Origin of the sequence: Sporomusa sp. GT1 (genome assembly GCF_014634905.1) — a bacterium.
Classification (GTDB): Bacteria; Bacillota; Negativicutes; order Sporomusales; family Sporomusaceae; genus Sporomusa; species Sporomusa sphaeroides.
The window spans coordinates 1-115,343 of record NZ_BMBX01000009.1; the positions used below are offsets into that span (position 1 = coordinate 1).

99 protein-coding genes, 2 pseudogenes, 3 riboswitches and 1 other annotated feature are annotated in these 115,343 nt (G+C 45.8%); of the genes and pseudogenes, 26 read left to right on the forward strand and 75 right to left on the reverse strand.

Features of this window, described 5'->3' with window-relative positions:
- Positions 1–1,064: 1,064 nt before the first annotated feature.
- On the reverse strand, positions 1,065–2,024 hold the full coding sequence (locus GT1_RS11810) for a TIGR01212 family radical SAM protein (RefSeq protein WP_188398876.1): 960 nt from the start codon (positions 2,022–2,024) through the stop codon (positions 1,065–1,067).
- Positions 2,005–3,786, reverse strand: coding sequence for a B12-binding domain-containing radical SAM protein (locus GT1_RS11815; RefSeq protein ID WP_223226205.1), 1,782 nt, complete (start codon positions 3,784–3,786; stop codon positions 2,005–2,007). The genes GT1_RS11810 and GT1_RS11815 overlap by 20 nt, the downstream gene beginning before the upstream one ends.
- Before the next feature lie 195 nt (positions 3,787–3,981).
- Here GT1_RS11815 and GT1_RS11820 point away from each other — a divergent pair, with 195 nt between their 5' ends.
- From GT1_RS11820 to ligD (GT1_RS11845), 6 genes are all read left to right on the forward strand, one after another.
- A complete protein-coding gene (locus GT1_RS11820) occupies positions 3,982–4,764 on the forward strand; it encodes an N-acetylmuramoyl-L-alanine amidase (protein WP_188398877.1) in 783 nt (260 codons plus the stop codon).
- A 173-nt stretch (positions 4,765–4,937) separates the two neighbouring features.
- A complete protein-coding gene (pepF, locus tag GT1_RS11825) occupies positions 4,938–6,749 on the forward strand; it encodes an oligoendopeptidase F (RefSeq protein WP_188398878.1) in 1,812 nt (603 codons plus the stop codon).
- Between the two features lie 131 nt (positions 6,750–6,880).
- Positions 6,881–7,177, forward strand: a complete 297-nt coding sequence (locus tag GT1_RS11830) for a zinc-ribbon domain containing protein (protein WP_075756899.1) — start codon at positions 6,881–6,883, stop codon at positions 7,175–7,177.
- Positions 7,178–7,394: 217 nt separating this feature from the next.
- A complete protein-coding gene (ligD, locus tag GT1_RS11835) occupies positions 7,395–8,381 on the forward strand; it encodes a non-homologous end-joining DNA ligase (protein ID WP_188398879.1) in 987 nt (328 codons plus the stop codon).
- A gap of 29 nt (positions 8,382–8,410) precedes the next feature.
- On the forward strand, positions 8,411–9,262 hold the full coding sequence (locus GT1_RS11840) for a Ku protein (protein ID WP_373325342.1): 852 nt from the start codon (positions 8,411–8,413) through the stop codon (positions 9,260–9,262).
- A complete protein-coding gene (gene ligD, locus GT1_RS11845) occupies positions 9,252–10,175 on the forward strand; it encodes a non-homologous end-joining DNA ligase (protein ID WP_223226206.1) in 924 nt (307 codons plus the stop codon). Before GT1_RS11840 ends, ligD (GT1_RS11845) begins: the two co-directional genes overlap by 11 nt.
- A gap of 51 nt (positions 10,176–10,226) precedes the next feature.
- Here the strand turns inward: ligD (GT1_RS11845) and pckA are convergent, their stop codons facing one another.
- From pckA to GT1_RS11875, 6 genes are all read right to left on the reverse strand, one after another.
- The gene (gene pckA, locus GT1_RS11850; RefSeq protein WP_188398881.1) at positions 10,227–11,762 is read right to left on the reverse strand and encodes a phosphoenolpyruvate carboxykinase (ATP); all 1,536 of its coding nucleotides are present in this window, start codon (positions 11,760–11,762) and stop codon (positions 10,227–10,229) included.
- Between the two features lie 259 nt (positions 11,763–12,021).
- Positions 12,022–13,524: a threonine synthase gene (gene thrC, locus GT1_RS11855; RefSeq protein ID WP_188398882.1), complete on the reverse strand. Its 1,503-nt coding sequence runs from the start codon at positions 13,522–13,524 to the stop codon at positions 12,022–12,024.
- 53 nt (positions 13,525–13,577) lie between these two features.
- Entirely contained in the window at positions 13,578–14,240 is a 663-nt protein-coding gene (locus GT1_RS11860; protein ID WP_075756892.1) for a B3/4 domain-containing protein, read from the reverse strand.
- Between the two features lie 35 nt (positions 14,241–14,275).
- Complete coding sequence (gene ybaK, locus GT1_RS11865; protein ID WP_075756891.1) at positions 14,276–14,749, reverse strand: Cys-tRNA(Pro) deacylase; 474 nt, start codon at positions 14,747–14,749, stop codon at positions 14,276–14,278.
- 59 nt (positions 14,750–14,808) lie between these two features.
- The gene (locus GT1_RS11870; RefSeq protein ID WP_075756890.1) at positions 14,809–15,879 is read right to left on the reverse strand and encodes a DUF362 domain-containing protein; all 1,071 of its coding nucleotides are present in this window, start codon (positions 15,877–15,879) and stop codon (positions 14,809–14,811) included.
- 136 nt (positions 15,880–16,015) lie between these two features.
- Positions 16,016–16,273, reverse strand: coding sequence for a hypothetical protein (locus GT1_RS11875; protein ID WP_075756889.1), 258 nt, complete (start codon positions 16,271–16,273; stop codon positions 16,016–16,018).
- A gap of 166 nt (positions 16,274–16,439) precedes the next feature.
- Here GT1_RS11875 and GT1_RS11880 point away from each other — a divergent pair, with 166 nt between their 5' ends.
- Both GT1_RS11880 and nadE read left to right on the forward strand, forming a co-directional pair.
- The gene (locus GT1_RS11880) at positions 16,440–17,516 is read left to right on the forward strand and encodes an HD-GYP domain-containing protein (protein WP_075756888.1); all 1,077 of its coding nucleotides are present in this window, start codon (positions 16,440–16,442) and stop codon (positions 17,514–17,516) included.
- 221 nt (positions 17,517–17,737) lie between these two features.
- Positions 17,738–19,624 (forward strand): NAD(+) synthase, encoded by a 1,887-nt coding sequence (gene nadE, locus GT1_RS11885; protein WP_188398883.1) that lies wholly within the window; start codon positions 17,738–17,740, stop codon positions 19,622–19,624.
- A gap of 181 nt (positions 19,625–19,805) precedes the next feature.
- Here nadE and GT1_RS11890 read toward each other — a convergent pair whose 3' ends face one another.
- The 4 genes from GT1_RS11890 to GT1_RS11905 form a co-directional block, all read right to left on the reverse strand.
- A complete protein-coding gene (locus tag GT1_RS11890) occupies positions 19,806–20,165 on the reverse strand; it encodes a zinc ribbon domain-containing protein (RefSeq protein ID WP_188398884.1) in 360 nt (119 codons plus the stop codon).
- A gap of 19 nt (positions 20,166–20,184) precedes the next feature.
- Positions 20,185–21,732 carry a hypothetical protein gene (locus GT1_RS11895; RefSeq protein ID WP_188398885.1) on the reverse strand — a complete coding sequence of 516 codons (1,548 nt, stop codon included), beginning with the start codon at positions 21,730–21,732 and terminating at the stop codon, positions 20,185–20,187.
- A gap of 217 nt (positions 21,733–21,949) precedes the next feature.
- Positions 21,950–22,387 (reverse strand): large-conductance mechanosensitive channel protein MscL, encoded by a 438-nt coding sequence (gene mscL / locus GT1_RS11900; protein ID WP_188398886.1) that lies wholly within the window; start codon positions 22,385–22,387, stop codon positions 21,950–21,952.
- Between the two features lie 29 nt (positions 22,388–22,416).
- Positions 22,417–23,895, reverse strand: a complete 1,479-nt coding sequence (locus tag GT1_RS11905; RefSeq protein ID WP_075756883.1) for a methyl-accepting chemotaxis protein — start codon at positions 23,893–23,895, stop codon at positions 22,417–22,419.
- A 282-nt stretch (positions 23,896–24,177) separates the two neighbouring features.
- On the opposite strand from GT1_RS11905, the gene GT1_RS11910 reads away from it, so the two are divergent.
- Complete coding sequence (locus GT1_RS11910; protein WP_188398887.1) at positions 24,178–28,395, forward strand: 2-hydroxyacyl-CoA dehydratase; 4,218 nt, start codon at positions 24,178–24,180, stop codon at positions 28,393–28,395.
- Positions 28,396–28,411: 16 nt separating this feature from the next.
- On the opposite strand, the gene GT1_RS11915 is transcribed toward GT1_RS11910, so the two are convergent.
- Complete coding sequence (locus GT1_RS11915; RefSeq protein ID WP_188398888.1) at positions 28,412–28,816, reverse strand: hypothetical protein; 405 nt, start codon at positions 28,814–28,816, stop codon at positions 28,412–28,414.
- A gap of 55 nt (positions 28,817–28,871) precedes the next feature.
- Here GT1_RS11915 and GT1_RS11920 point away from each other — a divergent pair, with 55 nt between their 5' ends.
- Positions 28,872–29,471 (forward strand): TetR/AcrR family transcriptional regulator, encoded by a 600-nt coding sequence (locus GT1_RS11920; protein ID WP_188398889.1) that lies wholly within the window; start codon positions 28,872–28,874, stop codon positions 29,469–29,471.
- A gap of 45 nt (positions 29,472–29,516) precedes the next feature.
- Here GT1_RS11920 and hydG read toward each other — a convergent pair whose 3' ends face one another.
- The 5 genes and pseudogenes from hydG to GT1_RS11945 all read right to left on the reverse strand — a co-directional run.
- Positions 29,517–30,935, reverse strand: a complete 1,419-nt coding sequence (gene hydG, locus GT1_RS11925) for a [FeFe] hydrogenase H-cluster radical SAM maturase HydG (protein ID WP_188398890.1) — start codon at positions 30,933–30,935, stop codon at positions 29,517–29,519.
- 119 nt (positions 30,936–31,054) lie between these two features.
- The gene (locus tag GT1_RS11930) at positions 31,055–31,318 is read right to left on the reverse strand and encodes a TM1266 family iron-only hydrogenase system putative regulator (protein ID WP_075756879.1); all 264 of its coding nucleotides are present in this window, start codon (positions 31,316–31,318) and stop codon (positions 31,055–31,057) included.
- 351 nt (positions 31,319–31,669) lie between these two features.
- Positions 31,670–31,933: a hypothetical protein gene (locus tag GT1_RS11935; protein ID WP_188398891.1), complete on the reverse strand. Its 264-nt coding sequence runs from the start codon at positions 31,931–31,933 to the stop codon at positions 31,670–31,672.
- Positions 31,934–31,998: 65 nt separating this feature from the next.
- A complete protein-coding gene (locus GT1_RS11940) occupies positions 31,999–32,349 on the reverse strand; it encodes an arsenate reductase family protein (RefSeq protein ID WP_188398892.1) in 351 nt (116 codons plus the stop codon).
- 32 nt (positions 32,350–32,381) lie between these two features.
- Positions 32,382–32,783 (reverse strand): annotated as a pseudogene (locus GT1_RS11945) (M23 family metallopeptidase); the annotation flags it as partial.
- Between the two features lie 462 nt (positions 32,784–33,245).
- On the opposite strand from GT1_RS11945, the gene GT1_RS11950 reads away from it, so the two are divergent.
- Entirely contained in the window at positions 33,246–34,355 is a 1,110-nt protein-coding gene (locus GT1_RS11950; protein WP_188398894.1) for an efflux RND transporter periplasmic adaptor subunit, read from the forward strand.
- A gap of 275 nt (positions 34,356–34,630) precedes the next feature.
- Here the strand turns inward: GT1_RS11950 and GT1_RS11955 are convergent, their stop codons facing one another.
- From GT1_RS11955 to GT1_RS11985, 7 genes are all read right to left on the reverse strand, one after another.
- Positions 34,631–34,894, reverse strand: coding sequence for a hypothetical protein (locus GT1_RS11955; protein WP_188398895.1), 264 nt, complete (start codon positions 34,892–34,894; stop codon positions 34,631–34,633).
- A gap of 18 nt (positions 34,895–34,912) precedes the next feature.
- Positions 34,913–44,251, reverse strand: coding sequence for a filamentous hemagglutinin N-terminal domain-containing protein (locus tag GT1_RS11960; RefSeq protein ID WP_188398896.1), 9,339 nt, complete (start codon positions 44,249–44,251; stop codon positions 34,913–34,915).
- A gap of 41 nt (positions 44,252–44,292) precedes the next feature.
- Complete coding sequence (locus tag GT1_RS11965) at positions 44,293–45,924, reverse strand: ShlB/FhaC/HecB family hemolysin secretion/activation protein (protein WP_188398897.1); 1,632 nt, start codon at positions 45,922–45,924, stop codon at positions 44,293–44,295.
- 212 nt (positions 45,925–46,136) lie between these two features.
- Positions 46,137–49,202, reverse strand: a complete 3,066-nt coding sequence (locus GT1_RS11970; protein WP_188398898.1) for an efflux RND transporter permease subunit — start codon at positions 49,200–49,202, stop codon at positions 46,137–46,139.
- A complete protein-coding gene (locus GT1_RS11975) occupies positions 49,199–50,266 on the reverse strand; it encodes an efflux RND transporter periplasmic adaptor subunit (protein ID WP_188398899.1) in 1,068 nt (355 codons plus the stop codon). Before GT1_RS11975 ends, GT1_RS11970 begins: the two co-directional genes overlap by 4 nt.
- A 25-nt stretch (positions 50,267–50,291) precedes the next feature.
- Entirely contained in the window at positions 50,292–50,867 is a 576-nt protein-coding gene (locus tag GT1_RS11980) for a TetR/AcrR family transcriptional regulator (RefSeq protein WP_188398900.1), read from the reverse strand.
- A gap of 128 nt (positions 50,868–50,995) precedes the next feature.
- On the reverse strand, positions 50,996–51,856 hold the full coding sequence (locus tag GT1_RS11985; protein WP_188398901.1) for an EamA family transporter: 861 nt from the start codon (positions 51,854–51,856) through the stop codon (positions 50,996–50,998).
- Between the two features lie 275 nt (positions 51,857–52,131).
- Here GT1_RS11985 and GT1_RS11990 point away from each other — a divergent pair, with 275 nt between their 5' ends.
- From GT1_RS11990 to GT1_RS12000, 3 genes are all read left to right on the forward strand, one after another.
- Positions 52,132–53,073, forward strand: a complete 942-nt coding sequence (locus GT1_RS11990; RefSeq protein WP_188398902.1) for a threonine/serine dehydratase — start codon at positions 52,132–52,134, stop codon at positions 53,071–53,073.
- Between the two features lie 15 nt (positions 53,074–53,088).
- Positions 53,089–53,463: a RidA family protein gene (locus GT1_RS11995; RefSeq protein WP_075756865.1), complete on the forward strand. Its 375-nt coding sequence runs from the start codon at positions 53,089–53,091 to the stop codon at positions 53,461–53,463.
- 63 nt (positions 53,464–53,526) lie between these two features.
- The gene (locus tag GT1_RS12000; RefSeq protein WP_188398903.1) at positions 53,527–54,375 is read left to right on the forward strand and encodes a MurR/RpiR family transcriptional regulator; all 849 of its coding nucleotides are present in this window, start codon (positions 53,527–53,529) and stop codon (positions 54,373–54,375) included.
- Positions 54,376–54,389: 14 nt separating this feature from the next.
- Here GT1_RS12000 and GT1_RS12005 read toward each other — a convergent pair whose 3' ends face one another.
- The 4 genes from GT1_RS12005 to GT1_RS12020 all read right to left on the reverse strand — a co-directional run bounded on the left by GT1_RS12005 (position 54,390) and on the right by GT1_RS12020 (position 56,665).
- The gene (locus GT1_RS12005) at positions 54,390–55,076 is read right to left on the reverse strand and encodes a phosphoribosylaminoimidazolesuccinocarboxamide synthase (protein ID WP_188398904.1); all 687 of its coding nucleotides are present in this window, start codon (positions 55,074–55,076) and stop codon (positions 54,390–54,392) included.
- A gap of 95 nt (positions 55,077–55,171) precedes the next feature.
- Positions 55,172–55,450: a hypothetical protein gene (locus tag GT1_RS12010; protein ID WP_075756863.1), complete on the reverse strand. Its 279-nt coding sequence runs from the start codon at positions 55,448–55,450 to the stop codon at positions 55,172–55,174.
- 13 nt (positions 55,451–55,463) lie between these two features.
- Positions 55,464–56,000 carry a hydrolase gene (locus tag GT1_RS12015; protein WP_188398905.1) on the reverse strand — a complete coding sequence of 179 codons (537 nt, stop codon included), beginning with the start codon at positions 55,998–56,000 and terminating at the stop codon, positions 55,464–55,466.
- A 104-nt stretch (positions 56,001–56,104) separates the two neighbouring features.
- Positions 56,105–56,665 (reverse strand): NADPH-dependent FMN reductase, encoded by a 561-nt coding sequence (locus tag GT1_RS12020; RefSeq protein WP_188398906.1) that lies wholly within the window; start codon positions 56,663–56,665, stop codon positions 56,105–56,107.
- 221 nt (positions 56,666–56,886) lie between these two features.
- Between GT1_RS12020 and GT1_RS12025 the strand changes: the two genes are divergently transcribed.
- From GT1_RS12025 to GT1_RS12035, 3 genes are all read left to right on the forward strand, one after another.
- Positions 56,887–58,866, forward strand: a complete 1,980-nt coding sequence (locus GT1_RS12025; protein WP_188398907.1) for a helix-turn-helix domain-containing protein — start codon at positions 56,887–56,889, stop codon at positions 58,864–58,866.
- Between the two features lie 141 nt (positions 58,867–59,007).
- Complete coding sequence (locus tag GT1_RS12030) at positions 59,008–60,402, forward strand: MATE family efflux transporter (RefSeq protein ID WP_188398908.1); 1,395 nt, start codon at positions 59,008–59,010, stop codon at positions 60,400–60,402.
- Between the two features lie 51 nt (positions 60,403–60,453).
- On the forward strand, positions 60,454–61,302 hold the full coding sequence (locus GT1_RS12035) for a serine hydrolase (RefSeq protein WP_188398909.1): 849 nt from the start codon (positions 60,454–60,456) through the stop codon (positions 61,300–61,302).
- A 169-nt stretch (positions 61,303–61,471) separates the two neighbouring features.
- Here GT1_RS12035 and GT1_RS12040 read toward each other — a convergent pair whose 3' ends face one another.
- The 7 genes from GT1_RS12040 to GT1_RS12070 all read right to left on the reverse strand — a co-directional run bounded on the left by GT1_RS12040 (position 61,472) and on the right by GT1_RS12070 (position 69,800).
- Positions 61,472–63,238, reverse strand: a complete 1,767-nt coding sequence (locus GT1_RS12040; protein ID WP_188398910.1) for a collagen-like protein — start codon at positions 63,236–63,238, stop codon at positions 61,472–61,474.
- A gap of 318 nt (positions 63,239–63,556) precedes the next feature.
- Positions 63,557–64,684 carry an MBL fold metallo-hydrolase gene (locus tag GT1_RS12045; RefSeq protein WP_188398911.1) on the reverse strand — a complete coding sequence of 376 codons (1,128 nt, stop codon included), beginning with the start codon at positions 64,682–64,684 and terminating at the stop codon, positions 63,557–63,559.
- A gap of 100 nt (positions 64,685–64,784) precedes the next feature.
- Positions 64,785–65,633 carry a GNAT family N-acetyltransferase gene (locus GT1_RS12050; RefSeq protein WP_188398912.1) on the reverse strand — a complete coding sequence of 283 codons (849 nt, stop codon included), beginning with the start codon at positions 65,631–65,633 and terminating at the stop codon, positions 64,785–64,787.
- Positions 65,634–65,957: 324 nt separating this feature from the next.
- Complete coding sequence (locus GT1_RS12055) at positions 65,958–66,728, reverse strand: LamB/YcsF family protein (RefSeq protein ID WP_188398913.1); 771 nt, start codon at positions 66,726–66,728, stop codon at positions 65,958–65,960.
- A 2-nt stretch (positions 66,729–66,730) separates the two neighbouring features.
- Positions 66,731–67,762, reverse strand: a complete 1,032-nt coding sequence (locus GT1_RS12060) for a biotin-dependent carboxyltransferase family protein (RefSeq protein ID WP_188398914.1) — start codon at positions 67,760–67,762, stop codon at positions 66,731–66,733.
- Complete coding sequence (gene pxpB, locus GT1_RS12065; RefSeq protein ID WP_188398915.1) at positions 67,759–68,511, reverse strand: 5-oxoprolinase subunit PxpB; 753 nt, start codon at positions 68,509–68,511, stop codon at positions 67,759–67,761. The genes GT1_RS12060 and pxpB overlap by 4 nt, the downstream gene beginning before the upstream one ends.
- A gap of 65 nt (positions 68,512–68,576) precedes the next feature.
- On the reverse strand, positions 68,577–69,800 hold the full coding sequence (locus tag GT1_RS12070; protein ID WP_188398916.1) for an NRAMP family divalent metal transporter: 1,224 nt from the start codon (positions 69,798–69,800) through the stop codon (positions 68,577–68,579).
- A gap of 220 nt (positions 69,801–70,020) precedes the next feature.
- On the opposite strand from GT1_RS12070, the gene GT1_RS12075 reads away from it, so the two are divergent.
- A complete protein-coding gene (locus GT1_RS12075; RefSeq protein WP_188398917.1) occupies positions 70,021–70,812 on the forward strand; it encodes a putative hydro-lyase in 792 nt (263 codons plus the stop codon).
- Positions 70,813–70,911: 99 nt separating this feature from the next.
- On the opposite strand, the gene GT1_RS12080 is transcribed toward GT1_RS12075, so the two are convergent.
- From GT1_RS12080 to msrB, 5 genes and pseudogenes are all read right to left on the reverse strand, one after another.
- The gene (locus GT1_RS12080) at positions 70,912–71,733 is read right to left on the reverse strand and encodes a DUF169 domain-containing protein (RefSeq protein ID WP_188398918.1); all 822 of its coding nucleotides are present in this window, start codon (positions 71,731–71,733) and stop codon (positions 70,912–70,914) included.
- A gap of 28 nt (positions 71,734–71,761) precedes the next feature.
- Positions 71,762–72,583 (reverse strand): MetQ/NlpA family ABC transporter substrate-binding protein, encoded by an 822-nt coding sequence (locus tag GT1_RS12085; RefSeq protein ID WP_083945629.1) that lies wholly within the window; start codon positions 72,581–72,583, stop codon positions 71,762–71,764.
- 16 nt (positions 72,584–72,599) lie between these two features.
- Positions 72,600–73,196: a methionine ABC transporter permease gene (locus GT1_RS12090; RefSeq protein WP_223226220.1), complete on the reverse strand. Its 597-nt coding sequence runs from the start codon at positions 73,194–73,196 to the stop codon at positions 72,600–72,602.
- Between the two features lie 81 nt (positions 73,197–73,277).
- Positions 73,278–74,261 (reverse strand): methionine ABC transporter ATP-binding protein, encoded by a 984-nt coding sequence (locus tag GT1_RS12095; RefSeq protein WP_188398920.1) that lies wholly within the window; start codon positions 74,259–74,261, stop codon positions 73,278–73,280.
- Positions 74,262–74,475: 214 nt separating this feature from the next.
- Positions 74,476–74,916: pseudogene (msrB, locus tag GT1_RS12100) on the reverse strand (peptide-methionine (R)-S-oxide reductase MsrB); the annotation flags it as partial.
- A 348-nt stretch (positions 74,917–75,264) separates the two neighbouring features.
- On the opposite strand from msrB, the gene GT1_RS12105 reads away from it, so the two are divergent.
- Positions 75,265–76,590 carry a hemolysin family protein gene (locus GT1_RS12105; RefSeq protein WP_075756846.1) on the forward strand — a complete coding sequence of 442 codons (1,326 nt, stop codon included), beginning with the start codon at positions 75,265–75,267 and terminating at the stop codon, positions 76,588–76,590.
- Here the strand turns inward: GT1_RS12105 and tyrS are convergent.
- From tyrS to GT1_RS12150, 9 genes are all read right to left on the reverse strand, one after another.
- Complete coding sequence (gene tyrS / locus GT1_RS12110; protein ID WP_223226208.1) at positions 76,580–77,545, reverse strand: tyrosine--tRNA ligase; 966 nt, start codon at positions 77,543–77,545, stop codon at positions 76,580–76,582. The two genes, GT1_RS12105 and tyrS, sit on opposite strands and share 11 nt — an antisense overlap.
- A gap of 52 nt (positions 77,546–77,597) precedes the next feature.
- Positions 77,598–77,823: a binding site (T-box leader), on the reverse strand.
- 86 nt (positions 77,824–77,909) lie between these two features.
- The gene (locus tag GT1_RS12115) at positions 77,910–78,440 is read right to left on the reverse strand and encodes a TetR/AcrR family transcriptional regulator C-terminal domain-containing protein (RefSeq protein WP_188398922.1); all 531 of its coding nucleotides are present in this window, start codon (positions 78,438–78,440) and stop codon (positions 77,910–77,912) included.
- Between the two features lie 134 nt (positions 78,441–78,574).
- Positions 78,575–80,560: a methyl-accepting chemotaxis protein gene (locus GT1_RS22220; protein ID WP_223226209.1), complete on the reverse strand. Its 1,986-nt coding sequence runs from the start codon at positions 80,558–80,560 to the stop codon at positions 78,575–78,577.
- Between the two features lie 199 nt (positions 80,561–80,759).
- Positions 80,760–82,475 carry a PAS domain S-box protein gene (locus tag GT1_RS12125; RefSeq protein WP_188398923.1) on the reverse strand — a complete coding sequence of 572 codons (1,716 nt, stop codon included), beginning with the start codon at positions 82,473–82,475 and terminating at the stop codon, positions 80,760–80,762.
- 46 nt (positions 82,476–82,521) lie between these two features.
- A riboswitch (cyclic di-GMP riboswitch) is annotated at positions 82,522–82,609 on the reverse strand.
- Positions 82,610–83,087: 478 nt separating this feature from the next.
- A complete protein-coding gene (locus GT1_RS12130) occupies positions 83,088–84,791 on the reverse strand; it encodes a methyl-accepting chemotaxis protein (RefSeq protein ID WP_223226210.1) in 1,704 nt (567 codons plus the stop codon).
- Between the two features lie 251 nt (positions 84,792–85,042).
- Positions 85,043–85,528 (reverse strand): pyridoxamine 5'-phosphate oxidase family protein, encoded by a 486-nt coding sequence (locus GT1_RS12135; RefSeq protein WP_188398925.1) that lies wholly within the window; start codon positions 85,526–85,528, stop codon positions 85,043–85,045.
- 95 nt (positions 85,529–85,623) lie between these two features.
- Positions 85,624–86,097: an HAD family hydrolase gene (locus tag GT1_RS12140; RefSeq protein ID WP_188398926.1), complete on the reverse strand. Its 474-nt coding sequence runs from the start codon at positions 86,095–86,097 to the stop codon at positions 85,624–85,626.
- A gap of 39 nt (positions 86,098–86,136) precedes the next feature.
- Positions 86,137–86,511 carry a fluoride efflux transporter CrcB gene (gene crcB / locus GT1_RS12145; RefSeq protein WP_188399017.1) on the reverse strand — a complete coding sequence of 125 codons (375 nt, stop codon included), beginning with the start codon at positions 86,509–86,511 and terminating at the stop codon, positions 86,137–86,139.
- 36 nt (positions 86,512–86,547) lie between these two features.
- Positions 86,548–86,895 carry a DUF190 domain-containing protein gene (locus GT1_RS12150; protein ID WP_075756822.1) on the reverse strand — a complete coding sequence of 116 codons (348 nt, stop codon included), beginning with the start codon at positions 86,893–86,895 and terminating at the stop codon, positions 86,548–86,550.
- A gap of 76 nt (positions 86,896–86,971) precedes the next feature.
- Positions 86,972–87,034, reverse strand: a riboswitch (Fluoride riboswitch).
- Positions 87,035–87,207: 173 nt separating this feature from the next.
- Between GT1_RS12150 and GT1_RS12155 the strand changes: the two genes are divergently transcribed.
- The gene (locus GT1_RS12155) at positions 87,208–88,314 is read left to right on the forward strand and encodes a DUF362 domain-containing protein (RefSeq protein WP_188398927.1); all 1,107 of its coding nucleotides are present in this window, start codon (positions 87,208–87,210) and stop codon (positions 88,312–88,314) included.
- 49 nt (positions 88,315–88,363) lie between these two features.
- Here the strand turns inward: GT1_RS12155 and GT1_RS12160 are convergent, their stop codons facing one another.
- The 3 genes from GT1_RS12160 to GT1_RS12170 form a co-directional block, all read right to left on the reverse strand.
- Positions 88,364–88,765 carry a MerR family transcriptional regulator gene (locus GT1_RS12160; protein ID WP_188398928.1) on the reverse strand — a complete coding sequence of 134 codons (402 nt, stop codon included), beginning with the start codon at positions 88,763–88,765 and terminating at the stop codon, positions 88,364–88,366.
- A 213-nt stretch (positions 88,766–88,978) separates the two neighbouring features.
- Entirely contained in the window at positions 88,979–89,158 is a 180-nt protein-coding gene (locus GT1_RS12165) for a transcriptional regulator (RefSeq protein WP_075756820.1), read from the reverse strand.
- A 49-nt stretch (positions 89,159–89,207) separates the two neighbouring features.
- Complete coding sequence (locus GT1_RS12170) at positions 89,208–89,546, reverse strand: DUF4280 domain-containing protein (RefSeq protein WP_255430439.1); 339 nt, start codon at positions 89,544–89,546, stop codon at positions 89,208–89,210.
- On the opposite strand from GT1_RS12170, the gene GT1_RS22225 reads away from it, so the two are divergent.
- A complete protein-coding gene (locus GT1_RS22225) occupies positions 89,494–89,679 on the forward strand; it encodes a hypothetical protein (RefSeq protein ID WP_223226225.1) in 186 nt (61 codons plus the stop codon). The genes GT1_RS12170 and GT1_RS22225 overlap by 53 nt on opposite strands.
- A 12-nt stretch (positions 89,680–89,691) precedes the next feature.
- Here the strand turns inward: GT1_RS22225 and GT1_RS12175 are convergent, their stop codons facing one another.
- From GT1_RS12175 to GT1_RS12200, 6 genes are all read right to left on the reverse strand, one after another.
- Entirely contained in the window at positions 89,692–90,159 is a 468-nt protein-coding gene (locus tag GT1_RS12175; RefSeq protein ID WP_188398930.1) for a hypothetical protein, read from the reverse strand.
- Between the two features lie 364 nt (positions 90,160–90,523).
- On the reverse strand, positions 90,524–91,879 hold the full coding sequence (gdhA, locus tag GT1_RS12180; RefSeq protein ID WP_188398931.1) for an NADP-specific glutamate dehydrogenase: 1,356 nt from the start codon (positions 91,877–91,879) through the stop codon (positions 90,524–90,526).
- Positions 91,880–92,226: 347 nt separating this feature from the next.
- Positions 92,227–95,172 carry a DUF5752 family protein gene (locus GT1_RS12185; protein WP_188398932.1) on the reverse strand — a complete coding sequence of 982 codons (2,946 nt, stop codon included), beginning with the start codon at positions 95,170–95,172 and terminating at the stop codon, positions 92,227–92,229.
- A 116-nt stretch (positions 95,173–95,288) separates the two neighbouring features.
- Positions 95,289–95,507 (reverse strand): hypothetical protein, encoded by a 219-nt coding sequence (locus GT1_RS12190; RefSeq protein WP_188398933.1) that lies wholly within the window; start codon positions 95,505–95,507, stop codon positions 95,289–95,291.
- A gap of 63 nt (positions 95,508–95,570) precedes the next feature.
- Positions 95,571–96,413 (reverse strand): hypothetical protein, encoded by an 843-nt coding sequence (locus GT1_RS12195; protein WP_188398934.1) that lies wholly within the window; start codon positions 96,411–96,413, stop codon positions 95,571–95,573.
- A 48-nt stretch (positions 96,414–96,461) separates the two neighbouring features.
- Positions 96,462–96,524, reverse strand: a riboswitch (Fluoride riboswitch).
- Positions 96,525–96,568: 44 nt separating this feature from the next.
- Positions 96,569–97,024 (reverse strand): VOC family protein, encoded by a 456-nt coding sequence (locus tag GT1_RS12200; protein ID WP_188398935.1) that lies wholly within the window; start codon positions 97,022–97,024, stop codon positions 96,569–96,571.
- A 166-nt stretch (positions 97,025–97,190) separates the two neighbouring features.
- Here GT1_RS12200 and GT1_RS12205 point away from each other — a divergent pair, with 166 nt between their 5' ends.
- The gene (locus GT1_RS12205) at positions 97,191–97,886 is read left to right on the forward strand and encodes a DUF421 domain-containing protein (protein WP_188398936.1); all 696 of its coding nucleotides are present in this window, start codon (positions 97,191–97,193) and stop codon (positions 97,884–97,886) included.
- 91 nt (positions 97,887–97,977) lie between these two features.
- Here GT1_RS12205 and GT1_RS12210 read toward each other — a convergent pair whose 3' ends face one another.
- Positions 97,978–98,232, reverse strand: a complete 255-nt coding sequence (locus GT1_RS12210; protein ID WP_188398937.1) for a spore coat protein — start codon at positions 98,230–98,232, stop codon at positions 97,978–97,980.
- A 16-nt stretch (positions 98,233–98,248) separates the two neighbouring features.
- Complete coding sequence (locus GT1_RS12215) at positions 98,249–98,434, reverse strand: hypothetical protein (protein WP_188398938.1); 186 nt, start codon at positions 98,432–98,434, stop codon at positions 98,249–98,251.
- A 295-nt stretch (positions 98,435–98,729) separates the two neighbouring features.
- Here GT1_RS12215 and GT1_RS12220 point away from each other — a divergent pair, with 295 nt between their 5' ends.
- Positions 98,730–99,230, forward strand: coding sequence for an iron dependent repressor, metal binding and dimerization domain protein (locus tag GT1_RS12220; RefSeq protein ID WP_188398939.1), 501 nt, complete (start codon positions 98,730–98,732; stop codon positions 99,228–99,230).
- A gap of 14 nt (positions 99,231–99,244) precedes the next feature.
- On the opposite strand, the gene GT1_RS12225 is transcribed toward GT1_RS12220, so the two are convergent.
- The 5 genes from GT1_RS12225 to GT1_RS12245 all read right to left on the reverse strand — a co-directional run bounded on the left by GT1_RS12225 (position 99,245) and on the right by GT1_RS12245 (position 104,336).
- Positions 99,245–100,378: a metal ABC transporter permease gene (locus tag GT1_RS12225; protein ID WP_188398940.1), complete on the reverse strand. Its 1,134-nt coding sequence runs from the start codon at positions 100,376–100,378 to the stop codon at positions 99,245–99,247.
- Positions 100,272–101,303, reverse strand: a complete 1,032-nt coding sequence (locus GT1_RS12230; RefSeq protein ID WP_188398941.1) for a metal ABC transporter permease — start codon at positions 101,301–101,303, stop codon at positions 100,272–100,274. The genes GT1_RS12225 and GT1_RS12230 overlap by 107 nt, the downstream gene beginning before the upstream one ends.
- A gap of 155 nt (positions 101,304–101,458) precedes the next feature.
- Positions 101,459–102,169 (reverse strand): metal ABC transporter ATP-binding protein, encoded by a 711-nt coding sequence (locus GT1_RS12235; RefSeq protein WP_188398942.1) that lies wholly within the window; start codon positions 102,167–102,169, stop codon positions 101,459–101,461.
- Between the two features lie 8 nt (positions 102,170–102,177).
- Positions 102,178–103,125 carry a metal ABC transporter solute-binding protein, Zn/Mn family gene (locus tag GT1_RS12240; protein WP_188398943.1) on the reverse strand — a complete coding sequence of 316 codons (948 nt, stop codon included), beginning with the start codon at positions 103,123–103,125 and terminating at the stop codon, positions 102,178–102,180.
- Between the two features lie 341 nt (positions 103,126–103,466).
- The gene (locus tag GT1_RS12245) at positions 103,467–104,336 is read right to left on the reverse strand and encodes a LysR family transcriptional regulator (RefSeq protein WP_188398944.1); all 870 of its coding nucleotides are present in this window, start codon (positions 104,334–104,336) and stop codon (positions 103,467–103,469) included.
- A gap of 250 nt (positions 104,337–104,586) precedes the next feature.
- On the opposite strand from GT1_RS12245, the gene GT1_RS12250 reads away from it, so the two are divergent.
- Positions 104,587–105,144 carry a hypothetical protein gene (locus GT1_RS12250; RefSeq protein WP_188398945.1) on the forward strand — a complete coding sequence of 186 codons (558 nt, stop codon included), beginning with the start codon at positions 104,587–104,589 and terminating at the stop codon, positions 105,142–105,144.
- A gap of 242 nt (positions 105,145–105,386) precedes the next feature.
- On the opposite strand, the gene GT1_RS12255 is transcribed toward GT1_RS12250, so the two are convergent.
- From GT1_RS12255 to GT1_RS12270, 4 genes are all read right to left on the reverse strand, one after another.
- Positions 105,387–105,926: a MarR family winged helix-turn-helix transcriptional regulator gene (locus GT1_RS12255; RefSeq protein WP_188398947.1), complete on the reverse strand. Its 540-nt coding sequence runs from the start codon at positions 105,924–105,926 to the stop codon at positions 105,387–105,389.
- Between the two features lie 226 nt (positions 105,927–106,152).
- Positions 106,153–106,500 carry an antibiotic biosynthesis monooxygenase gene (locus GT1_RS12260; RefSeq protein WP_188398949.1) on the reverse strand — a complete coding sequence of 116 codons (348 nt, stop codon included), beginning with the start codon at positions 106,498–106,500 and terminating at the stop codon, positions 106,153–106,155.
- 53 nt (positions 106,501–106,553) lie between these two features.
- Positions 106,554–106,856, reverse strand: a complete 303-nt coding sequence (locus GT1_RS12265; protein ID WP_188398951.1) for an MGMT family protein — start codon at positions 106,854–106,856, stop codon at positions 106,554–106,556.
- Between the two features lie 30 nt (positions 106,857–106,886).
- The gene (locus GT1_RS12270; protein WP_188398953.1) at positions 106,887–108,068 is read right to left on the reverse strand and encodes a benzoate/H(+) symporter BenE family transporter; all 1,182 of its coding nucleotides are present in this window, start codon (positions 108,066–108,068) and stop codon (positions 106,887–106,889) included.
- Positions 108,069–108,233: 165 nt separating this feature from the next.
- Between GT1_RS12270 and GT1_RS12275 the strand changes: the two genes are divergently transcribed.
- Complete coding sequence (locus GT1_RS12275; RefSeq protein ID WP_188398955.1) at positions 108,234–108,473, forward strand: hypothetical protein; 240 nt, start codon at positions 108,234–108,236, stop codon at positions 108,471–108,473.
- Between the two features lie 54 nt (positions 108,474–108,527).
- On the opposite strand, the gene GT1_RS12280 is transcribed toward GT1_RS12275, so the two are convergent.
- From GT1_RS12280 to GT1_RS12300, 5 genes are all read right to left on the reverse strand, one after another.
- Positions 108,528–109,808 carry a hemolysin family protein gene (locus GT1_RS12280; RefSeq protein WP_188399019.1) on the reverse strand — a complete coding sequence of 427 codons (1,281 nt, stop codon included), beginning with the start codon at positions 109,806–109,808 and terminating at the stop codon, positions 108,528–108,530.
- 601 nt (positions 109,809–110,409) lie between these two features.
- Positions 110,410–111,003, reverse strand: coding sequence for a rubrerythrin family protein (locus GT1_RS12285; RefSeq protein WP_188398957.1), 594 nt, complete (start codon positions 111,001–111,003; stop codon positions 110,410–110,412).
- A gap of 103 nt (positions 111,004–111,106) precedes the next feature.
- Positions 111,107–112,723, reverse strand: a complete 1,617-nt coding sequence (locus GT1_RS12290) for a DHA2 family efflux MFS transporter permease subunit (RefSeq protein WP_188398959.1) — start codon at positions 112,721–112,723, stop codon at positions 111,107–111,109.
- Between the two features lie 13 nt (positions 112,724–112,736).
- Entirely contained in the window at positions 112,737–113,765 is a 1,029-nt protein-coding gene (locus GT1_RS12295) for an HlyD family secretion protein (protein ID WP_188398961.1), read from the reverse strand.
- Between the two features lie 101 nt (positions 113,766–113,866).
- The gene (locus GT1_RS12300; RefSeq protein ID WP_188398963.1) at positions 113,867–114,376 is read right to left on the reverse strand and encodes a MarR family transcriptional regulator; all 510 of its coding nucleotides are present in this window, start codon (positions 114,374–114,376) and stop codon (positions 113,867–113,869) included.
- A gap of 178 nt (positions 114,377–114,554) precedes the next feature.
- Between GT1_RS12300 and GT1_RS12305 the strand changes: the two genes are divergently transcribed.
- Positions 114,555–115,136, forward strand: coding sequence for a cyclase family protein (locus tag GT1_RS12305; protein WP_188398965.1), 582 nt, complete (start codon positions 114,555–114,557; stop codon positions 115,134–115,136).
- Positions 115,137–115,343: the final 207 nt, after the last annotated feature.

The following is a 115,343-nucleotide window of genomic DNA, read 5'->3' on the forward strand; positions in this document are numbered from 1 at the left end:
ATTTATGGAGCCTTTTGTGGCTCATAAAATTTGAAATTGATGTTAGATGTAAAACATCTAACTAAGCGATCACAGCGGAATCACAGATTCCGTGTGCCTGCTTATATTTAAAGTGCTCATTGAGCACCGCACATCTGGCATTTTATGATGCATTACTTACATTGTTCAGTTTTCAGGGAACATTACATTTTACCCAAAACAATTTGCCAACACTGCATCGCAGCGACAGCTTTTTACATATTAGCACAATGTATTCACCGTGTCAATACATGCTTTTAGGTAATTCTTGTCGTTGCCTTATGCAGTCGACTTTTATATATTAGCATGCACATTTCTGCGTGTCAATACTCTATTTTGCTATTTTAAGTCGATTACTGACTTGGTGAAGACAACTTGTTTATATTAGCACCTCTCTAGTGTTATGTCAATACTAGTAATCCAGCAAGCCCAAATCCCACGGTGTTCTTGACGCGATAGTTTCCGACCAGCTTTGTTGGTCCACGGGAGCATAAGGGTAACATCGGTTTCTGCTGTCGCGATCACTCAGCACAAACCGTGTTTACTTTATCGTCGCCTTACCTATGTCTGATAGGCGCAGCTTCTCCGTCCTGCTGGACGAAAAATCTCGCACAATTCATCCTATAGCTTTAGACTTGGCAGACTATTAGGTTGCAATAGCGAAGAAGAATCCGGAAAGCCATGCTTTCTGCCAGGCAAAAAAAGAAACATCGTATAAACGATGTTTAGCAATAGCATTTAATATATTCGTTTGTTAAGTTATCCAGTTTTTGATACATTTCATTAATTGTACCTGCGGTGAAGTTAAGTTCTTTCAGATCATTACTTTGAAGCAGAGACGAAAGTTTATCTATCTGCTCTAACAATTGAAGCTTTTTCATTATTACTACTACACTCTCCCTTAATTTTTAAATGCAGTATAATATTAACAACTCTAGTTATCTTTGTAAATAGCTTTATTAAAACACAGAAGAGTAAGTTTTATCAGAATTATGTTTACAATTTTTAGAGTTGAAGTATTAGAGACTATATATGTGCGCTTTAGATCATCTGACAAACTTTTTTACTGCCGAACCGTTTAAATAGCTGCATTTTTTGCCTTGCCACGTATCTCGCTCCACCAATTGACCTTCGATCGCTTCCCGTATCTTCCACCAGCCTGTCTGCCAGTTGGTAAATAATGTGTTGGTCTCAGGCGCACGGCCAATTAGACGTTGAATAACAATATCGGGGTGAAGATATTCCAGAAAGGTGACCACCCTCTCCACATATTCTTCTTTACTAATGAGCGTAATCTCACCTTTCTGATACCAGTCAGCCATTACTGTATTCTTTACAATATAAAGAGCATGCAGTTTGACCTGATCAACTTCCAGTGCCGAAACGATTTTCGCACTTTCTATCACATCTGCCATGCCATCCCAGGGAAGGTTTACGATAAGATGTGTACATACATCCATCGACCAGTGTTTAATTCTCCGGGTGGCATCAATAAATTCTGCCAGCGTGTGGCCACGGTTAATCTTCTCTAAGGTATGATAGTTGACCGTCTGCAGCCCCAGTTCAATACAGATATCAACACCATATTCGTCTTTTATAGCAGCCAGCATCTCCAGATAATTATCATTAATACAATCAGGTCTGGTGGCTAACGCGATGGCCACAATATCTTCCTTGCAGGCTTCGATGACATGATGTTTTAACTGTTCAACAGGCAAATAGGTGTTGCTGAAATTTTGAAAGTAAGGAATAAATTTCTTAGCTTTATATTTGGGTGCAATATGCGCCTTGTTGGCTGCTAACTGATCACTAACAGTCAACGAAGCCGGCAAATTTTCATAGCCTGCGCCAATTTCGCCGCAAAACACACAGCCATTATGGCCGCATTGACCGTCCCGGTTAGGGCAGGTTACCGGCAAGCTAACCGGTAGTTTGTATACCTTCTCGCCATACCGCTCACGCAGGTGTTCGGAATAGGCGTTGTATCTAACTCCAGAAGTCGTCATAATTAATCACCTGATAAGATGGTTTCGCATTCTGATAAGAGAACAGCACCGCTGTTTCCCGCCAGGTCAAGTCTTCATTCCCCCGTAAATAAGCAGGAATATCCACAGTAAATACTTCAATATGGTATTGCTTTTTAATATCCCGCCATGTCGTAAACTCATAATCTGGTAAATAGCGGCGGACACATTCGGTATCGCGCCAAAAGGCGGTCTTAGCCTCCGCCCATTTATCAGCCGCTGCCTGATTTATCTGGTTCCAAGGTAAAAATTCCGGACGGACTGTCCCCTGTTCCTGCATTAGCGCGTCAAATTTCAAAAACTCACGGTATTCATGCTGCACCTGCGGATAAACCTCTGCACAAAAATCAGCCATGTGCTTATATATAGTCTTGGCACTGTGCGCAACAAGATGATACCCCTGCTGTTCCCACCGACAAGCTAATCTATCGTAAAAATCGAAAGCCCCTTTGCCGCTAAGTGCAATAAGCCAGGGCAGACTATACCGGAAACGTCCGGTATTGTACACCTGTTCAAAGACTTCTTCTAAAATCTTAAGTTTTCTGATCTGGCTATAATCCAGATATTTGTTTGCCAATACTTCGTAGGGTGCTCTATCCATGTAAACATACCCATGGTCGACCGCAGTACGCCTAATACCAGAACCCTTAAGCAATTTAAGAAAGCCGATCTGCAGCATTGCCGGCTGCAGTTGGTAAACATCATTGAAGGATTTGGCAAATTCGCTTATAGTCTCATGCGGCAGCCCGACAATTAAGTCAAGATGCAGATGAATATTGCCATAGTCTCTGACCTGACTGACATTGTCAACAATCTGTGACCAGTTGTTATGTCGCTTTATTACCGCCAACGTCTGTTCATTGGTTGATTGAATGCCAATTTCAAACTGGAACCTGCCGGGTGGAACATCGCGCAAAAACGCCAATACCTCTTGGTCCCAAATATCGGCTGCAATCTCAAAATGAAAATTAGTCCGGCAAGTTTGTGCTGCCAGAAACTTCATTATTGGAAAATAATGCTCTTTGCGGGCATTAAATGTGCGGTCAACAAACTTAACCTGTTTAACATCATGCTCAATAAAAAAGGAAAGGTCGCTGATTATCCGCTCCTGACTCAAAAACCGTACCCCGGAAGTGGCGCTTGACAGGCAATATTGACAAGAAAACGGACAGCCGCGTGAACTTTCATAGTACAGAATTTTATCTTTTAGCAGCACCATATCTTCATGATGATAGGGAAAAGGAATGTCATCAAGATTGCCGACTACCTGTGGCTGACAGTTGGCTGCCATCAGAGTGCTCCGGCAAGCTACCCCGGGAATATTCTGAGCAGGCTCACCTTGAGCCAGCGCTTTTAACAAAGCAGTCAGCGTTTGTTCGCCTTCACCAAGAACAATGTAGTCAATGGCCTCATTGCTGTGCAAAATATCTTCCGGTTGATAAGTGACCTCCGGACCACCCAGCACAATAACAGCATTAGGCTGTACTTTTTTAATTAAATTTGCCAACTCCAAACTGGCCTCAATATTCCAAATATAACAAGCCAGGCCAATAATATCAGCCTGACAAGCGTACATATCGCTCAGCACTGTGAGCAGCCCATTATTTACGGTATATTCACGAACAGTTATATCCTGTCCGGACTGCTTACAAAAAGCAGTCAAATATCTCAGTGCTAAAGATGAATGGATGTATTTTGCATTTAATGTTGATAACAAAACCTTCATGGCATTTCTCCGTTCCATAATCTCCCTGCAAGTATAGTAGTTTCCCTGTTCCTTGTCAAATCCCTGTCTGGGCCAAGACACCACCAAAACCGGCTTTGCATAAGATAGAATAAGGATGTTCTTCGCTACCGCTCAGAACTAAGCGATTCACTCATATCTAAGCTCGCAACAATATGGTTCCTGCTTAAAGGTAAACGTGAGGATGGTGAAACTATGCGAATAATGATTGATGGGCGCTATTTGCCTGGCAACGCCCGTGTCAACCGTGATTTATTAATAACCCTGCGTAATATGGCCCAAATGCTCAAATGGGGAATTCGTTATGACGCGCAACGCGAATTGGTTCTTATCAATTCCAAAGACTCCTCTATGCCGCCTCTGCCACTTGAAAATCCGGCCGATGAAAGAACGGAAGATGAGAACGCCCGCCTTGCCGGTAAGGTGATTTGCCTTGATCCCGGTCACGGCGGCAGCGATCCCGGGGCTGTAGGCCCAACAGGTACCCGGGAAAAAGACAATACCCTGGCTATCGCCTTACTGCTTAAAGAAAAACTGGAAAAAAACGGCGCTACCATCGTCATGACAAGAGATACTGATACCGATGTAACCTACACTGACGCAACATCCAAGGAGGAACTGGGGGCAAGAGTTGAAGCTGCCCGGCAGGCGGAAGCCGATATGTTTGTTAGTATCCATAATGACTCCTTTACCAGCACTACCGCCGCAGGCACTACCACTTTCCATTATGGTGGCAAGGATTCGATAAAACTGGCCAATCTGGTGCAACGCAGTTTAGTTGAAAATCTCGGTACGAAAAACCGTGGCGCACGTTTTGCCAGCTTCTATGTCTTGCGTTACACAAACATGCCGTCAATCCTTGTGGAGGTAGCTTTTATTTCCAATCCGGTTGAAGAAATGTTGTTATCCAGCGTGGATGGGCGCGAAAATGCCGCCGAGAGTATCTGTGACGGTATTTTAAAATACTATAAAGTATAACACAGATGAAAAAAATAAAGAAAACACGGCTTGCGCCGAGCCTTTGGCGAAGGCGGAAGCCGATGGGGACAAAAAAAATTTCGTTGAGAGCATGCTAAACCAGGAAATGCCACATAATAGCCCTAATATATATATTATACGTTACCGAATATGAATCGAGAGGAAGTGCTCTTATGCCGCAAACGTCCACATCACTGCCATCCCGTGAACAGCTACAGGCTGAGTATAAGTGGCAGGTAGAAAATATCTATGCCAATGAACAGCTTTGGCAAGCCGATTTCGATAAGGTTAAAAACGCCCTGCCCGGCATTACCGAATATAAAGGAACTCTATCCCAAACACCGACAAAGCTTGCAGCCTGCCTAAAGCTGCGGGATGAAATCAATATTCTGGCCGGCAAATTGTTCGCTTATGCCCGTTTACACCGGGATGAAAACTCAGCCAATGCCAAATACCAGGCCCTTGTCGGCAAAACTGAAGGGCTTCTGGCAGAAACAAGTGCCGCCACTGCTTTTATCGAACCCGAAATTCTTGCGATATCTGATGACATGCTAGCTGCTTTCCGGCGTGAGCAATCACTGGCTGAATACAGTTTTTATTTTGACAACCTGATTCGTCAAAAGCAGCATGTCTTGTCCCCTGCCGAAGAAGAAATTTTATCCCGGTCAGCCGAAGCCACTCAGGCTTCAGAAAATATTTTTAATATGCTGGCCCATGCTGATATGAAATTTCCGGACATTACCGGGGAAGACGGACAAAAAATAACACTTAGCGAAGGGCGTTACCGTTCACTGATCATGTCAGCTGACCGGCGCGTTCGCCAGGAAGCCTTTAGCGGCCTGTTCGGTTCTTATAATACCTTCCGTAATACGTTTGCCGCTACATTGGCAGGGAATGTTAAGAAAAACATCTTTTATTCCCGTACCCGCAAGTATAATTCGACCCTGGAGTCCGCCTTATCGGAAAGCAATATTCCGGTGAATGTCTATGACAACCTGCTGGCTACAGTCAATAACAATTTGGCGCCACTGCACCGCTATATTGCACTCAAGAAAAAAGCTTTGCAACTTGACGAAATCCATATGTATGACCTGTATACGCCTTTAGCACAAACAGTAAAATTCAACATCCCTTATGCCGAAGGATTAAAACTGGTACGCGAAGGCCTCGCACCACTCGGTACTGAGTATGCCGATATCCTCAACAAAGGTTTAACCTCCGGCTGGATTGATGTTTATGAAAATAAAGGCAAACAAACCGGAGCTTACTGCTGGGGTGTCTATGGGGTCCACCCCTTTGTCCTCTTAAACTATAACGACCGTCTGGAAGATGTCAGCACCCTGGCACATGAAATGGGGCACGCCATTCACAGCTATTACAGCCAGGCCGCTCAGCCTTATGCCACTTCCCAATATACCATCTTTACAGCAGAAGTGGCTTCTACCACCAACGAAATCCTGTTAAATGATTTCCTCTTAAAAGCAACAACCGACAAACAAAAGAAACTCTATTTAATTAATCAATACCTTGAAATGGTACGGGCTACCGTTTATCGTCAAACCATGTTTGCCGAATTTGAGAAAAGCATCTATGATAAAGCCGAAGAGGGTGAAACACTTACAGCCGATTTACTTGATGCACTGTGGCATGCGCTTAACACCAAGTACTATGGTCCCGGCATGGTAGTGGATAGTGAAATAGATGTTGAATGGGCCAGAATCCCTCATTTCTACTGGAATTTCTATGTGTACCAATATGTCACCGGCTATGCTGCGGCCACTACGTTGGCGGAAAAGATGGCTAACGGTGGTACTGGCGACAAGCAGCGCTATATTGAATTTCTTAAGAGCGGCGGCTCCGATTACCCGCTCAGCATCCTGAAACAAGCAGGAGTCGATATGTCAACTCCGCAACCGGTTGAGCTCACACTTAACAAGTTCTCAACTATGCTGGATGAACTGGAAAAATTAATATCCAAGTCTTGACAATTATATACCTACAGGTTATATTGATGGTATGACAAAACATAATTGCTCTCGATGGCTAGCAACTTTATGTCTTGACCAACCGACCAGCAATTGTTTGCGTCAAACACATTAACGGAGGTTGGTTAAACATGGATTTCCAAGACAAAGACCTTTCCTGTAAAGAATGCGGTACTGCTTTTTGTTTCACCGCATCAGAACAAGCCTTTTACGCTGAGAAAGGTTTCCAAAATGATCCTTCCCGCTGCCCGGATTGCCGTGCAGCCAGAAAACGTCAAAACGGCGGCCGCATGGGTGGCAACGCCCGTCCGCAACGCGAAATGTTTGACGCTACCTGCAGCGCCTGTGGCATTGAAACCCAGGTTCCTTTCCGTCCTACCGCCGGAAAACCTGTATATTGCCGCGAGTGCTTCCAATCCAACAGATAATTAATTATTGCTTATGTAACAGGCCGGATACACCCGGCCTGTTTTTTGTTTGCCGGCACAAGACCCGGCGAGGGCGGCCGTCATACAACACCGCGCCGCCGGCGCTTAACCTCCGCTTATGCATAACGGCCGCCCTCGCCTCAGCAAAATTGACGGTTGTAATATATTTACCTTCCTCTGTAAAAACTAACAGCAAATCAGCGTTCACGAGGACATCATGCCGATAATCAAACCCATGCTGGCTAAAGCCGGTCCATTGCCTGCAAACCAAGCCGAATACGGCTTTGAAATCAAATGGGACGGCATCAGAAGCATCTGCTATCTGGAAGAAAAGCAGTGCAAGCTAATGAGCCGCAATCTCAAAGATATAACAAGTCAATATCCCGAACTTGCTGCATTGAGTAAAGCCGTAGACAGCAGGTACCGGGAATTAATTCTTGACGGTGAAATTGTCGCCTTCGACCCTGCGGGACTCCCTTCCTTTTCACGGTTACAGCATCGTATGGGATTATCAGATGACAGGATGATTGCTGAAATGATGGAAAATCTTCCTGTTTACTATATAATATTTGACATCTTATCAATTGACAATAATCTGCTGTTAGCAAAACCATATACCGAAAGAAGAAATATTCTCGCCAGCCTTGCTCTTGATGGTCCTTACTGGCAAACTCCCGGCTATCATATCGGCGAAGGAGAAAGTGTTTTAACAGCCAGCCGCAAGCTGGGACTGGAAGGCATTGTTGCCAAACGCCTTGATAGCCCGTATCATCCTGGTCAACGTACCGGTACCTGGCTCAAGATCAAAAATCACCGCCGTCAGGAATTAATCATTGGCGGCTGGGTACCGGGGCAGGGAAATCGCCACGGCAAAATCGGTGCTCTGCTTACCGGCTGTTATGATATGATTCCGGCGGAGGCTGAAGCCCGTAATGTATCCCAGCAGCTCCTTTATACCGGTAAAGCAGGCACCGGCTTTACCCAGGCGTCGCTTCTGGAAATAGCAAAAATGCTAAAACCGCTGCGCCGTGAAACCAATCCTTTTTCTCAGGAACTGCCAATTAAAAATGCCCGTTTTGTCGAACCCCTATTGGTCGGAGAATTTGAGTTTACCGAATGGACTCCCAACCATACTCTCAGACACCCCTCTTTTAAAGGGTTACGAAATGATAAAGACCCGCGTCAGGTAATTCGCGAAGACTAATTACAGAGGTGATGCTTATGCCCCGCCCTATGTGGACTGGCGCAATCAGCTTTGGGCTCGTTAATATCCCTGTCAAATTGTATAGCGCTGTAAAAAAGAAATCCATTCACTTCAATCAATTACGCCAATCTGACGGCTGCCGTATTCGGCTAAAAAAGGTCTGCCCGTCTGACGGCGCTGAAGTACCTGCTGCAAACATCGTCAAAGGCTACGAAATCGCCCCCGATAAGTATGTGGTTGTCACCAGCGAAGAGTTGCAAGCCATCCAGCCAAAAAATGCCCGCACCATTGCTATTGAAGACTTTGTCAAACTTAACGAAATCGACCCGCTATACTATGACAGCTGTTATTACCTCGCGCCCGATAAGGGAGCAGGCAAAGCCTACTCTTTACTGCTGACCTCCATGCAGCACACAGGCAAAGTAGCGATTGCGAGGGTAGTCATGCGCAATAAGGAGTATCTCACCGCTATCCGCCCTGCCGGTAAAGCTTTGGCATTATCCACCATGCACTTTGCCGATGAGGTAATCTCCACCGACCAACTGGAAGACCTGCCCACAGATGTGCCTGAACCGAACAAAAAGGAATTGGACATGGCGGAACAATTGATCGAGTCACTGTCAACCCGGTTTGAACCGGAAAAATATCACGACCAGTACCATCAGCAGGTTCTCGACATGCTGGAGAAAAAAGCCGAAGGGCAAATAGTAAGCAACCAGCCTGAAGTAAAAGAAGGCGGCAAAGTCATTGACCTCATGGCTGCTCTTGAGGCCAGCATCTCGGCCATAAAAGGCCAAACCGGTACAAATAAGGAAACCACTCCGGGTAAATCCCGAAAATCACCGTCCGCAACCGGGAGGAAAAAAGCCAGTGCCCAGTGACAATAAGCCTAAAACCGGCATTGAGGTGGCCGGACGCAAATTGAAGGTCGGCAATCTTGATAAAATATTTTATCAGGCGACAGGTTTCACCAAAGGCCAAATGCTTGACTATTATATTCGCATTGCCCCCCTGCTCCTGCCGCATCTTACCAACCGGCCGCTGACCATGAAACGCTATCCCCATGGGGCACAAGGTAAGTTTTTCTACCAGAAGGAATGCCCCTCCCCGCGTCCCGGCTGGATCAAAACCATACCGGTATGGAGCGGCAGCAATAACCGGCACGTCAATTTTTGCAATGCCGCTGATTTACCCACCTTAGTGTGGGCTGCCAATCTGGCAGCACTGGAGCTGCATACATCACTATCCCTGGCACCGGCGATACATCAGCCTTCGCTGCTGGTATTCGATCTTGATCCCGGTCCGCCTGCCACCATTTTCGACTGCGCCCAAATCGGCCTGCTGTTAAAGGATTATTTTGATAAGCACCAACTACAGAGTTTTCCCAAAACTTCCGGCTCCAAAGGCCTGCAGGTATATGTGCCGCTAAATACTCCGGTTAACTATGACAGCACTAAAAAGTTTGCCCGGATACTTGCCACCCGCTTTCAGGAAAAGTATCCTGACAAGGTGGTCGCAAACATGAAGAAACAATTGCGCACAGGTAAAGTCTTTATTGATTGGAGCCAAAACGACGAACATAAAACAACCGTCTGTGTCTACTCACTCCGGGCTAAAGACCGCCCCTCTGTTTCCACGCCGGTAACCTGGCAGGAAGTTGCCGGTGCCGTAGAACATGGAAATCCGGATTTGTTAACCTTTGAAGCAGAGCAAGTACTAGAAAGAGCAAGCTTGCTGGGAGATTTGTTCTCGCCGGTGCTCACCCTAGAGCAAAAGCTGCCAGCCATACAGTAGCAAAAAAAGTTTGCCGTTCATTGTAAAACGGCAAACTTTTTGGTTTACTTATTAAGCTTTAGGCCCGGCAGCAATAATTTCCGGTGGCATAGCTTGTTTAAAACTAGTAAAGTTTTGGACAAATAAACGGGCTAACTCCTGTGCCTTGCAGTCGTATGCCGCCTTATCAGACCAGGTATTGCGCGGCATAAGGATTTCAGCCGGCACACCCGGGCAGCTTTCCGGAACATAAACAGTGAATATCTCATCAAGTTTATAGGGGACATGGTCCAGCCGGCCTTCAAGGGCTGCCGTTACCATGGCCCGGGTGTAAGAGAGCTTCATCCGCTGGCCTACACCATAGGGGCCGCCTGACCAACCTGTATTAATTAGGAATACGGCAGTGTTATGCCGCTTAAGTTTTTCCCCTAAGAGTTCGGCATACCTAAGCGGAGACAGCGGTAAAAACGGCGCGCCGAAGCAAGCGGAAAAAGTAGCCTGGGGTTCAGTAATACCGCGTTCCGTACCTGCCAGTTTACTGGTATAGCCGGATAAGAAATGATACATAGCTTGTTCGGTACTCAGCTTGGCAATAGGAGGCAGTACGCCGAAAGCGTCAGCCGTTAAAAATATAATGGTTTTGGGGTGACCGCCTACCCCGGGTATCAGGGCATTGGGTATATACTCCACAGGATACGCAACTCGCGTGTTTTCCGTAATAGAACCGTCGGCAAAATCCGGCACCCGGGTCGCTGGATCAATAACTACGTTTTCCAGTACAGAACCAAACCGGATGGCATCCCAAATCTGCGGCTCGGTCTCATACTTAAGGCCAATGCACTTGGCATAACAACCGCCTTCAATATTAAAAATCCCGGTATCACTCCAGCCATGCTCGTCATCGCCAATCAGATTGCGGTCCGGATCGGCTGACAGCGTCGTCTTGCCTGTGCCGCTCAGGCCAAAAAACAGCGCCGTATCTCCATTTTTTCCGGCATTGGCCGAACAATGCATGGATAAAATGTCCCGCTCAGGCAAGATATAATTCATAACGGTAAATATCGACTTTTTCATTTCGCCGGCATAGTGAGTACCGCCGATAAGCACCAGGCGTTGTTCCAAATTGAGAATAATAAAGGCTTCTGAACGAGTGCCGTCAATGGCCGGGTCGGCTGTGAAACCGGGAAGGCAAATGACTTTATAATCAGGGGTAAGCTCCGGTCCTTGCAGTTCGGGACGGATAAAAAGCTGCTGTACAAATAAATTCTGCCAGGCAAATTCATTAATAAACTGAACAGTGATCCGATTCTCAGGGTCAGCCCCGGCAAAACCGGTGAAAATAAACAGTTCCCGGTTTTGCATATAGGCAAGCATCCGGTTATAAACTTGCGTAAATTTTTCCGGTGAAAAGGACTTATTGTTGTTCCAGGCAATCTTACTATGAATAGCAGGTGAATCAACTACAAATTTGTCATTAGGCGAACGTCCGGTATACGTACCTGTCGTAACTCGCAGGGCACCACTGGCAGTCAATTCTCCCTCGCCGAGTTTAATAGCTGTTTCGACTAGCTGCACCGGACTCAGATTGTAATATACCTTCCCGCACATGCTGATATCCCCCTTCTAAATCAAGCCTTATTTGCTACGTTATCCTTATATTGTAACACAAATTATTATATCAAAAGTATATTGTATACAAAAGTACTATTTCACTAAAAAATGTATATCTTTTTGATATAGTATTTACTAATTACGTTAATAGTATATAATACATAGAAAAAACAACTACCGGTTCCCGGCTTGCTTTATATTACTGTAGGCAGCAGTACAAATAAGCTGGTAGTCTGGCAGTTGTAAGGTGGCAGGTTTATTCTGTTATATGTAATGTCGCTTTTACTACGTCAGGCATAGCATGCTTGCTGCACACGGCCGTATGCCGGACAGGTTTGGATTCCAATTCGGCCAGCGCCGGCGGTATTGGCAGGCCGGTCAGCTCAGACAATTGGTTTAGGGCCGCAAATTCTGATTTGGCTTTTACGCCGTCGTTTTCAGTGAGGGCTGCAAGCACCGTCTCGTTGAATTTAAACGGACTGGCGGTCGAAACAATAACCTGCGGCGTGGTATCGCCAGACTTGCGGCGATAGTCTTCGGCAACCTTCCAGGCTACTGCGGTATGAGGATCAAGCGCATAACCGTAGTCTTTGTGTATCCGGCCAATTGTAGCTGCCGTTTCAGCATCATCTACCCAGCCTGAAGGAAAAATCGCTTGGATAGCCTGTAATTGTTCGGGACTGACACGGTATTCACCCTTAGTGCTAAGCTCATGCATCCAATGAGCGACTTGTGCTGGATCATTATTGCCCATGTGGTACAGCAGGCGTTCCAGATTGCTTGAAATAAGAATATCCATCGAGGGCGAATGTGTTTTGTAAAACTGGCGGTTACGGTTATAAACACTGGTTGTGAGGAAATCAGTCAATACATTATTACTGTTTGATGCGCAAATCAGTTTATTAACAGGCAACCCCATACATTTGGCATAATACCCGGCAAGAATATTGCCAAAGTTGCCTGTCGGGACAACAAAGTTGACCGGACTGCCAAGAGTAAGGTGCTTGCCTTGCACCAAGTCGGCATAAGCACTAAAATAATACACAATTTGCGGTACAAGCCTGCCCCAGTTGATGGAGTTTGCCGACGACAGCTTAAAACCGCGCTGGGCAAGCGTTGAATTAAAAGCACTATCATTAAAAATATGCTTAACCCCGGTCTGGGCATCGTCAAAATTGCCTTTTACCGCAAATACGGTAAGGTTGGACCCTTCCTGAGTAATCATTTGCAACCGTTGAATCTGGCTCACGCCATCCTCCGGGTAAAACACCATAACGCGTGTCTGCTCAACATCCTTGAAGCCTTCAAGCGCAGCCTTGCCGGTATCACCGGAAGTCGCAACCAAAATAACAAGCTCAGCCTGTTCATCAATCTTGTTGAGTGCACAAGACAGCAGCCTGGGTAAAAGCTGCAACGCCATATCTTTAAAAGCGCTTGTCGGTCCATGCCATAACTCTAAGGCAAACATGTCATCAGTTACCCTGGTTACAGGGGCTACGGCGGGACTGGTAAACTTAGCGCCGCCATAGGCACCGGCTATACAGCTGTTTAGTTCCGCCTGGGTATAATCAGGTAAAAATAATGCCAGAATCGCCGCCGCCCGTTCCTGATAACTGAGCGGAAGTAAGCCGGTTAAAGCCGCCTTGTCGACTGACGGAATGGCTTCCGGAACAAACAGGCCTCCGTCCGGAGCTATTCCCTGGGCGATAGCCGCCGCTGCCGTCAGCTTGTCGGCGGAACCACGTGTGCTAACATACATATAAGGTTTCTCCTTCCAATAAGAAAAGAATGATACATTCAGTCAGTCGTTCGTTATATAATATATTTTCCTGTTACTTTACCACAATTATAACAAACAAACATATTGCCGGCAAAGTCAAGTATGCCGCTCAATTCAGCAGTGTTGACACTTTCATCGGCATAAATGACTGCCAAAATATTACGGGTTGTCAGCGTAACCGCCGTCCGCCGTGAATCAGATGTAGGATTGCCAAATACACCCTTATCGTCTGTCAAAAATGGTTTATTATCGGTTGACACCATGTTACCGGCAATATTGATGTAGCTGCCTTCCTGTTCCCGCCGGTATACAACATTACCTGCTATTTGATCCAGATCATATAAGCCGAAAGGCAGTAAATATTTAATAGAGCAATAATTATTGACATCCACCGCACTATTTACATAGTACAAATCTTTTTTTTGTAATACCCGGCGTACCAACGCCTCCGAAGCCGGCCGGTAGCGGGACGGATCAAAATCAAGTTTTTTATACATATTACGCACTGCCAAAACCCGGGGAAGCTTCGGCAAATCCTCCAGGTTATACACCTTGGCCACTTCTTGCTGTAATTGGGCAAACTCCTGACTTAAAGCCGGCGGCGTTCCCCGGACAATAACGTCGCTGATTGTCAAATACCCCAAGCGGCAATTGGGAATAACTTGACGAATATTTTCATGAATACTAATTTGCATGATAAAAAATTCCTCCCCGGATTCAGATCATCAGTTCACTCGCCGCGGGCAATCAGACATAAGCGGGCATTCACTGCCTTTACCAAGTCATCAGGAGCCAGGGTAATCTGGCAGCCCCGTATACCGGCACTAACAGCGATTACCGGCCATTTTGCTGCACTTTCATCCAAAAATACAGGATAGCGCTTTTTGGGTCCCAAGGGGGAAACGCCACCTCTAACATATCCGGTAAGTGGCTGCACCTCTTTTAGCGCCACCATTTCTACCTTCTTATTACCACTGGCCGCCGCTAAGGCTTTAAGATCTAGTTCAGCATCACCGGGGATACAGGCCATAAGAACACCGTTTTTGTCCCCTTTGGCTACCAGGGTTTTAAACACCTGATTATGCGGCATGTTCACTTTGTCGGCAACATGCCCGGCGCTTAAATCATGTTCATCAACCGCATATTCATGCAGTTCATAGGCAATTTTCAAGCCATCTAATATTCTGGCGGCATTTGTTTTCATCGGTTATCGGTATCCTCCACAGGTACAATTACAGCAGTCATAAAGCAAGTCTGTCTTGCTTAAATCGTAATCAGCTGGTATTCTAATGAGCCCATGCCAATTTTAGCGGCATGATTAATCTGAATCATGGCATCATGGTGGGCATAAGATAACTCTGCCAGCGTTTGTCCATGAGCCCTAGCGGTCAGATCAAGTGTAGCCTTATCAATGGCCACCGGATCATTTGACGCTAAAATACCAATATCGGGAATCAACTTATGCTGATTGGTATTGAAACAATCGCAATCCTTGGTCATATCAATAAGCACATTAAAATAGAAACATTTGCCCGGTTTGCCGATAACACACCCATAAGCATGTTCAGCCATACTCCGCTGCATATAGCCCGACTCAGCATTCCAGTCGTATTTTACGGCATCAAACCGGCAAACAGCCAAACATTCCCCACATCCTATGCATTTTTCGGCAATAATGAAAGCTTTGCCCTCTTGTTCAATTATCGCATCCTGAGGACACCACTTAATACACTTTTGGCAGTATTGACAGGACTTATTATTCACTTCCGGCAACATGGCCGAATGCTGACGCATCTTTCCCATGCGGCTGGCAAGCCCCATACCGATATTTTTAATACACGCCCCCAAACCGGCGGCAGGATGTCCGGTCGGATGGGAAACAACCAGCATGGAGTCTGCGCTTAGCACTTCCCTGGCCACTTTGACCGTTTTATGAAGTTCGCCGTTGATTTCCACTTCAGATTCGGTGTTACCGGCCAACCCGTCTGACATAATAAAGGGTGCACCGACATTTTCGATGCCAAAACCATGGCTGTGGGCATGCAAGATATGCTTTACGGCATTCTCACGTTCCCCTTTATATAAAGTGGACGTTTCCGTTAGGAAAGGCTGTCCACCTAGAACTTTAGCCTGCTCAACCAATTCCCTGATCACTGCCGGCTTAATATGGGTTGTATTTTTCTTTTCACCGACATGCACTTTTATTGCGACAAAATCATTAGGCCCAACCACTTGTGCGGCGCCGGAAGCTGCAAAAATTTTAGCCATAGCTTTAGCCTGTTCGGCAACAGGCAGCGCGTCAGTGACTGGAATAAAATAAACATTGGCCGCCAAATCGATTCCCTCCACGAGTTGTATTTTCTATAGTTTACACATTTTTTTCACAGTATAGTATTCTTTCCTCAATTTGTCAATCAAGTAAACACGTAGGATAAAGTAACACGGACGCGGTAACCGCGCCCGTATTTAGTTAATCCAGCAGCATGTATTTTACTTTTACTTCAGGTATCTGCTTCAGTTCCTGTTCCATCTGATTTACCGGTACATCCTCCCCGCATAACTGCAGCAGAATAATACCGCTGTTAGTACAGGCGTTGACGGCTGCATCGTGAAGGCCTAATCGTACCCGGATATAACAGCCGTATTTTGTAAGAACATCCTGAACTTTTACAGCCGTTTCCAGACGATTACCTTGAATAATGGCCATGATTGTAGCACAATTGGACATTACAAACACCTCCCGAATTATAATATATTTACTATTTTAACCGCAAACGACAAAATTCCTCCTTAATAATTAGCGGTAAACAGAAAAATTTAGAGGATTTTCCAAAATTGTGTGGAAAAATAGTCTTTAGCATATGTATGCCCATTTTTCATATTGCGAGGTGTCTATGAGCGAAGCAGTTGACGAAAATCGCAAGATCATTGAGCAATCTATTGAATTCCTCGTTCCCGGAATGGAATTGGCCCGGGATATCTACTCCAGTGACGGTAAAATATTGTTTAACCAAAACAACATCCTTAGCCAGCACAACATTCAAAAACTGGGGAATTGGAAAATTCCGAAGGTGTTTGTCTATTCTGAAGTGGCAACCGCCAACCCGATTACTGACCCTAAACTTCAGAAATTTATCAATACGTATAATCAATCAGTACCTGTGGTACAAAAGGCTTTTGAAGATATTCGCTCAAGCCAGGAAATCCCCCTTGATGCCCTTACTGCCGCCGCTACGGATATAGCGTCCGATATTGCCGGCGCCGGTAATGTGATCGACAGGCTGTATAACCTGCCTCCCTGCGATGATTACACTATGTATCACAGTGTCAATGTAAGTGCCATCTCAGCCCTTATCGCCATCTGGCTCAAGTATCCGCCGGAATCGGTTAACGCCATTTCACTGGCAGGCTTGCTGCATGATGTGGGTAAATCGCTTTTACCGCCCGAACTCTTACATATGCCCGGCAAACTATCACCTGACGATTATGAACACTATAGACAGCATGTTGCTTATGGCTATGACCTTGTAAGCAAAATTCCCAACATATCGCAAAGCATCACCGCTGCTGTTTTTCAGCATCACGAGCGCCGCGACGGCAGCGGCTACCCCGGAGGCATTACCGACTATTACATCCATCCGTATGCCAAAATTGTAGCCGTCGCTGATTTATATGACGAAGGAATGACAATTAACCGGGAAAATCCCCAGGCTGAGTTAAGCCCATATGTTAGTCTGCAAACACTGCGCAACGAACTCCACCGGCTTGACCCCAAAATTTGTATTACTTTTCTGGATAATATGACCAACTTTTTGTCAGGCAACCGGGTATCCCTCACAGACAACCGTCAAGGCCGGGTGGTATTCATCAATAAAGAACAGCCGGCACGGTCAATGGTCCGGTTAGATGATGGAACTGTGCTGGATTTAAGAGAAGAAGAAAATATCAGCATTCACTATATAATTCGCTGAAGAATATACGGCTTGCGCTTTTGCCTAAACCGCCTGTCAGGCGGTTTCTTTCTATTGTCCGCCTCTTCCCTTACTATGACGCCCGCTTTTTTCATCATAATATCCCGCCGATATGATTACCCTAATAAATGCACTCTTATAATAAAATTCAGAAGGACAAGAACCCCCTGACAGCGAAAAGAACACTGCATGTCATTTGTACGATTTGAGGTGAAGAGTTTTTGCTCAAAATTGCAATAGGCCAAATGGACGTTACTCCAGGCCGGCCGGATTTAAATACTGACAAGATGTTATCCATGATTGCCAACGCCAGCAACCACCAGGCTGATATTATCATCTTCCCCGAAATGGCTATCCCGGGTTACCTGCTGGGTGACACCTGGGAACAACAGGCTTACCTGCGTGATTGTGAAGCTTTTGGCCGTAAGATAATTGCGGCTGCCAAAGATATCTGTGTTATCTTCGGCAATGTTGCCGTAGATTGGGGCAAACACGGCGATGATGGCCGGGTGCGAAAACACAATGCCTGTTTTATTGCCCAAGACAGTCGTCTTGTCGACATACGCATCAAGACACTGCAGCCAAACTACCGCGAGTTTGACGACACACGGCATTTTTTCAGCCTGTGCAGCCTGTCGCTGGAACGCAGAGAGCCTGTGGAAAACCTAATAAAACCTGTCAAATTGTCAATTAAAGGCAAAGACTATACCCTGGGCTGCATCATTTGCGAAGACGGCTGGTCTGATGATTACAGCGTTGACCCGATTGCGGTTCTCACCGCCAACGGACCGCTTGATGTAATCATCAACATCTCCTGTTCACCGTTTACACTGGGCAAAAACAATAAACGCAACCGGGTATTTTCCCGGCAAGCCCGGGAAGCCAATACCCCGCTTGTCTATGTTAATAATACAGGTCTTCAGAATAACGGTAAAACGGTATATACCTTCGATGGATTCAGCACAGTATATAACAGCACCGGGCAAATTGTCACCTGCTGCCGGCCTTTTGCCGAAACACTTGACTATATTGAGCTTGTCACTGAAGCGGGCGGCCAAAATCTTCCTCCGGTCAACGTACCTGACGATTCCGACATTGCCAGCCTGTATCAGGCTGTCAGTTATGGTGTCAAAAACTTCCTCCAGTCCATTGGGATGAACAAGGTGGTCATCGGCGTTTCCGGCGGTATTGACTCGGCCGTTAGCGCTGCATTATATGCAAGCATTTTGCCCCCGGAAAATATCCTGCTGCTCAACATGCCCAGCAGGTTCAATTCCCAAACAACGAAAGATTTGGCCAGCCAGTTGGCCAAAAATCTTGGCTGCCTGTATGCGGTAATGCCAATTGAACAATCGGTCGAACATACGGCTGCCCAAATCAGCGGTACACCCATCATCAACCTGGCTAATGGTACTGAGCACCAGCTGAACGTATCTTCTTTTGTACTGGAAAATATTCAGGCCCGTGACCGTTCTTCCCGCCTGCTGGCAGGAGCGTCGGCGGCTTTCGGCGGTGGCTTTACCTGTAACGCCAACAAAAGTGAGCTTACTGTCGGCTACTCCACTCTCTATGGCGACCAAGCCGGATTTTTGGCAGCGCTGGCTGACTTATGGAAACATCAGGTCTATCAACTGGCACATTATCTTAACGCCACCATTTATGGGCGGGAAGTCATTCCCCAGGCAGCCATTGATTTAGTACCAAGTGCCGAACTGTCCTTCGAGCAGTCTGTGGATGAAGGTAAAGGCGATCCCATTATTTATAGCTATCATGATTATTTATTTCGTGCCTTTACGGAATACTGGAACAGAGTCACACCGGCAGACATTTTAGACTGGTACAGTCAGGGTACAGACGTACTGGAACAAAAACTAGGCTGTCAAACCGGCCTGATCCAGCAGTTATTCTCCGGTCCCCACCCTTTCATTGACGACCTGGAACGTTGGTGGCGTCACTACACCGGCATGGCAGTGGCCAAGCGTATTCAGGCACCACCCGTCTTGGCCGTTAGCCGCCGTGCCTATGGCTTTGATCATCGCGAAGCACAAAACAACGTCTATTTTACCCAGGAATATCTAAGAATTAAGCAGTTGCTGCTATCTCAGTAAACTTCCGGAACACAACCACCTTATATATAATACAGATTACATACAGACGCAAAAAACGCGGACAGCACATGGGAATATGCACTGTCCGCGTTTTTTATCCCAACAGAAAGTATACTTTCTTAAGAACAGGATCAACATCGGCTTGCTCCTTCGCCAAAGGCCCGGCGCAAGCCGCGTTTTCTTATCTTCTTAATAACTGAAACAACCAGGCGCCGATAAGCACCGCACCGACTGCCAGCAAAATAAACAGCAATACAGGCAGGAAAAAAAACACCAGTATTACCAAGGCGGCAGCTACCATTAACTTACCGGCCCAGCCGGAAGAACCAAACGAAATATTAATATGTTTCACCCGCGACCGGTTGCCGGACTCATAACTGCTATACCGGCTGCGGTTACCGCCATTTTCTTCTTCAATAGTAATTCCGTCGAAATTATCACGTTCCTGACGGCTTAACACGGTAACCGCCGCTTCATGGCCGCAGTGCGGACATTTGCCTGTTCCGCTTTGTATTTGTTCGCCACAGTTTGGACATTGCATGCTCTACCCCTCCTGATACTTATTGCAAATCATAGAGCAGGGAAACTATACCTTCTTCACTTAAGTATCTTGGATCATACTTCTCCAGCTTTAATACCTCGATTATTTTACTCCGGTTAGCACTAATGCTGGATTTGGCTACCGCCATTTCATCAGCCAGTGTGTCTGCCGGCAGCTCGGCCTCGGCATTATTAATCTGAGAAAATGCCTGTATAGCGGCAGCGGCCCAGGCAGCCGGTTTACGGACAGTCACGGCAGTAATACCGGAAAAGTCCTGCCACATTTTTTGTACTAAAACCGCATCATGCCGCGAATAGCCAAATTTCGGCATCGAGTTTACAATTAATTCCGACACCGTGGTATTCACAGCTTTATCCCCGGCTGCCGGTTGCGGAAAGCTGCGTTCGACCTGCGCATAGGAGGTGACATTGACTCTGGCCCAGGTAGCCAGTAAATCAATGGTGTGCCGCACAGCATTGGCATGCCTCCTGACAAAATCATCCCAGGTAGCTCCCGGTTGCTGCAATTCCAGCATAGCTTTCTGGCGGGTAATTTCCTCCTTAACCCGCCGCCGCAAGTTACTGCTTATCTCAACACTGGTAATGAAATTGATCATAATCAAATCCTGATCCTCTTGCTGCAGAAAGACATGTCCGTAAAACAGCAGTTTTTTCACCAGCTTATAGTCAAAATTAGGGTTAGGCAGGCGGAACTTTTCATCGGTTAAGAGATTAACGCACTCCACCCAATCCTGATTTATTATGGTTTCCACATAAAATACAGTAAATTTTGCTCCCAGAAGCTCTCGCAGTATTTTCTGTTCTTCACCGGCCAGCTTATCACTGTAATCTATATGAAATTGGATGAGTGGTGTCCGGTCATTTGCCAGCAAATGATAGTCAAATAAAAAATAGTCCCAAAATCCCAGCCAAAACTCATCATCATTTTCGTCTTCCGGCATTTGTCCCAGCGGTCCCAGGTATAAAGCAAGAGCACGCTCAAAGTCTTCAACAAAATTTTCTTGCTGAAAGTAGGCGCTAAACTTAAGCATCAGGCGTTCTACCGCTTCGCCAACAATCCTGCCAATATCTTTAGGTATAGTCAGCGGTGATTTGAGCGACAACTCTCCTTGCTCATCCTCGTCTTCCATAAAACGAAGCCGTTTGCCGCCGGTCATAAACGCTGCAGCCTTCTTAAGCTCATGGGTGTCACTGATCGTCTTTTTCGCAGCCAGATAACTGTAAAACTCCTGCAGCACATCAAAAAAATGCTTTACTGTCTTAAGATTAGGTTTAAAACCTTCCATCTGTACGATAATCCATTCAACTGCCAGACTATATTCGGCTGCTGAAAGTTCATCAAGAGACGTGTCACCCGAATATGATATATATGATACGAACAGTTGAAGATTGTGCCAGGTATCTGTAAGCTCTTCATCATTAGCTCCCTGCCAGGCTTTTTGACGCAAAAAACCTTCAATCCATTCGCGTTTTATCGCCGAATCCCATTCCTGCTCTTCATCAAAAAAGACACGGACTTCATCATAAACATTTTTTATATTGGTCATTGTACATAATAACTCCTTTAAGCACATTAACGAACCTTATTATAACACGTTTCCCCCCTCTAAACCAGTGTTGCAGTTCAGTATTGTCTTTTTTTACCAATCACGAAAGTGCTGTCTACATTATACTATAAAGATAAAAAATCCCCCAACCACTATTTAGGGGACTCTGATCAAAAGCCTGTAAGCCTTACCAGGTAAGAACTCACAGGCTTTGCCGTTAATTATCAAATATCGAGGTGCAATGCGGGCAGCGCGTTGCCTTGCTATGCACATTGGAAAAACAATGCGGGCACTCTTTCGTTCCCGGTCCCGGTGTTTCCGGAGGTTTGGCAGACAGCTTGTTTACCTGGGTTATGAGCAGGAAAATAGCAAAAGCGACTATCGTAAAATCTACGATTGTATTGATAAACAGACCATAGTTTAAGGTTGCCGCTCCGGCAGCTTTCGCTGCTGCAATAGTAGGATAACTGGTGCCTGACAGGTTGATAAACAGATTGGAAAAATCCACCTTTCCCAACAGCAGGCCAACGACCGGCATTAAAATATCATTAACAAACGAAGATACTATCTTCCCGAATGCAGCACCAATAATAATGCCTACCGCCAAATCCAAAACATTCCCCCGCATGGCAAACTTAACAAATTCCTTAAGCATCCCGGCCCCCCTTTCAACCATGCTATTTACTACTTACCAGCTTTTAATACTTCTATCCCTAATTTAGAATTTTTTTCAATAGCCTTAATGGTATTATCTATATGGGCAAATATCTCCTCAGACATTTTTTTGGCTTGTGCATAAAATGTATTAGCCTGATTTGCATTCTTGGCATTAACGGCATCCACTACCTTTATCCCCATACTATGCAGTTCATGATGGACACTGTCAATAGCTGACCACTCCTTAACTATGTCCGGGTGAGTTATATGCATGGCATGATAAAAATGACCAAAGGCACATCTCCTCGAATCGGTTTGAATCGGGTAAGTTTTCATTTCCTCAACGATTCGTTGCAAATTCTTCATCCAATTACCATGAGCTTCTTTGGCCTTTAACAGATTCCTGGTCAGTTCCTCATTGCTGATTGCATGCATTCCCCCATTTAACGAGGTTATCATAATTCGTACAATCTCACTAAGATCCTCATCAATTTTGGTTATCTGTTTGGCATTGTCAGCGCTTTCCATCGCATCGCCGTGAATAATTTGCGTCATCTCATGCAGCTTTTCCGCATCCTGAGTAGATAGATTCATTGCCTGATTTACTTGTTTGGCCGCTTCTCTAATATCCAGCATGGACTCTGAAATTTTGTCCACATCTTTAATAGTGTCTTTTAACATAAACACATTGTCTTTGATGGTATCGGATATCATGTCCAGCTTTTCATTCATATTGCCGGTAGACGCCAGGGTATGATTCAGGCTTTCTTTGGTGCCGCTGGCTGCCTGGTGGATGTTATTGACAAAAACCCTCATGTCGTCCAAATTCATTTTGGTACTGTCTGCCAGTTTCCTGATTTCATTAGCCACAACGGCAAAGCCTCTGCCAAATTCGCCTGCCCGGGCAGCTTCGATAGAAGCATTAAGAGCCAGCAAATTAGTTTGTTCAGCTATGGCTTCCACGCCATTAACGATTTCACTTACTTTATCAGCCATCTCCACCAAATGAGCGATTTGTTCACCCATTGTCGTAGTATCTTTTACAACATTTTCTTTGAGGGTATTCACTTCCTGCAACTGTCCCATGCTTTCATCATTCTTCCGAATCAGTTCATTGGAGGATTCTGATAATTGATGCATGGTGGCTGAAGTATGACTTATTGTTTCATTTACCTCATTCATACTTGCCGTGATTTCTTCTACGATAGAAAGGTTGGATTCACTCAAGGCCGACATATTTTGGGCAAAGGCAATCAGTTTATTGGCAGAGTGTGTCATTTTTACATCAAAATCACTTAAAGAGGATATGCTGCCCAACATTTTTTTAGAGCTTACCGACATTTTTTCTTCATTTGCCAACAGCCTGTCAAAATGTTTAAGCATAGTCTTGTGAATAGGATAATCAACTACCAGTTGCTCAACAGTTCTGCCATTAAGTCGGTCTTCCACATTTTTTATAATACAAAGCGCTTCATCGCAGGGTGCTGCTTTCTTAAAAAAATTCATACAGATTACCTCCCAAATATCAACCTTTTCTTATCAATCAAGATTTACATCTATATCCTGTCTGCGAATCCCTTCTTCAACCGGAAACTTGTGAGCCAATATTTTACTATGTATTCCCAGCAAAATAAAAAAATCCTGCTAACTTATACAAAATTCGGCAGAAATAATCAAAATACACCATCCAAAAAAGAATAATAAAAAATAATTGTCATTTTGGGAAGTAAAACCTATAATAAAGTTAAACAATGTTTGAATTTATTGCAGTAATAGGAGAGATCCCAAATGAATAAAACATTGCGTGTTGGTATTGACATTGGTTCGACAACGTTAAAAATGGTTATTCTTGATGAACAGAATCATATTGTGTTTCAAAAATATGTGCGGCATTTTTCCGATATAACAACTGCGTTTCAGTCGGTAGCAGCTAAAGCCCATACAATCCTTCAACAAAAATTACTATCCATTATGTTTACAGGATCAGCAGGCATGGGTATCTCCCAGCTGCTGGGACTGCCGTTTGTCCAGGAGGTAATCGCCTCCACCAATGCCATCAAACATATTATCCCTACTACCAGCACTGCAATTGAACTTGGGGGCGAAGACGCTAAAATCACTTATTTTGATCAAACCGTGGAGCAGCGCATGAACGGTGTTTGCGCCGGCGGTACGGGTGCGTTTATTGACCATATGGCGGCCCTCTTACATACCGACCCCCAGGGCTTAAATGAGCTTGCCAAGAAGTACAGCATCATTTATCCCATTGCTTCCCGCTGCGGCGTGTTTGCCAAAACCGATGTGCAGGCGCTAATGAATGAAGGTGTTTCTAAAGAAGATATTGCCGCTTCTGTATTGCAGGCGGTTGTCAATCAGACCATCAGCAGTTTGTCACAAGGCCGGCCAATCAGTGGCAAGGTAGCCTTTCTCGGCGGTCCTTTGCACTTTTTATCTGAACTGCGGCGGCGGTTCACGGAAACCTTAGGGCTTAACACCGAGCAAGTGCTGGCGCCCGAAAGTTCACCATACTTTGTCGCCATTGGAGCAGCTCTTACCCCACAGCAAGAGCCGGTCGCGTATGAGCTTTTGCAAAAAAAATCCAGCAAATTATTTGACCTTCAGCTTAAAAGCGAACAATCACTGAACCCGCTCTTTACCGACGAAAAAGAATACTGGCACTTTGCCGCCCGCCATGCACAGCATACGGCTAAACGCGGCAACCTGGAGAATTACAGCGGCGACACCTATTTAGGAATTGATGCCGGCTCAACGACAACTAAGCTGGCACTAATTGGCGAGGATGGCAGCTTATTGTATTCCTATTATACCAGCAACCGCGGCAACCCCCTGGAAACAGTAATTGCGGCGCTTAAAGCCATGTATCAACAGCTAAATTCGCATACCCGGATTGCCTGCGGAACCGTTACTGGTTATGGCGAGCAATTTATCAAGGCCGCTTTACAGGTGGACATCGGTGAAGTCGAAACAGTGGCCCATCTTAAGGCTGCCCAATATTTCTCACCTGATGTTACTTTTGTCCTGGATATCGGCGGCCAGGATATGAAAAGCTTTTTCGTGCGGGATGGCATAATTGACTCCATTATGCTCAATGAAGCTTGTTCTGCCGGCTGCGGCTCCTTTATTGAAAACTTTGCCCAGGCAATGGGTATGACGGTTGGCGATTTTTCTCAGCTTGCTCTGAAAGCGCAGCATCCGGTCGATCTGGGCAGCCGGTGCACGGTGTTCATGAATTCAAAGGTTAAACAAGCGCAGAAGGAAGGCGCCGAAGTCAGTGATATTGCCGCCGGCATTTCCATTTCGATAATCAAAAATGCCTTATTTAAGGTAATCCGCTTAAAAAACACTGATGAATTGGGCACCAAAATCGTGGTTCAGGGTGGCACCTTTTACAATGATGCCGTGCTGCGGGCATTAGAACAAATGCTGGGGAGGGAAATTATCCGTCCGGATATTGCCGGCCTTATGGGTGCTTTCGGGGCGGCGCTGATTGCCAGAGAACGCTGCGCCGGAGCCGGATCTTCCCTCCTGAGAGCGGCTGACCTCAACAGTTTTACTGCTAACACCACCAATCATCGCTGCCAATTATGCGGTAACCACTGCCTGATTACCACACAGCAATTTTCCAACGGCCGGCAGTATCATGCCGGCAACCGCTGCGAACGCGGTGTGGGTAAAACCACAGTGACTGATACACTGCCAAATCTGTATGCCTATAAATATCAACGACTGTTTCAATACAAGCCTTTGCCTGAGTCTGTGGCCAACCGCGGGGTTATTGGCATTCCCCGGGTGCTTAACATGTATGAGGATTATCCTTTCTGGCATACCCTGTTCACTAAACTCGGCTACCGGGTCATTTTATCCGGCCGATCTTCACGCCAACTCTATGAACTGGGTATGGAAACCATCCCCTCGGATTCCATTTGTTACCCGGCCAAGCTTGTGCACGGACATATCAGTGATTTGGTTTCCAAAGGGGTAAAAAAGATATTTTATCCCTGCATTCCCTACACCACACAAGAAGATCCTGCTGCCGACAACTGCTATAACTGCCCCATCGTTACCTCCTATCCGGAAAATATTAAGGCCAATATGGATATCCTGCGGGAAAAAGGTATTCTTTTTCTTCATCCCTTCCTGCCGCTTAATCACCGTGAACGCTTGATCAGCCGTCTAATGCAGGAACTGGCGGCAGAGGCTGTTACCAAGCAAGAGCTTAGTGCTGCTGTCGATGCAGCTTACAGCGAGCTGGATTGCTATAAAGCCGATGTCAAGCGTAAAACGCAGGAAGCGCTGGCCTTTATGGCTGACCGGAATATTAACGGAATTGTTTTGGCAGGCAGGCCTTATCATATTGATCCGGAGATTAATCACGGTTTGCCTGAACTCATTCAATCCTATGGTTTGGGCGTATTGTCAGAGGATGCAGTACGGCATTTGGGTACAATAAACCGGCCGCTGCGGGTTGTTGATCAGTGGACATACCACTCCCGCCTTTATGCGGCAGCAAGTTTTGTTAGTACACAGCCTGCTATTGAATTAATCCAGATCAACTCTTTCGGCTGCGGGCTTGATGCCGTTGTAATTGACCAGGTAAAAGAAATCCTTGAGGCCCATAACCGAGTCTATACGGCCATTAAGCTGGATGAAGTCAACAACCTGGGCGCCGCCAGAATCAGAGTGCGCTCACTCTTAGCCGCTCTCAACGACAGAGGCAGGGAAGCTATTGGCAAACAAACCGCTGAACTTGCCGCCACCCATCAATGCCGGCCTGATTTTACCCCCGAAATGAAAAAATGCCATACCATATTGGCACCGCAAATGTCTCCCATTCATTTTCAGTTTTTAGAAGCAGGATTCCGCAAAGCCGGGTATCGGCTGGTAGTAGCCCCCACCCCTGACCAAACTGCAATTGACGAGGGGTTAAAGTTTGTCCATAATGATGCCTGTTATCCGACAATAATTGTAATCGGACAACTATTGAAGGCATTAAAATCCGGGCTGTATGATCTTAATAACACATCAGTTATGTTATCGCAAACCGGCGGCGGCTGCCGCGCGACCAATTATGTGGCAATGGCCCGTAAAGCCCTTAAAGATGCCGGTATGCCTCAAATACCTGTACTTGCACTCGGCGGAGAAAACCAACCGGGGTTTTCCATGACATTATCGCTGTTTGAGAATTTAATCATAGGTATTATTTACGGCGACCTCCTGATGCGGGTGCTGTACCGGGTAAGACCGTACGAAAAGCAGCCTGGTTCGACCCAGGCACTGTATGATTACTGGGCCGCCAAATGCCGGCAGGATATACTGACAGGCGGAAGATACCAGTTTAAAAACAACATCTTCGGGATTGTCCGTGATTTTGACAATCTGGAAATTGATGAACAGCTGCAAAAACCGCGGGTCGGTCTGGTTGGCGAGATATTGGTAAAATACCACCCAACAGCCAACAATCACCTTGTTGAGTTATTGGAAAGCGAGGGCGCGGAAGCTGTGGTGCCTGATATGCTGGATTTCTTTCTCTACTGCGCTTATGACAGTACGGTAAACTATAACCTGTTAGCAGGTACCTTAGCGGATAAGGTCAAGGGCAGCTTGTTCAGAAGGGTTATTGAGTTTTACCGCCGCCACCTCCGCAAAGCGCTGACAACAAGCAAACGCTTTACAGCACCGTATACGATTGAGAATATAGCCAGACTGGCAGAAAAACATATATCTCTTGGCAATTTCACCGGTGAAGGCTGGCTGCTGACCGGCGAAATGGTCGAACTCATTCACTGCGGCGTGGATAATATTGTGTGCTTGCAGCCATTTGCCTGCCTGCCCAATCATATTACCGGCAAAGGTATGATCAGAGAGTTACGCCGCAATTATCCTAACGCTAATATTGTTGCCATCGACTATGATCCCGGGGCCAGCGAGGTTAACCAGATAAACCGCATAAAATTAATGCTGGCCGTAGCCAAAGAAAAACTTTAGTCAGCTATTGGGTAAACTATTGATATATCCGGACATGATCCAGCCTATCATGAACTTTTTCAAATAATAGGCCGGCAACAAACCATGCAGGGGCATAATCCAGACGGATCAACCCATGGATATTGAGCGCAGCCAGGGAATAATCCCAAGGTACAGTACCCAGCACAACACTTAGCAGCCAGCCGGTAAGATATTCAACGGCGAAATACAGCAGCATCCAGACAGTCCCGCGCCGCCATGCCGGCCAGTACCGGATTATGTCATGCAATGGCTCAAATACTATGACTAAGCCATATATGGGAAACATCCATAAGTAGGTTCTGGCTGTCAAAAAAACATCTCCGTCCAGCAGCGAACCTACGCCTGTCCAGATAATTTCCAGACACCAGCCTAGTAGTCCATAAATGATAAAGTGCAGCATAGGTATAGTGTAAACCTGCGGCAAATTATTATTCCCGGTGCAAGGAGTTGGAGCAATGACCACCCATTCGGAAAATAAACTGGCCATCAAGAAAAAGATTTTGGACGCTACGCTGGGGATTATCGGTACCAAAGGGGCCCACCATGTAACCAGCCGGAAGATTGCCACCCTGGCTGAAGTGAATGTAGCTGCCATAAACTACTATTTTGGTTCTAAAGACAATGCGGTAAACGAAGCACTGAAAACCTTTACAGATGCGCTCATGCAGTCTTTTGACCATCTGGATAATTTAGCCGTCCCACCTGAGGATAGAATTAGAAATTTTCTTAGAAGCTATGCCGATTATAGCCTGGAATACCCGGATGTTTTTCGCAATTTTATTGAGCAGACCTTGCATGAATCCGTATCCTCCTGCGAATATATTGAAATTATGAAACAAACCGGGCTAAATAAAGTAAAGGCAGCAGTACGGGAAATCACCCAAAACCAGGACGAGATTGACTTAACCATGAAAATTTTTCAGATGTTTAGCTGCCTGGAGCTGCCGGTATTAGTCGGCGATAAGCTGCAAAGCCTTGCGCATTTTGACTACTATGACCGGGAGTGCCGTCACCGGTATCTCGACTGGGTGCTAAAATCTCTATTGCATGCATAAAGACCTGACTCTGATCCGCAAGGGAACCAGAGCCAGGTCTTTCACTTAGAAACGAAAATCACGTTTGCCATCGGTAAGTTCGGACAAATGCTCTACAGCAATTGCGCGAACCTTTTCATTGGTAATACGGGGAATTTCCTTGGCAATTACCTCTTCGCCCTTTGCCTTGGTGTCTGCCGAAGCATAATCCTCTAAATATTCCTTCAGCGTCATCAGGGCATTGGGCTGACAACAGTTAGCAATCTGCCCTGATTTCACCAGGCTCATAAACCGGTCTCCGGTGCGCCCTTCGCGATAGCAGGCAGTACAAAAACTCGGAATATAGCCCAGACTTAGCAACCAATTCACAATTTCATCCAGAGTGCGCCGGTCATTAACATCAAACTGTGCCGAATTATCATCTTCCGCTTCGGGTTCAACATAGCCGCCGACACTGGTGCTGGAACCGCCGCTAATTTGGGATACTCCCAATTCCAGCACACGCTCACGGGTTTTCTGCGATTCGCGGGTAGAAACAATCATGCCCGTATAGGGAACGGCAATCCGGAGCACAGTTACTATTTTCGCGAATATATCATCCGAGATGGCGTTGCTGAAATCTTCGGGATCAATATCATCTGCCGGGCGAATCCGGGGAACGCTGACGGTATGCGGGCCAACTCCCATAGCCGCTTCCAAGTGCTCGGCATGCATTAACAGGCCGACAAAATCATACCGGTACATATTTAAGCCAAACAAAACTCCAATGCCAACGTCATCTATGCCGGCTTCCATGGCACGGTCCATAGCTTCGGTGTGATAAGCATAGTCACTTTTGGGGCCGGTTGGATGCAGCTCTTCATATGCCTTTTGGTTATAGGTTTCTTGAAATAAAATATAAGTGCCAATGCCTGCATCCTTTAACTTGCGGTAGTTTTCCACCGTGGTTGCGGCAATATTGACATTCACCCGGCGAATGGCTCCATTCTTATGTTTTATGCTATAGATAGTTTTAATGCTCTCCAATACATACTCAATAGGATTGTTAACAGGATCTTCACCGGTTTCCAAAGCCAGGCGCTTATGCCCCATGTCCTGCAAAGCAATTACTTCACGTACAATATCCTCCTGCGAAAGCTTTTTGCGGGAAATATTCTTGTTTTTATAATGATAAGGGCAGTACACACACCCGTTAATACAGTAATTAGAAAGATATAAAGGCGCAAACATAACAATGCGGTTTCCATAAAGTTTTTGCTTGATTTCTTTTGCCAAAGACATCATTTTTTCGTTTTGTTCTTCCAGGTCACACTCCAGCAGCACCGCCGCTTCCCGGTGGGTCAGACCCTTACAGTCCCTGGCCCGTTCCAGAATGCTCTCGATTAGTTCTCGATTGCTCTTGTTTTTCTGCGCATAATCAAGCGTATCCAAAATCTCCTGATCGTCAATAAATTCGGTGGCAATTTTTGATTTGCAATTATACATAGTCAAGACTCCTTTTTACGCATTTTTTTCTATCTGAAAAAATCCCCTGCCTGCCCCGATGAAAACCGCTGCAAAGTCGTCCGGTAGAAAGTGAACACTCTTAACAAAATTAGTGCTTGCTATTTATCTGTGTTAGAAGCTAGTTTCGAATACACCGTTTTAATATTGACATGGGGAATCATTCCTAATTTGCCGGAAAGTGCACTGATGGTATCACTGGGAGCATCCATTACAATGCTGATCACGGAAACATTACGCTTGGGATAGGGAATTCCCATTCGGCCTACAATATAGGCGCCATATTCGTGAAGAATATCGTTTATTCTTTTGGCAGAATCCTTGTTTTCAACCACTATGCCAACTAACGCAATTCTCGTTTCCATAAAATAGCTCCTTTCTTCTTAATGCAAAAATCCTTGTACCCGAAGGCACAAGGATAGAAAGTCAATAATTAAGGAGAGCATCACAAAAATATGCTCCTCAATCTATCGCCGCTATTCTCTCGCCTTCTCATTCGGGACGTACCCTCATGGATTCAGCACGATAACTTTGTTCCACTCCAGACACCTAGGGTTTGCCGCAAGAAAGGTGAAAATCACTCAATCTCAGACAGCTTACCCAAATATTAAATAAATTGTACCATATTTTCTGACAAAATACAATGCTGAATTTTAAACAATCCCAAATCTCACCAGATGCCACACAAGTGTCCAGGATATTATTCAGCATCAGAGTTACGGTACTTTTCTAATTTTGCTGCCATTAAATAATTGCCGAAGGACATACAGCGTTTCCGCCGGATTCATCTCAGGTTCATAGCCTAATTGCACAAAGTCATACCGAACCCGCTCTTGTATATGGGGTGAAAGCTCTGTTAGTTTAGCGAATTCAGCAGAAATAGTTTTGATCTCATCACTATCCATCAAATTCAATACCTTTCTACTCTTTTCTAAACCAATCATAAGCAAAAAAGCCGCTGCTTTTTGTAGTTGAGTCAACACTAGACCTCCTTGCCCGGTACAACAACGCTCTTGTCATGTTAAATGAGCGCACAGCCACAATACTATCTAAGCGTCTCCCACTCGCTTTCCTTAAACCCAACCAAGACCTTGTCGCCAGTAATCAATATCGGACGCTTAACCAGCATCCCGTCAGTGGCCAAGAGCGCAAACTGCTCCGCCTCAGACATGGTTGGCAGCTTGTCCTTCAAACTTAGGGATTTATACAATAAGCCGCTGGTATTAAAGAATCTTTTCAACGGCAGCTTGCTTTTCGCCTGCCATTCCTGCAGCTCAGCTGCCGTCGGATTTTCTTCCTTAATATGCCGCTGTTCATAGCTGACGCCATTATCATCCAGCCACTGTTTTGCCTTTTGGCAGGTAGTGCATTTCGGGTAACATACAAAAGTAGTCATGTCAACTCTCCTCGCTAATTAAGTGCTATCTATTAGTATTGAACCATAAAGCCAATAGGGTCAACAGCCGTACCATTGACTCTGATTTCATAATGAACATGCGGTCCGGTACTTTTCCCGGTGCTGCCTACATAGGCAATGACCTGGCCTTTTTTCACATGTTGACCGGAGCTTGCTATAATGCGGGAATTGTGCCCATAAATAGTGGCAATGCCATTGCCATGATCAATTTGCACCAGATTGCCGTAGCCTCCGGCCCATTCACTGCGCACCACTGTGCCATCGGCAGTAGCTACAACCGGGGTATCCATACTGTTGGCAATATCAATTCCCGCATGCAATTCACTGCCACTGTCCAAAGGCGAATTACGCCAGCCAAAACCAGAAGTAACTTCGCCACTAACCGGCCAGATGGACGGCTTAGCCGCAACCTTATCACCGCCGTGTTCCAAACTGCCCGGAATGAGCACCTGTCCCGACCCGCCGGGCTGAAAAGGAACTAACTCTACTGCTGCACTACTGCTTACACTAAGTGGCTGGTGATTGTGGGCAAAAACTGCCCCCATTCCCAGGAGAATAAGTACCCCTAATAACGAAATAATCCATCTAACAGAAACAGGTACTGGCCTGCGCTCTGTGTTATTCTTAGTATGAGTTTCCTGCGGAGTATGCATTACAATGTTCCTTCCTTAAAGTAAATATAGCAGCCATAATAGTTGGGCAAAACCGCTAACTGCTATAAGGAAAAAATCCTATACTATACATTATAACGGAAATCCGTCTTTTTGGCTTTCTTTTAATGTTGATTTTTTCATTTTTTGCGTTACTACTTGACGGCAAAAATGAAAAGTGCGAACATAGTAGCTGTTACCGTATTATTATGGGAGGTGACTGCTATGAAAATGCTCACCAAGAATTCTCGCCTGCTCCTTGCACTAACGGTACTTGTCTGTGCAGCAGCACTGCTGCTGGCCGTCAGTTCCAAGCAACTGCCAACCGAACTTTGGCCCCGGCAGATAAGCCCGCAAGCGCCGGTTAACCTCACGGCCATACCGTTAGGCACTATAAATAAGCCAATACAGGTCACCCGGACAGGGTCCCTGGAAAGCGCAGCCTCTGTCCCGATTCATGCCGCATTCTCCGGCCACCCCAGTGAAATATATGTAACAGAAGGCCAGACAATCAAAGCCGGTCAGCCACTGCTTAAGCTCCAACCCTCTCCTTCGGCAGTCACACAACAGGCCGCAGTACCGTCACAGCAGCTGCAAACCAATTATGATAATGCCTTAAAAGAATATGACCGCTACCAAAAACTGTACGAAATCGGGGCCATTCCCCGGCGGCAAATGGAGAGTATCACCGCCAAGCTGCAAGAAGCCAAAGAACGCCTTGCTGCCACCGGAACCCAGTCTGCCGGCAGCATAACCGGCCCGACTACCATTACCGCTCCCATCGACGGCATAGTAACCGGCTTGGCCGCCGCTCCCGCTAAGGAGGTGCAGGCCGGTCAACTGCTGCTTTCCTTAGGCAGCGGTCAGGAAGTAGGCGCTGTTGTTCAGCTGGAACAAAAAGACCTGTATCTTGTCCAGTTAGGCACACCTGTTATCGTAGAAGCAGCGCAGCAAACTATCGTTGGTCAGGTTGCCAGCATTTACCCCCAAGTGGAGGCTAAACAAAATCCTGTTTTCCTTGCCCATATCAAACTCGCAAGTAAACCTGCCGAATCGCTGAAGGCCGGTATGCCCGCCACTATTCATATAAACACCGGTGAGACAGCCGTCGTCCCCGCAGTTCCCACAGCGTCAATTCTCCAGGACAGCCAGGGGCAAACCTATGTATACCTGGCGGTCAATGGTAAGGCTGTGCTTCAACAAATAAGCGTAGGCAAAACCATGGACGATTTCACGGAAATCACCTCCAGCCTGCCTGCAGAAAGCCTAGTCATAATAAGCAGCCTGGACAGCTTAAGAGATGGCGATACCATTACAGTAATCCAGCACCAATAGTGATACCAGGTGTAACGGTTCTTCACAGCCATTAACAATTAACGTTTTTCCTCAATATCATTACCGATATGCCTACCGCCTCGGTGTACCTGGCTTGAATATATGAATTCCGAAACATAAAGACCTCCTATGATAGGTTTAATCCTACCATAGGAGGTTTTATCTGCCTTTCGCAGCTTATTTCAAGTCTGTCTTGCCTTTTCGCGCGGCTTATCCTGTAGTATTGCCCTGCTCCAGACGAAAGCTACTTTCCGGGACAAAATTTATATATCACCCTACGCTTCTTCCTTCATAACCGGAACCGATGTCTTGGGAAAAACCCTGCCATCCACTAAAAGACCATTCTTGGTCAGTTGCCGGATTACTTGCTCTTGCAAATTAAAAGCGTTTACAAAGCCTTCAAGCGGCATTACCAGGCGCTGCGTAATTTCCTGCCTTTCCTGCCCGTCTCCCGGCTGCAGCGACATCAAGTCAAACCGCACCAGATTGCCGGTAATGTGAACCGCACCAATACCATCTGCAAATAAATCACTTTTCATAATATTACCTCCGCCTATTTATTCTTGAGAATTGATTTCCATAAAGATGTAAATCGCTCTAATTTGATCAGGCATAACACCCAGATCCTCTACTGCTGTCAGAATGCCTGTAGCAAGTACGGCTTTACCCGGTTCCCTGTTGTCCCCGGTTATGGTTGTCAATGCCTGCTGATCAAGGGGATGCACGGTGACTATACCGTTGCCGAAAGCCACTTCAAAGGAGCCTGTTGCTTCCGTCTTGTAAACCATACTAAATCCTTTGTTCACATCTGGTGCCACTTCATCCAGCCTGGGAATAGTCACACTCTGGGCTGAAGGCAGAATGGAGAGTTTATCAGGGTTGTAGTTAATGGTGTAGATGCCGTCCAGTTTCTGCTCACCGCTGTTAGCATACAGCACCGGTACAGCGCCCGATGTCCGCCGTTCACCGGCAATGTCTCTTTCTTCACCGTTTGGCCTGTCCAGCCGGAGGGCAAAACCGCCATTTTCGGTTGCAAAGATATGATTACTGGACGACCCGCCGGTCTGAATGGTCACATCACCGGTAACACCGGACGGCAATCCGGAAATGCTGCCGGTATTAACAGGCGGCGTCATATCCGGCCATTCCGGCAGCGCGGGGAACAGATTGCCGCTGCCGGGCAGACCGGGAGTGATTCCCGACAGATTGCCTGGCTTGGGCTGCGTGGTGGTTTGCGCTTCCCGCTGCGCTATTTCCTCCGGACTTAAGCCTGCCCGAGTAATGGTCAGCGTGCCGTCCACATACTTGAAGGTGTAGTTGTCGGCCTTAAAATCGCCGTCGATATCGATTATATAGCCACCGACATTGACAGCACCGTCGGCAGTACCACCGTACTTCACGCTGCCTGAGGTAATGATGCCGCTGGCCGCGCCGCTTGCATCACCCTCGCCGGCGACAAAGCCGCTGCAGCGCGCCTCGTGCGTACCACTGACATAGGCGCTCCCGTCATATGTCTTCTTATGGTCGTTGGCGGTGACCGTCACTTCCTTGGGGGTAATGGTCAGCATGCCGTTCTCATACGTGAAGGTATAGTTGTCAGCCTCAAAATCACCGTCAATATTCAAGGTGTAGTTGCCAACATCCTTGTTGGCGCCGCCTGTATCCCATACGCTGCCTTTTTTAATCACACCTTTGTCCTCGCCGGTGACAAAACCGTCATAGCTCATGTCGCCTGCGCCGCCGCTATAGGTCTTACCGTCATATACCTTGGTTTGGTCGCCGGCCTTGACGGTCACTTCCTTTTTGGTGATCTCCAGTATGCCGTCCACATACTTAAAGCTGTAGTTGTTGGCCGCGAGATTGCTGTTGGCCTCGTCAATGCCGATGGTATACTCACCGGCATTTTTTGCGTTGTCCGCACTGCCGCCGCCGAATTTGACGGTGCCGCCGAGACCGACATTGCTTGCATTCTCACCACTGATAAAGCCGCTGTAATCCCAGCCATTGCCGCCGGTAAAACCGTTGCTGCCTATATAGTGCTGCCCATCATAAATTTTGCTGTAATCCTTGGCGGTAACAGTCACTTCCTTCGGCGTGACATAGAATTCCGTTTCAACCTTATAGTTCAGCGGATTGAGACCGTTATAAACCACTTGCAGCGCCGCGTCGCCATTGCCGGTGCCATAAGCTGTACCCTTAACGCCATCCCGGTAGTTGACACCGGGTTTTGTGCCACTGCCGACACCAGAACCCCAGTTGTACTTGGTGGATTCCTTTTGGTCTGTGTTCCAGTCACCGAGGAAAGCATCATCCAAGGCTTGACGCTGGGCCCAGTCGGCGATTTCCACCTTGAACTGACCGCCGTTAAAGAACTCCGCATTGCCACTGCCATACACCTTTTCGCCATAAATTTTGGCTACAGGCTGATACTTGTGTGTAGTGCCGTTGCCGACATACGTGCCAGGGAGGGTAGTAACCTGATCATAATCCGTGCCATAGCGGCGGAAATCACCGGTCAGCTTGCCATAGTTATCGCCCAGGGAATCTTCGGTGGAAATAACCCAGCGGCTGCTACCAGGATCAATCATATCCTTGGAGTTTGTCCTGGTATTATTGTTGGTAAAATGACCGCCTTCAGCCGTCAGATAGACCGGCGTATCACCATGGGAAACCACCTTGCCATTTTCACCCAGCACTAGATTACCGTCTTTTGTCCAAACTGTGATATTCTGTCCAGAGGCGCCGGTGGTATTGCCGTCTACCGTACCGCTAATTGTCAGTCCGCCGCTGTCTTTAATGTCAATGCCCTTGCCGGCAGTGATATTGCCCAGCTTGCCGATGGTGTTGCCCTTGCTGTTGAAGCTGATGGTATTGGTTGTGGAAGTGGCTGTCAGGGTCTCGACATTTGTTACTGTGCCGGGAACAGTAATCGCACCCTCTTTGGTGGTCACAGTCAGATTATTGCCGGACAGGTCGAGGTTTTTACCTGTGGTCACAGTCACCATGCCGCTACCGTTTTTGATAGTAAGATTATCAGTTACTTTAAAATTGTCATTTACGGTGATCATACCGGTGCCATCGTCCCGGCCAATATTGATGTTCTTAAAACCGTCTTCAAAAACGCGGTCTGTGCCATCAAACCAACCGCTGTCCAGGTTCAAATCCGATGTACCGCCACTGCTGCCCAAGTTGATATTCGTCTCTTCCGAATAGGTTTTAATGGTGAGATCGCCGCTGCTCTTGATCTTGCTGCCCTTGGCAATCGTCAGCTTGTCAGCCGTCAGGGACACATCACCTGTACCGGCATTGATTTTGGCATCAATGTCAACCCATTTGCTCTCAACGGTAAAGTCATTGTCGTTGGTATTAATATTCCCCCGGACATTTACTTTGCCTGTACTGGTCGTTTCACTTGCCTGACGGATGATAACCGTATCGGTAAAACCGGTTGTGCCAATTTGATACAACGTGCCTGTGCCGTCAGGCCGGCCAATAATGATTTTTCCGTCGCCGCGATCCCTAAACACCCGCTTGGCTGTAGTACCGTCAAAATATCCCGACTTCAGGAACAGTCCGTCTCCTTCCTTTGTTTCACCAAGATACAAGTCCCGTTCCTTAGTCAGAGTCTGCAGGATCAGATCACCGGTGCCGGAAATCGGAGCCTGTGCTTGATTGTCGTCACCTGCCAGTTCAAGATTATCCACCGTCAGTGTCAGTGTACCGCTGCCAGTATCAATGGTACTGTTGGCTTCGGTCGTCAGTGTGACTGTCCGGAATTCCAGGCTGTTATTGCCGGCCGTGATGGAAGCGTTTTCCTTTACGGTAATGCTGCCGCCAGTTCCCGGTGAGCGGATGGTGGTCGGGTCAACAAAGGTCAGACTGCCGCCGATTTCTACTGCGCCGGTGCCATCCTCGCGTCCCAGGTAAACGTGCTCAAAGCCGTCCTTGAAAATCTGGCCGTTAAACAAGCCTGCGCCTAACTGCAGCGTACCCGCGCCGGTGCCAATACCCAGCGTGGTGGCGGAATTATACTGTTGCACATTCAAGGTACCCTTACCTTGTACGATGCCGCCGCCAAAGGTCATCTTGTCTGCTGTCAGCGTGATATTGCCATTTGTCGCGTGCGTCGCTTTAATATCCTTGTTTACTGTCAGCCCAGCCGCCTCGGTAGTCTCCAGCACCACCGCATCGCCGCTGCCGCTGGCAGTAATGCCGCTTACCGTGCCGTTGGCAGGAGTCGCTATTTCGCCAATTATCAGCGTTTCAGCTTTTACCTTGACCTGCTGCGCGTTGGCAGCCAGTGTGCCGATTTGGTTGGCGGAGGCGGTCAGGTTATAAGTTCCTCCTTGCAAGGCCAGGCTATCGGCAGTAATGATTCCATTTGTCTGACTGGCTGAGTTGCTGGCATTCAATGCCAGTGTTTTGCCATCCAAATTGGCATTGCCTTCAAAGACAATATTTTGGGCGATCAGGGTAGTATTTTGTCTGGAAGAGCCAAGATCAAAATTATTTACATAGATACTACCTTGATTGGTATTACCGATACGGTAATGATCGAAGGTGGTATCAAAGGTATTGGTTAATAAATTATTTGTCAGCCACAAGCTTCCTGTCCCATTCTGTACATTGCCCAGGGAAATAACCTTACCACCATTATAGGTAGCGATACCCAGTGTACCGGAGCCTTTGACGGTCTTGGAACCTGTCAGACTGCTCAGGTCATCGGTATACAGATTAATTGTACCGCTGCCGGCGTCAATGACGCCTGTGCCAGAGGAATTGTTGATTTTATTAGCTTTCAGTGTGACTTTATTCGAGCCGTTTACGTTCAGACCACCACTGCCGATTTTGATCTCACCGGTAGCGCCGTTTTGAACGGTGACACTGTTATCGACGCTGACGCCGTCAATGGTAACAAGGCCAGTGCCGCTTGCATTGCCTAAAGTCAAGTCTTTAAACTCATTGCCGAACAAGCCGCCGTTGAGCTGTGCCTGAGTAATGACCAGGCCAGTGCCGCTGCCGTTATTATTCACGTCAAGAGTTACCGCCGCATCGCGCGGCCCCAGATTCAGAGTGCCCTTGCCAGTGATGTTGGCGATGCTGTCTGACGTTTCGGTCAGCTTATTTGCCGCAAGAGTAAACTTGCTTTCCACATCGCTGCCGAGATCAATTTTAGCATTTGCTCCCAGCGCCAGTTCATTGCCGCTGACTGTGACGTTTACATTGCTGCCATTGATCGCGATGCTCGCACTGTCATTCAAAGTGACCGTATTATCGGCCGTAATATTGACTATTGCGCCACTGCCGCTCACTGTCAGGCTCTTGCCGCTGTTCATGGTAAAGTTGCCGCCGCTGATATCCACCTCTGTACCGTCGCCGCTAATACCTACATTGCCTTGTACCGTCACACCGTAACTGCCTGCCCCGGAAGCCACTTTTACCGATTTATTGATGCTGCCCTCGTCAAAATACACATCCTGCTTGCCGGTAACCGCAAATTCCTTGAAGCCGGTGAGCACATTATTAATTGCCGTATAGGTGATCTTATAGCCGCCGCCGGCAGTATCATAGGTATCGCTGATATAGATGTCTTTAGTGTCAGGCACCTTGATGGTCAGATCGCCGGTACCGTTCACTTTGCCTGCCAGACCGCCCAGACCACTCTTCAGGTCAAGATGAAGGTTACGAACGTATATGTTGGAACCGTTGGGCAAGGTGGCCTGATCGGCGGTGATGGACAGGTCTTTATAGGGGGAAGCCGAGCCTATCTTAACCGTGCCGGACAGGTTGGCACTGGCAGTCGTCCTGATATCCAGATTGGATGAGAAAGTAGTATTATGAATATTGATATTGCCGCTATGATCAACTGTATCAAATTTTTCCGTCAGGCGTCCCAGGATGATTTTACTATAATCGCCGCCCAGTACATCGCCAGAATTGAAATAGTCCGATCGCAGATAGAGGTCAGAGTTGTTATCCGTGCCGCCCACCTGAATGGTCTTGGTGGGAGTCTGGCTGTAGAGGTGAAGTTCACCGCCAGTCCGTACGCTCTTGTTCACCGTCATGCGGTCGGTTGCCAATTCTACCTTGCCGGTGGCGGTAATACCGTCAACACCGCCCACTGTGCCGATGCTCAAATCTGTCCCATTATACAGCTTCAGGCTGCCCACCTTAGCCGCAACGGTGCCGATAGCATTGGTGGCGGAGGATAGGTTAAACGCGCCGCTGCCATTGCCATCCAGCAGCAGGTTGTCTACAGACAATGCTGATGAATCATTCTGAGTCAGCGATTTAACCTTAAAGGTCAGGGTCTTACCGGTCGTCCCGGTGATAGTGGCCCCATTATTAATGGTTGCCACGCCGCCGGGACTGCGCACCGTCAGGTTAGTGGACGGTACCGTAAAGCTGTCAACCGATACCGCACCGGTGCCACTCTCATGGCCAATGGTGACATTGGTGAACTGGCCGGCGGCAATTTTTGTCATGCCATCATTATCTACCGACAGCTTGCCGGCATCAGCCGTGCCGCCGATTTGCAGTTCCCGCCCGAGTGTTTTCGGAGCAATGAGCAATTGTCCGCCAGTTACGGCGTCAAACTTGGCATTGGTCCAGTTGGTAATGGCATCCGCGCTCAAAATCAGGTCGCCGCTGCCTGCTTCGACAGTGGCCGTATTTGTAAAGTCAATCGTGCCGGCATCCAGCTTCAATTCCTTGTTGTTTGTCCGCAAATCGGCGCCTGTGGTAAAGGTAATCCGGCCGGTTGCACCGCCGGCTTGAACGGTCAGCTTGTCCTGTACGGCAAGCTGGCCGACATTAACTGTACCTGTGCCGTCCGTCCGGCCGATGATGATTTCACTGAAGCCGGGAGTAAACCGATTAAAACTCGTTTGTATTATCTGTAAATCGCCGGTGCCGGTGCCCACGCCAATCGTGCCGTTTGCCGTTGAGGTATCAATAATTAATTTCCCTGTACCGGATACCGCACCGTTCATCACTCCCCAAGTGTTTGACCGGAAGTAAATATCTCCGGCACCGGCCATAACCTTAGCGGTGGTATTAGCCAGTTCAAGCTTGCCGGTCTGTGCCGTCAGCGCGACCTTGCCTCCCTTACTGTCAACAATGCCGTTGTCCAGGACAATATCCTTCCCGGCGTTAAAAGTTACATTCAGCTTGCCGGCGGTCGCACCGATGGTTGCACCGGAATCAACTGCAATATTGCCGCTGCCGGTGTTAGCGGCAGCAACAGTCAGTGTATTCGTTCCGCTGCGGCTGGTAATATTCTTGCTGATAGTAACACCGCCAGCAGTCGATTTCAGTGTGCTGTCGCCGGCAATCGACAGACCGTTGGCGCCTCCTGCCTCACCTACGGTGAAGCTGCCGGCATTGGTAAAGGCTACGCTTTTCACACTGCCTGCCAAATTACCGACTGCATTGGCGCCGCTTAAGCTAAACACAGCATTATTGCCCTGCAGGTTCAGTTCGCCTGCCGTGATGACGCCCATGCCACCGCTGTCAGCGCCGGTTTTCAGCGTTACCGTATTGGTTCCGGCGTTGAGCGCACCGGCAATGTTTATCTTGCCGTTTGTGCCAGTTGCTTGCAGTGTCACGTCATTGCCGAAGGTGGCGTTGTTGACAGTGATAGCGCCAGTACCGGAATCATGACCAATTACGGTTTTGTCATAACTTTTAAATATTGAACTGGCATAGCCGGAGAACAGATTGCCTGTTAAATCCAGGCCGCCACTGCCAGACGTACCGACAAAGATATTACGGGTAGCGTCTTTGGTTTGCAGCGTCAGTGTACCGCCTGTACTGCCTGTTACCCGCGCTGCGCTGTCAAACGTCATAGCATTGCCAATCAGCGTGGTATTTGCTGCCGCTATAGCAGCGCCACTCTGCAGTGCAATCGCCGTGCCGTTGCCGTTGGTTTGTGTATTTTCACCGCTAACGGTCAGCAGCCCCGCTCCGGCATCAATGGTGCCGCCCAGCTTGACGCCAACGCCGCCGCTCGCTACGTTGTCTTTCTTGCCGTAGATGCCGATAGCGCCGCCGCCGCTGCTTAACTCACCAGTCAGCGACACCCCCGCCGCATCGGTGGTATTGGAGTTAGTTAAGCCATACAGGGTAATACTGCCGCCGCCAGTGGTGATGCTGCCCTGAATATCCACACCGGGTGTATCGTCATTCGTCGTATTTTTAGCATAGCCGGTTATGCCGGTGCCGCCATGGAGCAGTACCGTGCCGCCGTTGGTCGTAATCTGCTTGCCGCTGTTTAGCTTGATCGCGCCGCCGGCTGTGTTGTCAAAATCGGCATGCAGATCCAGGTTTAGCTTGCCGCTGCTAGAAGTAATGTCGGCATCAACGGTGATATTATTATGTGCTTTTAAAATCAGCGTTGCGTCACCGCCGGCAGTCTTGACAATATTACTGCTTACCGTAATATTACCGTCTTCGATTTCGCCACCGGTTGTTGTGGTAGTGATTGTCACACCGGTGCCTGTATTTAACGCGCCGCTGACCGCAGCTGCGCTGACAGCCGGACCGCTCAGGCCGCTGCCGCTGTCGCTGATAATCACATTAATCGGATCAAGCAGCCATTCGCCGCCCTGGCCCTTGGACGCTGAAGCGTTCACACTGGCGGTATTCCCCACCGCCAGCACATGGCCGGAGGTCTCAACCTTGCCACCGTCGCCGCCGTTTGCACCGCCTCTGGCGCTGACCGCGCCGTTAAAGCGGGTGGTGCCGTCAGACCAGACGGCTACGGTGCCGCCTTGGCCGTTATCAATGGCGTCAGCCACAATGGCTGCTCCGTTATGTATTGTGACCGTCCGGGCATGTGGCGCGTCGCCCGTCCCCTGCCAGTCGCCGCCGACGCGGACGTAACCGCCGCCGATGCTGCCGGTGACGTCAAGCTGCGTGCCTTCACCCAGCGTAATATCCTTGCCAAAGATATCAATATTGCCGCCCTTGCCGGTCATGGCGGAGGCGTCAATGACGCCGGAATTATGCACCGTGCCGTCAGCGGCGTGCAGTGCTACGCTGCCGGCTGCACCGTCCAGGCTCCTGGCACGGATGATACCATTCTGGTTAACAACGGCGGAAGTCAGGTCCTGCCCGGCTTTAGCCGTCATCAGGACAAGGCCGCCGTCGGCTTCGATGAGTCCTTTGTTGTCAGCTACGGCCTTGAGCGCACCTTCGCCCAGGGCAAGCTGCACCTTGCCGTCACCGTTAAAGTCAAGGGTGGCCTGGTTGCCGGCGCCTAAGATGACACTGCCCTTTTTGGCCACAATGATGCCTTCATTTTTCACTTCCGGCGCCAGAAGAGCAACCAAGCCCTGATTTTCGGCAACAATCTGCCCCTGATTAATGACACTGCCTGAACTGCCTTGATTGGCGAAAGCATAACGGCCGGCCATGAAATCGGCATCGGTGATGCTAAGCGTTGTGGCCACCAGACCGCCGACATTGACTTGCGCGCCGGGGGCGAAATAAACGCCGTTCTGGTTGACCAGAAATACTTTGCCGTTGGCCGACAGTTTGCCGAAGATGGCGGACGGGTTGCTGCCGATAACGCGGTTGAGGGCTATCGAATTGGCTCCCGGTTGGAAAAACCGTACGGCTTCATGGGCGGCAATGCCAAAGGACTGCCAGTTGATGGCCGCCAGGGCTGTCTGCTGTTGAATGGTCATGACCGAACCAGCCTGATTGATAATGGCCGAACCGGCTGTTACCTGACCGTCTGTCGGCAGGGCATACGCCGGCTGTGGCAGCAGTCCCTGCCACAGGAAAGCCGCTGCTGCCGCAATGCGGGCGCCTTTTTTCAGAAGATTTTTCAGACTGTTTTGCGCTTGCATTCGGCGCAGCCGGGCGCGGCGTTGTTTGCGTGAAATACGCATAATTGTGTTGACCTCCTTTTCCTAGTATCCGTCATTTTCGCTTAGAAGAATTTATACAGTTGGAACCAAAAGCGTCCCGACTTATCGTCATCAGATTGCGCTTCCTCGGAACCAAGCTTCCACGAATAATGCAGGCGGGCCGCCCAATTGTTTTCCCGGCTCCAGTTAACCCCCACACCCATACCGGAAAGTGACCGGCGGTTGGATTCAGTGCTGATAGCCAGAGGATATTTATTCTGCGAAACTGAACCGGCATCTACGAAGGTGATGAACTGCCAGGTGTCTTTTGCCCCTTCTTTGGCCGGCAGGTTCCAGCGCAGCTCGGCCATTCCTATCCAGCCCTCATCCCCGGATGCTTCGCCGACAGGGTAGGCGCGGACTCCGTAGGGGCCGCCCAGATACATTTTTTCTGACGGATCCAGGTTCTCGTCCGCCCATTGATAGCTATAGGTCAGGTAGAGGGCCAGGCGTTCGCGAATATGCTGCAAACGTGTAAGATTGAGGTTGTACTTGCCGAATGAACCGTTAGTGTGCAGGCCGGTAACCGCGTCGGCGTCAGCAAGCCGGCTGTCCGCATCGCGCAGGTCAAGATCGCCTTTGGTATAAGTAAAGGAATAGGTGTTGCTACCGCCGCCCTGCCAGGTGTCCAACGTATCGCCGTTGATGCCAATGACCCAGTTGTTGGCATGCTTGCGGCTTTTGTAGTTAAGCAGTTCCACTTCATCTTTCAGGTCCTTGGAGTCAAAGCGGATTTGGCCATACCAGTTGGCATTGCGGGAACGCTGAAGGTTTTTCTGATATGACAGGCTGAGTGTGTCGGCTGTGCCGGTGATCCCCAAGACGGTAAAGGGTCCGCCTAAGAGATAATTTGATCTGGCATAACTGATGCCAAACCGGCTGCCCTGATCAAGCGCCGGAGTGGTATAAGAGATGCTGCCGTTTTTCTGGCCGTTGCCGGTATACAGGCCGCTGACAGTCAACAGGTCGCCTTCTTTGAAGGGATTGGCCCGGTTGACCAGCGCCGTATACTGAGTTCGACCGGTATAGCGGTAGCCACCATTGTCCACACCCACATAACCCCAGGTTTCCTTGCCTTCCGGCTTTACATTGATGGTCAGGGTGGTGGTTCCCGGCTGAGACCCGGCCTGCAAGGAAGTCTTGGCTTCCGCACCTGCCAGATCACCGATCAGCCATACCGCCCGTTCAAGGCTCTTTTTTTCCACAATGGCGCCGCTGGCTACTTTGCCCAGTTCCCGCTTGATGGCATTGTCATGGATCTTTGTTTCATTATTGATAATAACCTGATCATACCGACCGGGTTCAATCGCGATATTGATCTGGCCGTTGGCAAAATCCTGGGCCGGAATGTAGGCAAAGGCCACAAAGTAGCCCTTGGAACGCAAATAACGGGTAATGCTATCGGCTTGCTGTTCCAAATCCTTGATGGTAGCTGGTTTGCCAATGCTATCGTCCAATAAGGCTGCCAAATCACTGTCAGTTGCCAGCTCCTGCCCGCCGCTGAAGCGGTACTGGCTGACGACAACGGTCGGGCTATCTCCCCCTTGCCCGGCAGCATGACCGGCAGGCATAAATAAGCCTGTCCCCATCAGCAGCGCAACCGCAATACTCGCTATTTTTCTTGTTTTTTTCCCATATCTATGGCTTCGACTCATGATTAATCTCCATCCCTCCCTCGAAATATGACAAACTATGTCATGGTAATGATAGAATTATACAAAAATACTACTGCTTTTACATTATCTCTATGGATGGAATTTCCATCACTCAAATATCCCTCAGAGATAAGCAACGGAAATAGAAAAAGAACCTGGCTTTAAGCCAGGTCCCTTTTCCCCATGTAAATCGTAAATGAAATGGTAATATATCAATCAGTGTAGGTCTCTTCCGTCTCCGGTTTCACTTTAAACCATACCGCATACATTGTCGGCAAAACAAGCAGCGTCATAATAGTTGCGCCAAGCAAGCCACCGCTAATCGCCACTGCCATTGGTCCCCAAAAAGTACTTGGAACCAAGGGAAGCATTCCGAGTATCGCTGCCGCTGCCGTAAGCAGGATAGGACGAAATCTCACGATGGTTGAATTAATGATGGCGTCCCATGGTTTCTCGCCTGCTTTGCGGTGCTGTTCAATCTGATCGATCAAAATAACCGAGTTGCGAATGATCATCCCGCTAAGCGCTAAGATTCCAAGCTCAGCCACAAACCCCATCGGCCGCATGGTCAGCAGCATGGCCACACTGACTCCGATGATGCCGAGAGGTGCGGTAAGCAGAGTAAGCACCATCAAAGATACTTTTTGCAGTTGAAGCATAAGCAATACCATAATAACCACGATCATCACCGGAACGGTTTTGAGCAAAAATCCGACAGAGGTTTTACTATTTTCAGACGCTCCCCCAATGTCAATGCTATAGCCGGGCGGAAGGCTCTCACGTACCGGCTTAAGGCTTTCATAGATTTCTTTGGTAGCGTCATTGCCGGTTATACCGGCAACTACATCGGCTTGTACGGTAATTGTCGGCTTAAGGTCATAGCGCCAGATTAACCCGTCTTCCGCATCATAGCTGATATTGGCAATTTGCTCTAATGGTACAAATTTGCCGTTGCCAATGTGTACCGGCAAATCTTTAATACTGGCCAAAGTTTTGCGGTTCTGGGCGTCAATGCGAAATACAATGCCGACTGTTCGATCTTGCTCGTAAAACTCGGCAATGGTGGCGCCAGACAATTGGGTCTGTAAATCCTGCGCCAATCCGTGGCTGTTAATTCCCAGCATTCTCGCCTTATCCTGGTCAACAGTCAAACGCATGACCTTGCTTTTTTCATTCCAGTCAAAATTGATATTTTTCAGGCTGGGGTCTTCCGCCATAGTATCCCTTACCTGATTGGCGAGCTCCCGCACCTCTTCATGGTCATAGCCGGTAACCCGCAGCATAACAGGATACGCAGAAGGCGGACCGGTCTGAATTAGCTTGATATTCCCACGTACATTTTCAAATTGCTCGTTAAATAGCTGCTCCAGTTTATGATTCAAAGTTTTACGGGCTTCCACATCTTTGGCTACAATAATAAACTGGGCAAAGTTATTGGCCGGCAACCGGGGTTCGATGGTAAGAATAAATCGCGGCGATCCCTTGCCAACATAATAGCTGTAGCTCTCGATATCAGGATCACCGGTCAGACTGTCGGCAAACTTTTGGGCCTCCTGTTCAGTTGCGGCTAAGGATGAACCTTCCGGCAATGTCATTTCCACCAGCAATTCAGGCCGGATTGAGGGTGGAAAAAATTCCTGTCTCACAAACCCTAATAAAAAGATAGAACCGATAAAACAGGCTGCCGTTGCGCTGAGCACTGCTTTTTTATGACTGAGGCACCATACAAGTATTTGCCGGAACATCCGGTAAAACTTGGTGTCATGGATATTGTGGCCTGGCGTTGCCGCATGTTTGGGTTTAATTAACCGATAACCCAGCAGGGGTGCAACCATAACCGATACAATCCAGGAAATCAAAAGCGCGATGGTGATAACCGGAAAAAGACTGCTGGTAAACTCGGCTGCCATGCCTTTGGAAAAACCGATCGGGATAAAGCCTGCACAAGTAATCAGCGTGCCTGTAAGCATCGGAAAGGCAGTGGCCGTATACGCATAGCAGGCCGCCTCAAAGCGTCCCCAGCCTTCCTCCAGTTTCACCGTCATCATCTCAATGGCAATAATCGCATCATCAACCAATAATCCTAAGGCCATAATCAGCGCGCCCAGCGATACTTTGTGCAGAGCGATGCCCATACTCTCCATGAAAACAAAGATTCCGGCAATAACCAGGGGAATACACAGAGCCACTACAATGCCTGATTGAACACCAAGACTGAAGAAGCTGACTGCCAACACAATGATGATAGCTTCGCACAAGGTTTTCACAAATTCATTGATGGAGTCTTTAACCACCTGGGGCTGATTAGATACCTGGCTTAATTCCATGCCAAGAGGCAATTCTGCTCTAATCACCGCAGCAGTTTTCGTCAATTCCTCTCCCAGATCAAGGATATTTCCCCCATCGGCCATAGAAAGCGCAATACCGATCGCCGGCTGCCCGTTAAAATACATTTTCGGTTCAATGGGGTCAGCATAGCTGCGTTCAACCCTGGCGATATCACCTAGCCGGAATGTCCGTTCATTTACCCTGATCGGCATATTCCGGAGAGCTTCAATGTTCTCAAACAGCCCCGATACCCGCACATATACATTGTCTGAGGATGTTTCCAGCATGCCGGAAGCCGCCATCGCGCTCTGCGCTTTTACCGCCGCAATGATAATACCGGGGTCGATTCCCAGCCCCGCAAGCTTGCTGCTTTCCATTTCAACATAAATTTTTTCTGCTTGTACACCGACAAGTTCAACCTTCTTTACATCATTTACAGCCAGCAAAGTCCTGCGAATTTGCTCGGCTTCTTCCCGCAGTTCCTCGTAACTGTATTCAGCTCCTGTGAGAGCATAAATATTGCCAAATACATCATCAAACCGGTCATTGAATGCAGGACCGATTACGCCTTGCGGCAATGTGCCTTTGATATCATTAACCATATTGCGTACTTCAAGCCAGGTTGGCCGGATGTCTTTTGCCGGCATCGCTTCGTTTAGATTTATATAAATAACGGCTTGCCCTGGTTTTGAATAGCTTTTAATATAATCTAATCCAGGAGTATCCTGGATCTTTTTCTCGATTTTATCGGTTACCTGTTCTTCTACCTCTCTGGCACTGGCTCCCGGCCAGGCGACCGACACCACCATCTGCCGGATGACAAAATCAGGGTCTTCCATTCTGCCTAAGTTCTGATAGGAAAATATGCCTGCCACAAAAACCAGGAAAACGAAAAAATACACGAGTTGTTTATGTTTAAGCGACCACTCTGTCAGATTAAAATTGCTCATTGCCGCACCTTTTGTCCTTCCCGCAGTTTTTGGACTCCGGCAGTAACAATCACATCTCCTTGCTGCAGGCCTTCAAGAATCTGAATCCTGCCATCACCAAAAACACCGGCTTTCACCGGACGCAAACTTACGATCCCGTCGTTAATCACCCATACATTTGGTGTATCACCAGTCTGATAGATGGCTGTCAGCGGAATATACACCGCCTGCTGACCGCTGGAATCTGCCACCGCTACACTGGCAGTCATCCCTAACTGAATATCCGGCGGCGGATTGATTAGGCTGATTCTGACTTTATAGGTTCTGGCCACCTTGTCTGCCACCGGGGAAACCTCTCTGACAGTTCCCTCTACAGTAACACCCGGCAGTGCCCAAAAGCTGACCCGGACTTGCCGGGTATTACGCATTTCGTCAATGCGATTTTCCGGTACATGGATTTCAATTTCCCGTTCACCATCTGTCACCAGGGTAATAACCGGCTGACCGGCACTCACTACTTGCCCGGCTTCGGCATGTATGCCGGAAATGACACCGGCGCTATCGGCCAGCAAAGTGCTGTAGCCCAGTTGATTAGCTCCCTGAGTATACTGGGCAGTTGCCTGGCGGGCATTAGCTAAGGCCACCTCATATGCATTCTGGAATTGATCCAGTTGCATATGGCTGACCGCCCCTTCTTCATATAACTTCCGATAACGCGCGAGGTTGGCCTCGGCTAAACTCAGCTGGGATTTGGCCGAAGCGACCTGGGCTGAAGTAATAGTTACCGTTTGAGTGATGTCTTTCGCGTCGATTTCCATTAGAACATCCCCTGAATTAACTACACTGCCAAGCTCTACACTGCGTTTTAAAATTTTCCCGCTGACCTGGAATGCAAGCTGTGTCTCATATCTTCCCCGCACTTCGCCGGAATAAGCGGCTTCTTGCCCGGAAGCAGTCAGGTTCACTACCTGTGAGCGAACACGCGGCATCTCTTCCTTGACAGGCTCCGTTTTAGAGCATCCCGTAAGACTGACCGATACAAGCAAAAGCAAAATCACGCCACAGTTAACCATGGACTTTTTCATGGAAAATCCTCCCCCTACCCTGGATTCACTTCTTTACAAGCCCATTGACAATAAAATCAATAAGCTCCCCGGTATACTTCTGCTCATTCTGCCCCTGGCGAAGCGGCCCTGTACGAGCATAGCTGAAAGCTTGGAATAACTTAAATCCGGCATAAGCCACAATCGTTTCATCAACATCACGAAACTTCCCCTGCTGCTTGCCTTCGCGAATAATCCGGGCAATCAGTGAAATAATCTCTTCATCAATCATTTCATGATATTTTCTGTTGACAAAAGCCAAATACAGCTCGTCATCTTTTAATATTTTGGTGATAAAGTTATCTTGGTTAAAGTACGCTATTGACTGGCGGATTAACAGCACCAGCCGTTCAAGCGGGTCAGACACCCCGTCTATTTGCGCAAATAGCAGCTCTATCGTTTTATGACATTCACGTGAAAGCAAACATTGGAACATGTCCTCTTTGTCCGTAAAATGTTCATAAATTGTTTTCTTGGAAATTCGGCAGTCTTTACTGATTTCATCCATAGTCGTCTTCTTAAAACCAAAACGTTCCATTCGTTCCTTGGCCTTATCAAGGATAAGGCTCTTTATGTCATTCACTGTATTCCTCCTCGTATATATTACTAACCGCATGTTATTATCTTCCCTACCTATAAACCATTATAGTGTTTTAGTTTCCAAAAATCAATAGCCAGTTTGGCAGCTTCGTTCATCCGGTGGAACAAGCGTTATCCAACAGCTAAGGCAACAAGCCCGAGCAGCATAACGCCCGCCCCGGCCAATCTGATTTTGAAATCGCTTTCTGACAGAAGTTTTGCACCAAGAATAGCGCCAATCAAAATACTGACTTCCCTGGCCGGCGCAATATAACTGACAGGACTGAATACCATGGCCGTTAACACAAGAATATAGGCCAACGGCGATAGTATAGCTACCCCGATGGCTTCTTTTTTATGCGCTGACCATTGTTCTTTAACCTTATCCCAGTTTTTCAGAGAATAGGGTGTCAGCAAAATGACCCGCCCGACATTGGTGGACCAATCCATCAGCAGCGGCGGAATCAAATAAGTACTGACGGCAACTTTGTCTACGACGGTGTAGCCGGCAATTGCGGCACCACAAAACAAAGCATAGAGAATGGATTGGCGGGCGCTTTTTTCTTTCTTGCCAAAAGGGTTGCCCGTAATAACGAGAATTCCGATACCGATGAATACAGCACCGGTTAAAGCCATCACCGTAGGCTGTTCCCCCAAAAGGAAAATTGCCGTTATTACCGAAAGCAATGGCCCGGTCCCCCTGGCAAGAGGATAGATAACTGAAAGATCACCAAAGCGGTAACCTTTGTCCAGTAAAATGAAATATACCGAGTGCAGCACAGCGCTGCCCAGAATCAATGCAATTTGATAGGTACCGATAAGCGGTTTTTCCACTACCATCACCCATAACGCCAACGGAAAATACAATACGGTTGACAGAGTGGCAAAAATCCAGATAAAGGCAGTACCGCCGCACGCTTTTTTGGCCAGGAGATTCCACCCCGCATGGCAAAATGCGGCTATTATAACCAAGAGCAATGCAAAACTACTCACCTTGTTCCCCCTCCCGACCAACTTTATTCTGTACTTCGCCGTATCTCAGAATATTGCCTTCTTACCCAAATTAGAGAAACAGAAAAAAGTCTTACATCGGCTAATCAATCCTTTCCCTGCACAAGTTCAGAGTACGCCCATCTGTTTAGCCAAATGCCGCCATAATAGAATCTCCCTCCTTGATTGACACCACTCCGGGAACAAATTATAATAAATACAAATATTTATTATAATTTTAAATATGAATATTTATATTTAAGCGGAGGTGTCCAATTATGGTTACATTAGCAGCCATCCGACAGGCCAAACAAAAGCTTGCACCTTATATTTTCGAAACACCGCTCATTCGCCTGGCAGGACTGGATGAACTGTTAGGCTGCCAGGTGTATGTAAAAGCGGAATGCATGCAAAAAACCAACTCCTTTAAAATTCGTGGCGCGTTAAATAAAATGCTTTCCTTACCGGCAGAACAGCTGCAAAATGGAGTCGTTGCCGCTTCTTCCGGCAATCACGGTAAAGGAGTCGCTTTTGCCGCCAAGCTGTTGGGGATTAAAGCCACCATTGTTTTGCCGGATACCGCTCCCCAAATCAAAGTTGACGGAATCCGCGCCCTGGATGCAGAAATTGTACAGTGCAAACTGGCTGAAAGGCATATCATTGCGAAAAAATTAAGCGATCAGTATGGGTATACTATCATTCACCCTTACGATGATTATGACATCATCACCGGGCAAGGCACTGCCGGACTGGAAATCATGGCACAACTGCCAGCTGTGGACTGTGTTGTAGTTCCCATTGGCGGCGGCGGGCTCATCGGCGGCATTGCAACTGCCGTAAAATCCATTAATCCCCAAGCAAGGGTCATTGGGGCGGAACCGGCCGTTCTCTCCCGCTATGAAAAAAGCCGCAAGGCCGGCGAAAGAGTACTGGTGGAAGAAAAAGCATCGCTGGCCGATGCGCTGCTAACCTTGCAGCCTGGCGAAAAAAACTTCCCCATTTTTCAAAAATATGTAGACGACGTTGTCGGCGTGAAGGAAGAATATCTGGCCGGTGGCGTAAAAACACTGCTCCTGGAAGGAAAAATACTGGCCGAACCTTCTTCCGCCATCGGAATTGCCGCTGCCCTGCAGGGAAGCCTCCGGATAACCAAAGAGGATAAGGTATGTTTCCTGGTTTCTGGCGGTAATGTCAGTCTCAGTCAACTGGCTAAATTATAGAGGAGGATATGACTTATGAAACAGATATTTACCGATACTATACCGGCCGGGCATTATACTCCCGGTATCATTAGCAATGGCACCCTGTACGTATCCGGCCAGACTTCCGCAGACCCGGCAACAGGAAAACCAGCCGCAGGCGGCATCAGAGCCGAAACCATTATGGCGTTAAAGAAAATGGAAGCCGTATTGAAAGCTGCCGGTGTTACCAAAGAAGCTGTCGTTATGTGCCGGGTTTATATAACCGCTGCCAGCCAATGGGGTGAAGTCAATGATGCCTATAAAGAATTTTTCGGCGACCATAAGCCTGCCAGAGTTACTGTTCCTATAAAAGAACTGAACCACGGCTGTCTTATTGAAATAGAAGCCATTGCGGAAATTAATAAATAACGCCGCACAGAATAAAAGCAGGTATACAATGGTATGCCTGCTTTTTTGAAAAAGGAGCTGCCTATGACGCTTGAAGAAAGAGGCTATGCTGCCAAGCTAACCAAAAATGAGAAAATCATTTATGAATTCGTACTTCGCAACAAAGACAAAGCCTGCTTTATGACATCAACTGCCCTGGCCAGAGAGCTTGGTGTGGGAGACACTTCGGTCATCAGGCTATCCCGGACTCTGGGCTTTTCCAGTTTCACGGAATTCCGGAAAGCCATTCAGGCAGAGGCTCTGTCCACTGGAAACCTTGGCAGCCTATCGCATGTGCCTTATGAGAAAAAACAAAAAGCCGATGCTATTGCATTAACAGAGATTCCGTCACTTGTCCGTCAGAACTTTATGCGAAAAGCCGAATTGGATTTTGCCAATAACACTGATGGAAAATACCAGGAAACCGCCAAAATGATTGTAACCGCAGAAAAAAAATATATTGCAGGTTTCCGGAACACAGCAGGACTGGCCGATTATTTTGCAACAATACTTTCCCATGTACTGCCCAATGTCAGGCGAGTCAATCATAAAGACGGTTTTGAAGATGAAGCCATTGATATGGGGGAAAAGGATATTTTAATTCTGTTCAGCCTGCCGCGGTATTCCCAAAATGCAGCCATCGTTCTGGAAATAGCACAGGAAGCCCATTGCCATATCGTGGTATTGACTGACAAAATTACCGCCCCGATAACAGCCGGGGCGGCAAAGGTGATTGTCAATGATATTGAATCAGTAAGTTTTGCCAATTCCATTTCCGGCATGGTTCTGTCTATGGAAATACTGATCAGTCTGATCAGTAAAATCTCCGGGCAGCAAGGGCGGGAACGGCTAAAAACTCTGGACAAATATATGGCCAAAACCGGCCTGTATTAGCATCTTCGCCGGGGTTAGCCTTCCAGCATCAATTTTTCCAAAACCAGGGGCTCAATATATTTGCCGTCCTTAAAGGCGCGCATATTGCCGCCCGATATCTCATCAATCAACGCAATCTGCTTGTCTGCGCCGATCCGGCCAAATTCAAACTTAATATCATATAACTCGATATTCTTTTTTGCCAGTTCTTCTTTAACGATATTACCGATTTGCTGGGTTAACGCCTTGAGCACTTCGTATTCCTCTGCCGAAAGCAGGCCCAGCATCGCCAGTGCATCTTTAGTAATCGGCGGGTCTTCCCGGTCATCATCTTTTAATGTGACTTCAACAAAAGCATCCAGCGGCTGACCTTCTGCGGCATACATGCCATAGCGGCGCAGAAAACTTCCCACCGCCCGATAACGGCAGATAACTTCCAGGCCTTTGCCAAAAACAGTCGCCGGCTTCACTGTCATTGTCGCCGCTTCAGGGTTGGCATCAATATAGTGTGTTGGTATTCCTTTTTGGCCTAACGCTTCAAAAAAGAACTTGGTTAGTCTAAGCCCTGCCCTGCCGGCTCCCTCCAGGGTTAAGCCCACGGTATTGGCACCGGGGTCAAATACACCGTCAGTGCCGGTGACATCATCCTTAAATTTAAGCAAATAGTTGCCATCTTCCAAGGCAAATACATCTTTTGTTTTTCCTGAATAAACAAGCTTCATCAACAACATCCTCTTCCACTTTTATATTTTTGCAATTAATCTGTTAGTTATTATAGCATATTTATGTACAAAAGTCCTTTTACTAACAAATTTTTCTACACGATCAGACAAGTGGAATCACTGAGTATGGCAGTCTTAATTTGCTGTTTTTTATCAAGGTGGTGCCCGCTGGATATATCAATGGAAGTGCTCCCGTTTGCCCGGAAATGGAAATCGACGAAAAACTTCGAACCATCGGCTTCTATTTCTACCCGATGACGGTGTCCGCCTTTATGGATCAAATCGGAAACCGTAAATTCCCGGTAAAATTCCGCACAAAATTCCTTAATCTTAGGAACAATTAGCTCTCTGTTCAACATTTTTTCTCTACTCATGCAATATTGCCCCCTATTTTACCAGCCGTGAAATCGTTTTAAACACTTCATTTCCCGCTTCGCGACAAAGCTCAAACAAGATTGACTCTACTGTTGTAAGAATCGCACCTTCATATTCCATCCGCCGCAAGGCAATTTCATAGTCCTGCTGTTCACGGGAACTAATTGCATCGGTTACCACTACCGGTAGGTAACCTAAGGCTTTTAGATCAATGACTGTCTGCAGGACACAAATATGTGCTTCAATCCCTGTTATAATAACATATTTGCAGCCGGACTCGCGCAGCCTGGCAATAAGGTTATCGTTACCGCAGCAGCTAAAAGTAACTTTATCATAGCATTCGCTGCCGTAAGGCCGAAGCTCTTCAATAATATCTCCCAAACCCTGCGGATATTGCCTGGCTGCTGTCAGTGGTATTCCCAGGGCGGTTATTCCTTTAAGCAGAGTAATTGTTTTTTGACTTAACTTTTCTTTGTTGTTCATGTGAGGATATAGCTTCTCCTGGACATCAATCAGCAGCACCAGGGAATCTTCTTTTGTAATACGCATAACCGGCTTCCTCCTGTTTCAATAAATATTTGTTTATTCCCATGTACAAACACCTGCTAAACAAGATTCGCCTAAACTTTAAACAAAGTCCAGGCGAACATAAATTAAATAGAATTCTTCTCAACCCAGTTTGCAAAAGTTTCCATAATTTTTTTCAAAAACTGGCGAGTATTCTCATTCGTAAGAGCACCGCTGTCATCAAAGAGCTCGGCTGCATTGCCAATATAAGCCTCAGGCTGCTGCATGGTCGGGACGTTCAAAAAAACCAGTGACTGCCTTAGATGATGGTTTGCGCCAAAACCACTTAATGCTCCCGGTGATACGCTTATTACCGCGCCGGGTTTTCCATCCCATATGCTCTGACCATACGGACGCGACCCGACATCCAGAGCATTCTTCAGGACTGCCGGAACCGAACGGTTATACTCCGGCGTTACGAAAAGCACGGCATCAAAATTCTGCATGTGTTGGCGAAAAGCTGTCCAGGCAGCAGGCACAGTTCCTTCATCATCAAAATCCTGGTTATACAGGGGAAGCTGACCTATTTCAATCTCCTCCAGCTCCCAGGCTGCAGGAGCCAGCGCCATCAACGCCCTGGCAAGCTTCCGGCTAAACGATTCTTTACGAAGACTCCCTACCAAAACTCCGATTTTTTTCTTCGACATAGTATTTGGCCTCCTTTAACTATATTCGTGATATCTGGATATTAGCGAAATGTTCTTACTAGATATACATACCATATAAATACAAAAAATCCTGCTAAAGCCAATGAACAATATTATCTTTATATTTCCAGAAATGCTGACTATAATAGAGATAGTAGTTCGCGAAGGTACAAACAGTATTTCCGGGACAATCTCGCATTGTCTCTGCCCGGAGGGAAGATATGAGAAAAGAACATGTTGAATATATCAAAGATTTACCGATAAACATTGCCCTGGCCACTATTATAGAATACCCAATCCACTGGAAAGATTGCATTCAAATCCTATTTGTCTTAAAAGGCACCATTGAGGTAAGTATCGACAATGAAACCTTCCCCTTAGAGGAAAAAGAACTGGAGATAATAAACGCAAATGAAGTCTACAGTATTCGCTCGCAGGACCCGGCTAATATAGTTTTGATCCTCAGTATCGATCCCGGTTTCTTCGAAAAATATTATACAGATGCCAGAGAAGTATTCTTTTATACGAATTCCGCCGCCGAAGAAAATGCTCAGGAAGAGGAAAAATACTATGAACTAAGAAAATACATTTCCATATTGTTGTATGAAGCCGTAGCTAAAATCGACGACTATGAAGATAAGATAGAAGAATATCTCCTGAAAATGATGTACCATCTGCTAAATCATTTTCATTATCTTTTCTATGAGGGAGAAGGTTTGGAAGATGATGATGAGCAGCTGGAGCGCTATCACCGGATCGTTAAATACCTGAGCAATAACTATATGAACAAAGTCAGCTTACAGGAGCTTGCACATAAAGAATATCTTAGCTCACAGTATTTATCCTATAAAATAAAAAATACATTAGGCTATGGCTTTAATGAGTACTTAAATCAAATTAGAGTAGAGGAATCGACAAAACTATTGTTGAGTACCGATAAAAATATCTCTGAAATATCCGAAGATGTAGGCTTTTCTCATGTCAGATATTATAACAAGCATTTTAAAATTCATTATAACTGCACACCTATGCAATATCGCAAAAAGTATAAGGTTAGCGACAAAGAGCTGGAAAATATGGCTCAGCTTACCTACTTTGACAGCAATGCGGCAATCCCCTATCTTACTCATTATCTGGAAGACTATGACAGATATAATTATGATAATCGGATCATTAAAATTGATATCGATCTTGACAGGGAATGCATTGATGAATATAAACAACCGGATTTAATCGACCTTGGAGACAGTTATTTGCTTTTAGAAGAAGAAAATAGACGGATTCTCGAAGAAATTCAAAGAGAAATCAAGTTTAGCCACGGTCTGGTGAATGGCCTTTTCTCTGAAGATATGGATATTTTCAGAGATACAAACCATAAATTTATCAACTGGACCCGGGTGGAAACCATCTTGGATTTCTTGAAAACATTAGACCTCATCCCGATAATCAATACAGAAGAAGTTGAACAATATATCATTGATGACTTTATCCATTATTTTTCCAACATTTACGAGGAAGATGACATTGAAGAGTGGCTGAACGCAAAGGCTGAGGATTTTAAACCATATTTCCCGCCAAACAGACTCAGTGCCATGCAGGATACTATCTTAATGGTGCCTTATATTTTATATAACTACATTCATTTAAAAAACAGAGTGGTTTTACATATGACAGATGAAATATCCAAAGATATCATTCTGTACAATGATACCTTCTTTGGCGGCGCCGGCATATTTACCTCCAACTGTTTAAAGAAACCCTCCTACTACGCCTATATGCTGTTATCCCTGTTGGGAGACGAGGTAATTGCCAAAGGCGATGGTTATATTGTCACCAAATCCGAATATGGATACCAGATAATGCTTTTTAATCCGACAGAAATAGCTGAGGATGTACTATATGGAAACAAGCCTGCAGATAAAATGAAAGAACGAAAAGTATCATTAAATATTCTAAATATGAAACATGATTTTCAAGTGACTAAATATACCCTGGACAGGGGCTTCGGCTCAGTTTACGATAAATGGCTGGCGCTAAACAAGCCGGAAAGGCTGGATAATGACAATTGGGAGTTATTAAAGGAGTATGTACATCCTGATATATCTTTCTATTATGGAAAAAATTCTATAGTATACCATACGGTTGCCACCATCAAACCCTATGGGGCGGTACTTTTTCTCCTAAATAATGTACTGAATTGATAGTTTTTCGGATTAAATTAAGATTTCCGGAAAAAACGTTTTTGAGAAAAACCAAAAATAATCCAGAACATCAGATAAACAAGTGAATGAAGCAGAACCTCCATTTATGTTAATATATGTAAGACAAATGGAGGTTTTCTTATGAGTGAGAATAATAAATTATTCGCAGAAGAAAAAATCGGGAAATTATTACTTAGAATTTCGCTGCCGATAATCATGGCATTCTTAGTGTCTGAACTGTACAACATGGTGGATACAATATTTGTGGGAAGAAATGTCGGTGCCCAGGGGATCGGAGCACTGGTTATGGTATTTCCGATACAAAGAATTCTACTTGCTTTAAGTGTTATGATCGCGGTGGGAACATCCACCGCATTTGCCAGAGCCAACGGCCAGAATGATGTTGAGCAATCCCGCAAAGTTGTCAATAATGGTTTCTCGTTATCCTGTCTGTTGATGATAAGCATTACGGTAATTGTATATTTCTTCTCGGAAAAAATCCTGCTGCTGCTTGGCGCAAGTCCGCAAATATTGCCTTATGCTCAGGAATATTTAAGTATAATCATATTTGGGGCTACCTTTTTAAGCCTGACCGTATTTATCTCAGATATCATGGTATCTTTCGGCAACAATAAAGTTGCTTTGATCAGCACCAGTATCGGCGCGCTAATCAACATATTTTTGGATTATATTTTTGTCGTTCACTGGGAAATGGGGATTAAGGGTGCCGCCATCGCGACAACCATTTCTCAAATCATCGGCTTCCTCTATGCCTACTACCATTATGTAAAGGTTAAGGAGGTATATAAAATACCCTCCGGTCTTACCTTCAATAAACAGGTGGTCCTGCCGATTATTTTAGTAGGCCTGTCCGCCTTTGTTATGGAATCAGACGACGGCATATTGATGGGAGTACAAAACCACCTGCTATTTGACGCTGTAGGTGATAACGGTATCATCGTACTTGGCGTTGTCTCTAAAGTTTATATGTTCCTGTTTATAACCATGTTCGGCATGGCTTCAGCAATGCAGCCCATAGCGGCCTACAATGTGGGAGCAAAAAATTATAAACGGCTGCAGTCTGTAATCAAAAAAACAAGTATGTATGCGTTTATTACCTCTGTCCTGTTGTGGATTATCGCCATGGTTTTTGCCCCTCAGCTAATGGCCATTTTTGTAGAAGATGCGGCAATAATCAGGGAATCGGTTACCGCTTTTAGAATTATGATCGCAGTATTTCCGGTGGTCAGCATTTATTATGTGGCTATATTTTATCTGCAAGCCATGGGAAAGGCCAAGGCTTCCATCTGGATGTCGGTGCTTAAACAATTAATGATCATGCTGCCACTCGCCATTATCCTGGTAAAGGTTTTCCAGTTAGGTGCTGTAGGGGTTTGGTTATCCTATCCGCTGTCAGATATAGTAGCCAGTCTGTCAGCCTATATGCTGCTTAGAGAAGAAGAACATAAATTAAACAGCAAAGTAAAGAGCCAGACAAAAAGTGCAAGAAGAAGATTGGTTGAGGTCTATCAATAAAATTCCAGCATATCCTGCCACTGTCGGCGTCATACTAAAACAGGGTGATATATGTTGAAAACAGCGACAACAATATTTCTGTTGCTATTTTTACTTACTGTAAGCGCTTGTGGAACCCTCAATACGCCACAGTCAAAACCGGCACCTGCTGCACCGCCTCCCCCTGCCGCCAATCCGTCGTCACCATCTCAGCCTGATTGGAATAAACAGCTTCACAATAAACTAAATCAGTTTGACGGTAAAACCGGCTTGTATGCCAAGAATCTAAAGACCGGACAAACCTTCAGCTTCAACCAGGATACTATTTTTCCTACGGCGTCAACCCATAAACTGCTGGTTTCACTAGCTGTGTACAAGTACTTGTATTCAGAAGCTTCACTCGCTGATAAGCAGCGTTATGATAACAACATAAAAAAAATGCTGACAATCAGCGACAACCCCGCTTTTTATGAACTCTTAGATGATATTGAGAAAAAAAAGCCTGATGCTCTTACTCGCGTATTGACAGACCTCAAGCTTGTCCATACACGAATCCATAGCCGCGAGGCATTTACCAAATACGGTTACCACAGCGTGACAACACCTGCGGAAATGGCCGCTGTCTTTGAAACAATCTATAATGAAGCCTATCTGGGCAAAGAGTTTTCAGCCATTTTAAAAGAAGAACTGGCTAAAACCATTTTTAATGACGAAATCCCCCGTTTTATGCAAAATACCAAAGTGCTGCATAAAGTAGGCGAGTTACCCGGGATACAATGTGATGTTGGCATTATCGACGACGGACGTGATCAGATACTCATTAGTGCTTACACATCCACACAACGCCCGCCTCCGTATGCCAGTAACTTTATTGCCAATATTTCTGCCAAAGCTTATAATTTGCTTCACACCAAGGGATAAATGATCAGGACACGCTTGTTGCTGTGTCCTGATCATTTTATATTTACATACACATAGATTCGCAGCATAAGCTACAGCCGGGTTAATATTGGTACCTGCGGCACCAGTATCTCCGGCGGGATCGAAAAATTGGGGAAAACCGCAGGACCTTCATTTTTGAAAATACTCATCAAACTAAAGATGAAACTCTTGTAATTGTAATATCTCCCTGTACCGCCGTTGATGGTATAAAGATAGTTTCGCTCATACTATTAATCAATTCCAATGTCGAAGGAATGACCGTAACTCCAATCAAAGCCGTACCCACAACCTGGCCGGATACGATTGGCGAAGATGTTTGCGAGACCAGATTACCATTTAATAGAAGATCAAAAGTAATGCTTATTGCAGCCTGAGCGCCATCTGTTGCAACCCACCAGTTTACCAGATAATAGCCGGGTTCGCTTATGATAAAATCTCCGGAACCCGGTACATAAGAAATAGCACCATTACTTGCTCGAATGCTATCGAAAGGTACGGAAGCTCCACCTGGCAGTGAAGATGCTCCGCCGCTAAGCCATGTGACATCTATAAGACTAGAACTAAGCTCGGGGCCGGTAATGCCTGTAGCCCCTGTGACTCCGGTTTCTCCCGTAGCTCCGGTAGCACCTGTGGCTCCTGTTTCTCCCGTAGCTCCGGTAGCACCTGTGGCTCCTGTTTCTCCCGTAGCCCCTGTGACTCCGGTTTCTCCTGTAGCTCCGGTTGCTCCAGCAACTCCGGCGGCACCGGTTTCTCCTGTGGCTCCGGTAGCACCTGTAGCTCCGGTTGCACCTGTGGCTCCGGTTTCTCCCGTAGCTCCGGTAGTACCAGTGGCACCTGTTTCTCCTGTAGCTCCGGTAGCACCCGTGGCTCCAGTCTCGCCAGTTACTCCCGTGGCTCCTGTTGCTCCGGCAACTCCGGCGGCACCTGTTTCTCCCGTAGCTCCCGTAGTGCCTGTGGCTCCGGTTACACCTATGGCTCCGGTAGTACCCGTGGCTCCAGTCTCGCCAGTTACTCCCGTGGCTCCTGTTGCTCCGGTAACTCCGGCGGCACCTGTTTCTCCCACTGCGCCTGTGGCGCCGGTGGTTCCTGTAGCTCCTGTAACCCCTGTGGCTCCCGTGGCTCCTGTAGCTCCCGTGGCTCCTGTAACTCCTGTAGCTCCCGTAGCTCCTGTGGCTCCTGTAACCCCTGTGGCTCCCGTAGCTCCCGTAGCTCCTATAACTCCTGTTGCTCCTATAACCCCTGTGGCTCCCGTGGCTCCTGTAGCTCCTGTAGCTCCTGTAACTCCTGTGGCTCCCGTGGCTCCTGTAGCTCCCGTAGCTCCTGTAGCTCCTGTAGCTCCTGTTGCTCCCGTAACTCCTGTAGCTCCCGTAACTCCTGTAGCTCCTGTTGCTCCTGTTGCTCCCGTAACTCCTGTAGCTCCCGTAACTCCTGTAGCTCCTGTAGCTCCCGTAGCTCCTGTAGCTCCTGTTGCTCCCGTAACTCCCGTAACTCCTGTAGCTCCTGTAGCTCCCGTAGCTCCTGTAGCTCCTGTAGCTCCTGTTGCTCCTGTTGCTCCTGTAGCTCCTGTTGCTCCCGTAACTCCTGTAGCTCCTGTAGCTCCCGTAGCTCCTGTAGCTCCTGTTGCTCCTGTAGCTCCTGTAGCTCCCGTAGCTCCTGTAACTCCTGTAGCTCCCGTAGCTCCTGTAACTCCTGTAACTCCTGTAACTCCCGTAACTCCTGTAACTCCTGTAACTCCTGTAGCTCCCGTAGCTCCCGTAGCTCCTGTGGCTCCTGTGGCTCCTGTGGCTCCTGTTGGGCCAGGAATAAAGCAGTGTGTTCCACAACTGTTACAAGTTTTCCATGGAATAGAAGGGTAACAGTGTTTTTTACATTTTGAAAAACAGTGTCGTTTAGTTTTATCTTTAAGATAACCCATAATATTCTCCTCTCAAATAAGATGTTCATATTAACATATGCGATTTGCGACTTAAGAGCAACCCTAGTACTTTTTTATACCATAGTAAAATACCTAATCAAGAGAATACCTGTAAAGTCCCATATGCTATTTTTGACATGATTCAATTCGAATTTCTGCTGACAAGAAAGTCTAAATAGTTAAAGAGCCATACTGAACTTTTACATTTCAGCATGGCCTCTTCATGATAGATTTCCTGCATTTATTCTAACGTTGAAAGCTGTGGAAGAATCCCAATAAAACGGGAAACTTGTCACCGCTTGCTTCTGTTTCTGTCCTCTATTCAAGCCTTTCCCACCAGCGCGAAAAACTCTGTTGGTGATTATCAAGTTCTACCGACTCCCCAATCATGGGAGTAAGGAGTTCATAGTTCTTATCCTGGCTGGCGTTGGTTATCCGTTTGAACGGCTCATCCCATGGATGGTTGGCGATTGCAAACTTGCCGGCATGTCCTGGCAATAACGCTTTGGCTTTCAATTCTTCAACAGCCTGGACCACTTCCTCCGGCATCATGTGTATATAGGGCCATCTTTGATCATACTGGCCGTTTTCCATAATTGCCAGGTCAAATCCCTGTAACATTTCTCCGATTTGCTTAAAATGAGGCCCGTATCCACCGTCGCCACTGAAAAATATCCGGCGCTCAGGGGTGACAAAGGCAAAACCAGCCCACAAAGTCTTATTTTTGCTTAGCATACGGCCGGAAAAATGACGTGCAGGCAACACGTGGATGTCAAAATTATCTTCCAGCTTTATTACTGTAAACCAGTCAGCCTCCTGTATGAGTTTTGTTTCAAATCCCCATTGTTCAAAATATGAGCCTACCCCCAACCCACAGATTACATGTTTGATTTTTGGTTTTAGTGCAGTAATAGTGGGATAATCCAGGTGATCCCAATGATCGTGAGAAATAAGCAAATAATCGATATCCGGCATATCTTCGGCTGTGTATTGACTGGTTGTTCCTTTAAAAGCCTTATTTAGAAAGGACAAAGGTGCTGCGTATGAGCTGAATACAGGATCAATCAGCAGCCTTTTGCCGCCAAGTTGCATAAAGTATGAAGAATGACCAAGCCAAATAACCACATCTTTATCTTTATTCAGAGTCATAAGATCTGTTTTTATAACAGGAATGGAATCCACCGGTATTAACCGCTGATCTTTTTTAGTAACAAGAAAACTCCACCAGACGGAAGCTACACTGTTCCCTTCACTAAAATTAGGAGTGGGGACTATATTCTGAAATTGCCCGTCAACATAATGGGGGGATTGTTTGATTCTATCCAGACGGGCGCCTTCCGGCAATGCGCCAAACTTGGGCTGCTGTAGATAAAGAGTTATACCTAAAGCTAACAGGCCTAAGCCTATTACTGCTGCTACTACCATTTTTCTTAACCTTCTTTTCATCTAATTCTCCCTAAGCATAATTTTGAGGTAATCTTATTTTGCTTGTTTTCTCAAGTTACAATGTGCAATTTGTCCTTTTACCACACAAATTTATTTTTGGCTACTCAACACCATGCTTCTTGCTCATAGTGACATAGTCGGCACGGTCGCGCAGCCAGGACGAGTCTATTGGGGTCCGGTCTATACCGCTTAGAACCAAATAAGAGCCGCAGGGGTTATTTACGTGGCAGGCCAAGTGCGGCAGAGCTTGTTGCAGCATTTCGTTGCTGCTGTTGCCAAGATTGCAGTGGATGATTACCGCGCTGCCCGACGTCGGTCTGCAAACACGAAAACTAAATGTTTTTCCTGCCTCCGGATTGTATGCCAGGACCGTGGCCTGATAGCCTAACAGCCATTCTTTAGCCCGCATAAGTATTCCCTTAGTATCTTCCAGGGGTATCAGCTCAATACTTTTTTTTGATCCGGCAGGTAGAACAGACGGCGGCACCAGACTGTAGATGTAAAATTGATTATCAACGCTAAATCCTAAGCTGCGGTAAAGTGCCATAGCAGCACTGTCTGCTTTCGCTTCCAGAAACATATCGGCTCCGCATTCACGGGCCATTGTAAGGGCGAAGCCTGCCAGTTCCCTGCCCAATCCTTGCCCGCGGAATTCCGGTGCGATTGCGAGGTAGTGCAAATGCATTAACTTGTCGCTGTTTTTTTTCAGCATAATGAAACCTGCCGGCCGGTTACCCATTCGTACTAAGTATGTATTCCCGGCAAACAGGGCCGCAATTGATGTAGAAAAGCGAGAATATATTTTGGCTAAATTCAGCCGGCGTTTCATCAAGTGAAAGTATATATCGGTCTGAAAAGCATCTGCGAACATTTTTTCAATAACCGGCCAATCCTGGCGAACGGCTGGGGTGATGCGCAGTTGCTGTGCTTGTTTTTCGATTGAACTCACTCCTGCTAATCTGGTTTTATTGTCAAAAAGCTCCTGTTTCAGGAACATCAGCTTGAATTGCCAAAGCTACCTGTTTGCTTATGGAAACACTCCCCTAGTTTATTCCCATAAATTGATACTATCACTTAAAGTGAACTCTAAGTCAAGTATTTTTTTGCCCTTTTGTCAAAAAACAGCCAATGTGAGACCCCGTGTATGATCAAAGTGACCAAACTCAATCATACGGAAAGGTTCACATTGGCTGTCATCACTAAGAATACCCAATTGGCACGATCTTTTTAAACACCTAAGTCTCATCAAACAGAGGGATGATTGATACTTATGCTATTTCAATTGTAAGCCAAATGGTTTTAAAGCTATCCCCTCTTGCTCCAATTTGTGGCGGATGGCTTTAATCATATCGATGGCACCGGGAGTATCGCCATGTACACAGATAGTCTGGGCAGTAATAGGTATAATGCTGCCGTCAATGGCGGCAACCTCTTTATGCTTAACCATAGACAATACCCTCTCGGCCACAAGGCTTACATCATGGATGACGGCTCCGGCCTGCTTACGCGGAACCAAGGTTCCCTGCGCAGTATAAGCACGATCGGCAAAAGCTTCTTCGACATAGTTAACACCTGCCTGTTTTGCCCCTTCAACCATAGTGGAGTTCCCCAAGCATAGCATATAGAGTCCAGGGTCTACGGCTTTAATGGCTTCAGCTATTGCCACCGCCACCTGGATATCCTTTTCTGCCTGATTATACATAGCCCCATGCACTTTGACATGCTGCATTTTTGTGCCTTCGGCCTGACAAAAAGCCCATAATGCGCCAACTTGATAAATAACATCTGCTTTTATTTCTTCCGTCGATGCGGCCATGGAACGCCGCCCGAAACCTACCAGGTCAGGAAATGCGGGGTGAGCCCCAACTGCTACACCGTGTTTTTTGGCTAAACGAACGGTCTTCCACATATTGGCGGGATCGGAAGCGTGAAAACCACAGGCGACATTAATAGACGATACATGCGGCATCGCCTCTTCATCATAACCCAGGGTATAAACACCAAAACCTTCACCCATATCACAGTTTAAATCAATAGAAATCATTTCTACTTAACCTCCCTAATCTCTACATGATAAAGCTGCTTATTGACTGTTATTTTAAAATGTCTGGCCGGGCCTGACGGTTGTTGATCACAACAGGCCACTACCTGTTGCAATCTGCCATAGGCTTCACGCCCCAATGCGAACACAGCCTCAGCCTCGTCTTCACTGCATTTCTTAAAAACAATACTATCACCAGGCTTGGCTTGAGCCAGCAGGCTAAGGTCAGGCCCAATAACGGTGCCGATTTTCGTATATCCGCCTGTTGTTTGTCTGTCAGCCATCATAATTATCGGCATACCGTGCCCCGGCACCTGAATAGCGCCTTGACACAATGCGTCAGAAATGATATCGGCCTTTTCCTTATGCTCAATAACACTGCCTTCCAGCCGGTATCCCATCCGGTCAGCCTCTGTTGAAATACAGTAGGTGCTGGTAAAAAAGGTTGTTATGCCGGCTTCGGAAAAATAATCATCCTGCGGGCCTAACAGCACACGCAATTCAACTTGGTCGCGATAGGCGGGTATGAACTCAACCGGCAATAGCCGGGAAGTCCTGGGTGCCGCATCTGCGTCTTTGCCGATAGGAATTACATCACCTGCCTGTAAAGCACGTCCGTCAAGCCCGCCTACTGCAGCACGCGTATATGTTGATCTGCTCCCCAAGACCACCGGTGTATTAATGCCGCCGTTAACGGCTACATAAGACCGGCAGCCGCTGATCGCATAATCAAAAACCAATTCGCTGCCGGCAGCTACCAAGAATCCTGACCAGTTTTTAACAGGAGTGCCATTAAGCCGGGCCTGCATATCCGCACCGCAAATTGAGACATAATAATCTGCTTCAAAACGGAAATGCCCGCCCCGCAGCGTCATCTCTAAAACTGCGGCCGCCGGTTTGTTACCTGCAAGAATATTGGCAGCGTAATAAGCATAACAGTCCATAGCGCCGGCGACAGGCATACCGAAGGCCTGATACCCCCATCGACCTTCATCCTGGACGGTAGTAAACAGACCGGGGTGAATGGTTGTGATCATGAATTCAAACCACCTTTCACCTTCAAATCCCTGATAACAGGCTGATACAGGCCTGCCGCCGCCTTAGCCGCAATTTCCTCATATTCACTAACCCCAATTGGCTGAAATTGCAAATAGTCACCGGCTGCAAACAAGAACGGATTATCGGCTTTAGGATTAAAGGCTTTAACCGGGGTACGGCCAATTAACTGCCACCCTCCCGGACTCTCCACCGGATAAAATCCGGTCTGACTGCCGGCGATACCTACTGAACCGGCCGGAATACAGGTGCGGGGCTTCTGCAGCCGCGGTGTTGCAATCTTTTCCGACATTCCGCCCAGATAAGGAAACCCGGGGGTAAATCCCAGCATATATACAAGATAAGGTACTGAAGTATGAATCTGGATAACCTCAGCTTCGGTAATGCCGTTATGCTGGGCCACATAAGCAATATCAGGACCAAATTCACCACCATAACATACAGGAATGCTGATTACCTTAGCCACAGCCAGACCGCTATCATCATCTGCCGCAGCATGAATAAGGCTGGTAACGCGGTCTATCAGCTGCTTACGTGTAATCAGGGTCGGGTCAAAATAAACCAGTAAGGATCTGTAGGTCGGCACTATTTCTTTAATTTCTCCTTGGTTTTGCTGCAATAAAAGACCAGTTAGCCTGTGAACCTGCCTGTTAATCCCGGCCTCTATTTTGTTGGCAAACTCTACTACCAAACCTTGTTCACCGGCTGCTAGAATTCTAACGCCATCCATCTTCGTCACCTCATATTTAAATAACGCTTCAAACTTGCCGCAGCCTTTTCAGCAGCTTAATTCACCTATTTCCAAAGTGCTGCAATCCCTTGTAAGGAGGTGGCACCAGCATAGACGGAGATCAAGACTGCCAAAATTCCAAATACCAGCAGCCATAACGGATGCTTGTATTCACCCACAATTTTTGTGTTGTAGGCCGCAAGCAGCATTACTCCTAAAGTTACAGGCAAAATCAGGCCATTGAGCGAACCGGCAATAACCAGGATGGTAACCGGACGTCCCAGTATGACAAAAACCAGCGTGGAAAATAGGATAAACAGCATGATAAAGTAGGAATTATACTTATCTATCACCTTAAACGTAGAGCGCAGAAACGATACACTGGTATACGCGCACCCCACTACAGAGGTAATGGCTGCCGCCCATAATACGATGCCAAAGAATTTATAGCCCATTTGTCCTGCAGCGTGTTGAAATACGGAAGCCGGTGGATTACTCTTTGCCAGTACAGCACCGCCGGCAACAACTCCCAGGGCAGCTAAAAACAATATTGTCCGCATAATACCGGTGACCACAATACCGGTAATGGCACTTTTATTTACTTCTTTCAAATTTTCCTGACCGACAATGCCTGCATCCAGCAAACGATGACCGCCGGCAAATGTAATATAGCCGCCAACCGTACCGCCGACAAGGGTGATCATCGGCAGCATCAGCATACCATAGTTGTCAGGAAATACCGACTTAACCACGGCGTCAGCCACCGGCGGATTAGAGATAAACATAACATACGCCGTCAGCAAGATCATAAGGCCACCAAGAACTTTAGCCACCGTATCCATGGCAGCTCCTGCTTCTTTAGAGGCAAAAATGCCGATTGCAATCAAACAGGATATGATAGCACCGGTTTGTTCGGTCATGCCGAAAAGAACATTAAATGCCATCCCGGTACCGCCAATGTTGCCAATATTAAAGGCTAAACCACCCATAACAATTAACAATGCAACAAAATGTCCTAAGCCGGGAAAGACTTTATTGGCCACATCCTGCCCGCGCATACGGCTTATGGCAATAATCCGCCAAACGTTTAACTGGGCACCAATATCAATAATAATTGATGCTAAAATAGCAAAGGCAAAATTAGCTTGGAATTTCTCCGTAAACACCGTTGTCTGTGTAAGAAACCCCGGCCCAATAGCTGAAGTAGCCATAATGAACGCCGCTCCGAGAAGAACTGACCAGTTCGTCTTGGTCGAAACACCCGGTTTACTAATTACAGGTTCTGCCATTATAATCTCCTCCTAAAATTGTATTGCCATCTTTTAACAGTTTCTACAATATTATCAAATTACCTGCAATAGTCCATATGTATACATTGCAATAATTTGGTATTGGCTACAAGTTAGCAGGAGAAAACAGCAATAATAAACTTTTTATATTTTTTGGATTTTATGTTATAATCAGGAAAATAAGTGCCCTTACTTTATGCTATGTTAAGGAGGACTGCCAATGAATAATGTATCAGCCATGACGCCGCATAGCGCCAGAGAGCTCTTTCGCAGTAACAAGTTCATACAACCAACTGCCGGTATCGCTAAAGGTTATACACAAGCCAATCTGGCGATTTTACCAAAATCCATGGCTTTTGATTTCCTGCTGTTCGCCCAGCGTAATCCCAAACCCTGCCCAATATTGGATGTAACTGATGTCGGTTGTCCTGAACCCAAATTAATGGCTCCCGGTGCCGACCTGAGGTTTGATGTTCCTAAATATAGAATTTATAAAAACGGTATCCTCACAGACGAACCGGCAAGCATTGAAAAATACTGGCGCGACGATTTGGTGGCTTTTTTGTTAGGCTGCAGCTTTACCTTTGAATCGGCTTTGTTAGACGCCGGAATCGGCATCCGCCATATTGAGGAGCAGTGCAATGTCCCCATGTACATAACGAATATTGAGTGCATACCTGCCGGGATTTTCCATGGCCCCACCGTCGTCAGTATGCGCCCTATTCCCTACGGGCAAGTGACTCGCGCCGTTCAGGTAACCTCACGGTTCCCGGCAGTTCACGGTGCACCTATCCATATCGGCGATCCTGCTCATATTGGCATACAAGATATTAATAAACCTGACTTTGGTGATGCAGTAACCATCAAGCCAGGGGAAGTTCCTGTATTCTGGGCCTGCGGCTGTACCCCGCAAGCAGTCGCAATGACCGTCAAACCTGAGCTTATGATCACGCACGCGCCTGGCCATATGTTTATCTGCGATGTCAGGGATCAATCTCATGCCGCTTTGTAATAGTCATTGACCGAGTGTAATTACCATATAAAAACTGCACCCCAACAAACGTTAGATTTTGTCTAACCCTTGTTGGGGTGCAGTTTTTATTTTATCGAACTACGTTTTTCTGTTGCGGCGGGCAACCTGCTCCGGTGTCCCATAGGCTCCGGTATAGTAGTTTTGGCTTAAGACTATTTCCATAGTATCTGCCTGACCGGCTTCTGCCAGTCTTTGAGCTATCCGCTCTTTGTCCTGATTAAATTCCATGGGATTAACCGTTCGACGCAGGCCATTGATCACAGGTTCAAGATAGTGGTAGGGAATACCAATTCCCAGCTCGTCCTTTGACCATTGAGCAACACATCGCGTCCCGGAACAGAGCATGGAAATGTTGGGCATATTCCTTTCGTGAGGATAGGATGTACACTCCTGACAAATGGCACACATCCCCGCCATCTTTATGTTCTTCAGTTGTCCGTGATGATACGCATACGCTTGGGTAATCCGCATGGCATTATAGGGCGTTGTCACAAGGATAACAACATCCGGATTACTGGTTGTATATTGCTCCAGCGGCATGATTTCAACACCGGCACACTTATGGGCGCAATACACCATATCCCTGGCAACGGCGCGGCTTACACCCAAATTTTCATATACGCCCAATTTGGCATGCCTGCTGCCGGAAAGGGCGTCTTCTGTAATATCGGCCATTCCCAGCGCGCGGGAAGCAGCAAAGCAACTACAATGAGCTGCATCCATTTTATAGCTGCGACCCTGTCCGGCCCATTTGACTGCGGTACAATAAGGCATTCCGTTTTGCGGAACTTTAGCCAAGCTTTGCGTATAGTCAGCTTCAGTCAGCAGAAACTTGATACCAACAGGTTTTCTGCGCAAGTCCAAAAGAATATCAAGCCATTTTGCAGCGTTTATTGACATTTATATCACCTGTCTTGATTATTACCGGTTAATTAATATACTGATACAAACCGCCATAATGTTCTTCAGTAAACTTTCTGATTTTTTCACTGCGAAAAGCGCTCACCAGATCGGCCGCCCACTGAGCATCTGCGTTTTTGGCTTTTACAACTACCCCTTGCGGATACTGTTCAGGCTGTTTATCCCGGATTAAATATGCTTTAAAGTCCTTTTTGGCATTTCTCATATGACTAAAAAAAGCAATAGAAGCATCCACATCTGCCAAAGAACGTACTGTTTGGGTTTGATCCATATCCCTAAATTTAAAGTTGTGCGGATTCTTGGCAATATCCAGCACCGAGGCTTTGCCGGTATTCTCTTTCAGGGTAATGAGTCCGGCATCACTCAGGATTCTAAGACCACGGTCCATATTCATGGCATCATTCATGATCGCAATCGTTGCCCCATCAGGAATCTGGTCAATACTCTTGTATTTTTCCGAGTAGAGTCCCATGCCGACTGTATAGAGATAGGGCTGCACCATAACTAAATCACCTTTATTGGCTTGATTAAAGCTTTCCATAAATGGTTTATGAACCACTAACACGCAGTCTACACTGCCATCATTGGCAGCAACCAGAGTATTTACATTGTTATCAAAAACTTTGTATGTAACTTTATAACCTTTTTCAGCCATGACGGGAACTACTTCAGCCACCATCGCCTGAGTTGTCTCAGCGCAGGCAATGGTTATTTCCGTCTTTTTACCCGTATCTTTTGCATCACCGGCTTTGTCGCTGCTGCCGCAGCCTGCCATAGCCATCATGCTAATCCCCAGCAATACTGCCAATCCAAGTTTTTTAAAATTCACGTATCTACAACTCCTTTTATTTTTTTACCCTTCTATATATCAGTTCTCCAATCCCTTGGATAGCCAATACCATAATAAACAAAATCACTACAATGGCATACATCATTACATCATCAAAGCGCTGATACCCAAATGTCAGTGCCACCGCACCCAAGCCCCCGGCTCCCACCGCTCCGGCCAGGGTTGTACTGGCCAGAAACAATATAGCCGTTGTGGTCAAACCGGATACTATTGACGGCAACGCTTCGGGAAAAAGCACTTTCAACATGATCTGGGTATTGCTGGCGCCAAAAGATCTTGCAGCCAGAATTACATTTGTATCCACTTCTTGCAAACTAGCTTCCATATAGCGGGCAATAACCGGGAAAGCAGCCAGAGTTAACGGGACAATCGCGGCCTCTTCACCGATCGAGGTTCCTACTAATGCCCGGGTAATGGGCGATATGGCAACAATAAGTATGATTACAGGAAATGAGCGGATCATGTTCACAATAAAGCTGACTGTATTATAAATCTTTTTATTGGGTTTCAAACCATAGGGTGAAGTCATCACCAGCAAAATGGCCACAAGAGTACCAATAATAAAACCAAACAGCATGGAAAAAAAGAGCATCTGCAAAGTTGAAACAACTGCAGGAAGAATTATTTCCGGCAAATATTCAAGCAACCTAGTAGAAGAAAGATCAAAAAACATTTACTCTACCCCCGAACGGACACCTGGCTCAAATATCACACAATCCATTCTCTGACTCGCACAATAGGCCGCAGTGCGTTCGATATTTTCATTGGCAATGCTCAAATACAGATGGCCGTAACTATTATTTTGAAACTGTTCAATATTCGCTGCTGCAATCGAAAAATCGATTTTCAAGTCCAAAGCAAAACTATAGAGAAATTGATTGATGTCGGAATCGCTGATAGCAAGCTTGATAATGGTGCGCCCCGGCGGTGCGATAATCGCTCTTCGGCCCACCAGTTCGATTAATGCAGGTGGTTCGTCCAAAAAGATACTGGCCACAGAACCTTGCACCGCTATTTTATTGCCTGTAATAATTGCCATTCGGTCACAAACAGTTTTTACGACCGACATATCATGCGTTACGATTACGATTGTAATACCCAGTTCACGGTTAACGTCAGCAAGTAATTCCAGAATCGATTTGGTGATCGCAGGATCCAAGGCCGAGGTAGCCTCATCACACAGGAGAATATCCGGTTCAAGCGTCAAAGCCCTTGCAATTGCAACACGCTGCTTCTGTCCTCCTGACAATTCATTGGGCAGGGATTTCATTTTGCCTGCCAGTCCTACCATATCCAGCAATTCTTCAGCCTTTTTTTTCATTGTTGTCTGAGGATATTTCCAGCATTCCATTGGCAACATAACATTTTCTAACACGGTTTTACGGTTTAATAAAGCAAAGTTTTGAAAAATCATGCCGATTTTACGACGAAATAACCTTAGTTCGTTTTCGGAAAGCAGGGAAATATCGGTATCATTTACTATCATTTTTCCTTTATCAAAAGTCTCTAAACCGTTGATACACCTCAGCAAAGTTGATTTCCCGGCACCACTTTGCCCCACAATGCCAAAAATTTCACCTTGGTGTACCTGTAAATTGATGTCGGTCAGCACCTTACTATTATTATAAGATTTACAAAGATTTTGCACCTGTATCACAGTCTCGTACCGCCTTACTATCGAGAAATATTACGTTTTTGCAAAATAAAATATTTATAAGTATACCATATTCTATATATAAATACTATTTTAATAATAACTCCAAAACATCCCTGTTTTCCTGCGCTTACCGTATCCATTCTAAATAGAACAAGTCCCATTACTGAAGTTTCAAGTAACGGAACTTGTTCTAAAATTGCCGGTAATCGACAAATTACTTTTCAAATAAAATCAGTAAATCGCCATAGCCTTCCTGTTCCAGCTCTTCTTTGGGAATGAACCGCAAGGCGGCGGAATTGATACAGTAGCGCAAGCCGCCAGGTCGTGGTCCATCGTTAAATACATGTCCCAAATGCGAGTCGGCTTTTTTACTGCGCACTTCTGTTCGAACCATTGCATGGCTTCTATCTGTTGTCTGCCGTATTTCTTTTTCCTCTATCGGCTTGGTAAAGCTTGGCCAGCCGCAGCCGGAATCAAATTTGTCCAGTGAAGAAAATAGCGGTTCTCCTGATACAATATCAACATAAATGCCCTCACGCTTATTGTCCCAATACTCATTGCGAAAAGCCGGTTCGGTGGCATTTTCCTGAGTCACGGCAAATTGAAGCGGGTTCAAGCGTTTTCTTAACTGTTCACTATTCTCTAAATGGTTCTGATTCCTGCCCATACAAGCCCTCCTTGTATATCGATACCTGCCTGGTTAAGCTTTCCCCATGAGGTATCTATCATTATAGTCTGCCATGCCTTTATACAAAATATCCCCGCGTTCATGCAGCATGAGAGCCCGGGAAATAACAATAAGGAGTCCCCGAGTTGTACCAGATTATAGAAGAAATTCAGAAAAGCAAATTTTTCTATTACTGCTATGGCTGTTTGATTAAAATAACGGTTAAAGAGGAAGGCCATGAGGGAATCCTAGAAAAGTTAATGCTCTTCATTGCTCTGTCTAATTGTTACGCAGAAATGGATATGGAATTTAAAAATTCGCAGGGAGTGCAATAGAATGGTGGTCTCAGACAGTATCAACTTACTTATAGTTATTGTATTAATTGCAGCTACCGCCTTTTTTGTGGCTGCTGAATTTGCCATGGTAAAGATCAGGGAGTCTAAAATCCAGCAGCTTATTAATGAAGGAAATGCATCGGCTAATAAAGCAATGCATGTTATTAATAACCTGGATGGGTATTTATCGGCTTGCCAGCTGGGCATTACCTTAACCGCCCTTGGGTTAGGCTGGATAGGAGAGCCTACAGTGGCTGGCCTGGTAGAGCCGCTACTAACATCACTTGGCCTGGGGAAGCAAGCAGTAGGTATAGTTTCGTTCTTAATCGGCTTTTCAACCATTTCATTTTTGCATGTGGTTGTTGGCGAATTAGCACCTAAATCCCTTGCTATTCAGCGTGCGGAAGGGGTTGCCCTATTTGTATCAGGACCATTAATTTGGTTTCACAAAATAATGTATCCTGCCATATGGTTATTAAATGGTGCAGCAAACACTCTCATTCGGTGGGTTGGGCTGCGCAATATAGGTGAACACCAGGGAATTCATTCCGAAGAAGAAATTAGAATGCTCCTGCTCCAAAGTCATGAGGGCGGAGAGATAAACCAATCAGAACTTGAATTGACAAGCAACATCTTTGAGATGAACGAGAAAATTGCGGTAGATATCATGATTCCGCGTACCAGCATGGTATGCATGTTTGATGACCTGCCAATCGAAAAGAATTTTGAGATTATTGCACAAGAACAGTTTGCCCGCTACCCTGTTTGTCTGGAAGATAAAGACCATATTATTGGATATATTCATACGAAAGATTTGTTGACAATCTGTTTAAGAAATGAAAAAATCACTTCTATAAAACAATTTTATCGAGAACCTTTATTTATTTATGAGTTCACACCTGCTGTAGAAATTTTACAACAAATGCAAAAGCAACGCAAACAGCTGGCTATTGTCCTTGACGAATACGGTGGAACTGCAGGTGTTGTGGCATTAGAAGACGTTCTTGAAGAAATTGTTGGCGAAATCGAAGACGAATATGATATTGATGATGTACCTCCGGTTTTTGAACTGGGAGCAGGGCATTATTCAATTGACGCCCGAGAATCTATTATAGATGTTCAGCAGATCCTAAATATTACAATGGAAACTGAAAATATCCATACCTTGGGTGGATGGTTTATAAACCAATATAGAGGGAAACTGGAAAAAAATGCTGAGATTCTTCATGAAGGCTATCGGTTTAAAGTAGTTGAAATTGAAGGAAATAGCATTTTTCGTTTCGAAGTGAAAGCTGAACAAACTGATGAAGTCGCCCCTATTCTCTAACAGAACCTACTTCATAAACGGTCTTTGCTTTTTGGGCTTTTTCTTCATCGTGGACTAACTTAGTCAGTTCGTATGCCAATACTTCCTTGGCTTCGTTTAGCTGACTGCCTTCCCATTGATCCATTGCGTCAATCTGCTCAAGTGGCAAGAAGGTAAGCATGCGTATGCATTTGAGAACATCGGCCTCACCAATATTACGCCAATATTGATAGAATTCAAAAGGTGTCGTTTTGTTGGGGTCAAGCCAAACAGCTCCCTTGGCCGTCTTTCCCATCTTATTGCCTTGGGAATTCTTTAGCAATGTAATTGTCATAGCATAGGCATCTTTGCCTAACTTACGACGAATCAGTTCCGTACCACCTAACATATTGGACCACTGGTCATCACCGCCAAACTGCATATTGCAGCCATAATTCTGATATAGATAATAATAATCATAAGACTGCATAACCATATAATTAAATTCCAAAAAGGATAGCCCCTTTTCCAGCCGCTGCTTGTAACATTCTGCCCGCAACATATTATTTACGGGAAAACAGGCTCCCATATCACGAAGTAATTCAATGTAATTTAGCTCCAAGAGCCAATCTGCATTATTAACCATAATTGCTTTATTCTCGCCGAATTCGATGAATTTTTCCATCTGTTTTTTAAAGCAAGCACAATTATGCTGAATTGTTTCAGGTGACATCATAGAACGCAAATCCGTTCGGCCAGATGGATCACCGATATAACCTGTTCCTCCGCCAAGAAGAACAACCGGTTTGTTTCCTGCCATCTGCAAACGTTTCATTAAGCATAGCGCCATAAAATGCCCCACATGCAAAGAATCCGCAGTTGGATCAAAACCAATATAAAATGTTGCATTACCACTATTAATAATATCTTTAATTTTTTCTTCGTCAGTAACCTGGGCAATTAAGCCACGAGCCACCAATTCATCATAAATTTTCATTATACCAACTCCTCGTCAACAATTTATAATAAAACCCTCTGCTCCGATTGGAGCAGAGGGCAAAATGCGGTACCACCTCTGACTTGGAAATTCCTCACAGAATTTTCCTCACTGAGTGCTAACACTCATACGTTGTATCCGGCGTAACCGTCAACCCTACTGTCAATTCAGGCATCGGCTCCAGGATGTATTCAATCAGTACGTCAACAGCCTCTCACCAGCCGGCTGCTCTCTGAATGATGTGAAACTGACCTACTTCTTCCTCTCATAGCCCTTGCATAATTCAATTTATTAAAGTCTAGTCGATTCAGCAGTAAAAGTAAAGTCACAAAATGATACATGTGTGACATTTTTTAAGTTTCTTTCAATCAGTATATTTAAGAATATCGTTTGGTAAAGTTTGTTTAAGCAAGCATACCAATTTACTCTTTTCCATTTTCATTCCGTTAAGAAGCCATTCGATAACCATATCTGTGCCGCCACGAGCGGCTATATCAATAGCAAAACGCATTGTTTCCGTATTAATGTCAGCCCCCTTAATCATCAGATATTTCTCATATGTTTTTTTCGTAGCCGCAATGTCATAACTGCGAAGACCGTTAATATCACGGCTCGCATAGGCATTTTTTAACACACAATATTTTTCTTGACAAATGTTAAGATAGCACAGCAATGCGTCCTCCCAGGTGAGCCCCTCTGTGATACAACCAAAAGTGACTTCATAAAATTGAGCAAAGTACCAGTTGGCAAGGTCATATTTGTCTTTAAAGTGACGGTAAAACGTCTTTCTCGAAAGAGAAGTACCAGCTACAATTTCACTAACCTGAATATTATCAAGGTTCTTTTTCATCAGTAGTTTCTCAAGTGAGTCTGCCAGAATTTGTTTACTATTCATAGTATTCTCCTATAAGTTCTCCTGCATCGCACAGGGTTCTGCATAAAGGTTGCTGCAACATAAACCCGGCTTACATTGAAAGTGTCAGCCTAAAAGGCTGACACTTAAATTTTGAAAAAGGAACTATATATTTGCTATATCTTGAACTTGCTAACAGTTTGGGTTAATTCCTCAGCCATTTTTGCAAGAGCCTGGCTGGATGCTGCGATTTCCTCCATCGTTGCCGCCTGTTCTTCGGTAGCAGCAGACACCGTTTGTGCCTCACTGGTCGTTTTTTTGCTGACCGCATCTATATCCTGAACGGAATTGACAATTTGCTGACTGTCACTGGCCATCTGCCGGATAGCAGCGGAAATTTCCCTCGTTTGGGTTGACACCGTATTGAATGATGCAAAAATCTCTTCAAAGGCACGACCTGCGTCACCCACTACATCTGAGCCGATTTTAACTTCTCTGGTTCCTTCATTCATTGAAAGCACAGCATCATTTGTGTCTTGCTGTATCATGGAAATCAATTCACCAATTTGTTTGGCTGCAGTTTGTGATTGTTCAGCTAATTTGCGAACCTCTTCTGCCACCACGGCAAAACCGCGGCCCTGTTCACCGGCACGTGCGGCCTCAATAGCGGCGTTGAGGGCCAAAAGGTTGGTCTGGCTGGCCAAGCTGGAAATAGTGTCCACGATCTGCCCGATTTCCTGGGATTGTTCACCCAACTTTGTAACTACTTGTGAAGAACGAGTGACGGCATTTTCTATATTTTCCATCTGTTTAATAACATTTTTCACTGTTTTGCTGCCCTCATGCGCCGTTTCGGCAGACTTGGTCGAAGCACTGGCGACATCGTTGGCATTAGCGGCGATTTGTTGAATATTGGCAGACACCTGTCCCACCACCGACGTGGTTGTATCCAATGCCTCAAGTTGTCTTTCAGCACCGGTCGCGACTTCGTCAACAATGCCAGCCACTTGGCTGACGGCCCGGGCCGTTTGATCAGCACTGGCGGTCAATTGCTCACTGGAGGCGGCAAGCTGTGTGGCCGCCTGCTGGATATGACCAATCAGCGAACGAAGCTGCTGTAAGGTATAGCTTATAGCACCTTCCAAACGCCCGACATCCCCTTGCTTGTTGTCAGCAAAGCCGATGCTCAGATCACCTTTTGCCACAATCTCCATTTTTTCTAAAAGCAGTTGTATTGGCCGCACTAGCTGCCGTTGCATGATAAAAAAGATCAGGAGCACCGCAATAAGCAAAACCCCTATGCTTAAGGCGCCGGTAACAACTATATTTTTTCTTAATTGGCTAAGCGTTTCCTGCCGGTCCAAAACCACTTTTATGATTGCCTTGATCTGACCGGAATAATCTTTAACCGGAACAGCAACATAAGCTTGTTCATTGTTACCACTATAACCGTAAGACATTGCCCCGTTAGCCACTACTTTCTGGAAAATACCGGCAGGCAATGCCAGAGCATCGTCTTTGCTGGTCGCAGCAAGTAGTTTCTCCGACCCATCAGGGTTAAGGGCATAAAGGTAATACTCTCCCGAATATTTTGCTTTTAACTGTTTTTCCAAAAACAGGGTATCAAAGTTCATGCCTGTTTCAACACTACCGGCATGAACATTATTATAAAAAATGGGTATAACGGCACGAAAACCCCAGCCGGTAACTCCGGCTTCAATGCCAATCACCGGCTTGAGTGAACTGTTTGCTTCCACAACGGTCTTCCTGAACCCGGATAAATCGTCGCCAAACTTAGCAGGAGAATTAACTCTGAGAAAAGAAGTGGCCGGAGGCAAATGAAACTGCATTTGTTCCAAGCCTTGTTCTTTTAATTTTTTATATACAGGATTCATGGTTTGAAACAACCGCTCCCGGTCCCGGGAGTTTAATAACTGTGCTACCTCCGGATTATAGGCGACAGAAGCTGCGACAGAATATGAGCGCAGCAGATATTCTTCAATGCTTTGGTTAATACTGAGCTCTATTTTTTGGAAGACCTCTTCTTCACTCCCCAATATAATATCCCGCTGATTAATATAGCTTAAACATCCGACAATCAACAGGCTTACCACAATAACACCAGTAATAAGAAGAATTAGCTGCGATTTTAGAATACTCATGATTTTTCATCCTTTCCCATTACGCCAAAAAACGTCGGCGTTTTCAAGCAACCGTAATGTGTAAAGTTTCAGAAAAAATTATCAATAATTCTAATTATCCCATATAAAAAAGCAGCTTACTATTCATATAATCTGATAATAGTTATTAAAAAATGATTGGGGGTCACTATCTAATTGAGATAATGAGCTTGTTTTTCTCTTACAGGTTGTTTGCATTTAGTTTATATAGCTGTAGAGCCAAGCCCAGCGTCAGCCTGGTTTGATAGTCGTTAAGATCGACATTCAGGATTTTTGCAATGCTCTTGTGGCGATATATCACACTTTTAGGATGAAGATGCTGTTTCTCTGCCGTTTCCCTTATACTCGCACCGCGCAATAGTTCTTCCAGAGTCACCAAATAATTGGTTTGTTTGGTCTGGTCATATTCCAGCAAGTTGCCAATATGTTGCGTAATATATTCTCTGGCAGCGTTGCCGCTTAAAGGCTCGGAAACAAATTGAAACAAGCCGGCTTCCCGGTAATGGACAACCCCGCCTCCATCCACCGCCCTGCTGCGGGCGGCAAGCACCGCACTCAGCGCTTGACGGCAATTTTTTTTCAACCCTTCAATACCGGTATGTACTTCGCTGATGCCTACAAACACTGACATAACTGACATACTGGAGTCATCTTCCAATAATTTAGTTCTGATAAGTGAAGCTATTTCTTTGCTGCGTTCCCACTCATGCTTGCCGAATGTGGCATAACATAAAACATAGATACCATCCTGACAGCCCCAAACTATGCAATTTGGGATTTCACTTAATGCGATCATCATTTTATCTTTACGTTTCCGATCGCAGTTAATCTTAGCTAATTGTGAATTGCAATCACCGGAATCAAATGAATAATTTAAGATTTTGCATACAAATGCAGGGAGGTTTATATCCAGTCCCAGACTGCTGCAAGTATAAGCAAAACTTTCATTACTATCCACTTTCCCGTCAAGGACACTGTTAATAATATCGCTTCTGCGCCGCAGCTCATAAATCATTTGCAACGTGTTTTCTTGCTGTTCCAAAATATCGGCGGCAATAACCGCTGCCGTCCTTTTGCCGTTGACTATATAAGTAAGCGGCACCGTACGCCCCAAGAAATATTGCTTTTCTCCACCAATCTGTATTTCATAAATTCCTTTCCGCTGTATGCCGGAAATAATTGCCTGCTGCACTTCATTTAAAATAAAATCAGCCGAATCTTCCGATAATACCTGGTGAATTGTCTTGCCCAAAAACTCTGTCTCCGGCACAGGGAGCATTCTTTCGTCGCCGAACACATCCAGGTAGCGTCCGTCTTCGTCAATAATGAAGCTGATATCCGATACCGCTTCGGCGAAGTCCCGCAGGCGCCGGTTGCTTTCCCGCAAATCTGCCTCCGCCCTTCTTCGCGCCGTGACATCGATAATCAGGGAGTGAATCAGTATTCGCCCCTTTAGCTTCACAGGACCGGAATATATTTCTACCTCTCTGATGCTCCCATCTTTCAATTTATGACGGAACGGTATTGCCTTATAATGATTCCTGCTTACTTTATTTATACATTCGTCTATTTCTCCCCGCGGGGCGATGTTAATTTGACGTATCGTCATTACCTGCAATTCTTCAAGAGTATAGCCGTAATAGTCTACCGCCGCCTGATTGGCATCAAGAATATTGCCTGTATCAGGATCAATGATAATACCTACCACAGGACTGTCCTGAAAAATCTGGCGATAACCGTAACCGTTTTCCATTTCTTGTATATGCTGTTCATGCTGCTTACGGCCGCTGTTATCCCGGGATATCGTCAACCATTCAATAGCTGAGCCGCTAGAATTAGTGCTATTCAGGACTATCAATTCAAGTTCACCATCCACACAATTTAATACCAAGGCCACTACCGCAAGATTGAAACCTTCAAATAAAAAAACCAGATTGCATGTTTAATGCAACCTGGCAATCATAGATGTAACTCATCCTTAGACCCATGGCTTTGCGTCCCTTCCTTTTGGAAAGTTTGCCCACTATTCCTTTTATATAATCTTTTTATACATCTATCGTCAAAATCCTGCTAAATGTGTGAAAAATTCCATTATTTAATTATCACTAAACCAATTATCTGCTCAAAAAACAAGATTACCTGGTTCCCCAAACTCTGTAATTTTTTTTACAGAATTCCGTATTAATTTAACTTCTTGGCCAAAACAATAATAATAGCAAGGCACTAACAACAAAAGCCTGAAGCAGCAAGTTCAAAACATCCCTAAATCTAACTCGCGACATTTATCTGATAGCACCTCCTGATCCCGCTTGTCGAGATAATTGAATGATTGATGCAGTCTGTATTTTAAGCATAACAAATAAATAAAAATCCATTGTTATATTCTAATTAAAAACAGGTTAATTACTTTTAGAAATCCGGTAAAAAATGCACAATATCTCTACACCGGAACTGCTTGTTGCTTAATCGGGCAGGAGACTGCCCATTAGTTGACAGCCGATTTCTTCCTCTATACCCGAAACTTAACCATTTCCATTTGGAGTGCTTGAGCCAGCCTTGACAGTTCTTCGCTGGAGGCCGCAATGTCTGCCGTTGAAGCCAGTTGTTCCTCAGTGGCTGCCGAAACGTTTTGAGCCTCTCCGGCCGACATCGTGCTGAGGGTGTCAATCGTTGTAACCGTTCCCACAATCTGCTGACTTTCGCCCGCTATTTGCTGAATGGCCGCAGAACTTTCACCCACCTGTTTGGATACACACGACACCACTTCTACGATTTCATGGAAGGCCCTTCCTGCGGCATTGACGACCTCAGCTCCGGCTTTTACTTCTCGCGTACCGTTGTTCATTGCCACGACAGCTTTATCGGTGTCTCCCTGGATTTCCCCAATCAGTTCTGCAATCTTCTTGGCTGCTTCCTGGGACTGCTCGGCAAGCTTGCGGACTTCCTCGGCTACTACGGCAAAGCCTCTTCCCTGTTCGCCCGCCCTTGCCGCCTCGATGGCTGCGTTAAGGGCCAGCAGATTGGTTTGACCGGCAATGCCGGAAATAGTGTCCACAATCTGGCCAATCTCCTTTGAGCGTTCCCCCAGCTTGGCCACGACCTCTGCCGAAGTGTTAACAGTGTCTTCAACCTGAAGCATTTGGCTAACTGCTTGTTCAACTGCCTTGCCGCCTTCATCGGCCTTCCCGGCCGCCTGGATGGATTGTTCTGCAACTTGGGTTATGTTGGCGGCTACCTGCTGTATACCTGCCGACATGTTCTCAACTACAGTAGATGCCTCATTGGCCGCTGCTAATTGCTCATTGGCTCCTGTGGCTACTCTGGTAATCGAAGCTGCAATTTGGTTAGCCGCCTGGGCTGACTGTTCTGAGTTCGCGGTGAGTTCTTCAGACGATGCTGCCAATGTATCGGCACTGTTCTTGATCTGGCCAACAATACCACGTAGTGTGCGCTTCATATTTATAATAGCTTCGGCCATATCACCAATTTCATCATTGCGAGTCGCATGGAAATCTGGTCTGCTTAAGTCCAGCGCTCCAACCGCCGATACCTCTGTTTTTAGGTTATTCAGACGGACAGTTACTTGCCTGCTATAAATAACCGCGACAAGTATTGCTAAAATCGTCACAATTGTACCGGCCATCATCCCGATTTGGCTTTGCACCTTTGACTGATTGATTAGAAAATTGCTATCGGCATTGATGGCGTTGCCTAGTTTTTGGGCCGTAACTACAAACTGAGCATCAATCTGGTCAACTAATTGACGCCCCGCATTAAGTACTTTGTTCAGGTCAGGATCATTATTTTTTTTGGCTGCTATCGCTTTATCGCCAAGTACAAGATATTCAGCCAGCAGTTTTTCTAATTGTCCAGCATTTTCATCGCTATTCCGGGCAGTCTCATTATATTTTTTTACCGTCTCATAACTGTTGCCAAAATTGCTGCGATAACCTTGTTCGTATTGAACTGCCCCGTCAGCATAAAACAGAAAACCGCGCATATTCAGCAGCGCCCGGGTAAAATCAGTATGGGCATCTTTGACCATGATCAGCCTTGCCGAGGCAGTGTTAACCTTATCACTATATTCTACTATCGCGGTTGTAGTGTTTGAGTAACTATATAGCACATACCCTAATATTACGAGAAAAAATAAAATTGTCACCGTAAAAATAGCAGTAAGTTGTACAATGATTGGATACCGTCTGGTCGTCATTTTTGCCATCTCCTTAAAAGTAAATAAGTAAGTTGGTAATATATAGCTATCTTGTTTTATTATGGCATAGTGACTTTTCTTACAGGTTACAAAACAGTTAAGTTTTAGTTAATTATGTACGGGAGTGCCATTTGGCACTCCCGTACATAATTAACTCTTAAGTCGGTTATCTCGCATATCAGGTTTCAAAATGCGTTCTGCGACACCCTTATTTTTTTGCTTGCATAGTTTAATTAGTATGGAAGATGTTCTTATTTTTTAGCCTTGACGTATTCAATAGCTTCCTTACCGGTTATATGCTCAACATCAATTGCAATAATATAAGATTGCGTACAGCCGGTGATTTCCTTATGTTTGACTGCCTCCGGCTGATCTCCTGAATATTTTTCAACTAAAGCCTTAAAAGCTTCCAGCCATTCATCACCTTCTACAATTCTGGCTTTACCAAAAGCAATAACACTACGGAAATAGGAAGTATATTTTTCACTTATGATCCTATCTTCATCTATTACGGCAAAAGATACCTTGGGGTTCTTTCTGATAGCATCGACTTTATGTCCGGATTTCGCTGAATGGAAATAGATTTTGTCATTAAAATAAATATAGCTAAGGGGAACTGTATAAGGATAATCTTCATCACCTAAGCACGCAAGGACACCATTTGTGCATCTATCCATTACAGCTACGGTGTCTTCCATTGATAATAATTGCTTACCTCTTCTCATTTCTCTAAACATCGTTGTTTCCTCGCTTTCATCTCAGACAGTGTTTACTGCGCCTGTTTTAACTATCTATCATGAGCTTTTCGGACATGTTCACCCGCTGGCAGTCTTTACGCCCGCAGGGTCGCAATCAGTCGCTTAGGCTGCAATAACAGCCTAATGGCGTCCGCCGGCGACCGCACCACGATATTGGCCGCCGCCAATACACCGGTACCAACGCCTTCTGGTCCCAGCACGCAAATTTTCAGTCCTGCGATGAAAAACATCGGCTGATCGTTGGTGCCATTGCCCACGACAACGGTGTGCTCAGCTCCCCATTCCTGGACGTACCGGGCTTTTTCCGTCCCATTCTGATCTTTTGCTAATATAATCAGTTCCACCCCCGGCACGTCTGCCAATTCCTGACGGGCCAAGCCGAAAGTATCTGCCGTAATCACGGCAACGTGCACTTTGGCCGCCAGCTCGGCCAGTAATTGCCGTACATCGTCGGACATACGCCCGTCCTCAGCCAGCGTCCCGTTATAATCAAACACTACATGACGGAATTCATATTGTCTGCCATTGGGCAACTGTATGGAAATCATTGTTTTCACTCTCCTTTTATTCCGGTAATTTGTCAGCTGCTAAAATAATCTGGCAACTCCGATCCCCAGCCAGGTAGCAGAGAAACCGACCAGAACATTGAGCCCGACATTATAAAAAGCGCGCAGCATATCTGTTTCTTGCATTAAATGAATTGTTTCGTAGCTAAACGAAGAAAAGGTCGTCATCCCTCCCACAAACCCCACAGTAATAAGCAAGCGCCAATACGGGCTAATACTTAACCGCTCTGTTGTCATCGTCATGAAGGCACCAATAATAAAACAACCCACAACATTTACAATCAGCGTGCCATAAGGAAATTCTGCGCCAAACCGGGCAGCAGCCCAGTTAGACACTAAATAGCGGGCCGTTGCCCCAACAGCTCCACCGATTGCTACTAATATTACTCCTAACAACTCTTTCACCTCATTTGCAGCAATTGTTCGCCAGGATTAGCGTTTCGGCGGCTTGTGTCCATATTTGACAACCTCCACATCGTCAATTGTGACCATGCCTTCTTCCAGCATATCATCCAAAAAGGGCAACAGCTTGGCGATATATTCCTCACTGTCGATAAGTTCAAGCAAAATAGGCAAATCACTGGATAAATCCACAATACTGGCCGTATGAATCCGGCTGTTGGCCCCATAGCCCATAATGCCGCGAAAAACCGTCGCCCCTGCCATATCCAGTTCTTTGGCTTTTCTCACAATAGCATGATACAAGGACTGTCGTTTCCAGTGATCACTTTCCCCGATATAAATCCGTAGTCGTTTGGCCTGACTTGCAATTTTGGGCACAGTAACTTCCTCCTTCGATTTAAGTATACCCTTTCCTTTACACTTTCTGTTGGGAAAAGAACAGACTCCTACCACCTAAGTGGTAGGAGTCATTACCGTTTGCACGGGATTCAGGGCGAACTCCATCGCCGCTATTTAAATATATTTTTATTATACCAGCCTGCCGGATTCAGCGTCAATAGAGATATCACGCTACTTTAAAATATCTCATGGCCAGATATTTTTTTTTATAATCTATTGACTTTGAGTCAACTCAAAGTTGTAACATAAATACAGACTGCATTACCTTGTATTAGAAAGGGGAAAAGAAATATGTCCAGTAAAGTATTTTTTGCAAATTTACGTTCCAGAACAAATAGGAATAATAAAATTAGTAAGCTAAAAAACTTATTTGATCAGGCCGGCTTCCATGAGCTTATTCAACCGGCTGACCTTACAGCTGTAAAACTGACCTTTGGCGAACGTGGCAGTGATGGTTTTATTAATCCTGTTTTTGTACGTCAGATAGTGGATAAAATAAAGGAAAAGGGAGGTAAAGCTTTTCTAACCGACACGAATACACTCTATTCAGGGAGCCGGCATAATTCGGTGGATCATTTATTGACTGCTTTAGAACACGGCTTTGATTACTCGGTTACAGGGGCGCCCCTCATCATAGCTGATGGCCTGCGCAGTGAAAATATTACCGAGATAGAGATTAATAAAAAACATTTTAATAAAGTGAAACTGGCTAAAGACATTGTTAGCGCAGACAGCGTAATCGTATTGTCGCACTTTAAAGGTCATGAAATGGCGGGCTTCGGCGGAGCCATAAAAAATCTTGCCATGGGTGGAGCACCGGCAGTAGGAAAAAAAGAGCAGCATGCTCTTAAGATTGTGGTCAATCAGGAGAAATGCGTTGGCTGTGAAAAGTGCAGTGCAGTTTGTCCGGAAGCAGCCATTACGGTGAATGATAAAAAAGCAAGTGTCGAGGCGGATAAATGTATTGGCTGCGGTGAATGCTTACCGGTTTGTCCTGTAAAAGCCAACGGCATGGACTGGGAAACAGATCTGACAGCATTTCTGGAGCGAATGACCGAATACGGCTATGGATTTGCCAAAGCCCACGCAGGACGTATTGGCTATATTAACGTTCTGCTAAATATCACGCCGGATTGCGACTGTGTACCCTGGAGCGATGCACCGATTGTTCCTGATATTGGTTTTCTTGCATCCACCGATCCAGTTGCTATTGATCAGGCAAGTTATGACCTGGTAAATAAGCAGTTTGGATTCTCCGACTCCCTGCTTGCTTGCAATTTTGAAGCCGGAGCAGATAAGTTTCAGGCTTTGCGTTCCCACATCGACGGTACTATCCAAATGCGCTATGGAGAAGAAATCGGCATGGGCAGCCGCGATTATGAATTAATCATTCTGTAGGCTTGCCGGTATTTGCCTGATAAGCAAAGGGTTCGCAATCCTGTTGCAGCTAAAAGTAAGCTTTTGTCGGTCTGCTTAGTGTTTTTTCCGCCTCAAGTATCTTCTGGTCAAATATAGAAATTTTATAATCCAGGCGCTCCAGGACTTTCTGCATTTCTTCCAGTCTTGCTACAAGTTGTTTACGCTGTTCGATAAGCAGGTCTTTTCTTGCTTTAAGTGTTTCCTCGCTCCCACCCTCAAGATACAGCCTGACATACTCAATCAGTACATCAACCGAAAGACCGGCACCTCGCATACATTTGATGAATTCAACCCAACCGCAGTCTTCTTCGGTATAATCCCTGATCCCGCTTTTATTGCGGTTCACACGGGGAATCAGTCCGATGCGCTCATAATAGCGGAGCGTATCCTGGGAAATATCATACTTTTGACTTACTTCTGTAATTGTCATACGGGTTCTCACCTCCTGCTACCGACAGCATACCACCTGGAGTTGACTCTAAGTCAAGCATAAACTACAAAAATACTATATTTTGCTGCAATGATGACAAGGAACTCCAAATAGGGAGCTAAGGCTGCACCTACCGGGAGTTCCTTGTTGTCGTAGTTCAATCATTCGTCTGATAAATGACCGATTAACACCTGACTCTTTGGGAGCCAGTCATCATTTTGCCGGTTCCCACTTACAACGTACAGGCGAAATGATGGCATTTTCCGCTTTCAATTCTTTAAATGCCTTATCAATATCCTTTCGGTCCAACCCGGACAGTTTCTCAACCTCACCTGCACTTAAAGGTTTACCAGCAGCTTTCATTGTTTCAATAACAGCGTTTTTAACACTCATACTCTAACCTCCTAAAATCTTTCACTATTTTTCCACTACCCAGTTAAAATTATGTGATTTGAATAGTCGTTTGTCCCGGATCAACAATCTGAATCACACCACCCCACGCGCACATCAAATTAGCTGTCTTGTTCAGGGCTGGGCAATTGGCAATCATAACCGTAACTGAACCTGGCACCCATGGGGCTGGGATGACAGGGATGCACGGCATCGGTGTCAATACGCCGAGCGCGGCCGCCGTAGCTGCCGCCACCGTTGGATTGGCCAGAGATGAGCACATGCCGAAAGGCATAACATTGACCAGCGGCTTATTGTCCATAATGTTCGCAACAGGCATGTTTGAAATCACCCTGTTTTGTGGCAGCACCACCAGTGAAGATGGCGCCATACCGAAAGAACACCACAGCCTGGCACCGCCGCACACACACATTCCCATTGGCTTTTCCCCCTTCGCTTGCGGTTTCTGCAGTTCCGGCCGGTTATGGTTTACCCAGCCGGCTTGCCTGCCATATCCGGCTTGATAAGGTGTATTGTCAATTCATTTTGATCATCGCGCCTTTTAGTTCCAGGATGCCGGCGGACTCAATTTTCATGGATGCTCCGCTAGTCAGTGCCGCCGTAACCGCTCCTTTTATCTGTAAAGCCTGTCTGGACTCCAGCGAAATGGTGTCCGCTTTCAACGTAACTTTTCCTCCTTCTTGGTTGCCCAATTCCAGAGCGGCTCTGCCGCCGGCTGCGTGAAAAGAGATGTTGTTTTCGGCAGTTACCAAAATTTTTCCGTTTTTTCCGTCGATCTGCAACATATTTCGGCCGTCTTTATCCTGAACTACAATCATTTGTTGCTCATCTTCCAGACTAATTTTCAGGTTTTTCGGGGTATGGATTTCCAGACGTTCCCCATCTTTTTCCTCTGCGAAAATAATCTCATGACCGCCCTTGGTCTTGATTCGTTTCACCGTATTTTTTTCGCCTTCATCCTGCCGGCTATCCTGAGGATGCATTATTTCAACCCCTTATTATGAAATATGACAAACCGCAAATGTTTCATTAACATGATGCTTTCATATTGAAATTCTCCTACCATAAATTCATTGTGCAGGTTCGCTTGTCAGCGTTAAAAGAAAAATTCAATAGCCATAATTCTCCAACCCATAGCAAAAAACCTTCCTTTTTGTCAGAAACAAAATGTATCTATGATAAAACTAACGATTTACCCGGTATCGATTTTCTAAAAAAATATCGCCTAAACCTAGGTTTAGGCGAGCATAAATACTTGTTTGAAATTTTTCCCAGTCAGTAATCTCTTTTACCGACTTAGGCGGCAAATATCCCCTTTATTCTCAAGCTGCATTTAATTGCGCGGCTCTATACCACACCCTGCGCTTTCATAGCCTCGGCAACTTTAATGAAGCCGGCAATATTGGCGCCAACAACCAGATTGTCCTTATGGGCATACTCTTCAGCCGCCTGGCTGGAGTTTTTATAGATATTGAGCATGATCGTTTTGAGTTTAGCGTCAACTTCTTCAAAGGACCAAGCCATCCGCAGGCTGTTTTGAGACATTTCAAGTCCGGAAACAGACACGCCGCCGGCATTAGCAGCTTTTGAAGGTCCAAGATATACTCCGTTTTTCAGGAAGTATTCAATAGCATCGTTTGTGCAAGGCATATTGGACCCTTCGCAAACGAATTTCACGCCGTTGGCGACAATCTTTTCGGCATCCTCGATAAGAATCTCGTTTTGCGTAGCACAAGGAATTATAACATCAACCTTAACGCCCCAGGGCTTTTCGCCGGGGAAGAATTTAACACCATATTTATCCGCATAGTCTTGAACCTGATCGCGGCAAGATGCTCTCATTTCGAGCAGGTATTCAATTTTCTCGCCACTGACGCCATCCGGATCGTATACATAGCCGTCAGGACCTGAAAGGGTTACAACCCTGCCGCCCAGTTCAGTAACCTTCTTTACCGTTCCCCAGGTAACATTGCCAAAACCTGATACGGCTACGGTTTTACCTTCAAAGCTGGTATCTTTGGACTTCAGCATTTCCTGACAGAAGTAAACAATACCATAACCGGTAGCTTCCGGGCGAGCCAGGCTGCCGCCATAAGTAAGACCTTTTCCGGTCAAAACGCCATTTTCATAACTGCCGATAATTCTCTTATATTGTCCAAAAAGATAGCCAATCTCCCTGCCGCCAACGCCAAGGTCACCGGCCGGCACATCGGTATTGGGTCCGACATAGCGATACAGTTCTGTCATGAAGCTCTGGCAAAAACGCATAACCTCGGCATCCGATTTGCCTTTCGGGTCGAAATCAGATCCGCCTTTGCCACCGCCCATCGGTAAACTTGTCAGCGAATTTTTGAAGGTTTGTTCAAAACCGAGGAATTTGATAATGCCGATGTTAACCGACGGATGGAATCTGAGCCCGCCTTTATATGGCCCAATGGCACTATTGAACTGAACCCGGAAACCACGGTTCACTCTCACCCTGCCAGTGTCATCCATCCAAGGTACACGGAAAATAAATTGCCGCTCCGGCTCCACAATCCTCTCAACAATTCCTAGTTCAATATATTCGGGATTTTTTTCAAGAACAGGTACTAAAGAGCCAAGCACTTCCTGGACCGTCTGGTGGAATTCAGGTTCATTTGCATTTCGTTCAACAACGCGGCGATAAATTTCATCACAGTACTTTTGAGCATTTGTAGTCATGTTCCAATCCCCCTTAATATTTTGCATAATATATCCAATTCTCTGTACTTATATTATACTACTCTGGTTTGGATTTTGTACACATAATTTAACAGAATTTTCGCTCAGATGCTCCTCTCTAAATCCACCGTTGAAAGACTACGTTTCTTTCCAGCAAACAAAATCAGGTCAATTCTGAACAACAACAATATTTGCAGTATTCATCGCTGAATTATTCGATGAATACTGCTATTTTTGTTGCCTGCAAAAGCAATATTGTAATTCTACAGGAAACATCAAAAATATTTCGCATTTTTTTATTACTACTTTTGCAGGAGTATAATCTTCTTTGCCCTGGGAAGCCAGGCTTATTTGTAAATAATACCTTTAAAGCTTCTCCCGTCAATTTTTGCCCTAAATGGCTCCTGCCTCCTAACCAGCTTGACAAATTTGGTTTGCTGCAGTACAGGCTGGTTGAGCAGCCATTCCCAGTCAAGCATCCCGGCAGCTTGATTATTGTACTGAATGTGGAAATATCCCATGCCGGTGGCTGTCAGATTATGAAAAAAATGACTGCCAAGTGAAGGTTCCGGACGAAGGTTTTTCAGATCGACTTCCACGATGATCATAGCCCGGGACATTTGCTCCCAGGTCAAAGGAATTCCTAACCAGCGGTCTGCTGTTCCCATTCTGCCAAAGCCAACGAGAATGCACCGGCGTCCTTCCCTGATCAGCACCTGGTTTAACTCACCAATCTCATTAGCAATTTGAACACTGTCCTGCAAATTAAAATCTGCCGGATCCACAAAAATGATATCGTGAATATTTTGGTAACTGCCGTTGCCAATGGTGTGGTGACTGAAACACCAGAATGCCTCCGGTTCATCCATATTAACTTCAAAAGCTTCCCTGCCGACCACCATCGGCCTGATTTGCAGGAAATTAAACTCCTTGGGTTTGCTTTTATCCTTAGGAATATTGACAGCAAATTCGATTTCCACATCGGTGCCAAACGACTGTTTCCCCAACCCCAGCAAGTCTTTAATAATTTGCCTCAATGGCAGCCTATTATACTTGAGAATGGGTGCAAATGTCACCAGCTTTGGCCCTTGTTGATATATGTTGTCATAGATACAGTCATTTTCTACCGAATAGGTGCTGCCAATATACTCGAGTGACTGATCTTTATGAGCCTGAGAAATCAACAGCTTCTTATAAATATAATCTTCATCGGCCCTGAGCGTAATGTCGGCGGAATCCTTAAAATTTATCGCATAAAACGCATGCTGCGATTTTTCCAGATACTCCTTAGGGCCTGAAACAAGAGGATTAAGCTTAGGATAAGCCGGAGAAAACCGGTATACCCGCTCACCTTCAACAATAGCTTTGCCTAATCCCAAGGCCAGACTTACGATTCCATCTTCCGGCTTCAGCGGATCAAAAGGATAAAAGTTATAGGATTGAGCCACACCGGAAATGGCTGGATAATAGTGATCACCATAATGTTCTCCAACCAATTCCTGAATCAGAACAGCCATTTTCTCTTCTTCGATCCGGATATCCGCATTCTTGGCGTATTGTACAGGAGCTGCATAAAACACCGAGGCATAGACCAGCTTAACCGCATCTTCAAGCTGCTTAACCCGAATTTCGGGGTCAGCGTGACAGTTTGGCACCACATAGGTATTGTAGATACCGGCAAAAGGCAGTATCCGCGAATCCTCCAGGATGCTTGACGAACGAACCGCAAGCGGACATTTGATATATTGGGTCAGGACAAGCAGATTTTCCTTCGTACCAGCCGGTAAAGGGCTTGCCGTAAATTTTTGCGCTATCTCCGCTTCTGTCGGGCCAGTAGCCAGAAAGGAATACAGTTTATTTTCTTCAATAAATTTTTCAAAAGCATCACTGCCAATAACAAACGAACGAGGCACCTTGATTTTCATATCTTCGTACTTATCTGCCAATTGGGCTTTGGCAATCATGCCATTCATGAAAGCGACCCCTCTGGCCTTCCCGCCTAAAGAACCTGTTCCCAGTTTTATAAAGGCATTCTCCATATCTTTTTTGGAAAGCCCTTCAAAAGCAAGAACCAGTCCGGATTGATATTTTTGAAAATAACCATTCAGCACTTTCAGGATATAGGCTCGAATATCAGCGGCACTGGATACATTCTCTGTATCCACGAATCTCAGTCTATCCGCCACCTCGACTTCGGCCCGGGCACGGAACCAGCGTGAAAAGTCATTTTTCTTCGCATGATAGTAAAGGCTTGCATCCGGCAAATCACGGATGATCCTTTCCAGGTTGGTGATGTCAGTTGCCTTATCAATGACTCTGCCATCAGGATACTTAAATACAAAAGAGCCGAAACCATAATTTTCCAGAATGTATGTACGTATATTCTGCAGCAGTTTGGGCGAGTTTTTATTGAGAAAATCCAAACGCAGGGCTTCGGCCTTGGCGGCATTTTCCGCTTCCTCGGACTGTAATAAAAACGGCAGGTCAGGAATGTTCTCCCGCACGATTTTGTTTAATTCAATACCAGCCTGGGGATGCAGTATCCCATTCTTAGGAAACCTCACATCAGAAATTATCCCCAGCAAATTATGGCGATACTTGCTGATAATTTCCATTGCTTCTTCATAGGTTTCCGCGAGAAGGATTTTCGGCCGCAGCCGTACCCTGAGCAAACCATGCTTTATATTCATGGCATGCAGCACCAGGTAGCGGGTCTGCGTCAAAATTTCCGTATAAATAGTAGGCAATATTTGCGAGTAATATGCCGGAGAATCATCCACCAAAAGGATGGCCTGAACACCCAGCTTACTGTCAGCTTCCACGTTTTGCTTGTCTTCGATGTATTTAATAATGGCAACCAGAACTTTATTATCTCCCGACCAGTGGAAGACCCTGTCTATACAAGAAATTGCCCGAATCCGGGCAATTATTTCCGGAGTGAGCCGGTCATAAGAAAGCATAACAATCGGGATGTTTGGGTAAGCTTCGTGAATTTTTGTCTCAACCTCAAATGAACTCATATCGCTTATGCGGGACATGGTAATGATCAAATGGATGGGCCTTAATTTTAATTCTTCCCAAGCATCCTCCCCGTCAGCTACCCAATGAATCCTGGGAATAAAAGGAATACTCAAATCATTGAAATGATGGTAAATCTGCTCGATTAACATGCCATCTTCCTCAAGGACATATGCGTCGTATGCAGTAGATATCAACAGTATTTCCGTGACCCTGAATTTCATCAGGTCATGAATACCTGAAAAACGGGCTTTCATATCACCGAATCTATTCATAGCACTTCTCCTATTCCTTGAAATATCATCCCTGCTATCAGTATATACTAAATTGGCTTAAGAATCGATTAGAAACGGCAATGAAGGCAGAATTTTCAAACGTATCCGGCGTTAATTTACTTGCTATCCACTGCTTGACTCTCTCTTGCCACCGGCTTAACGGCTTCCAGGCAGTCACGGCACTCCAGCACGAATAGCAGTGCATACAAATTGGCCATTTTGGCCATTAACAGCATTTCCTGCCCCGGCTGATACCCCTCCTGTCCGCGGAGCAGGTCGCCGCATTCTCCCTCCAGTTCAGCCAGACAGGCATACAATTGCTCCCATTCCGTCATATCATTCGCCCCTTTGCGCCTCCTTGGCGCTGTCAATACTGTTTTTCCCCATCAGTGTACCGTTCATCCACCCCTGATTTCATCCAGCAGAGCGGCAAGAACCAACAGGGAGGATTGCGCTGGAGCCGAGAAATGTATGGCTATGCACTCTCCGGGCAGTTTCAATTGCCAAACTCCGGTTTTATCCCATGTCGCCGGCTCCAGTTGCCATTCCTTGATTTTCGCCAGTGGAATATAACGGCGTACCACTCCGTACCGCCCCATACTCCCGCCGCTGCCAGCATCACTCACGAAGATCAGTTCCCTGTCGGTCAGTACGCACACATAGGCTGCCGTCAGCCGACGACGGGAAAACAGAAAGCGCGGTATAGTGAGCTCTGGTTGATATACTGTGGTGAATACCCTCTCTCCCGGTAAAACACATTCTTTAGCATAATTCAAAAACCTATAATCAATTGCTGCTAAACTTTCCAGGGCTTCCTGTCCCTCCCCCCGGACCTCTCGGCTCGCCCCACCCCACGTCTGGCGCACAGCCTGCACCACCTGCGTAAATAACGCCGCCGCCACCGCATTATACTCTACCTGCACTACTGCCGGCCTGCCGACCGCCACTCCACTTAGCCGCAGCCAGGAATATAAATGCACTGCCCCTTGCTCCACATAGTCCAGGTCGTCAAGCAGCCATTCACTGACCTGGACACCATCTACGGTATTTTCCAATACGCTGATTTTTTTATCACACAGCATAGTTAACCGGGCGTTCACCTTGCAACTACCCCAGCCATCGGGTGGCGAATAAATAAGATACGGCGGCAGCCGATCAGCAGGTACAAACGGCCGAAACAGTCCGGGTATCTCCTCCCAGGCGATCAGTTGCCGAGCCCAGACGTCAGTCAGTGACAGCATGATGCTCCCTTCTTTCCTCTAATACTGGAAAATAAAAACTCCTACCGCTTTACGGTAGGAGTCATCACCTGGCCAGCCAGGATTCGGGCGAACTCCATCGCCCCAAACTTTTATTTTTTTTATTATAACAGGCTCAGGGAAAAAATGTCAATCCTTTATTGGTATGAATTTTCTGCAAAACTATTCCTTTTTTCCTCCCATAACCGTCTGCGTTCTTCAAAACTTACTGCTTTATGCACTTGATGCAGCAGCCATTGATAGCCGAAAGCGTCGAGAAATATAGCATTGGTCACTCCGTAATCAGGCAGTTCAGTCACTGGCTGAAGCTCTGTACAGCCCGCGCTGATAGCCTTTGCAAAGGTTGACTTGATATCAGGAACGAGGATATTAAACCATATTGATTGAGGGTTATCCAGGGTTGGCGCTTTCAAGCCGAAGGTCGGGTTTTCATCCAACATATGAAAGCGTACTTCATACAGTGTAAAAATGACTTCATTTTCACCTTTGGGGAAATTCGTAACCTCAACACGCTGGAGATCAAATACTTTTTCGTATAATTCCAATGCTTTCAGGCTGTCGGAAACAACCATGTCAATTTCTACCCCGGTCATTGTAAAGCCTCCTTAAACAAAATCCTTTGTTTCAATTTTTCCACAATTGGTACTTGCTATTCTCGGAAGTAAGCTACCTGGCTGATAACATGAGCGGCTAACGGATAGAATAAGATGGTCGGGCCTACAACCATGGCCTGATAATACTTCGGGGGAGGACGGGAATTTGGCAACTGATTTTGAACTAATTATTCGAACATTAATTACTTTGCTCACTCTGCTTATTATTACGAGGATTTTGGGGAGAAGAACTCTATCTGAGTTAACTTTTTATGATTTTGTCGTCGGCCTAATTCTCGGTAATATTGGTGCTGCAATCATCACAGACGGATTCAGTATTCGTGAGGGGATAATTGCTCTGGTTGTTGCAACATTATGGGCTTTGACCATGAATGTGTTGTCGCTAAAATTCATTCCCGCCCGCAAAATGATTGAAGCCGAACCGCTTCTGGTTATCAACGGGGGTAAAATCTTAGAAGGCAATCTACAAAAGCGCTACTATAATATCAATGATCTTCTGGAAATGCTCCGGGAAAAAGAGATATTCGACCCCAATCAAGTCGAGAAAGCGCTAATTGAATCAGACGGCCAGCTTAGTGTATTAAAAAAACCGGAATATCAAAGCCCGGCAATGAAAGACTTAAATAACCCCGGCGGCCAGACCCCAGTAAGCCGTCTAACCGGTACAGAGGTTATAATTGACGGGAAAGTCATCGAACAGGGGTTAGCCAAAAGCGGCTTAACACTGCAAAAACTAGAGCTCCAGTTGCTCAGCCTAGGCATCAAAAATGTTGAAGATGTGATGCTGGCAATGTTTACTCCTGAGGGTAATCTATATATTGATAAGAAAAACGATGCTTGATTATAAGGCGATTAACCTATGTATTATCCAGCCATAAAGTAATTAACCCGCAGCTTCATGCTGCGGGTTAATTACTTTACTAGGCACTATTTTACGAAGATGAACTTGTTAACTCCGATTTTACTTGCTGGATATCATTTGGTGCAGCAGGAGCAGCCGGCTTGTAATATCCCTTTTGCATAGCAGTTTGAGCGATTTGATACTGCCGCTGTTCATCCTGGTTTCGCATTTGTTGAAAGGTTGAACGCAATTGAGAGTCGCCTGTTTCAGCAATTACATTAGCATAGGTTGCTAAACTGCTTTTTATCATGGCTAAATAATCATTAAGCATATCTTTATCATTCATGATTTAGCTTGCCTCCCTATTGTAAAAATGACATAAGTTTCTGTTTCGCGTTTCTGGCTGCCGCTGCATCGGTTTGAAACATTTGCTTAAGCTGTGCATCAGTGCACTGCTGAGCATATGCTTCCAGTTTATTGGCCACCGTTTCATGACCGCCAATCATGTGTCGTAAGTGTTGAAGATCCATTTGATTTAATTGTGCCAAAGCTAACACTCCTTTCCATATATTTCACGATTATTATTAATTGAAATATTCTTCATTATTCAGGTAAAATAAGGTAATTCAAATCCCCTGTTTTTGGGGCTCAAACCTGACGTGGTTTTTTATGAAACCAAGCCACTCCCTAAGCGAGCGGCTTGATAGAATATTCACCGATAATCCGCATAAAATCAATACTGAATATACTTTTTCCAATGACTTAATGTTTTACTTTCTTTATCTAAAGCTGTCTTTCCGGTCTAAGGGTTTATTATTAGTATAAGAATTGGGAAGTGGTGTTATGAAAAGTGATTTCCACACCTTCCGCGGCTATCAACTACTCATTCAGCAACAGCAGGCTTTAACGCCAAGTATGGAAGATTATCTGGAAATGATTTATCGTAACTGTGTAAAAGAAGGTCATGTCCGGATGAACCAGCTTGCCGATCAGCTTAATGTCCGCTCGTCTTCAGTGACGAAAATTGTACAAAAGCTGGCAGAATTAGACTTCCTTATTTATCGTCCCTATGGAATTATACAGTTGACTGAAAAGGGAACTACTATGGGCAAGTTCCTTTTGCAGCGTCATAATATGCTGAAAGATTTTTTAGAAAAACTGGGACTGACAGGCACCTTGCTCCAGGACACCGAAATGCTGGAACATCATGTCAGTTTGGAACTTCTGAAAACTATCGGAATCTTTTTGTTGTTTTTAGAAAGTCAACCGGCTTTTTTACAGGCTTTTACCGAGTTTCGCCAAACACTGCCCAAAGCCACGCCGGCTATCGACCTTGACAACTAATACTTAACCCCCTTCTAAACCTCATAGCCGGATAGCTGGCGGTATAATTTACTTTGCTGCACATAACTCCTGCCTTCGGCCGTAATTCGTATCTCATTTGCCTGTAATGCAGCGTATTGGTTTATAACCAGCCGGTCAAGCACCTTGTGAAAGAAAGACGCCTGCCATTGAAGTTGATTGACAAGGTCATCTGCCTGCCCTTGCCCGCCCCCTGGTTTCCTAGCTTCAAGGGTTAATAGATGAATGAGCAACGCCAGACCGGCAAATTCATATTTTTGTTGACAAGACTGCCGGATTACCGCAATAATCCCCTTCCGGGGCGCTGTCATTACTACGGTAAAAAAAATCAACCCAGTCATTGTTGCCATGGAACCGGCAATCGAGACATCCAGCCAAAAAGATGCCGCATAACCGGTCACCGCACTAAGGATACCGAAAAACACGCTGGCTAAGATCATATGCTGTAGTTTCTCTGTGATAAAATAGGCGGTAGCCGGCGGTCCAACCATTAATGCAACCACTAAGATTGCGCCAACCGCATTAAAAGCTCCTACCGCGGTTACCGAGACCATTGTCATCAAAGAATAATGGACTATGGCCGGCGAAATTCCCAGAACACCTGCCAGTATTGGATCAAAGGTAACCAGTTTCAATTCTTTGTAAAACAAACCGATATAGCCGAGATTGAGGCTAAGGATGCAGGCCATAACATAGAGTGATTTAGGTCCGATATCAACATTATTTACAACTAACCGGTCAAACGGGGCAAACGCCAGCTCCCCTAGTAATACAGCGTCTGTGTCTAAATGAACGTCACCGGCATAGCGACTGATGAGCAACACACCAATACTAAATAACAGGGGAAATACCAAGCCAATGGATGCATCTTCACTAATTTTTTGGACCTTTTGAATAAATTCGACCAAAAATACGGTCACAAGCCCCATCAAAGCTGCACCGATGAGTAACAAAGGCGAGTTCAAGTCATGCGTGATAAAGAAAGCGATAACAATTCCTAATAAGATAGTATGGCTGATAGCATCACTCATCATCGCCATTTTTCTTAAAATCAGGAATACACCTGGCAGGGAACAAGCGGCAGCGGTTACAATGGCAATATTCAATATTTCCAATTGCGCCTGGTTCATACGAATTCTCTCCTTTTGCTAAGTTTCCGGTATTGGAGTTTGCTTGCAGCCGCTTGCCGGTTTCTGCGAATTTGCGCCATAACCAGCCCCGCCTAGGAGCTGCCAGCAGGGAAATGATTACAATACAGGTCACCACGATAATAATGACCGGCCCTGTAGGCACCCGGGACCCCAGCGAACTGAGCATCGTCCCGACGATGCCGGCGGCTGCACCGAACAATGCCGACAACAAAGTCATAACAGACAAGCGATCTGTCCATTGCCTGGCGGCAACCGCCGGCGAGATCAACATAGCGCTCATCAATACCACCCCGACACTCTGCAAGCCAATGACAATTGACAACACCACCAGCCCTGTCAAAAAAACATCTAACAGCTTTACAGAAAATCCAAGACTTGCAGCATATTCATAGTCAAAGCACAAAATCTTGAATTCTTTCCAAAAAAGCAGCACCAATAGGAGCACAATAGCGGCTATACCCGCCATCATCTGGATATCACGGCTTAGCAGGGTCGCCGCCTGACCGAAAAGAAATTTTTCTAAACCGGCCTGATTCGCGTTGGGCGTTTTCTGAATATAAGTAAGCAGGACCAGGCCAAAGCCAAAGAAGACTGATAAAGTCATTCCCAGGGAAGTGTCATATTTCACCTTGGTATAACGTGAAACGGCTAATACGGCCAACGCAGCCAGCCAGCCTGACACCAAAGCGCCAATTAACAGCAGGGAGGTTGTTTTGGTATTGGTCAAAATAAACGCCAGACAAATCCCCGGTAAAGCTGCATGGGAAATCGCGTCGCCAATTAAACTGCGTTTACGCAGCACCTCATAAACTCCCAGAGTGCCGCTTAGCAATCCGAATATGGCTGACCCCAGGGCCACCGTCACAAAAGTATAATCCAGGGTCAGTATGGCGGGTAATGTCATAGTATCACTTCCATTCTTATCTTCTTGAACCGTAAGTTCAGCAAGAGAGCGGGCAGCCTGCCTGAATGCAGGGCGCTGCGCGCTCCTTGCTGAAATATCCTGTTCCCTGATTTACACCGGGAAACTTTTTTAGGCGTGGGAAACTTTGGGATATACTAAGACCGATAAGTTAATTTAATGAGGTCGTCGGTAAATACATCCTCAATGGTGCCGCTGGCAATCAGTTTGACATTTAGCAGTGTGACCCAGTCAAAGTATTCCGGCACAGTCTGCAAATCATGGTGCACCACCACAACAGTTTTCCCTTCAGTCCGCAGCTTCTGCAGCAATTTTACAATCGTTTTCTCTGTTTTGGCATCTACGCCTTGAAAGGGTTCATCCATAAAGTAAATTTCCGCATCCTGTGCTAATGCTCTGGCTAAAAAAACGCGTTGTTGCTGGCCCCCGGATAATTGACTTATTTGCCGCTCAGCAAAACTTTCCATGCCAACCTGCTCCAGTGCGCGCATTGCCAATTGCCGGTCATAGTCCCGCGGACGGCGCAGCCAGCCTAAAGAACCATAGCGCCCCATTAGAGTGACATCAAATACACTGGTGGGAAAATCCCAGTCAACACTGCCCCGTTGCGGTACATAGCTGACTTTTTTCCGTTGTTCCTGGTACGGTTTGTTCCAAAAGGAGATTCTCCCTGCCGCCGAACGAACCAGCCCGAGTGCAGTTTTAATCAAAGTTGATTTTCCCGCACCATTAGGCCCCACAATTGCCATCAAAATTCCCGAAGGTATTTCCAGGTTGACATTCCAGATAACCGGCCGCTCCTGATAGGCGACTGTTAAATCTTCTATTTTTAACGCTGCCTCTTGCATAGGACCTCCTATTCCGCTAATAATGCCTTAACTATGGTATTAATGTTGTGCTCAATCGTTCCGGTATAAGTACCTGTCGGAGTGCCTGATTCTCCTAATGAGTCGGAGAATAATTCACCGCCGATTTGGACCTGAAACCCACGCGCCTTTACTGCTTCCTGCAAAGCTTCAATGGTTTTTTTAGGAACAGAAGTCTCTACAAAGATTGCCGCAATTTTGTTTTGTACAATAAAGTCGGCCAACTCCCGCACATCGGCAGTACCGGCTTCCGCTGCCGTGCTGATGCCCTGCAAGCCTTTAACTTCAAAACCGTAAGCCCTGCCAAAATAGTTAAACGCATCATGTGCGGTAATTAACACCCGGGACTGTTCCGGCACCCGTTTCGCTTGCGCCTGCACATAACTATGTAGCGCGTTCAGTTTGCTAATATATGCGGCGGCATTTTGCTCAAACTGCTCTTTATGAGCCGGTTCCAAAGCAATTAAGGCTTCTTTTACTTTTGCCACAGCCAACATCCAGTTTTGTACATCAAACCAGATATGCGGATCGTAGTTTCCGTCAAACTCTTCAGATTCAAGCAATCTGGACTTGTCAAGCGTTTCACCTACCGCCAGCGTAGCAACTCCCGCCTTCTGCATTTGTGCAAACACATCGCTCATCTTCCCCTCTAAATGCAGACCATTATAAATAATTAAACGGGCTTTGCTCATTTTATTAACATCCCCGGCGCTTGGTTTGTACAGATGAGGGTCGATACCTGCTCCCATCAACCCTTCCACAGTCACATAGTCACCGCCAATGACTTGCACCAAATCGGTTAACATCGTAGTTGTTGTAACGATATGAGGTTTAGCGTGAACAGACTGGGCTGACCGTTGACCATCTGAACCGCAAGCGGCTGTAAATAGCCCAGTAATAAGCAGGAGCACCAATACCCAGATTGTTTTTATTTTCATTGATTACGAACCTCCTCAATTGATATGAAATTTTGTCTTTGCAAGGAATTACCTTGATGATAAGTATTTAAATAAACACAACACTCCTTATTAAATATTTGAACCTGCAGGCCAGCTCTAATCGATATACCGGTAGAATATATTATGCGATCGGCTACAAATGGTTCCCGCGGCTAACATTTTGATAAACTTATTTATTTTCAGATATACTGTACAGAATTGAGCCCCTTTCCAGTGAAAATGTTGTCCATATAATATAAAAGCCTGCCGTAAAAATACGGCAGGCTTTTATATCAGGAAGACGGCTGCTCTAGATGTATTATTGTGTTCTCTATGTACCGTTATTCTGTCGTGCCGCTCTCTTCGCCTTTCAGAATATCAATCAGCTTCATTGCAGCTCGCGACAATTTCTTTTCCCTGTGATATACGACCCAGACACTAAACTCCGGCCGGGGAACATTAGTAAACTCAATTAACGAGCCGTCTGCAAGCAGGTTTTTGACCAGATTTAGCGGCAAGGCGCCACAACCCAATCCCTGTAAAATAGAGTTTTTCATGGCTTCCGCATCGTTGTAAACAATGGATGGTTCATTTTTTTTACACCCAAGCGTTTTGTCATATAACGAGCGAAACAATCCCCCTGCTTTATAGCCCAACAGAGGATATTCCAAAATGTCAGTGCTGTGCTTGAATTTTTCAGCAACCTTTGGATGTACAACCCAAACCAATTGCTCTTTGAAGACTTCAAATCCAGTGAGATAATCCAACGACAGTTCTTTTTGAATAATTCCCAAATCAAAGCGATTTTCCGCAATGCCTTTTGGAACAGTGGCTGCATGAGAGCACATTTCCATAGTAACTGAGCAATGGGGTACTTGTTGTTGAAAGGTCTGGAGATAGGGCGCCAAAATATAATTAACTGTGGTTGTCGAAATGCCAATTTTGATATTCCCCGGATGAGCGCTTAATGCCTTGTGAGCCTCATCATAGATCGCCAATAGCTTTTCCGCGTAAGCAATCAATTCCCGTCCAGCATCAGTAATAAACAGTTTTTTCCCGACCCGGTCAAATAGCATGACGCCAAAGGCTTGCTCTAACGCGCGTATCTGCCCAGTAACCGTTGGCTGGGTAAAGTTCAATTGTTCTGCCGCTTGGGTCATGTTGCCAAGTTTTGCGACCATCAAAAAAGTCTGGAAAAGCTGAATGTCCATATTTCACCTCTTTGTCCCATTAGCCTGTCAGTTTTGCCATTGTAAAACTATGATGGACATAATTCATTATATTCTTCTAAATCCAACTGCTTTCTCCTGCTGGGTAATGTGAATCTGCTTGCTAAGAAAACCTTATTGATTCAATAACGATTGCCAATTTCACAGTTCAATGCAGCAGGACTATACTTTAATCAAGAACAAAGTATTATGAGGAGGAAATGAAAAATGGAAATGCTTATATTTTATTTAATTGCTATTTATATTTCAGCAGTTGAAACCAGCAATGAAAGAAAAGAGTAATACCTGTTCTGCATTTTGCCTGGAAGATTCTGCCGCGGAAAAAATAATTTCTGTTTGGGAGTTATTAGCAGAAAACAAACACTTCCCTTTTCCAGATTACGGCCACCGGAAAATGGCTCTGCAGGATTGCTGGCGTAGCTATGACAATGCCGCTCAACAAAAAGCAGTCCGCAGAATCTTACAAAGAATGAACATTGATATTGAAGAATTAGATGAAAACTACAATAAAACAAGATTTTGCGGAGTTTCACTCTATGAGCCGCTGCCTAAACAAAATGGAGACTTTGCCCCAAATCGCTTCATTGAAAATGCTGAAGACCTTTTTATTTCGCATACAGAAGAGGAACAGGCAGCATTAATGAAAAAACACTGCGATAAAATTAACTCCCACGAAGTTGTCTGTTATTGCACTGCCTGTATAAAAGGCATCAATCTTGGCGAAAAAAATGGTATTCACTTATTAGACCTCATGTTTGGAATAGAACCTAAAGCAACTGCAGGCCTTTAATTAGCAGGCAGGCCTAAATCCAGGGATAGCATCAGCCACCACAGTACCATCCTTAATAGTATCATTTTGTTTGCACCCTCGATAAAAGAAAAAACCTGAACTTATCTTTCCGAAAAAGAAAGCAAATTTAGGGTCTACTGAGTAAAAAAGCCTATGAATCCTTAGTAATTAAGAGTTCATAAGCTTTTTCCAGTTCTAACCTTTTTATTGTTTAGTAAAACCTTCATGAGCTAATTCGTATTTTAGAAATCTTCTCTACCACGCCTGCCAAACCCCATATGACGGCCTGCAAAACCATGCGCGTGCGGCCCATGTCCGTGAAAATCAGGTTGTTCGCCGCCAAGTGTTTCTTTTAACGTTGCAATAATACGGTCTAGATACCCAGCCAAAATTTCTTGTTCCTCTTTGTTCAAGCTTTGGAACATTTCGTCTGCTGCGAGTTTTTGGGCACGCCGCTGTTCATTCTCTGCAGCCACCTCTGCCCCTTCATCTGTTAACTTGATATCCATGGCGCGCTTGTCTTCAGCTGAGGGTGTGCGGGTGATATAACCATTTTGTTCCAGTTTAGTCAATAATTCTCCCAAAGATTGTGGTCGTATGCCAAGTAAATACGCGAGTTTCTTTTGGCTCATTTCCGGTTGCATCTTGAGCAAAGACAGAATTCGGCCTTGCCCGCGATAAGGATCATGAAGATGGCTGGCCCCCATCTGATGGTGCTTTTGCATGAATAAACGACTAAGCATGATGAATCTTTCAGTTAAACTGATATTTTCTTTTTCCATACTTATCTCTCCTTGTATTTTACTAAGGTACCTTAAATATATAATAAAGGTACCTTAGTGATTTGTCAATATTTTTTCCCTGGAAAATAACGTTATAATTGCTTGCTATATAAAAAAAAACGCTCATCACAGCTAAAATGGCTGATTGAGCGTTTTGACATATATAAATAATTCCTACTATAGTCCCTAGAAAATAGTTTTCTATCTATCGTCTCACATTCCAAATTTACTGGCTAAGTAACCTATTGGAATCTGCCGGAGCATCTGACCGTTCGCTATTGCTATAACTGCGAAGTTGAGACGCAACTGTAATAGTATAGCTTTCAAACATTAAAGCATATCCCTGTCGCTGACTCATACGATGTTCTGTTTGATTGCGCCATTTACTTACCGCTTCCTCGTTTTCCCAAACAGACAGACTAAGCAGTTTTCCTTCATTTACAAGACTGGCGAAACGCTCTGCACGTATGAATCCTTCACTTTTTACAAGCTCATTTTTAAGATCAGCAGCTAAGGCAAGATACTCATCCATATAACTCTTTTTAACTTTAACTTCAAACAAAACTAATATCACTTACATACACCTTTTTTCTATAAATATTTGCAGTGCGAAAATGGATTAATAGTTCATCCAGACCAACTGCATGACTTCATATCAACGCGGCCGTCCATTAGGAAAGGCACACCTTCGGCTTCCAAAAGAGCCTTGCGGATATTTGCATACATGCCGCCTGTAATGGAACCATCTGCCATAACAACCCGCTGCCACGGCAAATGATCCGGGCAACAACGCATAGCCCAGCCAACCACCCGCGCCGCGCGGGGGCGTCCCAGCATCCGGGCGATCTGGCCATAGGATACCACTTTGCCGTAAGGTATTTGCCCAACAACGGCGTACACTTGCTGAAAAAACGGATTCGAATTCAACATTAACTCACCCTGACTTGTTTATAGTTATCTTCAACTCTTTTCAACATACCGGGCAATGATAGTCCCGGCAAGCAATGACCATACCGGAGCGCTAATATTTAAAATTGTAATATTAGCCAGAGCAATCATAAAGGCAAAAGTTACACTAAGTTTCATCGATGGCCGGGAAAAACTAATTTGCAGGCTGTTTATATAGACGCCAAGCAAGGCAAAACCACCCAGGATTCCAATAAAAGCACTCGGCAAAGCCTGAATCCAGGGAACAAACTTCCACGCAAACAATCCAAAAATAAGAATAATGCTGCCGGAAACAACTGCCCCCATATAACGCGCTTTCTTTGGACCTGCTTCTTCAGCAGCACAGATCGCAGTCATCATTCCTCCGATATTCGCAGACTGACCGCCAAAAATACCGGCAATAACTGAAAAGATACCACTCAAAGTAACAATTCGATTAACCGGGGGATGATAATCATTTTGCTCTAAAGCTCCAAGCCCCACAGCGCAATCATTGCTTAAAATAAGTAATGCCAAGGGAACCGCAACCGAGAGGAAACTAGCCAAGCCAAACTCCGGAACTTGAGCTTGGGGAAATATAAAATCGGTCGCCATTCCTGTATTGCCAAAATTATGGGACAAAAGCAAGAGGATGCTCCCGGTTATAATTGCTGCTAATATCGGCGGAATTCGCGTATTGGCTTTGCTGAAAAACAAAAAAGCCAGTAAGGCACCGCCGCCAACCAACAGGAATTGGCTGGTAGACACAATAAAATTTATCATATATTTAGTAACCATTCCGGCCAGCATCGCTGAAATAATCTCTTTGGGAACATAATCCAATAATTTAGAAAAAGTACCCAACGTCCCTACCGCCAGTATTAATAAACCGGATAAAAGATAAGCGCCGATAAGCTCCGAATAAGTAAATTGACTGGTAACTGTGGCTAAAAAGGCTACTCCGGTAATGGAATGAGCCCCTACGATCGGCATGCGATAGCGCAGCGGCAAAATAATACCAAAAATCCCACCGCCAACATATATCGCAAAAAACCAGAGTATCGTTTGATAGGTTGAAAAATTCCCATTCACCGCCGCCTCTAAAATAATGGCTGGCGGACCGGCGATGGCTAATAATGAAGTAACAATTCCTGCTGCCATATTTCTTGGATTTAAATCGCGTAAAGGGTTACCCCTCTCCGCCTGAGTAACCATCTTAAAAACGTTCAGATATATTCCCCCCAGAACATTAAAGCATATGTTGTCTCTGCTTAAGTTTCCCCGTATATTCTAACTGGCAGAGAATATCTTCTCCAACTTTGGTTATACATCCTCCTGTATCGTAATTATATAAGGCATACTGTTCAAATACAAGCAACTATGAAAATTGAAGCCGCCAATCGTTCTGCGGCAGCAAAGATTTACACCGGCTACCGCAATGCCTTCCTCAAAACCATCAACGGCACTCTGACGAAAGATTTGCTGATCCGTGACGAGGATGTACAGGTTCTGAACGATCAAGAATTCACAAAAAACGAACGTGTCACAAAACGTTTTTTAAAACAGTATTTGTGGCACGCTCCAACAACCTATTGCCATATTGTATTTTCAAGATTTTAACCCTGCAGCTGTGTTGCTTATTGCCGTCTCATAGCCTTCCGGCTCTGTCACGGATTAATCTGTCAATTCCGCCTCAGCAGCAAGCTTACGCACCAGCACCCGGGTAATCCGCATGTTATCCACTTCCTCAACTACGAACGCATATTCGTCATAATCGACCTGCTGACCAATCCGAGGCGGCATCTCTACTCGAACCGTCATCCAACCGCCAATCGTATCAACAACCCCTGTATCCAAGTCCATTTCAAACACTTCATTAACTTCGTCAATGAGCAAACGCCCATCCACTGAATGAACATTATCCGCCCGCATCTCGACAACCGGCCGCTCTTCATCAAACTCATCCTGGATTTCACCGACAATTTCCTCCAGAATATCCTCGACCGTCACCAAACCGGCTGTACCGCCATATTCATCAATCACAAGCGCAATTTGCGCCTGATTCTTTTGCATCAGCTTGAGCAAGCTACTGATCGGCATCGTTTCCGGTATAGCCATAATATTTCGTGTTATTTCCCTTAACGCAGGAGTCTCGCCCTTAGCCAGCGCCGCCAGCAAATCCTTGATATGAACAAAACCGATAATATTGTCTTTATCCGGGTCACAAACCGGATAACGGGTAAGTTGCTCGTCCAAAGCCTTTTCCAGGTTGACGGCAAATGGGTCCTCGGCATAAAGACAAACCATATCGGTGCGGGGGATCATAACTTCATTCACATGCCTTTCGGCAAAATCAAAAATATTATCGACATACGTAAGTTCTGTCTGATTAATATATCCCTGCTGATGGCTTTCTTCCATCAAAATTCGGATTTCTTCCTCCGTATGGGCAGCTTCATGCTCACTTGCCACTTCAATGCCTACTGCCCGTAAAATCCGGTTGGCAATACTATTTAATACCCAAATTATCGGAAACATCAACTTATAAAATGCGATGAGCGGCACCGACGTCCAGATGGCTACACTGTCGGCCTTTTGAATAGCCAGCGACTTCGGCGCCAATTCACCCAGAATAATATGCAACGCAGTGATGATCGAAAAGGCAATAGCAAAGGCAATAGTGTGAATTATTGCTCCCGATAAGCCGAAGTCTGCCAGCACCGGCTCAATCAAACGGGCGATCGCCGGTTCGCCAATCCAGCCTAAGCCTAGCGATGCCAGGGTAATTCCAAGCTGACAGGCCGATAAATAGGCATCCAGATTATCAACTAACCGTTTCGCATATTTCGCCCGTGTATTCCCTTCCTGCAGCAGCGTATCAATACGTGTACTGCGTACCTTTACCATGGCGAATTCTGCAGCAACAAAAAAGCCGTTTAGCAGCACTAAAAACATAACCAGAAAAATATTCCATACAACCAATGTTGTATCCAATAAAGCCCAAACTCTCCCTATATTCAGGGAGAATTGGTTCACCTCCTCTTTTTATAAAAGCCTTTTATTACAAGTTTTCAAACTACACCTCAAGTTCAAAAGAGGGAGTTGCCTTGGCGACTCCCTCTCCTGTCAGCATCCCTGCCGCTTAGCCAATTTCTGCAATTTGTCCGCCCGCCGGGCGGTAGCAGGGTGCACACTAGATTCGTATTGATGTTTATTATACCGATAATGCCTGCCCTTTACAAATCTCCTGTCAGGTTCAGTCAAGCAGCCTGAGACCCTCAGCCGGGAATCCGGCATTCTGGATTGCCGCCTGTCACGCTGGCTCTCTCGGGCTTCGTCAAGCTCGCTTTTTCATAGCTGACCAGCTGGCAATGACATTCTGTTCACCCGCAGTTCGCCAGATTAGACTACCGTTTTATATGGCATATCATTCGGGATAATTATGCACAAAGGTACTAATAAGAGGGCCGGTGATTGCCGCACTGATGGACAAAAACGGAAAATACGGCCTTCCCTGTATTGGACAGGAAGGGCCGCATGATATGAAGTAACGCTTTTATTTTCCAAATGGCGAATCGTCCCGGCGGACAAAAAATCCCTGATTATGATTGCAAGCCGGACAGATTTGCGGTGCTCCGGTACCTTTATGGATATGGCCACAGTTTAGGCAGATATATTCGGTGGGAGTTCCGTTTTCAAATAGTTTATTGGTTTGCATCAGCTGTGCATACTGAGCAAAACGCTGGCTATGTACTTTTTCAATCTCTGCGATCAGGTAAAAAGAGTTTGCTATATTGGAAAATCCTTCCTCTTTAGCCTTGTCGCCAAAAGATTTATAAATCGTCTCATACTCGGCAGCTTCGTGCTTGGCAGACAGCTGCAAAAGCTCCAGGATGTTATCCGAATTATCGATAGGATAGTTGGCAGTCAGTGAGATTTCCTGCCCATGGAACTCTTTTAAGTGATTATAGAATACCTCAGCATGTTCCTTTTCCTGATTACCGGTGTAATGGAAAAGCCAGTATAAGACCTGAAGGTTTTGTTTTTTTGACTGTCCTGCGGCAAATTCGTAGCGCCGCCACGCTTGGCATTCACCGGCAAAAGCCCGTAAAAGGTTCTCCTTGGTAACGCTGTCCTTTAGTGCAACCATTCTCTTCCTCCTAATTTTGTATATTTATTTAGTAGTATTACCAAATTTCTCTGGTTTATAAGAAAAAAGGAATGAATGGTAACCCTCATAAGACAGCATAAATTTATTTTGACACAGCCTTCGGTTTCACTTTGCCGCTCCGTAATAATACGGCAGGAATCACCATAAAAATACAGGCCACCAGTAGAACAACAAAAACATCGTCAAAAGCGAAGATGACCGACTGGCGCTGTACTAAGCCGCTGATCATTGCCATAGCCTTATGCTGAACAATGCCCGGGGAATAGCCGGCTTGCAGCCACACATTATCAAGATAGGTAAACATATGCTGGATTGCTCCCGGAGGAGTCCCCGCCTCCCTGAGCAGTTTTTCCATTCCCACCAGAGTATTCTTTGTGGCAATGGATGTCACGTTGATGTTTTCGGCATTGTGGGCCAGATGGTAGATTCCCCTGTTTTGCATGAGTGTCGACATTATCGCTATGCCAAAAGAACCGGCCAGCTGACGAACAGTATTGCTAAGAGAACTTGCCCGGCTGATCTTGGCCAAGGGCACTGAGTTCATGCCCAGCACCGTCACCGTCATGAGAAACAGTCCGAAGCCGATGCCGCGTAGAATCATGCCGATGGTAATCGTTAGATATGTGGTATCCATGTCCAGATACATAAAGGGTACCATACTGACAATCACGAAACCGATGCCGGTGATGACCACCGGCTTTGCGCCAAACCGGTCGGCCAAGGCGGCCGCTAGCGGCATGACCAGGCCGGAGGCGACAGCCGAAGGCAGCATAAGAATACCTGACTGCATTGCCGAATAATCCCGCACATTCTCGAAATAAAGCGGAAAGAGGAAAATAGTACTAAATAGTGCGCCATACCCCATGAAGTTAACCACCGAGCTAAAGAAAAAATTCCAGTCAGTCAATAACCGCAAATCGATAATTGGCTGTTCGTGATTCAGTTCGATCACGACAAACAAGGTCAGACTGGCAACAGCGATGTAGAGCAAACTGAGAATATAGGCTGACGTCCAGCCTTCCTCCACGCCTTTGCTCAGTGCCAACAGCAGGCAAAACAGCCCTACGGCGGACGTAACAAACCCACCCAGATCAAATTTGTTCCCGCGCTGTACCGGCGTTTCCTGCAGCACCAGTGCCGCAGCAAGATAGCCGATGATTCCCACTGGAATATTGATGGTAAAAATCAGCCGCCAGTCCCAGTACTCCACCAGGTAACCGCTCAGTGTCGGGCCGACCGCCGGTGCTACCATAGCCGATATACCCCAGATACCGATGGCCATGTTTCTTTCCTGAATCGGGAAAATCCGATATACGATGGTCATGGTGACCGGAATGATTGTCCCGCCGCCGATGGCCTGGATCACCCTAAAAATAATCATCGACTCATTACTCCAGGCCATACCGCAGAGTAATGATCCCACGGTAAACACCATCAGGCTAATCAAATACATGCGTCGTGTCCCGAAGGCATCACAAAAGTAGCCGGTTACCGGCTGCAGCACGCCCATGGTCAGCATATAAGCGGTCAATATCCACTGGGCATCCTCCGAATTAACAGAAAAAACCGCCATCATCTTGGGGATGGCAATATTGACAATGCTGGTATCTAAAATACTCATGAATCCGCCGATGCTAATGACACCCAGCGCCCACCAGCGGTAACGCGCCTCAGAGAGTGCCAAGCGAGGAATATTCACACTGCCACCCCCGTCAGTCCAAATGGACTTTGACGATCACCGACATTCCGGGGCGGAAAACAACATCTGGATTTTCGGGCAGACTGATCTTAATCGGAATGCGTTGAGTAACCTTGGTGTAATTATTCGACGCATTCTCGGTAGGAATGAGGGCAAACACCGAAGTCGCAGTGTTGCCGATTTCATAGATCTTACCGCTAAATGTCCGGCCCGGGTATCCGTCTATGGTATATTGCACCAATTGACCAACTTTGAGCTTACCGATGTAGGTCTCTTCAATCCGGGCATTGACCCACAGATCCTTGATGTTGACAACGTTGAACAGCGGCTGCCCCATGACCACCACTTCTCCGACATTGGCCGACTTAAGAGCCACCACCCCGTCAACCGGGGAAATGATAGTGGTATCACCATAAGTCAGATTATGTACTGCCAGGGCAGCCTCAGCCTGCTTTACCTGGAACTCAGCCGCCCGTATAGTTTCCTCACGGGCACCGGTTATCGCCAGGTCCAGCGCCTGGCTGGCAGCCTTATACGCCTCTTTGGTTACTTGGTAAGCCGTTTGGGCATTATCCCGCTGGGAGGCGCTGATCGCCCCGTCAGCGTATAACCTGTCCATCCGCTCATAATTAACTGTCGCATTGTCCAGATTGGCCTTGGCTTGATCGGCGAACGCCCGGGCCTGCTGGATTTCCTGCGGACGGGTACCGTTCACAAGCTGCTCATAGTTGGCTTTCGCCACCGCGAGCGCCGCCTCGGCCTGGGCCTTCTGCGCCAGAATGTCTTGCGGGTCGATGCGGGCCACTGTCTGTCCGGCCTTTACCATATCCCCCTCCGCCACCATTAATTGGGCGACCTTGCCGGTGACCTTGCTGCTAACAGTTACAATCGTACCGCTTACACGCGCATCGTCAGTGCCGACATACCGGGTCGTATAATACCAGTAGCCTCCTCCCGCGAGAATGCCTATCACCACAAATACAACCAACAGACCAATTGTCAGCTTGCGTTTTTTCTCAGTACCAGTTCCATTCTCGCTCATTCCTAGTCCTCCTCATTACTAGTCAGTTAAAACAGGTATTGTCGGTAGTCAGGCACTTCAGAGAAAAAGTTCCTTCCTAATTTAATTCACGAATTTCATAATCATCGCTTTTTAGAACCGGTTGTAGTTCGAATTGCGGCAGTTACATCTGCTAAAAACCTGCTGGCAAATTCTAGTTCATCTTGACTATATGTACTAAAAATTTGCTTAAAAACTTCTTCCGCCTCCTTGTGCGAGATTTCATGAAGTTCAAAAACTTTTCTTCCCAGCGGCTTTAAGCGGTAGTAAATTTCTTTTTGGTTATCTGCCAGGCGATACGCTTCAATCATGTTCTTCTTTATCAGTTTAGTTGCTATCTTGGAAATACCGCCTTTGGTTATATTTAGTTTTTTGGCAATAGCCGTTGTATTGAACATTTCATTGCGTTCAATACAGTCAATGACATGACATTCTGCCAGAGAAACACTTACATTACGCAGTTCTTCATGTCCCTGTTCCTGCAGATTATTTTCTAAAACTTGCTTCTTATATTCTTCCACATCATTAAAATGATACAGTAAGACTTCAAATTGTTTAATTAGTTTCTGAACTCTCTGTTCTTTATTTTGCATACTCAACCCAACTTTTCAGATGTCAATCTTAATTTAATTTTTATTATACAGTATGTAAATATCCAAAGCCAGCATAATTGTTTCCATGTCAATAAAATTTGGTTGACTCGGAAACAATATCGTTTTATAATAAAATTGTTTCCAAGGAAACCAACATTGTTACAAGGAGCGATGCATAATGAAAATTGATCTGTCAGTTACTGTTACCGAAGAAATTCTACAATTAATGTCAAGTATGACTGCTACTGGTCAAATACCCCCTGTTGTTCAATTCGGACATATCGGCACCCACTTCGACGTGATGAACAAAAAATTTCCGCTGGAGAATACCGAACGAAGAGGAATACTCTTTGATGTCAGCCACGTAAAAGAAAGAGAAATTGAAGCAAGCGATATCAATCTGGACAAAATCACTGAACACGATTTTATTATGTTTTATACCGGCTGCTTACAAGAAAACAAATTCGGAACTGCTGAATATCTCAAAACCCGGCTCGAATTATCTGATACGCTAATAACCGATCTTGTAAACAAAAAGGTAAGCATGATTGGCATTGATTTCCCAGGTATTCGTAAGCCTGCCGAACATTTCCGGGCCGACCAGTATTGCGCCGATAACGGAGTCTTTGTTATTGAAAATCTGGCAAATCTGGAAATATTGCTGGCAGCAGCCAAAGGCCAGCCATTTTTAGTGCATACTTATCCGGTCAATTATGAAGGACTGACAGGACTCCCCTGCCGGGTCGTTGCCGAAGTGTAAGACCTCGATGTTAAATATATAACTGAGTTTATCCTGACATTAAAACGCTGTCATCAAAAAACCCGCGAAATTCGCGGGTTGACACCGTATTATCCTATTGTATTTTTTAAGGTTTTAACCTGATGTTTTCTTCCTATGTCTGCGGGAACATCTACCCCATTCCCCACAGCCCATGATCCCAGGCACTGCCTGACTTCACAGGCTGTG

Excerpts from the sequence above, each read along its gene's own strand:
- GT1_RS11875 (WP_075756889.1), bottom strand. The coding sequence starts at position 16,273 with ATGTCCAATTGTGCTACAATCATGGCCATTATTCAAGGTAATCGTCTG.
- GT1_RS12265 (WP_188398951.1), bottom strand. The coding sequence starts at position 106,856 with ATGTTGAATTCGAATCCGTTTTTTCAGCAAGTGTACGCCGTTGTTGGG.
- GT1_RS12195 (WP_188398934.1), bottom strand. The coding sequence starts at position 96,413 with ATGCTGTCACTGACTGACGTCTGGGCTCGGCAACTGATCGCCTGGGAG.
- GT1_RS12255 (WP_188398947.1), bottom strand. The coding sequence starts at position 105,926 with ATGGAAAAAGAAAATATCAGTTTAACTGAAAGATTCATCATGCTTAGT.
- ybaK (WP_075756891.1), bottom strand. The coding sequence starts at position 14,749 with ATGAAAACAAATGCCGCCAGAATATTAGATGGCTTGAAAATTGCCTAT.
- GT1_RS12060 (WP_188398914.1), bottom strand. The coding sequence starts at position 67,762 with ATGATCACAACCATTCACCCCGGTCTGTTTACTACCGTCCAGGATGAA.
- GT1_RS11815 (WP_223226205.1), bottom strand. The coding sequence starts at position 3,786 with ATGGAACGGAGAAATGCCATGAAGGTTTTGTTATCAACATTAAATGCA.
- mscL (WP_188398886.1), bottom strand. The coding sequence starts at position 22,387 with ATGCTTAAGGAATTTGTTAAGTTTGCCATGCGGGGGAATGTTTTGGAT.
- GT1_RS12225 (WP_188398940.1), bottom strand. The coding sequence starts at position 100,378 with ATGAACCAGGCGCAATTGGAAATATTGAATATTGCCATTGTAACCGCT.
- GT1_RS11895 (WP_188398885.1), bottom strand. The coding sequence starts at position 21,732 with ATGACCAATATAAAAAATGTTTATGATGAAGTCCGTGTCTTTTTTGAT.
- GT1_RS11940 (WP_188398892.1), bottom strand. The coding sequence starts at position 32,349 with ATGACTACTTTTGTATGTTACCCGAAATGCACTACCTGCCAAAAGGCA.
- GT1_RS12280 (WP_188399019.1), bottom strand. The coding sequence starts at position 109,808 with ATGTTTTTAGTGCTGCTAAACGGCTTTTTTGTTGCTGCAGAATTCGCC.
- GT1_RS12000 (WP_188398903.1), top strand. The coding sequence starts at position 53,527 with ATGACGCTTGAAGAAAGAGGCTATGCTGCCAAGCTAACCAAAAATGAG.
- GT1_RS12270 (WP_188398953.1), bottom strand. The coding sequence starts at position 108,068 with ATGGTTACTCAGGCGGAGAGGGGTAACCCTTTACGCGATTTAAATCCA.
- GT1_RS12135 (WP_188398925.1), bottom strand. The coding sequence starts at position 85,528 with ATGTTTAGAGAAATGAGAAGAGGTAAGCAATTATTATCAATGGAAGAC.
- GT1_RS12190 (WP_188398933.1), bottom strand. The coding sequence starts at position 95,507 with ATGACGGAATGGGAGCAATTGTATGCCTGTCTGGCTGAACTGGAGGGA.
- GT1_RS12040 (WP_188398910.1), bottom strand. The coding sequence starts at position 63,238 with ATGGGTTATCTTAAAGATAAAACTAAACGACACTGTTTTTCAAAATGT.
- GT1_RS12170 (WP_255430439.1), bottom strand. The coding sequence starts at position 89,546 with ATGGCGCCATCTTCACTGGTGGTGCTGCCACAAAACAGGGTGATTTCA.
- GT1_RS12295 (WP_188398961.1), bottom strand. The coding sequence starts at position 113,765 with ATGAGCGAGAATGGAACTGGTACTGAGAAAAAACGCAAGCTGACAATT.
- pckA (WP_188398881.1), bottom strand. The coding sequence starts at position 11,762 with ATGTGCGGGAAGGTATATTACAATCTGAGTCCGGTGCAGCTAGTCGAA.
- GT1_RS12010 (WP_075756863.1), bottom strand. The coding sequence starts at position 55,450 with ATGAGTAGAGAAAAAATGTTGAACAGAGAGCTAATTGTTCCTAAGATT.
- GT1_RS12210 (WP_188398937.1), bottom strand. The coding sequence starts at position 98,232 with ATGAATGATAAAGATATGCTTAATGATTATTTAGCCATGATAAAAAGC.
- GT1_RS12025 (WP_188398907.1), top strand. The coding sequence starts at position 56,887 with ATGAGAAAAGAACATGTTGAATATATCAAAGATTTACCGATAAACATT.
- GT1_RS11840 (WP_373325342.1), top strand. The coding sequence starts at position 8,411 with ATGTGGACTGGCGCAATCAGCTTTGGGCTCGTTAATATCCCTGTCAAA.
- GT1_RS12220 (WP_188398939.1), top strand. The coding sequence starts at position 98,730 with ATGAAAAGTGATTTCCACACCTTCCGCGGCTATCAACTACTCATTCAG.
- GT1_RS12285 (WP_188398957.1), bottom strand. The coding sequence starts at position 111,003 with ATGGTTGCACTAAAGGACAGCGTTACCAAGGAGAACCTTTTACGGGCT.
- pxpB (WP_188398915.1), bottom strand. The coding sequence starts at position 68,511 with ATGGATGGCGTTAGAATTCTAGCAGCCGGTGAACAAGGTTTGGTAGTA.
- GT1_RS11930 (WP_075756879.1), bottom strand. The coding sequence starts at position 31,318 with ATGGAAACGAGAATTGCGTTAGTTGGCATAGTGGTTGAAAACAAGGAT.
- GT1_RS11880 (WP_075756888.1), top strand. The coding sequence starts at position 16,440 with ATGAGCGAAGCAGTTGACGAAAATCGCAAGATCATTGAGCAATCTATT.
- GT1_RS11955 (WP_188398895.1), bottom strand. The coding sequence starts at position 34,894 with ATGAAAAGTGATTTATTTGCAGATGGTATTGGTGCGGTTCACATTACC.
- GT1_RS12030 (WP_188398908.1), top strand. The coding sequence starts at position 59,008 with ATGAGTGAGAATAATAAATTATTCGCAGAAGAAAAAATCGGGAAATTA.
- GT1_RS11920 (WP_188398889.1), top strand. The coding sequence starts at position 28,872 with ATGACCACCCATTCGGAAAATAAACTGGCCATCAAGAAAAAGATTTTG.
- GT1_RS12155 (WP_188398927.1), top strand. The coding sequence starts at position 87,208 with ATGTCCAGTAAAGTATTTTTTGCAAATTTACGTTCCAGAACAAATAGG.
- ligD (WP_188398879.1), top strand. The coding sequence starts at position 7,395 with ATGCCGATAATCAAACCCATGCTGGCTAAAGCCGGTCCATTGCCTGCA.
- GT1_RS11830 (WP_075756899.1), top strand. The coding sequence starts at position 6,881 with ATGGATTTCCAAGACAAAGACCTTTCCTGTAAAGAATGCGGTACTGCT.
- GT1_RS11975 (WP_188398899.1), bottom strand. The coding sequence starts at position 50,266 with ATGAAAAAGTCCATGGTTAACTGTGGCGTGATTTTGCTTTTGCTTGTA.
- GT1_RS12075 (WP_188398917.1), top strand. The coding sequence starts at position 70,021 with ATGAATAATGTATCAGCCATGACGCCGCATAGCGCCAGAGAGCTCTTT.
- gdhA (WP_188398931.1), bottom strand. The coding sequence starts at position 91,879 with ATGACTACAAATGCTCAAAAGTACTGTGATGAAATTTATCGCCGCGTT.
- GT1_RS11910 (WP_188398887.1), top strand. The coding sequence starts at position 24,178 with ATGAATAAAACATTGCGTGTTGGTATTGACATTGGTTCGACAACGTTA.
- GT1_RS11915 (WP_188398888.1), bottom strand. The coding sequence starts at position 28,816 with ATGCTGCACTTTATCATTTATGGACTACTAGGCTGGTGTCTGGAAATT.
- GT1_RS12230 (WP_188398941.1), bottom strand. The coding sequence starts at position 101,303 with ATGACATTACCCGCCATACTGACCCTGGATTATACTTTTGTGACGGTG.
- GT1_RS12300 (WP_188398963.1), bottom strand. The coding sequence starts at position 114,376 with ATGCAAAATAAAGAACAGAGAGTTCAGAAACTAATTAAACAATTTGAA.
- GT1_RS12130 (WP_223226210.1), bottom strand. The coding sequence starts at position 84,791 with ATGACGACCAGACGGTATCCAATCATTGTACAACTTACTGCTATTTTT.
- GT1_RS12160 (WP_188398928.1), bottom strand. The coding sequence starts at position 88,765 with ATGACAATTACAGAAGTAAGTCAAAAGTATGATATTTCCCAGGATACG.
- GT1_RS11820 (WP_188398877.1), top strand. The coding sequence starts at position 3,982 with ATGCGAATAATGATTGATGGGCGCTATTTGCCTGGCAACGCCCGTGTC.
- GT1_RS12005 (WP_188398904.1), bottom strand. The coding sequence starts at position 55,076 with ATGAAGCTTGTTTATTCAGGAAAAACAAAAGATGTATTTGCCTTGGAA.
- GT1_RS12115 (WP_188398922.1), bottom strand. The coding sequence starts at position 78,440 with ATGAATAGTAAACAAATTCTGGCAGACTCACTTGAGAAACTACTGATG.
- GT1_RS12200 (WP_188398935.1), bottom strand. The coding sequence starts at position 97,024 with ATGACCGGGGTAGAAATTGACATGGTTGTTTCCGACAGCCTGAAAGCA.
- GT1_RS12245 (WP_188398944.1), bottom strand. The coding sequence starts at position 104,336 with ATGGACATTCAGCTTTTCCAGACTTTTTTGATGGTCGCAAAACTTGGC.
- GT1_RS12240 (WP_188398943.1), bottom strand. The coding sequence starts at position 103,125 with ATGAAAATAAAAACAATCTGGGTATTGGTGCTCCTGCTTATTACTGGG.
- GT1_RS11965 (WP_188398897.1), bottom strand. The coding sequence starts at position 45,924 with ATGAGTCGAAGCCATAGATATGGGAAAAAAACAAGAAAAATAGCGAGT.
- GT1_RS22225 (WP_223226225.1), top strand. The coding sequence starts at position 89,494 with ATGTTTGAAATCACCCTGTTTTGTGGCAGCACCACCAGTGAAGATGGC.
- GT1_RS11970 (WP_188398898.1), bottom strand. The coding sequence starts at position 49,202 with ATGAGCAATTTTAATCTGACAGAGTGGTCGCTTAAACATAAACAACTC.
- GT1_RS12045 (WP_188398911.1), bottom strand. The coding sequence starts at position 64,684 with ATGAAAAGAAGGTTAAGAAAAATGGTAGTAGCAGCAGTAATAGGCTTA.
- GT1_RS12015 (WP_188398905.1), bottom strand. The coding sequence starts at position 56,000 with ATGCGTATTACAAAAGAAGATTCCCTGGTGCTGCTGATTGATGTCCAG.
- GT1_RS11810 (WP_188398876.1), bottom strand. The coding sequence starts at position 2,024 with ATGACGACTTCTGGAGTTAGATACAACGCCTATTCCGAACACCTGCGT.
- GT1_RS12175 (WP_188398930.1), bottom strand. The coding sequence starts at position 90,159 with ATGCATCCTCAGGATAGCCGGCAGGATGAAGGCGAAAAAAATACGGTG.
- GT1_RS11860 (WP_075756892.1), bottom strand. The coding sequence starts at position 14,240 with ATGCAAATTAGTATTCATGAAAATATTCGTCAAGTTATTCCCAATTGC.
- GT1_RS12020 (WP_188398906.1), bottom strand. The coding sequence starts at position 56,665 with ATGTCGAAGAAAAAAATCGGAGTTTTGGTAGGGAGTCTTCGTAAAGAA.
- tyrS (WP_223226208.1), bottom strand. The coding sequence starts at position 77,545 with ATGAAAATTTATGATGAATTGGTGGCTCGTGGCTTAATTGCCCAGGTT.
- GT1_RS12275 (WP_188398955.1), top strand. The coding sequence starts at position 108,234 with ATGAAAATTGAAGCCGCCAATCGTTCTGCGGCAGCAAAGATTTACACC.
- thrC (WP_188398882.1), bottom strand. The coding sequence starts at position 13,524 with ATGTATGTTAGCACACGTGGTTCCGCCGACAAGCTGACGGCAGCGGCG.
- GT1_RS12235 (WP_188398942.1), bottom strand. The coding sequence starts at position 102,169 with ATGCAAGAGGCAGCGTTAAAAATAGAAGATTTAACAGTCGCCTATCAG.
- GT1_RS11990 (WP_188398902.1), top strand. The coding sequence starts at position 52,132 with ATGGTTACATTAGCAGCCATCCGACAGGCCAAACAAAAGCTTGCACCT.
- GT1_RS11905 (WP_075756883.1), bottom strand. The coding sequence starts at position 23,895 with ATGAATTTTTTTAAGAAAGCAGCACCCTGCGATGAAGCGCTTTGTATT.
- GT1_RS12105 (WP_075756846.1), top strand. The coding sequence starts at position 75,265 with ATGGTGGTCTCAGACAGTATCAACTTACTTATAGTTATTGTATTAATT.
- GT1_RS12140 (WP_188398926.1), bottom strand. The coding sequence starts at position 86,097 with ATGATTTCCATACAGTTGCCCAATGGCAGACAATATGAATTCCGTCAT.
- GT1_RS11950 (WP_188398894.1), top strand. The coding sequence starts at position 33,246 with ATGAAAATGCTCACCAAGAATTCTCGCCTGCTCCTTGCACTAACGGTA.
- GT1_RS12080 (WP_188398918.1), bottom strand. The coding sequence starts at position 71,733 with ATGTCAATAAACGCTGCAAAATGGCTTGATATTCTTTTGGACTTGCGC.
- pepF (WP_188398878.1), top strand. The coding sequence starts at position 4,938 with ATGCCGCAAACGTCCACATCACTGCCATCCCGTGAACAGCTACAGGCT.
- GT1_RS12070 (WP_188398916.1), bottom strand. The coding sequence starts at position 69,800 with ATGGCAGAACCTGTAATTAGTAAACCGGGTGTTTCGACCAAGACGAAC.
- GT1_RS12055 (WP_188398913.1), bottom strand. The coding sequence starts at position 66,728 with ATGATTTCTATTGATTTAAACTGTGATATGGGTGAAGGTTTTGGTGTT.
- GT1_RS12305 (WP_188398965.1), top strand. The coding sequence starts at position 114,555 with ATGAAAATTGATCTGTCAGTTACTGTTACCGAAGAAATTCTACAATTA.
- GT1_RS12035 (WP_188398909.1), top strand. The coding sequence starts at position 60,454 with ATGTTGAAAACAGCGACAACAATATTTCTGTTGCTATTTTTACTTACT.
- GT1_RS12090 (WP_223226220.1), bottom strand. The coding sequence starts at position 73,196 with ATGCTCTTTTTTTCCATGCTGTTTGGTTTTATTATTGGTACTCTTGTG.
- GT1_RS12185 (WP_188398932.1), bottom strand. The coding sequence starts at position 95,172 with ATGAATAGATTCGGTGATATGAAAGCCCGTTTTTCAGGTATTCATGAC.
- GT1_RS11890 (WP_188398884.1), bottom strand. The coding sequence starts at position 20,165 with ATGCAATGTCCAAACTGTGGCGAACAAATACAAAGCGGAACAGGCAAA.
- hydG (WP_188398890.1), bottom strand. The coding sequence starts at position 30,935 with ATGTATAATTGCAAATCAAAAATTGCCACCGAATTTATTGACGATCAG.
- GT1_RS22220 (WP_223226209.1), bottom strand. The coding sequence starts at position 80,560 with ATGAGTATTCTAAAATCGCAGCTAATTCTTCTTATTACTGGTGTTATT.
- GT1_RS11995 (WP_075756865.1), top strand. The coding sequence starts at position 53,089 with ATGAAACAGATATTTACCGATACTATACCGGCCGGGCATTATACTCCC.
- GT1_RS11960 (WP_188398896.1), bottom strand. The coding sequence starts at position 44,251 with ATGCGTATTTCACGCAAACAACGCCGCGCCCGGCTGCGCCGAATGCAA.
- GT1_RS12165 (WP_075756820.1), bottom strand. The coding sequence starts at position 89,158 with ATGAGTGTTAAAAACGCTGTTATTGAAACAATGAAAGCTGCTGGTAAA.